Source organism: Bradyrhizobium sp. 61, assembly GCF_023073075.1.
Lineage (GTDB): Bacteria > Pseudomonadota > Alphaproteobacteria > Rhizobiales > Xanthobacteraceae > Bradyrhizobium > Bradyrhizobium barranii.
The window spans coordinates 1-114,880 of the sequence record NZ_JADPIU010000035.1 but is presented as its reverse complement, the minus strand read 5'-3'; the positions used below and the strand labels follow the sequence as shown (position 1 = coordinate 114,880).

105 protein-coding genes and 1 riboswitch (1 of these 106 cut by a window edge) are annotated in these 114,880 nt (G+C 64.8%); of the genes, 42 read left to right on the top strand and 63 right to left on the bottom strand.

All coding sequences use genetic code 11. The features are described from left to right. The 8 genes from IVB46_RS10945 to IVB46_RS10910 all read right to left on the bottom strand — a co-directional run. Nucleotides 1-219, bottom strand: the 5' end (the start) of a protein-coding gene (locus tag IVB46_RS10945; RefSeq protein ID WP_063983095.1) for a hypothetical protein. It extends 360 nt beyond the left edge of the window; only the first 219 of its 579 coding nucleotides appear in the window; its start codon is at nt 217-219; its stop codon lies off the left edge, out of view. A gap of 61 nt (nt 220-280) precedes the next feature. After that, complete coding sequence (locus IVB46_RS10940) at nt 281-1,291, bottom strand: hypothetical protein (RefSeq protein WP_247305283.1); 1,011 nt, start codon at nt 1,289-1,291, stop codon at nt 281-283. A gap of 17 nt (nt 1,292-1,308) precedes the next feature. Further along, nucleotides 1,309-3,426, bottom strand: a complete 2,118-nt coding sequence (locus tag IVB46_RS10935) for a TonB-dependent receptor (RefSeq protein ID WP_247305280.1) — start codon at nt 3,424-3,426, stop codon at nt 1,309-1,311. A 113-nt stretch (nt 3,427-3,539) separates the two neighbouring features. Beyond that, nucleotides 3,540-3,754: riboswitch (cobalamin riboswitch) on the bottom strand. A gap of 75 nt (nt 3,755-3,829) precedes the next feature. Continuing rightward, complete coding sequence (locus IVB46_RS10930) at nt 3,830-4,051, bottom strand: hypothetical protein (protein WP_247305277.1); 222 nt, start codon at nt 4,049-4,051, stop codon at nt 3,830-3,832. Nucleotides 4,052-4,179: 128 nt separating this feature from the next. Beyond that, complete coding sequence (locus tag IVB46_RS10925) at nt 4,180-4,437, bottom strand: hypothetical protein (RefSeq protein ID WP_085404628.1); 258 nt, start codon at nt 4,435-4,437, stop codon at nt 4,180-4,182. A gap of 102 nt (nt 4,438-4,539) precedes the next feature. Further along, nucleotides 4,540-4,752, bottom strand: a complete 213-nt coding sequence (locus IVB46_RS10920) for a hypothetical protein (protein WP_247305275.1) — start codon at nt 4,750-4,752, stop codon at nt 4,540-4,542. Between the two features lie 152 nt (nt 4,753-4,904). Next, entirely contained in the window at nt 4,905-5,081 is a 177-nt protein-coding gene (locus IVB46_RS10915) for a hypothetical protein (RefSeq protein WP_166341944.1), read from the bottom strand. Between the two features lie 126 nt (nt 5,082-5,207). After that, the gene (locus IVB46_RS10910) at nt 5,208-6,944 is read right to left on the bottom strand and encodes an adenylate/guanylate cyclase domain-containing protein (RefSeq protein WP_247305271.1); all 1,737 of its coding nucleotides are present in this window, start codon (nt 6,942-6,944) and stop codon (nt 5,208-5,210) included. A gap of 326 nt (nt 6,945-7,270) precedes the next feature. Here IVB46_RS10910 and IVB46_RS10905 point away from each other — a divergent pair, with 326 nt between their 5' ends. Further along, complete coding sequence (locus tag IVB46_RS10905; protein WP_247305252.1) at nt 7,271-9,457, top strand: lytic transglycosylase domain-containing protein; 2,187 nt, start codon at nt 7,271-7,273, stop codon at nt 9,455-9,457. Between the two features lie 460 nt (nt 9,458-9,917). Here the strand turns inward: IVB46_RS10905 and IVB46_RS10900 are convergent, their stop codons facing one another. Further along, a complete protein-coding gene (locus tag IVB46_RS10900) occupies nt 9,918-10,106 on the bottom strand; it encodes a hypothetical protein (protein WP_084795121.1) in 189 nt (62 codons plus the stop codon). Continuing rightward, nucleotides 10,103-10,501, bottom strand: a complete 399-nt coding sequence (locus tag IVB46_RS10895; protein WP_247305233.1) for a hypothetical protein — start codon at nt 10,499-10,501, stop codon at nt 10,103-10,105. The genes IVB46_RS10900 and IVB46_RS10895 overlap by 4 nt, the downstream gene beginning before the upstream one ends. 701 nt (nt 10,502-11,202) lie before the next feature. On the opposite strand from IVB46_RS10895, the gene IVB46_RS10890 reads away from it, so the two are divergent. The 3 genes from IVB46_RS10890 to IVB46_RS10880 all read left to right on the top strand — a co-directional run bounded on the left by IVB46_RS10890 (nt 11,203) and on the right by IVB46_RS10880 (nt 14,777). Then, the gene (locus IVB46_RS10890) at nt 11,203-13,629 is read left to right on the top strand and encodes a PAS domain S-box protein (RefSeq protein WP_247305231.1); all 2,427 of its coding nucleotides are present in this window, start codon (nt 11,203-11,205) and stop codon (nt 13,627-13,629) included. After that, entirely contained in the window at nt 13,626-14,303 is a 678-nt protein-coding gene (locus IVB46_RS10885; RefSeq protein WP_085404624.1) for a response regulator transcription factor, read from the top strand. Before IVB46_RS10890 ends, IVB46_RS10885 begins: the two co-directional genes overlap by 4 nt. 87 nt (nt 14,304-14,390) lie before the next feature. Then, nucleotides 14,391-14,777, top strand: a complete 387-nt coding sequence (locus IVB46_RS10880; protein ID WP_085404623.1) for a response regulator — start codon at nt 14,391-14,393, stop codon at nt 14,775-14,777. Nucleotides 14,778-14,856: 79 nt separating this feature from the next. On the opposite strand, the gene IVB46_RS10875 is transcribed toward IVB46_RS10880, so the two are convergent. From IVB46_RS10875 to eno, 17 genes are all read right to left on the bottom strand, one after another. Then, the gene (locus tag IVB46_RS10875) at nt 14,857-15,828 is read right to left on the bottom strand and encodes a tripartite tricarboxylate transporter substrate binding protein BugD (protein ID WP_247305229.1); all 972 of its coding nucleotides are present in this window, start codon (nt 15,826-15,828) and stop codon (nt 14,857-14,859) included. A 127-nt stretch (nt 15,829-15,955) separates the two neighbouring features. After that, nucleotides 15,956-17,197, bottom strand: a complete 1,242-nt coding sequence (locus IVB46_RS10870; protein ID WP_135213765.1) for a threonine synthase — start codon at nt 17,195-17,197, stop codon at nt 15,956-15,958. A 142-nt stretch (nt 17,198-17,339) separates the two neighbouring features. Then, nucleotides 17,340-18,761 (bottom strand): dihydrolipoyl dehydrogenase, encoded by a 1,422-nt coding sequence (lpdA, locus tag IVB46_RS10865; RefSeq protein ID WP_071913552.1) that lies wholly within the window; start codon nt 18,759-18,761, stop codon nt 17,340-17,342. 17 nt (nt 18,762-18,778) lie between these two features. Beyond that, on the bottom strand, nt 18,779-19,012 hold the full coding sequence (locus IVB46_RS10860; protein WP_085404620.1) for a hypothetical protein: 234 nt from the start codon (nt 19,010-19,012) through the stop codon (nt 18,779-18,781). A gap of 8 nt (nt 19,013-19,020) precedes the next feature. Further along, on the bottom strand, nt 19,021-20,364 hold the full coding sequence (locus IVB46_RS10855; protein WP_247305225.1) for a pyruvate dehydrogenase complex dihydrolipoamide acetyltransferase: 1,344 nt from the start codon (nt 20,362-20,364) through the stop codon (nt 19,021-19,023). Nucleotides 20,365-20,421: 57 nt separating this feature from the next. Continuing rightward, complete coding sequence (locus IVB46_RS10850; RefSeq protein WP_014495015.1) at nt 20,422-20,874, bottom strand: nucleoside deaminase; 453 nt, start codon at nt 20,872-20,874, stop codon at nt 20,422-20,424. A 2-nt stretch (nt 20,875-20,876) separates the two neighbouring features. After that, nucleotides 20,877-21,179 (bottom strand): DUF5076 domain-containing protein, encoded by a 303-nt coding sequence (locus IVB46_RS10845; protein WP_028149595.1) that lies wholly within the window; start codon nt 21,177-21,179, stop codon nt 20,877-20,879. Nucleotides 21,180-21,182: 3 nt separating this feature from the next. Continuing rightward, nucleotides 21,183-22,583 carry a pyruvate dehydrogenase complex E1 component subunit beta gene (locus tag IVB46_RS10840; RefSeq protein WP_247305221.1) on the bottom strand — a complete coding sequence of 467 codons (1,401 nt, stop codon included), beginning with the start codon at nt 22,581-22,583 and terminating at the stop codon, nt 21,183-21,185. 29 nt (nt 22,584-22,612) lie between these two features. After that, complete coding sequence (pdhA, locus tag IVB46_RS10835) at nt 22,613-23,635, bottom strand: pyruvate dehydrogenase (acetyl-transferring) E1 component subunit alpha (protein ID WP_247305219.1); 1,023 nt, start codon at nt 23,633-23,635, stop codon at nt 22,613-22,615. A gap of 254 nt (nt 23,636-23,889) precedes the next feature. Next, on the bottom strand, nt 23,890-25,242 hold the full coding sequence (locus IVB46_RS10830) for a glycerophosphodiester phosphodiesterase family protein (RefSeq protein ID WP_247305216.1): 1,353 nt from the start codon (nt 25,240-25,242) through the stop codon (nt 23,890-23,892). A gap of 206 nt (nt 25,243-25,448) precedes the next feature. Beyond that, nucleotides 25,449-26,966, bottom strand: coding sequence for an aldehyde dehydrogenase (gene adh / locus IVB46_RS10825; RefSeq protein ID WP_247305214.1), 1,518 nt, complete (start codon nt 26,964-26,966; stop codon nt 25,449-25,451). A gap of 156 nt (nt 26,967-27,122) precedes the next feature. After that, nucleotides 27,123-28,082, bottom strand: a complete 960-nt coding sequence (locus IVB46_RS10820) for a helix-turn-helix domain-containing protein (protein ID WP_247342722.1) — start codon at nt 28,080-28,082, stop codon at nt 27,123-27,125. Nucleotides 28,083-28,298: 216 nt separating this feature from the next. Next, entirely contained in the window at nt 28,299-28,616 is a 318-nt protein-coding gene (locus IVB46_RS10815) for a septum formation initiator family protein (protein ID WP_028149600.1), read from the bottom strand. Nucleotides 28,617-28,786: 170 nt separating this feature from the next. Beyond that, nucleotides 28,787-29,338: an NAD(P)H-dependent oxidoreductase gene (locus IVB46_RS10810; protein WP_063983076.1), complete on the bottom strand. Its 552-nt coding sequence runs from the start codon at nt 29,336-29,338 to the stop codon at nt 28,787-28,789. Nucleotides 29,339-29,528: 190 nt separating this feature from the next. Further along, nucleotides 29,529-30,524: an MBL fold metallo-hydrolase gene (locus tag IVB46_RS10805; protein ID WP_247305208.1), complete on the bottom strand. Its 996-nt coding sequence runs from the start codon at nt 30,522-30,524 to the stop codon at nt 29,529-29,531. A 110-nt stretch (nt 30,525-30,634) separates the two neighbouring features. After that, nucleotides 30,635-31,774 carry a zinc-binding dehydrogenase gene (locus tag IVB46_RS10800; protein WP_071913536.1) on the bottom strand — a complete coding sequence of 380 codons (1,140 nt, stop codon included), beginning with the start codon at nt 31,772-31,774 and terminating at the stop codon, nt 30,635-30,637. 34 nt (nt 31,775-31,808) lie between these two features. Next, nucleotides 31,809-33,092 (bottom strand): phosphopyruvate hydratase, encoded by a 1,284-nt coding sequence (gene eno / locus IVB46_RS10795; protein WP_085404746.1) that lies wholly within the window; start codon nt 33,090-33,092, stop codon nt 31,809-31,811. 174 nt (nt 33,093-33,266) lie between these two features. Between eno and IVB46_RS10790 the strand changes: the two genes are divergently transcribed. The 3 genes from IVB46_RS10790 (at nt 33,267) to IVB46_RS10780 (ending at nt 35,647) form a co-directional block, all read left to right on the top strand. Continuing rightward, nucleotides 33,267-34,244, top strand: a complete 978-nt coding sequence (locus tag IVB46_RS10790) for a lyase (protein WP_247305205.1) — start codon at nt 33,267-33,269, stop codon at nt 34,242-34,244. A 112-nt stretch (nt 34,245-34,356) separates the two neighbouring features. Then, entirely contained in the window at nt 34,357-34,833 is a 477-nt protein-coding gene (queF, locus tag IVB46_RS10785) for a preQ(1) synthase (RefSeq protein ID WP_041960296.1), read from the top strand. A 16-nt stretch (nt 34,834-34,849) separates the two neighbouring features. Next, complete coding sequence (locus IVB46_RS10780) at nt 34,850-35,647, top strand: substrate-binding domain-containing protein (RefSeq protein WP_247305625.1); 798 nt, start codon at nt 34,850-34,852, stop codon at nt 35,645-35,647. 66 nt (nt 35,648-35,713) lie between these two features. On the opposite strand, the gene IVB46_RS10775 is transcribed toward IVB46_RS10780, so the two are convergent. Then, entirely contained in the window at nt 35,714-36,388 is a 675-nt protein-coding gene (locus IVB46_RS10775) for a GntR family transcriptional regulator (RefSeq protein ID WP_247305202.1), read from the bottom strand. Between the two features lie 135 nt (nt 36,389-36,523). On the opposite strand from IVB46_RS10775, the gene IVB46_RS10770 reads away from it, so the two are divergent. The 5 genes from IVB46_RS10770 to IVB46_RS10750 are packed head-to-tail and all read left to right on the top strand — an operon-like array spanning nt 36,524 to nt 42,582. Next, a complete protein-coding gene (locus IVB46_RS10770; RefSeq protein ID WP_247342719.1) occupies nt 36,524-37,609 on the top strand; it encodes an extracellular solute-binding protein in 1,086 nt (361 codons plus the stop codon). Beyond that, nucleotides 37,599-39,338, top strand: a complete 1,740-nt coding sequence (locus tag IVB46_RS10765; RefSeq protein WP_247305197.1) for an iron ABC transporter permease — start codon at nt 37,599-37,601, stop codon at nt 39,336-39,338. The genes IVB46_RS10770 and IVB46_RS10765 overlap by 11 nt, the downstream gene beginning before the upstream one ends. Then, nucleotides 39,331-40,434, top strand: a complete 1,104-nt coding sequence (locus IVB46_RS10760; protein WP_247305193.1) for an ABC transporter ATP-binding protein — start codon at nt 39,331-39,333, stop codon at nt 40,432-40,434. Before IVB46_RS10765 ends, IVB46_RS10760 begins: the two co-directional genes overlap by 8 nt. Beyond that, complete coding sequence (locus tag IVB46_RS10755) at nt 40,418-41,680, top strand: CoA transferase (protein WP_028156065.1); 1,263 nt, start codon at nt 40,418-40,420, stop codon at nt 41,678-41,680. The genes IVB46_RS10760 and IVB46_RS10755 overlap by 17 nt, the downstream gene beginning before the upstream one ends. Continuing rightward, nucleotides 41,677-42,582 (top strand): CoA ester lyase, encoded by a 906-nt coding sequence (locus IVB46_RS10750; protein WP_014494995.1) that lies wholly within the window; start codon nt 41,677-41,679, stop codon nt 42,580-42,582. The genes IVB46_RS10755 and IVB46_RS10750 overlap by 4 nt, the downstream gene beginning before the upstream one ends. Before the next feature lie 67 nt (nt 42,583-42,649). Here the strand turns inward: IVB46_RS10750 and IVB46_RS10745 are convergent, their stop codons facing one another. The 4 genes from IVB46_RS10745 to IVB46_RS10730 all read right to left on the bottom strand — a co-directional run bounded on the left by IVB46_RS10745 (nt 42,650) and on the right by IVB46_RS10730 (nt 47,399). Further along, nucleotides 42,650-44,743 (bottom strand): HAMP domain-containing methyl-accepting chemotaxis protein, encoded by a 2,094-nt coding sequence (locus tag IVB46_RS10745; protein WP_247305191.1) that lies wholly within the window; start codon nt 44,741-44,743, stop codon nt 42,650-42,652. 138 nt (nt 44,744-44,881) lie between these two features. Then, nucleotides 44,882-46,093 (bottom strand): MFS transporter, encoded by a 1,212-nt coding sequence (locus IVB46_RS10740; RefSeq protein ID WP_247305188.1) that lies wholly within the window; start codon nt 46,091-46,093, stop codon nt 44,882-44,884. After that, on the bottom strand, nt 46,093-46,944 hold the full coding sequence (gene kdsA, locus IVB46_RS10735) for a 3-deoxy-8-phosphooctulonate synthase (RefSeq protein ID WP_247342715.1): 852 nt from the start codon (nt 46,942-46,944) through the stop codon (nt 46,093-46,095). The genes IVB46_RS10740 and kdsA overlap by 1 nt, the downstream gene beginning before the upstream one ends. A gap of 128 nt (nt 46,945-47,072) precedes the next feature. Next, nucleotides 47,073-47,399 carry an NIPSNAP family protein gene (locus IVB46_RS10730; protein WP_063983065.1) on the bottom strand — a complete coding sequence of 109 codons (327 nt, stop codon included), beginning with the start codon at nt 47,397-47,399 and terminating at the stop codon, nt 47,073-47,075. A gap of 184 nt (nt 47,400-47,583) precedes the next feature. On the opposite strand from IVB46_RS10730, the gene IVB46_RS10725 reads away from it, so the two are divergent. From IVB46_RS10725 to IVB46_RS10715, 3 genes are all read left to right on the top strand, one after another. After that, nucleotides 47,584-48,258 carry a response regulator transcription factor gene (locus IVB46_RS10725; RefSeq protein ID WP_028156062.1) on the top strand — a complete coding sequence of 225 codons (675 nt, stop codon included), beginning with the start codon at nt 47,584-47,586 and terminating at the stop codon, nt 48,256-48,258. After that, nucleotides 48,255-49,631: a HAMP domain-containing sensor histidine kinase gene (locus tag IVB46_RS10720; RefSeq protein ID WP_247305185.1), complete on the top strand. Its 1,377-nt coding sequence runs from the start codon at nt 48,255-48,257 to the stop codon at nt 49,629-49,631. The genes IVB46_RS10725 and IVB46_RS10720 overlap by 4 nt, the downstream gene beginning before the upstream one ends. Nucleotides 49,632-49,740: 109 nt before the next feature. After that, nucleotides 49,741-50,403 carry an rRNA adenine N-6-methyltransferase family protein gene (locus tag IVB46_RS10715; RefSeq protein ID WP_085404599.1) on the top strand — a complete coding sequence of 221 codons (663 nt, stop codon included), beginning with the start codon at nt 49,741-49,743 and terminating at the stop codon, nt 50,401-50,403. Between the two features lie 4 nt (nt 50,404-50,407). On the opposite strand, the gene IVB46_RS10710 is transcribed toward IVB46_RS10715, so the two are convergent. The 3 genes from IVB46_RS10710 to tpiA form a co-directional block, all read right to left on the bottom strand. Then, nucleotides 50,408-52,039: a CTP synthase gene (locus tag IVB46_RS10710; RefSeq protein ID WP_014494987.1), complete on the bottom strand. Its 1,632-nt coding sequence runs from the start codon at nt 52,037-52,039 to the stop codon at nt 50,408-50,410. Between the two features lie 166 nt (nt 52,040-52,205). After that, nucleotides 52,206-52,592, bottom strand: coding sequence for a preprotein translocase subunit SecG (gene secG, locus IVB46_RS10705; RefSeq protein WP_063983061.1), 387 nt, complete (start codon nt 52,590-52,592; stop codon nt 52,206-52,208). 140 nt (nt 52,593-52,732) lie between these two features. Further along, nucleotides 52,733-53,488 carry a triose-phosphate isomerase gene (gene tpiA / locus IVB46_RS10700; protein WP_247305182.1) on the bottom strand — a complete coding sequence of 252 codons (756 nt, stop codon included), beginning with the start codon at nt 53,486-53,488 and terminating at the stop codon, nt 52,733-52,735. 222 nt (nt 53,489-53,710) lie between these two features. On the opposite strand from tpiA, the gene IVB46_RS10695 reads away from it, so the two are divergent. From IVB46_RS10695 to moaC, 4 genes are read left to right on the top strand one after another with little or no spacing between them, the layout of a single operon-like run. Beyond that, nucleotides 53,711-55,609, top strand: a complete 1,899-nt coding sequence (locus tag IVB46_RS10695) for a peptidylprolyl isomerase (RefSeq protein ID WP_247305160.1) — start codon at nt 53,711-53,713, stop codon at nt 55,607-55,609. 14 nt (nt 55,610-55,623) lie between these two features. Then, nucleotides 55,624-56,637: an anthranilate phosphoribosyltransferase gene (gene trpD / locus IVB46_RS10690; RefSeq protein ID WP_166341966.1), complete on the top strand. Its 1,014-nt coding sequence runs from the start codon at nt 55,624-55,626 to the stop codon at nt 56,635-56,637. 7 nt (nt 56,638-56,644) lie between these two features. Beyond that, on the top strand, nt 56,645-57,466 hold the full coding sequence (gene trpC / locus IVB46_RS10685; RefSeq protein WP_247305157.1) for an indole-3-glycerol phosphate synthase TrpC: 822 nt from the start codon (nt 56,645-56,647) through the stop codon (nt 57,464-57,466). A 1-nt stretch (nt 57,467) separates the two neighbouring features. Next, nucleotides 57,468-57,986: a cyclic pyranopterin monophosphate synthase MoaC gene (gene moaC / locus IVB46_RS10680; protein WP_247305154.1), complete on the top strand. Its 519-nt coding sequence runs from the start codon at nt 57,468-57,470 to the stop codon at nt 57,984-57,986. Nucleotides 57,987-57,998: 12 nt separating this feature from the next. On the opposite strand, the gene IVB46_RS10675 is transcribed toward moaC, so the two are convergent. After that, nucleotides 57,999-58,592 (bottom strand): CGNR zinc finger domain-containing protein, encoded by a 594-nt coding sequence (locus tag IVB46_RS10675; RefSeq protein WP_014494980.1) that lies wholly within the window; start codon nt 58,590-58,592, stop codon nt 57,999-58,001. Nucleotides 58,593-58,731: 139 nt separating this feature from the next. Here IVB46_RS10675 and IVB46_RS10670 point away from each other — a divergent pair, with 139 nt between their 5' ends. Continuing rightward, entirely contained in the window at nt 58,732-60,147 is a 1,416-nt protein-coding gene (locus IVB46_RS10670; protein WP_247342711.1) for an amidase, read from the top strand. Then, nucleotides 60,144-61,400 carry an MFS transporter gene (locus IVB46_RS10665; protein WP_247305148.1) on the top strand — a complete coding sequence of 419 codons (1,257 nt, stop codon included), beginning with the start codon at nt 60,144-60,146 and terminating at the stop codon, nt 61,398-61,400. The genes IVB46_RS10670 and IVB46_RS10665 overlap by 4 nt, the downstream gene beginning before the upstream one ends. On the opposite strand, the gene IVB46_RS10660 is transcribed toward IVB46_RS10665, so the two are convergent. Continuing rightward, a complete protein-coding gene (locus IVB46_RS10660; protein WP_028149628.1) occupies nt 61,381-61,545 on the bottom strand; it encodes a Flp family type IVb pilin in 165 nt (54 codons plus the stop codon). The two genes, IVB46_RS10665 and IVB46_RS10660, sit on opposite strands and share 20 nt — an antisense overlap. A gap of 312 nt (nt 61,546-61,857) precedes the next feature. On the opposite strand from IVB46_RS10660, the gene IVB46_RS10655 reads away from it, so the two are divergent. After that, nucleotides 61,858-64,590: an EAL domain-containing protein gene (locus IVB46_RS10655; RefSeq protein ID WP_247305145.1), complete on the top strand. Its 2,733-nt coding sequence runs from the start codon at nt 61,858-61,860 to the stop codon at nt 64,588-64,590. Between the two features lie 91 nt (nt 64,591-64,681). On the opposite strand, the gene IVB46_RS10650 is transcribed toward IVB46_RS10655, so the two are convergent. Then, entirely contained in the window at nt 64,682-66,019 is a 1,338-nt protein-coding gene (locus tag IVB46_RS10650) for a S41 family peptidase (RefSeq protein ID WP_247305142.1), read from the bottom strand. 307 nt (nt 66,020-66,326) lie between these two features. Between IVB46_RS10650 and IVB46_RS10645 the strand changes: the two genes are divergently transcribed. The 8 genes from IVB46_RS10645 to IVB46_RS10610 all read left to right on the top strand — a co-directional run bounded on the left by IVB46_RS10645 (nt 66,327) and on the right by IVB46_RS10610 (nt 73,000). After that, nucleotides 66,327-67,460, top strand: a complete 1,134-nt coding sequence (locus IVB46_RS10645; protein ID WP_071913496.1) for an alpha-hydroxy acid oxidase — start codon at nt 66,327-66,329, stop codon at nt 67,458-67,460. Nucleotides 67,461-67,473: 13 nt separating this feature from the next. Continuing rightward, nucleotides 67,474-68,100 carry an HAD family phosphatase gene (locus IVB46_RS10640; protein WP_247305139.1) on the top strand — a complete coding sequence of 209 codons (627 nt, stop codon included), beginning with the start codon at nt 67,474-67,476 and terminating at the stop codon, nt 68,098-68,100. A gap of 155 nt (nt 68,101-68,255) precedes the next feature. After that, nucleotides 68,256-68,450 (top strand): hypothetical protein, encoded by a 195-nt coding sequence (locus IVB46_RS10635; protein WP_247305136.1) that lies wholly within the window; start codon nt 68,256-68,258, stop codon nt 68,448-68,450. Nucleotides 68,451-68,681: 231 nt separating this feature from the next. Next, entirely contained in the window at nt 68,682-69,893 is a 1,212-nt protein-coding gene (gene glp / locus IVB46_RS10630; RefSeq protein ID WP_247305133.1) for a gephyrin-like molybdotransferase Glp, read from the top strand. Between the two features lie 176 nt (nt 69,894-70,069). Beyond that, entirely contained in the window at nt 70,070-70,771 is a 702-nt protein-coding gene (lexA, locus tag IVB46_RS10625) for a transcriptional repressor LexA (RefSeq protein ID WP_014494969.1), read from the top strand. Nucleotides 70,772-70,978: 207 nt separating this feature from the next. Next, on the top strand, nt 70,979-71,209 hold the full coding sequence (locus IVB46_RS10620) for a hypothetical protein (protein WP_247305130.1): 231 nt from the start codon (nt 70,979-70,981) through the stop codon (nt 71,207-71,209). Between the two features lie 192 nt (nt 71,210-71,401). Further along, nucleotides 71,402-71,836: a hypothetical protein gene (locus tag IVB46_RS10615; protein ID WP_247305127.1), complete on the top strand. Its 435-nt coding sequence runs from the start codon at nt 71,402-71,404 to the stop codon at nt 71,834-71,836. A 222-nt stretch (nt 71,837-72,058) separates the two neighbouring features. After that, nucleotides 72,059-73,000 carry a GAF domain-containing protein gene (locus IVB46_RS10610; RefSeq protein ID WP_247305124.1) on the top strand — a complete coding sequence of 314 codons (942 nt, stop codon included), beginning with the start codon at nt 72,059-72,061 and terminating at the stop codon, nt 72,998-73,000. 9 nt (nt 73,001-73,009) lie between these two features. Here IVB46_RS10610 and IVB46_RS10605 read toward each other — a convergent pair whose 3' ends face one another. From IVB46_RS10605 to IVB46_RS10590, 4 genes are all read right to left on the bottom strand, one after another. Next, nucleotides 73,010-75,304, bottom strand: a complete 2,295-nt coding sequence (locus IVB46_RS10605; RefSeq protein ID WP_247305122.1) for a ComEC/Rec2 family competence protein — start codon at nt 75,302-75,304, stop codon at nt 73,010-73,012. Nucleotides 75,305-75,399: 95 nt separating this feature from the next. Further along, nucleotides 75,400-75,633 (bottom strand): DUF2171 domain-containing protein, encoded by a 234-nt coding sequence (locus tag IVB46_RS10600; protein WP_028149639.1) that lies wholly within the window; start codon nt 75,631-75,633, stop codon nt 75,400-75,402. Between the two features lie 126 nt (nt 75,634-75,759). Further along, entirely contained in the window at nt 75,760-76,146 is a 387-nt protein-coding gene (locus tag IVB46_RS10595) for a nuclear transport factor 2 family protein (RefSeq protein WP_247305119.1), read from the bottom strand. Between the two features lie 13 nt (nt 76,147-76,159). Continuing rightward, entirely contained in the window at nt 76,160-77,836 is a 1,677-nt protein-coding gene (locus tag IVB46_RS10590; protein ID WP_247305116.1) for a glutamine--tRNA ligase/YqeY domain fusion protein, read from the bottom strand. Nucleotides 77,837-77,979: 143 nt separating this feature from the next. Between IVB46_RS10590 and gltX the strand changes: the two genes are divergently transcribed. The 9 genes from gltX (at nt 77,980) to IVB46_RS10545 (ending at nt 87,753) form a co-directional block, all read left to right on the top strand. After that, nucleotides 77,980-79,407 (top strand): glutamate--tRNA ligase, encoded by a 1,428-nt coding sequence (gene gltX, locus IVB46_RS10585; RefSeq protein ID WP_247305113.1) that lies wholly within the window; start codon nt 77,980-77,982, stop codon nt 79,405-79,407. Nucleotides 79,408-79,576: 169 nt separating this feature from the next. After that, nucleotides 79,577-80,881: a citrate synthase gene (gltA, locus tag IVB46_RS10580; protein ID WP_071913479.1), complete on the top strand. Its 1,305-nt coding sequence runs from the start codon at nt 79,577-79,579 to the stop codon at nt 80,879-80,881. A gap of 169 nt (nt 80,882-81,050) precedes the next feature. Then, a complete protein-coding gene (locus IVB46_RS10575) occupies nt 81,051-81,455 on the top strand; it encodes a GFA family protein (RefSeq protein WP_247305110.1) in 405 nt (134 codons plus the stop codon). A gap of 123 nt (nt 81,456-81,578) precedes the next feature. Beyond that, nucleotides 81,579-82,757, top strand: a complete 1,179-nt coding sequence (locus IVB46_RS10570) for an ROK family transcriptional regulator (RefSeq protein WP_247305106.1) — start codon at nt 81,579-81,581, stop codon at nt 82,755-82,757. A 58-nt stretch (nt 82,758-82,815) separates the two neighbouring features. Continuing rightward, entirely contained in the window at nt 82,816-84,102 is a 1,287-nt protein-coding gene (locus IVB46_RS10565) for an ABC transporter substrate-binding protein (protein WP_247305103.1), read from the top strand. Next, nucleotides 84,099-85,019 carry a sugar ABC transporter permease gene (locus IVB46_RS10560; protein WP_247305099.1) on the top strand — a complete coding sequence of 307 codons (921 nt, stop codon included), beginning with the start codon at nt 84,099-84,101 and terminating at the stop codon, nt 85,017-85,019. The genes IVB46_RS10565 and IVB46_RS10560 overlap by 4 nt, the downstream gene beginning before the upstream one ends. Next, nucleotides 85,012-85,869, top strand: coding sequence for a carbohydrate ABC transporter permease (locus IVB46_RS10555; protein ID WP_014494951.1), 858 nt, complete (start codon nt 85,012-85,014; stop codon nt 85,867-85,869). Before IVB46_RS10560 ends, IVB46_RS10555 begins: the two co-directional genes overlap by 8 nt. A gap of 10 nt (nt 85,870-85,879) precedes the next feature. Continuing rightward, nucleotides 85,880-86,989 (top strand): sn-glycerol-3-phosphate ABC transporter ATP-binding protein UgpC, encoded by a 1,110-nt coding sequence (gene ugpC / locus IVB46_RS10550; protein WP_247305096.1) that lies wholly within the window; start codon nt 85,880-85,882, stop codon nt 86,987-86,989. Next, nucleotides 86,986-87,753, top strand: a complete 768-nt coding sequence (locus IVB46_RS10545) for an SDR family oxidoreductase (protein ID WP_247305092.1) — start codon at nt 86,986-86,988, stop codon at nt 87,751-87,753. The genes ugpC and IVB46_RS10545 overlap by 4 nt, the downstream gene beginning before the upstream one ends. Here the strand turns inward: IVB46_RS10545 and lpxB are convergent. From lpxB to lpxA, 3 genes are read right to left on the bottom strand one after another with little or no spacing between them, the layout of a single operon-like run. Continuing rightward, nucleotides 87,750-88,931, bottom strand: a complete 1,182-nt coding sequence (lpxB, locus tag IVB46_RS10540) for a lipid-A-disaccharide synthase (RefSeq protein WP_247305090.1) — start codon at nt 88,929-88,931, stop codon at nt 87,750-87,752. The two genes, IVB46_RS10545 and lpxB, sit on opposite strands and share 4 nt — an antisense overlap. Then, nucleotides 88,928-89,785, bottom strand: a complete 858-nt coding sequence (gene lpxI, locus IVB46_RS10535; RefSeq protein WP_071917423.1) for a UDP-2,3-diacylglucosamine diphosphatase LpxI — start codon at nt 89,783-89,785, stop codon at nt 88,928-88,930. Before lpxI ends, lpxB begins: the two co-directional genes overlap by 4 nt. Before the next feature lie 19 nt (nt 89,786-89,804). Further along, the gene (gene lpxA, locus IVB46_RS10530; protein ID WP_247305087.1) at nt 89,805-90,599 is read right to left on the bottom strand and encodes an acyl-ACP--UDP-N-acetylglucosamine O-acyltransferase; all 795 of its coding nucleotides are present in this window, start codon (nt 90,597-90,599) and stop codon (nt 89,805-89,807) included. 277 nt (nt 90,600-90,876) lie between these two features. Here lpxA and IVB46_RS10525 point away from each other — a divergent pair, with 277 nt between their 5' ends. After that, nucleotides 90,877-91,200: a KTSC domain-containing protein gene (locus tag IVB46_RS10525; protein ID WP_166096947.1), complete on the top strand. Its 324-nt coding sequence runs from the start codon at nt 90,877-90,879 to the stop codon at nt 91,198-91,200. Between the two features lie 24 nt (nt 91,201-91,224). Here the strand turns inward: IVB46_RS10525 and fabZ are convergent, their stop codons facing one another. The 15 genes from fabZ to IVB46_RS10450 form a co-directional block, all read right to left on the bottom strand. Continuing rightward, complete coding sequence (gene fabZ, locus IVB46_RS10520; RefSeq protein ID WP_028151691.1) at nt 91,225-91,686, bottom strand: 3-hydroxyacyl-ACP dehydratase FabZ; 462 nt, start codon at nt 91,684-91,686, stop codon at nt 91,225-91,227. Continuing rightward, nucleotides 91,683-92,750, bottom strand: a complete 1,068-nt coding sequence (gene lpxD / locus IVB46_RS10515) for a UDP-3-O-(3-hydroxymyristoyl)glucosamine N-acyltransferase (protein WP_247342707.1) — start codon at nt 92,748-92,750, stop codon at nt 91,683-91,685. Before lpxD ends, fabZ begins: the two co-directional genes overlap by 4 nt. 128 nt (nt 92,751-92,878) lie before the next feature. Beyond that, a complete protein-coding gene (gene bamA / locus IVB46_RS10510; protein WP_085404572.1) occupies nt 92,879-95,419 on the bottom strand; it encodes an outer membrane protein assembly factor BamA in 2,541 nt (846 codons plus the stop codon). 174 nt (nt 95,420-95,593) lie between these two features. Next, on the bottom strand, nt 95,594-96,745 hold the full coding sequence (gene rseP / locus IVB46_RS10505) for an RIP metalloprotease RseP (protein ID WP_247305079.1): 1,152 nt from the start codon (nt 96,743-96,745) through the stop codon (nt 95,594-95,596). A gap of 44 nt (nt 96,746-96,789) precedes the next feature. Further along, nucleotides 96,790-98,013: a 1-deoxy-D-xylulose-5-phosphate reductoisomerase gene (gene dxr, locus IVB46_RS10500; protein ID WP_063983032.1), complete on the bottom strand. Its 1,224-nt coding sequence runs from the start codon at nt 98,011-98,013 to the stop codon at nt 96,790-96,792. Between the two features lie 4 nt (nt 98,014-98,017). Beyond that, nucleotides 98,018-98,860 carry a phosphatidate cytidylyltransferase gene (locus IVB46_RS10495; protein ID WP_094184442.1) on the bottom strand — a complete coding sequence of 281 codons (843 nt, stop codon included), beginning with the start codon at nt 98,858-98,860 and terminating at the stop codon, nt 98,018-98,020. Then, a complete protein-coding gene (locus IVB46_RS10490; RefSeq protein WP_014494938.1) occupies nt 98,857-99,615 on the bottom strand; it encodes an isoprenyl transferase in 759 nt (252 codons plus the stop codon). Before IVB46_RS10490 ends, IVB46_RS10495 begins: the two co-directional genes overlap by 4 nt. Before the next feature lie 94 nt (nt 99,616-99,709). Then, nucleotides 99,710-100,273, bottom strand: a complete 564-nt coding sequence (frr, locus tag IVB46_RS10485; protein ID WP_014494937.1) for a ribosome recycling factor — start codon at nt 100,271-100,273, stop codon at nt 99,710-99,712. Nucleotides 100,274-100,336: 63 nt separating this feature from the next. Then, nucleotides 100,337-101,053, bottom strand: a complete 717-nt coding sequence (pyrH, locus tag IVB46_RS10480) for a UMP kinase (protein WP_028151698.1) — start codon at nt 101,051-101,053, stop codon at nt 100,337-100,339. A 60-nt stretch (nt 101,054-101,113) separates the two neighbouring features. Further along, a complete protein-coding gene (tsf, locus tag IVB46_RS10475) occupies nt 101,114-102,037 on the bottom strand; it encodes a translation elongation factor Ts (RefSeq protein ID WP_028169462.1) in 924 nt (307 codons plus the stop codon). 134 nt (nt 102,038-102,171) lie between these two features. Then, a complete protein-coding gene (locus tag IVB46_RS10470; protein WP_028151700.1) occupies nt 102,172-103,167 on the bottom strand; it encodes a 30S ribosomal protein S2 in 996 nt (331 codons plus the stop codon). A gap of 219 nt (nt 103,168-103,386) precedes the next feature. After that, nucleotides 103,387-105,900, bottom strand: a complete 2,514-nt coding sequence (locus tag IVB46_RS10465; protein ID WP_247305073.1) for a caspase domain-containing protein — start codon at nt 105,898-105,900, stop codon at nt 103,387-103,389. A gap of 175 nt (nt 105,901-106,075) precedes the next feature. Continuing rightward, entirely contained in the window at nt 106,076-106,831 is a 756-nt protein-coding gene (locus IVB46_RS10460; protein ID WP_247305071.1) for a carbonic anhydrase, read from the bottom strand. Nucleotides 106,832-107,156: 325 nt separating this feature from the next. Next, nucleotides 107,157-110,660 (bottom strand): DNA polymerase III subunit alpha, encoded by a 3,504-nt coding sequence (gene dnaE / locus IVB46_RS10455; protein ID WP_247305068.1) that lies wholly within the window; start codon nt 110,658-110,660, stop codon nt 107,157-107,159. 474 nt (nt 110,661-111,134) lie between these two features. Then, nucleotides 111,135-111,854, bottom strand: coding sequence for an outer membrane beta-barrel protein (locus tag IVB46_RS10450; protein ID WP_063983028.1), 720 nt, complete (start codon nt 111,852-111,854; stop codon nt 111,135-111,137). Between the two features lie 254 nt (nt 111,855-112,108). Between IVB46_RS10450 and IVB46_RS10445 the strand changes: the two genes are divergently transcribed. Further along, entirely contained in the window at nt 112,109-112,429 is a 321-nt protein-coding gene (locus IVB46_RS10445) for a DUF3551 domain-containing protein (RefSeq protein ID WP_063986338.1), read from the top strand. A gap of 1 nt (nt 112,430) precedes the next feature. Continuing rightward, the gene (locus IVB46_RS10440) at nt 112,431-112,685 is read left to right on the top strand and encodes a DUF3551 domain-containing protein (RefSeq protein WP_071913454.1); all 255 of its coding nucleotides are present in this window, start codon (nt 112,431-112,433) and stop codon (nt 112,683-112,685) included. 89 nt (nt 112,686-112,774) lie between these two features. Here IVB46_RS10440 and IVB46_RS10435 read toward each other — a convergent pair whose 3' ends face one another. The 3 genes from IVB46_RS10435 to IVB46_RS10425 form a co-directional block, all read right to left on the bottom strand. Then, nucleotides 112,775-113,416, bottom strand: a complete 642-nt coding sequence (locus tag IVB46_RS10435; protein ID WP_247305065.1) for a hypothetical protein — start codon at nt 113,414-113,416, stop codon at nt 112,775-112,777. Between the two features lie 29 nt (nt 113,417-113,445). Continuing rightward, nucleotides 113,446-114,006, bottom strand: a complete 561-nt coding sequence (locus IVB46_RS10430; RefSeq protein ID WP_247305062.1) for a papain-like cysteine protease family protein — start codon at nt 114,004-114,006, stop codon at nt 113,446-113,448. Between the two features lie 113 nt (nt 114,007-114,119). Then, nucleotides 114,120-114,880, bottom strand: a 761-nt coding sequence (locus IVB46_RS10425; protein WP_247342704.1) for a phosphatase PAP2 family protein, incomplete at its 5' end; no start/stop codon positions are given.

Here is a 114,880-nt window from a genome sequence, read left to right as displayed (position 1 = left end):
GAGCCAGGCGCCGGTGACGACGAGCAGCGCCGGACGCATCGGCAGCATCGCGGCGGCGACGACGGCGAACGCCGCAAACGGCGTCGCGCAGGCAAGCGCGAAGCTCGCGAGCGCGCATGACACCGTCAGCAGTGCAAAGCAGAACATCGGCGCGAGACGCGACGCGACCGGATGAAGGCGGAAACGGTCGGCGTGGGGCGGCAGGATGGTGACAGTCATGGAACGATCTCCTTGTGGGATTTGTAGCACAATTTTGCTGGAACGCGGCATCACGTCTGACTCAGTGAAGAGCCTCCATGGGATCTTCAGTCTCGGCTGGATCGCGCCGGTCGTAGGCGGCAAGCCAGGCGGCGAGTGCCGCCGTGTGCGGCTCCTTGGCCGCCAATTGGCGCAAGGCCACGCGAACGGTGGCGCGCGCCGTGCGATCGGGCGGAAGCGTCACAATCTCAGGTCCCCGCCCCTTCGCGACCGCCTCGACCACGGCCCTCTTGCACGCCGTCAGCTCAGGCAGCCCATAGAGTTCGAGCAGCGCCTGGAAGGCTGCGTGATGATCCGGCCGAAACGCGCGCTTGCGGCCGAGCTGATCGCGCAGCGGATGGGCCGGATAGAGATGCGCGCAGGGGATCCACCCCTCAGGCAGCGGCTCGGTGGCGGCATGGGTGCGGCGATGCGCGAGCAGCTTTGGCAGAACGTGGGTGTGCGGGCCGTCAGGGCTTCGCCCGCCCGGCGGCGGGATCGGCTGGAATACCTCGGCGCGCCCGATGCGGCTGATGAAGACGCGGTGCGGGTTGGCGGCCAGAATGATCCGCATGGCATCGCTTTCGGGCGCGAACACGGATTGGCCCGTGCGGCTCCTGAGTGCGGCGACGGCATCGGCATCGCTGACGCGGATGCAGGCGTCGATCTGCAACGTTCCGAGACCAAGGTCGAACAGGATGCCGCTGCGATCCCTCCTCAGGAGCGCCTCGACATCCGGACCGAGCTCGGTCAACACGGTACGACCACTCATGGCGCTGGCTTCATGCGGAAGACACAGCGCGATGCGGTGGCTCCAGCTCTCCGTGGTCGGCGATTCCGATGCGATCAGGCGCAGATCCGGGTGGGAGACAACGCGTATCCCACCCTTCTGCGTCACGGCGCTGATCCCGTTGCGAGACTGCTCCATATCGAAGGCCTCACCGGGCTCGCGTGTGAACTCGGCAATGGCACCGAACGTGCCGACGCTCCAGCCGGCCTCAGCGTCGGCAAGCTGGCTTGCGATCAGGTCCATGAGCGGATCGGCCGTCGTCATGAGGCTTCTCTCTCTCGCTATCTGACGTCGTAATTCGCCAGGCGAATGCCGCCATAGACGCCCAGTCCCGGCTGCAGAAAGCCGGTCGGATTTTGATAGTGCACATTGGCGAGATTATCGACCCGGCCGAACACCTTCACCTGGTCGGTGACCAGATATTCGGCTGCGACGTTGACGACAGTGTAGGCCGGAGCCAGCAGACGCAGAATGCTGAAGTCGCGGCTACCATCGACGAAACTCCCGACGTGCAACACGGTTGCGGAAAGTGTCAGCGGATCGATCGGATTCCAGATGACATTTGCGCTCCACTTCTCCTTCGGACGCCTCAGCAGCTCCAGTCCCGCCGTCGCATCCACCGCGCGGGTCAAAGTGTAGTCGGCACGAACGCGAAGCCGGTCCGTGATCGCAGCCGCGACGAAGCTCTCCGTGCCCTCCGTGATCGCCTTGCCGATATTGGTGTTGGTGCTCGTGAACGTCACGGGATCGAACGTGCTCTGGATCAGGTCGGTAATGTTGTTGCGGAAGTAGGTCGACCCGAAGCGAACGCGATCGCCAAACAGGGGTTGCTCGAAGCCGGCGTCGTATCCGACGCTTTCCTCTGGCCTGAGGTTGGGATTTGCAAAGAAGAAGAACGCGGGAAAGCTGACGTAAAGCTGGTTGAGCGTTGGCGCCTTGAACCCCGTACCGTAGCTTCCCTTGAACTTCGTATCCGTGACCGGCACGATCACGGCAGACGCCAGACGAAAGGTCGGATGTTCCCCAAACCGCTCGTTATCGTCCTGCCGGACGTTGGCCGTGAAGAAGACGCGATCCCGGAACTGGGACTGCAGCTCCATATATCCGGCCTTGTTGACGTTTTGCGCCGAGACCGTCGCCGTTTGCAGTGTTTCGGTCTCATGCTCCGCGCCAATGATGACATTGTTGTTGGGCGCGAGCTGGGTCGTGGTGTGCCAATCATACTTGACGCGGTCGCCGGTCGTGATCGTGGCCATCGCGTCGCCGGGCGAGATGTTGTAGTTCCAGTGATTGGTGTAGTTGACACCGAAATAGCTTTTCATCCGGTCGTCGAGAGCGGACCAGACCGCCTCCCCGCGCGTGAAGAGCTGGTGCACCGTCTGCGTGCTTTGCGCGGCCGCGGGAAAGCTCGCGGATGTGACGGGATCGAAGGTGTCTCCGGTAAAGCGCAGGGTGGCGTCGGTGTACCGCGCCACGCCGTTGAGCGTGAGGTTTTCGCTCAATTCGGCGCCAAGCTTCGTCGAATAGGTCATGTTGTCGTAATAGTTGCCGATCGCCTTCTGCCCCGGCGGGAGCAATTCGACCGGCGTCACCGGCACGTCGTTCGCGTGGAAATGCGCGACGTTGAAGGCATAGTTGAAGGGGTCCTGTGAACCGCTCAGACCTGCAGTTTGATTGAACGTTCCGAACGAGCCTCCCTCGACCGAGCCGGTGGCGCGGGCGGGACCGTCGCCCTTCTTCGTCACGATGGAGATCACGCCACCCAGCGCGTCTGCGCCGTAGAGACCGCCCTGCGGACCGCGCAGGACTTCGATCTGCTGAATGTCGGAGGTGAGCAACTGGCCGAAATCAAACGAACGGTTCGGGTTGCCGGGATCGCTGACATCGATGCCGTCGATCAGGACCTTGGTGTGGTTGGAATTCGTTCCGCGCATGAAGATCGACGTCTGTCCTCCCGGACCGCCGGTCTGCACGAGGTTCAGGCCAGGAACCGCGCTCAGCGCATCGGATGCGGTCCGGCGCTGATCGCGCTCCATGTCTCTGGCGGTCAGAACCGTCACCGAGCTCGCAACCAGATTGGTCGGAGTGACAACGCCCGTCGGACTGACGACGACCGTCGGAAACAGGTTGGCCGCGGATACCCCGGCAACCGGGGGCGACGCCGGCACCAGCTCGGGCTTCGGCAGCCGAGCGACGCGCCGCTGCTCGGGCCGGTCGGGCGCAGGCCGCGCGGCTTGCGGCTTGGCCGCACGCTCGGTCGGTGCGACCTCGACCGGCGGCAGCAGATCGGGCGATGCCGACTGCTGCGCCTGGGCAATGGACAGATCGAGCGAATACAGGGAAACGAACGCGACAACGCCGGCGCGGAAGCGCCTGGCGGCAAAGACAATACGGGACACTCTTGTAACCTCGGTATGACGTCAGTGGCACGTCACAGCGAACGAGGTTTCACGGCGGAGCTTTCGATTGCTCCGGTGAAGCTAATGTCTGTACTCCCCGACCGACATCTTCGCGTGTGACCACGGCTGACGGCAGGTCTCCTGGCTCGCGGGTCGTTACCTTACGTCGCCTTCCCAGGACCGAGATTCCCAGTGGCATATGACGAAAGATTCACCGCTTACAGTTGCGGGGGCAGCCGTGGCGTTGAGAATATCCCGGTATCGGGAAAACCTCGCACCACGTTCCCTTTTGATCTCCGTGAGGAGAACCGTCACCGGCCAATCTACGGGGCGGGCAAGCGGAGAGTCAATCGGCCGGTTGCATGACGGGCAAAGCACCGCACCGGAGATTGAGCCGGCGCAATCAGGCCGGCTCCCGCTCCGAACGCGTCCTGATCACCGCCCGCTCGCCGGCATCGACGAGCTGGCCGATGCCGGTGCGGCCCGCGAGCGCGCAGCGGATGATGTTCTCGGCAACGGACCTGCGAAAGCAATGGTCCTCGCCGACCGGGCGATTGCGGCAGACCCGATCCAGCGCCAGCTTCATGTTGATCCGGGTGCGGGTGTCGAAATGCTCGCTGATCATTCGCAGGGCCTCGATGCGTTGATGTCGGAGCGGAAACGCGTGGGCGTAGGCCGGGTTCCAAAAACGGACCGCGCAAGGCGTTGCGCAGAGCCGACTACGCCCGATCTCTTGGTCCTGTGACGGGCGGGCTACGCCCGACCTCTTGGCCGCTGGGCCTGAGCCCAGGCCGCGGTGACATCGCGCAGCGGAGCGTCGATGCGCCGGATCGGGGTCAGCTCACCGGAGGCCGAGATAATGGCTGTCTCCTCGCGGCGACAGCGCGGGCACACGAAGCGGACCTCGTGCGGCGACGAAGACCAGCTCGAACGTTTGACGTTGGCCGCCATCGGCCATGCATCGCAATGCGAGCACGACACCAGGAACCGACCGGGATCGAGCATACCCATTCCATAGGACTCCGCGTCCTACCTGCCCCTTCAATGACTAACCCATGTGAATCGTTCCGGTGCCCGAGCACCCTCAGCGCTAGCTCCAGCCCGCGCCGCCGCTCAGTGGGCACCCTTGAGGGTGCATGACGTGGTGCAGGTGACGGTGTTGCCGTGGTCGCACGCCTTGCAGGCGGCAACGCACTGGTTCATGTCGCGGGGATTGTAGGAGCTGTAGTGCCGCATCGCACAGACCGGGGTCGAGCCGGTGATGTCCTGCTCCTGGTTGCAGGCGGCCGTCATGAGCGCGAAGATAAGGACTGCGAGAAGGCGCATGGGATTGCCCTGGTGAGGAGCGGCAAAGCGACGTCAGCGAGATGCGCTGCACCGCAACGGACCTCGGCATTCCCAATGCGAGCAATCATGATCGCGACGCTCGCATCCTCAAAGGATGCGCGCCAAACATTAAGAACGGATTGCAGGCGGCGTCAGGCCGCGGCCTTGGTCGCGATCGCCTTCCGCATATCCACCGCCAGCTGACGATACTGCTCCGAGAGTCTCAGATAGAACTCGCGCTTGGTGCTGTCGGTGGCGAGCTTGGCAATCAGCTCGCATTCGGCGGTGAGCGTCTCGAACCGTTCCAGCCTGTCATGAAGTTCTGTCATCGGCGTGTCCCCATCAAACGCCACAAGGGACGTCAAACCTAAGCCCGGGAATTAGGTCACTGCGAACATCGTTATCGAGTAGAAGCGTTTTTTCCGGCAAGGGCGGTGCCGGCCCGACAAGAACAGCTATTTCTGCTCCAGCCGCCAGGCGCCGTCCCAATTGGCGTCCGGCGGATTGGCCTCGAACTGCGCGATGCGGCCGAGCAGCGCGCGCGAGGGACCGTCGCCGGGCACGGCTTCGAGCGCTGCATTGAACGCGGCGCGAGCCTCGTCGAAGCGCTGCGCGCGGTAGGCGGCGAGGCCTTCGGCGTAACGCGCGCGCAGGCTCTCCTGCGGGACGCTAAGCCCGTGCGCCTTGCTCATCACCTCGAAAATGGCCTGCGATGCGCTTTGGCCGGCCACCGCCAGACGATCGATCTCGCGCAGCTCGAGGTTCGAGCCGATCGCGTCCGCCGTGGCCTGCGCGATCAGGATCCGCGTGCCGTAGATCTTGTTGACCAGCTCGAGACGCGAGGCGAGGTTCACGGCGTCGCCCATCACGGTGAAGCTCATCATCAGCTCGGAGCCGATGCTGCCGGTCAGGACCTCGCCGGTGGCAATCCCGATGCGCAGATCGCAAGGGCCTGGCATGGCGCGGATGCCGAGCAGGTCAGGCAATTGCTTCTGCAACGCCGGCACCTCATCGGCCATGTCGATGGCGGCGTAGCAGGCGAATAGCGCCGGCTCGTCCTCCTCAATGAAGGGAGGGCCCCAATAGGCCATGATGGCATCGCCGATATATTTATCGATAACGCCGCGATGGCTCCGGATCGGCGCGGACATCACCGTGAAATAGTGGTTCATCACCTTGACGAGGCCGCGCGGGGTCATGCCCTCGCTCATCGAGGTGAAGCCGCTCATGTCGGAGAACATGATGGTCATCACCCGGCGCTGGCCGTCGATGGCGACCTCGGGCCGGTCGATCAGCCCCTGCGCCACCTTGGGATCGATATAGCGGCCAAAGGTCTCACGGATCCGCTCGTTGTGCCGCAGCTGCTCGATCATGCGATTGAAGGCGGCGGCGAGTTCGCCGATCTCGTCCTGGGTCGAGACCGTGATGGTCTTGTCGAAGCGGCCCGCCTCGACCTCGCGGGTGCCGGCGAGCAACAGCCGCACCGGTCGCGTGATGCCACTGGAGACGAGGAGCGCGAAAGCAAATCCGACCACCGCCGCGAGGATGGTGACGATGCCCGAAATGATCATCGCCTGGTGCTGGCGACCGATCACTGTCGCCGTACTGGCGAAGACCTGCTTCAGCATGTCGGCGCGGATCGCGTCGATCTTCTGGTTGAACTGGTCGCGTATGGTGTCGAGATGCTCCAGGGTCCCGCGCGCCTCCGTCATCTGCTTGCCTTCGACCTGCTTGAGGAGTTTTGCGTGGTCCTCATTCATGTCGTGACGCAGCTCGGTGAGAGCGGTTTCGATGCGGGTCTCGATCCGCGCCAGCCCGGCATTGTCGGAAGGCGTCCTCTTGTCGTCGATGATCGCGTTGATGTGCGTGCGCGCGGCCTCGGCTTCCTCGTCGATCTTCCGATCGGCCTCCTCGAATTCGCGCAGGCGCGCCGCGTAGGCCTCCTCCTCCGAGGGGGCCTGCATCTTCATCATGACCATCCGCCGAAGCGCCACCGAGCGCTCCAGCGAGCGGATGTTGGCGCGCGCCAGATGGCCGTAGGCCGGAATGTAGCGATCGGTCAGTTCGTCGAGCAGGACGCCGACCTGGCTCGACATCACCATCGAAAGAATCGCGGTGACCAGCATCAGGACGATCAATCCGAGGGCGATCCCGACGATCTTGCGCCTGATCGACTGGTTGAAAAGTGGCATGAGCGGTGGGGGTAAGAGCTGAAAGGACCGGTTGGGAACTCAATACACCGGTTTTGGCGGCGGGAACACGCGCAATCTGGCCCTTGCGACGCCCCTGACCGCGCGCAACCGTCGCGCGAGCCCTATTCGTTAACAAAGGTTGAAGGCATTGCCCTTTCCGCCATTTCGGAAGTTCCCGAGTTCCCATCGGTATTTTGCCGCATTGTTGAAGGAGCGTGAGGACTGCGAAACGATGTCGTGGCATCGTTTTGGGTGTCGTCTTTGATTCTCAAGCCGCATGTCGTCGCGGACCTTGGTTTGTAGTGGTTTCGCAGGGGGACCATCGAATGAACCAGTGCCTACGCTCGCTCGCGTGTGTCGTTGCCGTGGCCGCATTGGCCCTTCTTCCTGCCGAGCTGGCAGCGAAGAGCAGTCACAAATCGTCGGCGTCAAAGAAAACGCATGAGACGAAAGCCGGCGGCAAGCAGCGTCACGCTGCCGCGAAGTCGCGCCATGGCAAGCACGCCGAGGCCAAGCGCAAGTCGAAGAAGAACGACGAGCCCTCGGACAAACAGGCAGCCCCGCCGCTCACCGGCGACCTCGCCGCGCTGAAGGACGCCATCGATCTCGCGCGCAAGGGCAAGACCGACGATGCGAGCGCGGCGCGCGACCGCATTGCCGACCCGGCCGGACAGAAGCTCGCCGACTGGTTCATGCTGCGCCATTCCGAGAGCACGGCACCTTTCAAGCGCTACGCCGCCTTCCTCGCCGCCAATCCGGACTGGCCGAGCAGCGCCCTGCTCCGCCGCCGCGCCGAAGCGCGGCTGTGGCAGGAGAAGAGCGACGCTGCGACCGTGCACAAGTTCACGATGGACCGGCCGACCAGCGCCAAGGGCAAGTTCGCGCTCGCCCGCGTGCTCCTGAGTGAAGGCGACAATGACAGGGCTACGCGTCTGGTGCGCGAGGCCTGGCGTACGGACGAATTGTCCGAGCGCAGCGAGGAGGATTCCTACGAGGCGTTCCGCGATCTCCTGACCGCTGACGATCATCGCGCCCGCATGGACAAGCGCCTCGGCGCCAAGGACTATGCAGGTGCGCGTCGCGCGGCCAAGCGGCTTGGCGAAGATGCGCTCGCAATCGTCAAGGCCTGCTCGGCGGTCACCGGCAAGGCCAACAAGGCCAAGGATTATCTCGAGGACGTCTCGACCGAAGCACGCCGCGATCTCGGCTACGTCCTCTGCCGCGCGCAGTGGCATCTCCAGAACGACCGCATCGACGACGCCGCCGAGGTGATCCTCGCCGCCGCGCCAGACACGATGGCGGCCCAGGACACCGATGCCTGGTGGCGCGAGCGGCGCCTGCTCGCGCGAAAGCTGCTCGACCAGGGCAAGTTCAAGACCGCCTACGACGTGGTGCGCGCGGCGGCGGTGCCCGCGATGGAAGTCTATCGCGTCGACTACCACTTCATGTGCGGCTGGATCGCGCTGCGCTATCTCGACGATCCCAAGGCGGCCATGATGCACTTCGCCGCGATCGACGAAGGCTCCGCCAATCCGATCGCGCTGTCGCGGGCGCATTACTGGCGCGGCCGCGCGGCCGAGGCGATGGGGGCGACGGCGGATGCGCGCATGAGCTATCAGGCCGCCGCGCGCTATCCGACCGCCTATTACGGCCAGCTCGCACGCGCCAGGCTCGGCCTCGACGGGATCGAGCTGCGCCCGCCCTCGCCCGTGCTGGCCGCGGCCGATACACAGCCCGCGGACGAGCGCGTCCGCGCCGCCGAGATGCTCTACGGCATCGGCGAGCGCGACATGGTGTTCTATTACGCCGAGGATTTTGCCAAGGAGAGCACCGACGTCGCAGCGCTGGAAGCGCTCGGCGAGCTCGCCGGCCGGCGCAACGATGCGCGCGTGATGCTGGAGGTCGGCAAGTCGGCGCTGGCGCGCGGGCTTGCGCTCGACCATTACGCCTTCCCGACCATCGGCATTCCCGAGCACAAGCAGGTCGCGCCCGCAATCGAGACCAGCGTGATCTATTCGGTGGCGCGCACCGAAAGCTCGTTCGACCAGCGCGACAAGTCTGCCGCCAACGCGGTCGGGCTGATGCAGGTGACCCCGGAGGCGGGCCGCGATACCGCAAGACGCTTTGGCCTGACCTATGACTGGGACAGGATGGTGTCCGATCCCGTCTACAACACGCAGATGGGCGCGGCCGAGCTCAGCGCGCTGCTGTCGGAATATCGCGGCGACCAGATCATGACCTTCGCGGGCTACAATGCCGGCCGCGGCCGGGTGCGCGAATGGGTGCAGGCGCGCGGCGACCCGCGCGACCCCAAGGTCGATCCGGTCGACTGGGTCGAGCGCATCCCGCTGTCGGAGACGCGCAACTACGTCCAGCGCGTGATGGAGAATGTGCTGGTCTACCGCGCCCGGTTCGAGGGCAGCGGCACAGCCACGGCGAAGTCCGAGCAACGCGTCACGACGCACGAAGTCAGCGCGGCACCCACGGCAGCGGCCGCAGCCGCCGCGCCCTAGCTTCGCAACGCCGGGGCTGGACGCGGCGCGAAGCTGGATGCAGTGACTGCGGCAGCCGACTCTGCGCGGCTCGCATCGATAGGCTAGCCGTCACCTCCTTCCGTGGTCAGAAGGTTCGTGCGCGCGCAGAAATGCTTCCGTGAGCGCGCCCGAGAGCGCGCCGAATTGCATCATCCAGCTCCAGCTCGAAATGGCCGCTAACACCGTGACCATCTCGAGCGAACTGCGGTAAGGCCAGAGCGCTCCATGCTCGTCTGCTGATACCGGCGGTAGCAATCATACTCGCAGTACTGCCGTTGCGTGGACACATGCCGGACGTAGCTCGAGCCCAGCGGCCGGGCGCACGCGCTGCAGGTGACGCCATGGCGCGGTTGGTCCTGGTTGACGAGCATGAATTTCAACGTCCTGTCCTCCCCTGCCAGCAGTCGCATCGGCCGATGCGCCTCGCCCACCCGTCAGCTCAAGACGCCGCTTGCGCTCGCCTCTCGATCAACGGCGCCGCTTCGTGATGGAGCGCGTAACACTCGTAGCCGCAATAGGGCAGCAGCGTCTTCGCGTCGCGCAGATAGCCGCCGCTGATCTCCTCGCAGCACCATAGACAGAATGTCTTGCGGAAAGGGGTCCTGCCGTTCACCAATATGAATCTCACGTGGCACCTCCCAACGCGAAGCAGTAGACCGTGTCGACCAGAGAGGCGGACGGCGGCGGCGCGCAAAGATGGTTGCGGCCGTCGGGATTGTCCCTGTTTCGCTCGACCTTCTGGGATGGAATGAGGATGTACTTCCCGTCCTCCCGGCGCCGCGCATAGATCCGGCCGTCGACGTATCGCACCTCGGTCGGGTAGCAATCCGCACTGTTGCAGCAGCTGAGCACGGGATTATCGGGCATGTGCCAACTGGAATAGAACTTCTCGTGCAGGAGCTGATCCTGGAGCGGATGACGACGATGTGCACCATCCTGTCCGAGCTCGTCGGCCTTCACTCCCATTACCAACGGAAGCGGCAGCGCGATCATCAAGAGGAGCTTGCAAGCACGGTTCAGCACGCAGCCTCCGGTTCAGAATTGCCGAATGGAGCCGATCGAAGGGCTAATCCTCATGCCGCCTGAAATCGAAACAACCATCGGCGGTCGCGTTCGCGGCGCGCCCTGAAGCGATCGAGACATTTTCTGGAGCACAGCGGCGCTCGCCACGAATAATATCGGATCAGGCCAAACTTGCCGCTACAGACAGCGCAAGCTTTTACGGCAGGGCCACGCTCGGAGTGTTCAGGCGTATCGCACATCATGCTCTGCTCCCGGCTCTCATGGTCGTGGCTTCGCGCGTACGCTGACGCCCGACCATCCACGCTCGTTACTGAAATGCGGCCTCTCAATCGCGACCAGCCAATCGTGCAGCAGGTCGGGCAATGGACGCGGAGCCATCAGCAGCACATCGAGCTAATCGCCGGCTTGTGGCCTTGCACATCGCGTCCCTTCGATGGTTGTGAGACTAGTCCGCATGCAACGGACGACTCAATTGTACGGAGGTAAATGTGCGCTATGACTTGGGATGCGCGAGCTATACGTAGGTTTGTCCCGTAGTTTTCCGGGCCTTCGCCGCACCTTCGCAACGAGACGGCGCAAGGCCGGCAGGCTGCACGGCTGCCGCGAGTTTCGGCGCGGAGTCTACTTTGGTCGGAGGGAATTGCTCCCCTGATTGCAAAGTGCTCTACTTGCTTCGACCCCTGCGAGCCGGGACGCCCGCGATGATGCCTGGCCAAATCGCGAAATTTGGTAATTCGGCCGCACAATTGCTGCTCGGCGGCCTCGCGGCGCTTCGATCTTTCGGCACCGGCGAGAAGGAAAGTTCCGCGGTCGGTGATGACTCGCGACAGGACATCGTCGATCTACGCGACGCCGTGAAGCAGTGGCGCGAGGTGTTCGAGCATAATCCGGTCATGTATTTCATGGTCGATCCGGCCGGGACGGTGCTCAACGTGAACACGTTTGGCGCCGCACAATTGGGTTACACGGCGACCGAGTTGACCGGCCAATCCGTGCTGAACGTCTTTTTCGAGGAAGACCGCGACTTCGTCCGTCAATGCGTAGGGTTGTGCCTGGAAACCGTGGACCAGTCGCACACCTGGGAGATTCGCAAGATCCGCAAAGACGGCTCGGTTCTCTGGGTCCGTGAAAACGCCAAGGCGATGCTGCGCGGCGACGGCACGCCGGTCGTGCTGGTCGCCTGCGAAAACATCACCCAGCGCAAGGAGGCGGAGGATGCGCTGCGGCAGAGCGAGGCCTACCTCGCCCAGGCTCAGGAACTGAGCCGCACCGGCAGCTTCGGCTTGAGCCCCACGACCGACGAGATCTTCTGGTCGAGGGAAACGTTTCGCATTTTCCAATGTGACCCGGCCATGCAGCCGAACCTGGGCTTCGTGTTTCAGCGCATCCATCCGGAGGACCGCGATGCGGTCCGCAAGACCCTTGATCGAGCTTTCCGCGAGGCGGAGGATTTCGACCATGAATATCGCCTGTTGATGCCGGATGGATCCATCAAATATCTCCATTCCGTGGCACGCGCGGTGAGACGTGCATCCCGGCGCATCGAGTTCGCCGGCGCTGTCACCGATGTCACGATTGCAAAGGAAACAGAGAAGAGGCTGCGCCGCAGTGAGGCCTATCTGGCCGAGGCCCAGCGCCTCAGCCATACGAGCAGCTGGGCCTGGGACGTGCGTCGTCAGGAGTTTGCCTACCGATCGGCTGAACTCTACCGCCTGTTCGGATTTGAGCCGGACCAGATCGATGTCCCGGCGCGGGCTTTCCAGCAACGGATTCTCGCCGATGACTTTCGACGAATTGCCGACGTGGAACGTCGCGCAATCCACCAAGGGGAGCCCTTCGAAATCGACTTTCGGATTGCGCGTCCGGACGGTTCGATACGACGTGTCCATACGGAGGGACACCCTGTGAAAGGCGGCGATGGCGATGTGATGGAAATCATCGGCACGCACGTGGACGTCACCGAGCAGTTCGCCGCAAAAGAAGCACTGCAAAAGGCCTTTGACGAGCTCAAGCAATCCGAGCAGCGCTTCCGCGACTATGCCGAAACCGCATCGGACTGGTTTTGGGAGACTGGGCCGGATCACCGCATCACCCGGATATCGGAACACGCCGACACGGCCAGTCCGGTGCCGACCGGCTTGATCGGGCTGACCCGTTGGGACATTCCGCCCGATGCCGAGTTCGAGCCCGAGAAATGGGAGCAGCATCGCACGGCGCTCGATGCCCACCTTCCGTTCCGCGACCTGGTTTACCGCAGCAGGGATCGCAACGGATCTCAGATTTACGTGCGTACCAGCGGCAAGCCCTTCCATGACGAGAATGGTAACTTCCTCGGCTATCGTGGCGTCAGCAGCGATGTGACGGCGGCGATCCGCACCGAGCAGGCCGAAGATGCCCTGCGCAAAGCGCAAGCCGAGCTCGCGCATGTCACGCGCATCACGACGCTCGGCGAGCTCACCGCCTCGATTGCCCACGAAATCAATCAGCCGCTCGCCGCCGTCATTTCCAATGCCGACGCCTGCATCGGTTGGCTCGGCCGCGACCCGGCCGATCTCGACGCTGCGCGCCGTTCCGTCGAATGGATCGTCGAGGACGCCAATCGGGCCAGCGAGGTGATCCGCCGGATCCGGGCGCTCGCGAAAAAGACCGAAATCGAGATGGTCCCAGTCGACATCAATCAGGTCGTGAGGGAGGTGATGGCCCTCGTTCGGCGCGAGCTCGCTACCCATGCCGTGTCGGTGCGGATGGAGTTGTCGTCCGGCCTGCCCAGCATTTGCGGCGATCGGATTCAGCTCCAGCAGGTGCTGATCAACCTCGTCATGAACGGGATCGAAGCCATGCAAGCCAATGTCGAGCTCCCGCGCGAGCTGGCAATTCGCTCCAGTCGGGACGGCGACGAGCACCTGCTCCTTACCGTGACGGATCGCGGTGTCGGCCTTGACAGCGACGTGACAGACCGCATGTTCATGCCGTTCTTCACCACAAAGTCGAGCGGCCTGGGGATGGGACTATCGATCTGCCGATCGATCATCGAGGCTCACGCAGGCCGGCTTTCGGCATTTCCAAATGAGGGGAGCGGTGCAACATTCCAGATTGCCCTGCCCTTCCCACACGAGGCCGCGTCGTGACCGACCACGCCAAGCCAACGCAGGCGCAGGCACAGGCGGGGGCCGATGATCCGATCGTCCTGATCGTCGATGACGATCCGTCGATGCGGCGTGCGCTCACCAATCTCTTCCAATCGGTCGGCCTCAGGGTGGAGGCCTTCGGCTCGGCGGCGGAGGTCATGGAAGCCAAGCCGCCGGTGGTCCCCAGTTGCCTCGTGCTCGACATCCGCCTGCCCGGCTCGAGCGGCTTCGACCTCCAGGCGGACCTCGTGAAGGCCGACATTCGCACGCCTATCATCTTCATCACCGGTCATGGCGATATCCCCATGACCGTCCGGGCCATGAAGAGTGGCGCCATCGATTTTCTGACCAAGCCGGTGCGCGACCAGGACATGCTGGACGCGGTCCAGGCTGCGATCGAACGCGATCGCAAGCGGCGCGATGCCGAGAAGTCGGTGTCGAGCGTGCGGACTCGCTTCGAAGGCCTGACGCCGCGTCAACGCGACATTCTCGCCCTGGTTGCGTCCGGCCTGATGAACAAGCAAGTCGCTGCCGAGCTTGGATTGGCTGAGATTACCGTCAAGATCTATCGCGGGCAGATCATGCGGAAAATGGGTGCGAAGTCATTGGCCGATCTCGTCAGAATGACCGAGGTGCTCGGAATTCCACGCCCGGGGGGAAAGGTGCAAACCTAAGTATGCTTTCCAAGGTCGCTCCGGGGGCCCATTTTCCGATGGGCGGCTGCGCCGCGCGCGGCCGCTCCCCGATCAGGAGCGATCATCTTGTCAGTCCCTTCGGTCATTTCCGTCATTGACGATGATCCATCCGTCCGCCTTGCGACCAACAATCTGCTGACGTCGCGGGGATACACCGTCTACATCTTTGGCTCCGCTCTCGAATTTCTCCAGTCGGCCGAACTGAGGACGACGTCCTGCGTGATCGCGGATGTGCAGATGTCGGTCATGAGCGGCGTTGATCTCCTGATGCATATGCGCGGCCTTGGTCACCGCACGCCGTTTATCTTCATGACCGCCTTTCCCGACGATGCCGTGCGCGACCGCGCACTGAAAGCAGGCGCCATCTGCTTTCTCGCGAAGCCGTTTTCCACGCCGGCTCTGATGAATTGCCTGGAGACGGCCCTGTCGAAGCACAGCGAAGCCAAGACGTAACGCGGCGCCGCGTGAACCTGATTGTTCCACAGGGTGCGGCCACTTGACGTTGTGGCCGCATCCGAAGAGGCAATCCGCCTCAATCCACCTTGATGTCGGCGGCCTTGACAATCGGCCACCATTTTGCGATTTCCGCCTTCTGGCGCGCGCCGAGCGCTTCGGGCGTGAGCTGGTCCTTGGGCGTCATCTCGAGGCCCTGGCTTTCGAGCTGCTTCTTCACGGCGGGATCGTTCAGCGCTTCCACGGCGGCCGCATTGAGCCTGGTGACGATCTCCTTCGGCGTCCCCTTCGGCACCCACAGGCCCGACCACAACGTCATGTTGAAGCCTTTCAGCCCCGCCTCGGCTGCCGTCGGAATGTCCGGCGCCGACGAGAGCCGCTTGTCGTCGGTAATGGCATAGGCGCGGATCGTGCCGGCGCGGACCTGGTTGATGGAGTTGGAGGTCTGATCGATGATGACGTCGATCTGGCCGGCGATGAGATCGTTCAGCGCGGGCGCCGTGCCGCGATACGGCACGTATTGCAGCTTGATGCCGCTGACGCTCTCGAAATAGACACCGGCGATATGGCTGCCGGAGCCCGCGCCGGCGGTGCCGGCGGTCGGCGGCGACGGCCGCGACTTCAGCCACTCGATGAGCTCCTTCAACGAGGTCGCGGGCACCGCGTTCTTGCTCACCACGATCATCGGATTGCTCGGCAGCAGCACCACCGGCTCGAGATCGGCGACGAGGTCGTATTTGAGCTTGTAGACGGCGCCGTTGGCAACGTGGGTGCCGAGATGGCCGAAGGAGATGGTGTAGCCGTCCGGCGCCGATTGCACGGCGCGACCGACGCCGATCGAGCCGCCCGCGCCCGTGACATTCTCGATCACCAGCGGCTGGCCGAGCGTCACCCGCATGCGCTCGGCGAGCACGCGCGCCATCGCATCCGACGGGCCGCCGGCGGCAAAGGGAACGATGACGGTGATGGGATGCGAGGGATAGTCGTCGGCGCGCGCGGCGCCGGTCACAGCGAGAATACCGAGCAGCCCAGCCCAGATGGCCTTCTTCATTGTCTTCTCCCCAGCGATGTCTTTGTTGTTTTTTGTGCCCTCCCGCGTACGGGAAGAGGGATCGGTCGTGAAGAGACGAAATGACGCGCCAGAGCGCGATCATCGCGCTCCGGCGGTCTGGTCGTGCCTAGAACTGCGTGTAGTCGATCGGCTTGTGGCGATCGAGCGTGCGGGTCACCGGCGGCAGCGGGTATTTCAGGCCGGTCGCGCAGTTGAACAGCATCACGCGGTCGGTCTTGCTGACGCGGCCGTCGGCAAGGCTGTCCTTGTAGGCGGCGTACGTGGCGGCACCCTCGGGGCATAGGAGCAGCCCCTCCTCGCGCGCGACCTCGTTCAGCGCCGCCGAGATCTTGTCGTCGTCCACCGCAATGGCAAAACCCTTGCTCTCGCGCACCGCGCGCAGGATCAGGAAATCGCCGATCGCCTGCGGCACGCGGATGCCCGATGCGATGGTATGGGCATCCTCCCAGCGCGTGGCGTGCTCGGTGCCGGCGTCATAGGCCCGCACCATCGGCGCGCAGCCCGACGCCTGCACCGCGACCATGCGCGGGCGCTTGGAGCCGATGAACCCGATCTTCTCCAGCTCGTCGAAAGCCTTCCACATGCCGATCAGGCCAGTGCCGCCGCCGGTCGGATAGAAGATCACGTCGGGCACGTCCCAGCCGAGCTGCTCGGCGAGCTCCAGGCCCATCGTCTTCTTGCCCTCGATACGATACGGCTCCTTGAGCGTGGACGTGTCGAACCAGCCGACTTTTGCCTTGCCTTCGCCGACGATCTTGCCGCAATCGTCGATATAGCCGTTGACGCGATAGACGGTCGCGCCCTGAAGCTCGATCTCGCTGACGTTCACTTCCGGCGTGTCGGCCGGGCAGAAGATCGTGGTCTTGATGCCGCACGACGTGGCGTAAGCTGCGAGCGCCGCGCCGGCATTGCCGTTGGTCGGCATCGCCATGTGCTTGATGCCGAGCGCCTTGCCCATCGACACCGCCATCACGAGACCCCGCGCCTTGAACGAGCCGGTCGGCAGCCGTCCCTCGTCCTTGACGATGATCTCGCCGCCGCCAAGCCTAGCGCCGAGCTTCGGCAGCCGGATCAGCGGCGTCGTGACCTCGCCGAGCGAGACGATGTCCTTGCATTTGCGCACGGGCAAGAGCTCGCGGTAGCGCCACATGTCGCCAGGACGCTGGGCAAGCGCGTCCTTGGTCAGCGCCTTCTTCACGCCCGCGAGGTCGTAGCGCACCAAAAGCGGCTTGCCGGCCTTGGAGAGATTGTGGACCTGGTCGGCAGCGTAATGATCGCCCTCCATCGCGCATTCCAGGTGCGTGACGAAGGTCGGGCGTTCGATGGTGAGATTGTCGTTATCGTGCATGGGTTGGTTTCCTTCTTATTTTGCAAACGGCTCTCTGCTCGTCATTACGAGCACAGCGAAGCAATCCAGAATCTTTCCGCAGAGGCCGTCTGGATTGCTTCGCCGCGCTCGCAATGACGGCGGCGGGCGGCGATGGCGCCCATCAAATATTCAACACTCTTCCATACGCATCCAGCACGGCTTCCTTCATCATCTCCGACAGGGTCGGATGCGGGAACACTGTGTGCATCAGCTCTTCTTCTGTCGTCTCCAGGTTCATCGCGACCACATAACCCTGGATCAGCTCGGTGACTTCTGCACCGACCATGTGGGCGCCGAGAAGCTGACCGGTCTTCTTGTCGAAGATCACCTTGACCAAGCCCTGGTCTTCGCCGAGCGCGATCGCCTTGCCGTTGCCGACGAAGGGGAAACGGCCGACGCGGATCTCTCGGCCGCTTTCCTTCGCCTTGGCTTCGGTGAGGCCGACGGAGGCGACCTGCGGCTGGCAATAGGTGCAGCCCGGGATCAGGTTCTTGTCCATGGGATGCGGATGCAGGCCCTTGATGGCCTCGACGCAGATCACGCCTTCATGCTCGGCCTTGTGCGCCAGCATCGGGGGACCGGCGACGTCGCCGATCGCGTAGATACCGGGGACGTTGGTCTTGCCGTAGCCGTCGATGACGATACAGCCCCGGTCAGTCTTCACGCCGAGCTTTTCCAGGCCGAGATTCTCGATATTGCCGACGACGCCGACCGCCGAGATTACGCGCTCGAACTCGGTGGTGACGGGCTTGCCCTTACCGTCGTCGATGGTAGCGACGACGCTGTCGGCCTTCTTCTCCAGCTTCGTGACCTTGGTCGAGGACATGATCTTGATGCCCTGCTTTTCCAGACGCTTGCGGGCAAGGCCGGCGATCTCGGCGTCCTCGACGGGCAGGATCTGCGGCAGCACCTCGACCACGGTGACCTCGGAGCCCATGGTGTGGAAGAACGAGGCGAACTCGATGCCGATCGCTCCTGAGCCGACGACCAGCAGCGACTTCGGCATCTTCTCCGGCACCATCGCCTCGAAATAGGTCCAGATCAGCTTCTTGTCGGGCTCGAGCCCCGGCAGCACGCGCGGCCGCGCGCCGGTCGCAATGATGATGTGCTTGGCCTGGTACGTCCCCTCGCCCAGCGCGCCCTTGGGACCCTCGACGTCGGACTTCTTCACGGTGACCTTGCCGGGCGCGTCGATCGAGGCCGCGCCCCAGATCACGCTGACCTTGTTCTTCTTCATCAGGAAGCCGACGCCGTCGTTCAGCCGCTTCGAGACGCCGCGCGAACGCTGCACCACCGCCTTCGGGTCGAACGAGACCTTCTCCGCCGACAGGCCGTAATCCTTGGCGTGCTGCATGTAGTGGTAGATCTCGGCGGAGCGCAGCAACGCTTTGGTCGGGATGCAGCCCCAGTTCAGGCAGATGCCGCCGAGATAGGACTTCTCGACGATCGCGACCTTGAGGCCGAGCTGGGCGGCGCGGATCGCGGTGACATAGCCGCCGGGGCCGGAGCCGATGATGATGACGTCGAAGGATGTATCGGCCATGGCGGCTCCCGTTCAACTCAAGCGGTCGTTGCGCCGCGGGCGCGGCGATTGCGGATGTAGCTTCTGATCAGCCATTCCGAGAGAATGGCGGCCGCCATGACGGCGAAGATGGTGAGCGCGATCGGCGCCCATATGTTGCGCGACAGCGCCTCGCCGGCGAAGAAGGCGGAGTCAACGATGTCGCGGCCGAGCGGGCTGAGCGTGAGGATCAGCGAGACCAGCATCGAGATCCAGGGCCAGCGCGTCCTCATGCGCCATCTCAGACCATCATCATGACGGGATTTTCGATCAGCTGCTTGAACGCGCCGATCAGCTCGGCGCCGAGCGCGCCGTCGATGGCGCGGTGATCGCAGGACAAGGTCACGCTCATCATGTGCGCGATCTCGATCTTGCCGCCGCGGACGACCGGCCGCTCCTCGCTGGTGCCGACCGCGAGAATGGTTGCATGCGGCGGGTTGATCACGGCGGTGAAGTGGCTGATGCCGAACATGCCGAGGTTGGAGACCGCGGTGGTGCCGCCCTGGTATTCCTCCGGCTTCAGCTTGCGCGAGCGGGCGCGCGCGGCAAAATCCTTCATCTCGTTGGAGATGGTGGAGAGCGTCTTGGTCTCTGCCTTGCGGATGATCGGCGTGATCAGGCCACCGGGCATCGCCACGGCGACACCGACGTCGGAATGGTGGTGCTTGACCATGCCGCTTTCGGTCCAGCTGACGTTGCAGTTCGGGATTCTCTGGAGCGCAACGGCCATCGCCTTGATCACGAAGTCGTTGACCGAGATCTTGTAGAGCGGCTTCTTCTCCTTGTCCTTGGGAGCAGCCGCATTGATCTCCTCGCGCGCGGCGAGCAGCTTGCCGATATCGCAGTCGATGGTGAGGTAGAAGTGCGGGACGTTCTGGATCGACGCGGTCAGGCGCTGCGCGATCGTGCGGCGCATGCCGTCATGCGGCACGATCTCGTAGGAGCCGGGCTCGAACAGCGACAGGATCTGCTTGTCCGACATGGTCGGTGCGATCGAGGGCGCGCCGGACGGCGCAGCGGCAGGCGCCTTCAGACCCTTGCCGGACTTGGCTTGCTCGACGTCACGCGCCACCACGCGGCCGCGCGGGCCGGTGCCCGTCACCATCGACACGTCGATGCCTGCATCCTTGGCGAGACGGCGCGCCAGCGGCGATGAGAACACGCGGCCGCCATGGCCGTTGCTCTGCGCGGCCGGAACTGCGGCCTGCGGCGCCGGTGCGGCGGCAGGCGGCGCAGCCTTGGGCGCGGCTGCGGGAGCCGGCGCGGCGGCGGGCGCTTCAGCAGCTTTCGGAGGTGCGGCCGAGGCGCTGGGCTTAACGGCACCAGCCGCCTTCACGTCCTCGCCCTCGCCGGCGAGCACGGCGATCACGTCGTTGACCGGGACGTCCTGCGTGCCCTCGGGCACGAGGATCTTGGCGATCGTGCCTTCGTCGATCGCCTCGACCTCCATGGTCGCCTTGTCGGTCTCGATCTCGGCGATGACGTCGCCGGATTTGACCTTGTCGCCTTCCTTCTTCAGCCACTTGGCGAGGTTGCCCTTCTCCATTGTCGGCGAGAGAGCGGGCATCAGGATGTTGATGGGCATGCTGACCTCAAGAAGAACTTTGCAATACGTCGTCTCCGACAGCGAAGACGACCAGGTTTAGTTGCCGATGTCGCCCTGCCACAGGCGCTCGTTGGCAGGGATGGAACGCCAATTCTTCATCATGGTGATGGAGCGGTCGTCGGCAAGGTCGATCCAGGGGATGCCGAACTTGTCGAGGATGTCCTTGGAGCCCGGGAAGGTGACGGATTCTCCGATCACCACCAGCTTCACCTTGAACAGAGCGAGTGCGCCGGCGCACATCGAGCATGGCGACAGCGTGGTGTACATGACGGTGTCGTGGAACGAGATCACGCCGGCTTCGCGCAGGCAGCTCATCTCGCCGTGGAGGATGACGTTCTTTTCCTGCACGCGGTTGTTGTGGCCGCGGGCAATGATCTCGTTGCCGCGCGTCAGCACGGCGCCGATCGGCAGGCCGCCCTGCGCGATCGAGGCCTCCGCCTCGCGGATCGCCTCCAGCATGAAATCGAAATGATGGGCTTCGATCGCCACGATCAGTGCCCCTTCCCGCGCGGTGTCGTCGTGCCCGTATCGGTTGGCCGTTCAATCTCCGCCTGGAACATCTCGAGGATCCGGCTCAGCGCGTCCTCCTCGGTGTATTCGCTCTCGCGCGCATAGGCGCGCGCCGCGTGACGGGCGAGATCGACGAGCAGGAGGCCCCACATGTCGGGCTCCTCGAAGGCGCGCTGGAACGCCATCGACAGCCCGCCGTCCAGCACGAATACGCGCAGGATCTCGACCGCATCGTCGCGGGCGAGGACGTCGGGTGGCAATGGCTGCTCCTTCGGGCCCGCCATGATCTACCTGTAGCAGACGGCTTTGGCGGCCTCGACCACTTCGGCTGCCGACGGCAGCGCGAGCTTCTCCAGGTTCGCGGCATAGGGCATCGGGACGTCCTTGCCGGAGACGCGCGCAACCGGCGCATCGAGATAGTCGAAGGCGTTCTCCATGATGCGCGCGGCGATCTCGGCGCCGACGCCGCTCTGCGCCCAGCCCTCTTCAACCGTGACCGCACGGCCGGTCTTCTTGACCGAGTTGACGATGGTCTCGGTGTCCATCGGCCGCAGCGTGCGCAGGTCGATCACCTCGGCCTCGATACCGTCCTTGGCGAGTTCGTCGGCGGCTTTCAGCGCATAGGTCATGCCGTTCGACCAAGAGATGATGGTGACGTGGCTGCCCGAACGCACGATCCGCGCCTTGCCGATCGGGATCACGAAGTCATCGAGCTTCGGCACTTCGCCGGTATGGCCGTAGAGCACCTCGTTCTCGAGGAAGATCACCGGATTGGGATCGCGGATCGCAGCCTTGAGCAGGCCCTTGTAGTCCGCTGCGGAGAACGGCGCGACCACCTTGAGACCCGGGACGTTGGAATACCAGGACGAGTAGTCCTGGCTGTGCTGGGCGGCGACACGCGCGGCGGCGCCGTTCGGGCCGCGGAACACGATCGAGCAGCCCATCTGGCCGCCGGACATGTAGAGCGTCTTGGCCGCCGAGTTGATGATCTGGTCGATCGCCTGCATGGCGAAGTTGAAGGTCATGAACTCGACGATCGGCTTCAGCCCGGTCATGGCAGCGCCGACGCCGATGCCGGCAAAGCCGTGCTCGGTGATCGGCGTGTCGATGACGCGCTTGGCGCCGAACTCCTGTAGCAGGCCCTGGGTCACTTTGTAGGCGCCCTGATATTCAGCGACTTCCTCGCCCATCACGAAGACGTCGGCGTCGCGGCGCATTTCTTCGGCCATGGCGTCGCGCAACGCTTCGCGGATGGTCTGCGTCACCATCGCGGTGCCGGCGGGCACTTCCGGATCGGGCTCGGCAACGACCTGAGGGGCAGCCGCAGCCTTCGGCGCCGAGATCATCGGCTTGCCTTCGCCGACCGGCGAGCGGGATTCGGCGACTTCCTGCGCGACGCTCGGCGGCGGCGCGGCCGGCACCTTGGCTAGATCGGCGGCCGTCTCGCCATCGGCGAGAATGGTCGCGATCGGCGTGTTGACGGCAACGTCGGCGGTGCCCTCGGGGATCAGGATCTTGCCGAGCGTACCTTCATCGGTCGCCTCGACCTCCATGGTCGCCTTGTCGGTCTCGATCTCGGCGATGACGTCGCCAGACTTGATCGTCTCGCCCTCTTTCTTCAGCCACTTGGCAAGGTTGCCCTTCTCCATCGTGGGTGACAACGCGGGCATCAGCACCTGAATTGGCATATCGACTCCAAAAGAAAGCTTGCGCGCGTTCAGCGATAAATGTCGGTCCAGAGCTCGGCGGCATCCGGCTCGGGATCATGCTGGGCGAAGTCGGCGGACGCATTGACGATGTCGCGGACCTCGGCGTCGATCGTCTTGAGATCGGCCTCGCTCACCTTGGCCGCGAGCAGGCGGTTGCGCACCTGCTCGATCGGGTCCTGGTCGTGGCGGACTTTTTCGACCTCTTCGCGCGTTCTGTACTTGGCGGGGTCGGACATCGAGTGGCCGCGATAGCGGTAGGTCTGCATCTCCAGAATGAAGGGGCCCTTGCCGGCACGGCACCAGGCCGCCGCCTCCTCGCCCGCGGCCTTCACGGCGCGGACGTCCATGCCGTCGACCTGCATGCCGGGGATGTTGAAGGACGCGCCGCGCTTGGAGAAATCCTGCTGCGCCGAAGCACGCGACACCGAGGTGCCCATGGCGTAGCGGTTGTTCTCGATGACGTAGATCACCGGCAGCTTCCAGAGCTCCGCCATGTTGAAGCTCTCATAGACTTGGCCCTGGTTGGCCGCGCCGTCGCCGAAATAGGTGACGCTGACATTGTCGTTACCACGATAATGGTTGGCGAAGGCCAGACCCGTGCCGAGCGAGACCTGGGCGCCGACGATGCCGTGGCCGCCGTAGAAGTGCTTCTCCTTGCTGAACATGTGCATGGAGCCGCCCTTGCCCTTGGAATAGCCGCCGCGCCGGCCGGTGAGCTCGGCCATGACGCCGTTGGCCTCCATGCCGGTGGCAAGCATATGACCGTGGTCGCGATAGCCGGTGATGACCTGATCGCCCTGCTTCAGGGCCATCTGCATGCCGACCACCACGGCCTCTTGGCCGATATAGAGGTGGCAGAAGCCGCCGATCGCGCCCATGCCGTAGAGCTGGCCGGCCTTTTCCTCGAACCGCCGGATCAGGAGCATGTCGCGGAGCGCCTTGAGCTCCTGCTCTCTGGTGAATTCCGGGGGCGAACCGCCGTCGGTCTTGTCCTGTGGAGTGCTTGCGGCGGCTTTCTTGGGTGCGGCCATGGGAATTCCGGGTCAGAGAAAACTTCAGCCCTCTCTAACCCAAGTCAAACGCCCTTGGAAAGGACCGCGGCGGCATGGCGCGACTTTCATTATGCCGCACTGCAACGTGGCCGAAACTTTGCAAAACCTTTGGCGCCGATCGGGCAACTTTAGCTCACCGGTCAGCGAAGGGAACGTGAGCGGCCAACGCAGAGAAATCGGACGCGCTGTTTTGTATCCGAAATCCCACGCGCGTCCGATTCGCTGTGCCGGCCTTACCAGCCCAACTCGCGCAAATACGCCGCACGGGCGGCAACGCCGGTATGCGTGAAGTCGCTGAAGACCCCATCGACGCCGAGCCGGTAGAATTTGAGATATTCAAGGCTCGGGTCGCCGCGATAGTCGGCGGCAAGATACTTCTTCTCGTTCCGAAACGTGAAGACATGGACGAAAAGACCGAGCTTGTGCGCGTCCGCGACAAGGCTGGTCGCGTCCTGCGTCGAAGCCTCCGGCGTCGATCCCTTGTAGGGCGTGCCGTCGGCGTTGCTGTCCTTCCACGGCGCGATCTTGAGCGGAACGATATAGGCCTTCCACGGACCGATGCCCTCGGCATAGGTCTTGATCTCGGCAAGCCCCTCGGGCGTCAGCATCGCATCGTACAAGCGCGCATCGCCCGCAACCGTCCAGTCGAACGGGCGCGAATTCGTGATGTTGTTGAGGAGAACCTTGCCGGTTTTGAAGTCGATTCCGTTGCCGTCGACGAGTTGGACCTGCCGCGTCTGGAGGCCGTGGCTGCGCATATATTTCAGGCTGCCGGGTTCGAAGCTCTGGACCAGGATGGGAGCGTCCTTGGTGTTGAGGCCGTTATCCCCGATGATCTTGATCAGGGCATCCTCGAGCGGACGGCTGCCGGCCGCGCCGCAGCCATTGGCGATCGCCTGGGCATTGTTCCAGGTCGGGTTCTTGGTTTCGGGATAGACGAGGATGGTCCGCCCGGGCTCCTTGCTCTTGACCTTGGCGATGTCGATGACGTCCTGGAAGCTGATGATCGGGAGCTTTCCGTTGAAGACTTTCGGCCGTTCGTTGGCCGCGTCATAGGTGGTGCCGCCGATCCATTGCTTCAGCTCGGCCATGGTGAAATCGCTGATCGACCAATCGTTGGTATGATCCTCGCCGTCCACGATCAGCGACTTCAGCACCGATTTGGGATCGGCCGGATCGCTGAGATCCGTCAGGTAGTCGGCAGGCACGCCGGTGGCCGACGGGGCCTTGACGCGCACACCGGGCACGGTGCGCTTGCGGGCAGCGACGGCCGCATTGGTCTTCGCCACCTCGGCAATGTTGGTGTTGTCGCTCAGCCAGGGGTTATGACGCACGACCAGAACGCAATCCTTGGTCAGGTGCAAATCCTCTTCGAGCGCATCGGTCCCGAGCGCCGCGGCGAGGTCGTACGACGCCTCGGTCTCTTCAGGTACCAGGCCCGGCAGGCCGCGGTGTCCAAGGACCAGTGGCGCCTTTCCATCGATGGTCAGGAAGGGCTTGGCGCCAGCTGGCGCCGGGCCGGACTGTGCAACTGCCATCGACAAGGGCAGAACCGCCGCGCCGAACAGCATCGCTGCGACACCCATTGTCCGTCCTGAACGACTGTTCCGCATCACCAATCCTCCGTCTTTGCCCGGCATCGCTTCGAATGCCGCAGGCGCCGAACCGAATACGGTCGGCGCTGTCGTATTGTCTCAAGACTCTGACAGACGGATGACGACGGAGAGGGCAGCGCAAGGTTGCGCCGCCCTCTCCTGCCCGATCAGATCTTGCCCCATCAGATCTTGCCCGATCAGAAGAAGCCAAGCTTCTTCGGGCTGTAGCTGACCAGGAGATTCTTGGTCTGCTGGTAGTGATCGAGCATCATCTTGTGGGTCTCGCGACCGACGCCCGACTGCTTGTAGCCGCCGAACGCGGCATGCGCGGGATACGCATGGTAGCAGTTGGTCCAGACCCGGCCGGCCTGGATGGCCCGGCCGAAGCGGTAGCAGCGGTTGGCATCGCGACTCCAGACGCCGGCTCCCAGGCCATAGAGCGTGTCGTTGGCGATCGCGAGCGCTTCGTCATCGGTCTTGAAGGTCGTGACCGAGACGACGGGACCAAAGATCTCCTCCTGGAAGATTCGCATCTTGTTGTGGCCCTCGAACACCGTCGGCTGGACGTAGAAGCCGCCGGACAGATCGCCGCCGAGCTCGGCACGACCGCCGCCGGCCAGCACCTTGGCACCCTCCTGCTTGCCGATGTCGATATAGGAGAGGATCTTGGCCAGCTGCTCGCTAGATGCCTGCGCGCCGATCATGGTGTCGGCCGCACGCGGGTCGCCCTGCTTGATCGCGGCGACGCGCTTCAGCGCCCGCTCCATGAAGCGGTCGTAGATATCGGCGTGGACCAGCGCCCGGCTCGGACAGGTGCAGACCTCGCCCTGGTTCAGCGCAAACATCACAAAACCTTCTATCGCCTTGTCGAAGAAGTCGTCGTCCTCGGCGGTGACGTCGTTGAAGAAGATGTTCGGCGACTTGCCGCCGAGCTCCAGCGTGACCGGGATCAGGTTCTGGCTGGCATATTGCATGATCAGCCGGCCCGTCGTGGTCTCGCCGGTGAAGGCGATTTTCGCGATCCGCGGGCTGGACGCGAGCGGCTTGCCGGCTTCGAGGCCAAAGCCATTGACGATGTTGAGAACGCCGGGCGGCAGGAGATCGCCGATGATCTCGGCCCAGACCATGATCGAGGCCGGGGTCTGCTCGGCGGGCTTGAGCACGACGCAATTACCGGCGGCGAGCGCCGGCGCGAGCTTCCAGCAGGCCATCAGCAGCGGGAAGTTCCAGGGGATGATCTGGCCGACCACGCCGAGCGGCTCGTGGAAATGATAGGCGATGGTGTCGTGGTCGATCTCGCCGATCGAGCCTTCCTGTGCGCGCACCACACCGGCGAAATAGCGGAAATGATCGATCGCGAGTGGCAGGTCGGCGGCGCGGGTCTCGCGGATCGGCTTGCCGTTGTCCCAGGTCTCGGCAACCGCAAGGCGCTCCAGGTTCTCCTCCATCCGGTCGGCGATCCGGTTCAGGATCGCGGCGCGCTCGGCGACGCTGGTGCGTCCCCAGGCGCCCTTGGCGGCGTGCGCCGCATCGAGGGCGGCCTCGACGTCCTGCGCATCGGAACGCGCGATCTTGCAGACGATCTGGCCGTTCACCGGCGAGGCGTTGTCAAAATACTTGCCGGAGATTGGCGCGACGAATTTGCCGCCGATGAAATTGTCATAGCGTTCGGCGAAGGGATGCTGGGTGACGCCGAGGAATTCCACCTTGTTCATTGATCACTCCCGATGTTTGCTGTTTGCGCAATTCGTCGCGTGTTCACGACTTGCGCCAACGATGTCGCGGGAGCGTTTTCCTGTCAGCCCGGGCGTGAGCGATGGCCGGGGTAACCTGTCGCAGTTCTGCGACAGTCGTGGGCGAGGCAGGGGCCCTCAGTGCTTCAGCTCGAACCGCTTGAGCTTCCTGTGCAGCGTGGCGCGGCTGACGCCGAGGGCTTTGGCGGCGGCCGAAACATTGCCGCCCGCGCGCAGCAGCGCCCGCTGCAGCACCGCGCGCTGGCCGCTCGCAAGATGGTCATGCGCGGGTTCGCCGCCGAGGAGGTCAGCCGCGGGCACCGGCTGCAAGGGACGGCCGGGCGCAATCCCGAGTCCCACCCGCGCGGACCGGGTCGCGCCGACCACGAGATCATCCACATCGACCGCGACGAGGCCGCCGGCCTGGCCGTCCGCGCCTTGGGTCAGCACGATGCGGGCATGGGCGAAGGCGCGACGAAACAGATCAGCCTCGATGCGCCTCGCCGCCTCACCTGCCGCGAGCGCGATCAGATTGGAAAACGCATCGGTCCGGTCGGCGCGGCAGGAGGAGACGTCGAGCACGCCCGCAAACGCCGCCTCGTGGTCGTAGATCGGAACGGCGGTGCAGCTCAGAAGCGTGTTGCGGGTGAAAAAATGCTGGTCGCGGTCGATCGTCAGCGGGCGCTGCTCGACGACGCAGGTGCCGATGCCGTTGGTGCCTTCATGCTCCTCGCTCCAGAGCGCGCCGGTCCACAGGCCCCAGGATTGGAACGTCGCATCGTCCACCGCTGTGCCGCGGCGGTCGACCGGCACGCCCGCACCGTCGGCGAGCAGCACGCAGCAGCCGCTCGCGCCGACCGCCAGATAGAGCCGGTCCATCGCGCCTTGCGCGGCGGCGAGCAACGGCGCGACGCGCTCGCGCGCATGCCGCAACTCGACATCACTCAGCCGCATCGGCGCGCTGCGGCCGGCAGGATCGAGATGATGCAATCGGGACGAACGGCGCCATGAGGCCACCAGCGCGGAGCGCGCGGCCTGGCCTGACGCAATGGCGGCCTCGACGCGGGCCGCGTGATGCCGGGACATTGGCCCATTCATCACTGTTTCCTCCGGGTGGCAGTCTAGGCTGCGCCGGCATGGCCCGGTTGATCTGCGTCAACTCAGGCAGACGGCGGCAGAAGCCATGGGGCCGTTGCTGCGTTGCCGTCAAGGCGGCAGCCCGGTTCCAAGCCTAAGACTTTCGGTAGAATTGCTACACTGTCGCGGGATTTCGGCAGCGGCTTTCAATGCCGGTTTCGAATGCTGCGGAAAGCGCTACTTCGCCGGGATCATCCGAACGAGATCGTGCGGATTGACATAGTCGAGCTGATAGCGCGCCCGCTCGTCCAGCATGTCAGGATCGATCCGCGACGTCCGCAGCAGCGACACGCGCTGTTCGCTCTTCGCGCGCTCGCGCTTGAGCTGGGCCAGCTCGCTCGTCAGCGCGATGATCTCCTGGTCGAGTTCCTGGCGGGCGTTGAGACCGTATTTGCCTGTGTAGGCGTTGACGCCGAAATAGCCGACGATAGCGGCCGCCATCGCATAGAGGGCAAGGCCGGTCAGGATCGATTTCAGGCGCGCGCGGGAGACCATCTTGGGAAGATGCGGCAGGTTGGTTAAGGGAGTGCTAATCGCCCCCCTTCGCGTTCTAATCCATACCCCCCGCCGTCATGCCCGGCCTTGTGCCGGGCATCCACGTTCTTCGTCACCACGAGCCAAGACGTGGATGGCCGGGACAAGCCCGGCCATGACGAAGAAAAACCTCAGCCGTGGTGCTTGGCCACGTGGGCAGCAAACGCGTCGACATAGGCCTGGAGGACGGGCTTCAGAGATTCCTTGGTCAGGTTCCCCTCCGCATCGAAGGCATCGCCGACCGCGTTCAGATAGGTCTCGGGCTGCTGCAGGATCGGGCCGGCAATGCCCGGCAGGATGTTCTGCAGCGTCTTGGCGGCGCTGACGCCGCCGAGCGGGCCCGGCGAGTTCGAGATGATGCCGACCGGCTTGCCGTTGAACGAGCTCTTGCCATAGGGGCGCGAAGCGACGTCGATGGCGTTCTTGAGCACGCCCGGGATGGCGCGGTTGTATTCGGGGGTGACGAAGATCACGCCGTCCGACTTCTGCAGCTTCTCGCGGAAGGACAGCCAGTCCGCGGGCGGCGCGCCCTCGAGGTCCTGGTTGAAGAACGAGATGCCTGCCAGCGTGATGACCTCGAGCTTGAGCGAGGCCGGCGCGAGCTTTGCGAGCGCGTTGGCGACCTTCAGCGAGAAGCTGTCCTTGCGCAGGCTGCCGGCGATCACGACGATGTTGTAGGCCATGGATTGTCCTTGGGGGCTTGAGCGGAAGTTCCGGGGCGGCACTTAAGCGATCCCGGTCGATGGATGCAAGTGCATGAACCGGTCCCGTTTGGAAACGCTGAGTTTCGCGAAAGCAGATGGTCGCTACGATCCAAAAACAATCAGGCCGCCCGAAGGCGGCCTGATGTTTCTCGCAAACCCCTGGCCCGGTTCAGATCGTCGGATTCCAGGCCGACGGGATCAGGCGGTATTTCGCGCCGTCCTTCTCGACATGCCCCACCGAGGGGAAGGTGAAGTGGAAGCCGATCACGGTCGCCTTCTCGGCTGCCGCCATGTCGTAGAATTTGTGGCGCGTCGCCTGCGCCATCGCGCCGTCGTTGTCGAACGCCACGTGCCAATCCGGATTGCGCAGGAAGAACTCCGGAATGTTGGTGACGTCAGATTGGATCAGCACCTTCTTGTCGCCAGAGGCCACCGCGAACGAGGTATGACCCGGCGTATGGCCGGGCGTCGCGATCGAGGTGATGCCCGGGGCGACCTCCTTGCCCCACTCGTATTTCGTGACCTTGGATTCGAGGCTGGCAAAGGTCTTCTTCACGTTGGCGAAGTAGTTCTTCGTCATGTCGTTCGGAGCCTTGGCCACGTTCTCGTCGCTCGCCCAGAACTCCCAATCCTTCGCCGGCACCATGATCTCCGCATTCGGGAACGCGAGCGCGCCGTCGGCGAGACGAATGCCGTTGGTGTGATCAGGATGGAGATGCGACAGCAGCACGACGTCGATGTGCTTCGGGTCGACGCCGGCAGCGGCGAGGTTCTGCAGCGTACGGCCGACCGCGCCCTTGCTCGGCTCGAGATTGGCAACGCCGTTGCCGGTGTCGATCAGGACCAGCTTGGAGCCGGTGTTGATGAGCTGCGGATTGAACGGCACCGTGACCATGCCTTTCGGCATGTACGCCGCCTCGCCCGCGGCCAGCGCTTCCTCCTTCGGCAGGTTGACCACGAACTTGTCCGGCATCGGGAAGGTGCGCGCGCCGTCGTTGATCGAGGTGCACTCGTAGCTGCCGACCTTGTAGCGATAGAAGCCGGGCGCCTGCGCCCCGCTTGGCGGCACCGAGGCACTGGCAGTGGTCGGTCCAAGTCCGGTTACGGCCGCCGCGCCCATAGCGGCAGCGCCCGCGAGCAGGTCGCGGCGATTCAGATCAGTCATGGAAGTGTCCCCTTCTTTGCTTGCGGTTGCCCCGCTTTCAATTGCGGCGCAAATGTTCCCGCGCTTCGCTCAGAAGGCAAGTCCTTCTTTGGATGGTGTGCCGTGGCACATCACGAAGATTTATTTGGGTTGATGAGGAATTTTTCGCCGGTGGCCCGTTTGGCGTAGACCGCGATATTGGCGGGATCGAGCGCCTCCTGAAGCGACACCACCTTGGTGTAGTGGCTGGCGAAGGTCGTCTTCAATTCGTCGACGACGCGCTGGCGCAGCCTGGCTCCGTCCGCCTGCCCGATCTTCATCAGGAACGGAAACAGCAACCAGCCGCCGACGCCCCAGGCCATGCCGAAGCCGCGCGGCAGCTCGATCGGGCGGATGTCGAGCGCGCCGTAGACGTAGACCTGCTTGTGCACGTTGGAGCCGTAGCGGCTGTATTCCTTGGCGGTCTTGTTGATCGCGGCTTCCATGCAGTTGAGGATGTCGCCGGCCAGCTTGCCGCCGCCGATGGCATCGAAGGCGATGGTGGCGCCGGTCTCGACCAGCGCATTGGTGAGATCGCCGAGGAAGCTCGGTGCGGTGGAATCGACGACGTATTTGGCGCCGATCTTGTGCAGGATGTCGGCCTGCTCCTTGCTGCGCACGATGTTGACCAGCGGAATGCCGTCCTTGATGCAGATCTTGTTCAGCATCTGGCCGAGATTGGAGGCGGCCGCAGTGTGCACCAGCGCCTTGTGCCCCTCGCGCCGCATGGTCTCGGTCATGCCGAGCGCCGTGAGCGGATTGACGAAGCAGGAGGCGCCTTCGGCCGGCGTGGTGCCCGCCGGCAGCGGCAGGCACTCGCGCACTTTCAGCGTGCGGTACTGCGCGTACATCGCGCCGCCGATCATCGCGACGGTCTTGCCCATCAATGCTTTCGCGGCATCGGACGAGCCGGTCTTGATGACGACGCCCGCGCCTTCGTTACCAACCGGCATGGCTTCGTCGAGCCGGCCGGCCATCGCCCGCATCGCGCCCTCCGGCACCTTCGCGGTGATGACGGGAGCGTCCTTGGTGCCGGACGCTTTCGCCGTGCTCATATCGGCCGCGCCGACGAGGAGGCCGAGGTCGGACGGGTTGATCGGCGCCGCCTCGACGCGGACGACGACCTCGTCCGCCGCGGGCTCGGGAGTCGGCACGTCGACGAGCGAGATTTCCAGTTCACCGCTCTTCTTGATCAGCGAACGCAGTTGCAGTCCGGTCTTGCCGTCGCTCATGTCGATCCTCCCCTGTCCTAGCTGGAGCGCCGGCTTATGCCAGCGCCTTCAATGCCGCCTTACCGCCGTAGAGTGCCTGCTTGCCGAGCTGTTGTTCGATGCGCAGGAGCTGATTGTATTTGGCGGTGCGGTCGGAACGCGCAAGGGAGCCGGTCTTGATCTGCCCGCAATTAGTGGCGACCGCGAGGTCGGCGATGGTGGAATCCTCGGTCTCGCCGGAGCGGTGCGACATCACCGAGGTATAGCCGGCCTTGTGCGCCATCTCGACGGCAGCGAGCGTCTCGGTCAGCGTACCGATCTGGTTGACCTTGATCAGGATCGAATTGGCGCGGCCGGCCTTGATGCCTTCGGCCAGGCGCTTGACGTTGGTGACGAAGAGATCGTCGCCGACGAGCTGGCACTTCTTGCCGATGAGGTCGGTGAGCTCCTTCCAGCCGTCCATGTCGTCTTCCGACATGCCGTCCTCGATCGTCACGATCGGATAGCGCGACACCAGGTCTGCGAGGTACTTGGCCTGCTCGGAGATCGAGCGGGTCTTGCCCTCGCCTTCATAGACGTATTTGCCGTCCTTGAAGAACTCCGTCGAGGCGCAGTCGAGGCCGATCACGATGTCGGTTCCGGCCTTGTAGCCGGCCTTGCCGATCGCGTTCATGACGAATTCGAGCGCGGCGTCCGCCGACGGCAGGTTCGGGGCGAAACCGCCCTCGTCGCCGACATTGGTGTTGTGGCCGGCCTTCTTCAATTCCGACTTCAGGGTGTGGAACACCTCCGCGCCGTAGCGCAGGCCCTCGGCAAAGGACGACGCGCCCACGGGCAGGATCATGAACTCCTGGAAGTCGATCGGATTGTCGGCATGCACGCCGCCATTGATGATGTTCATCATCGGCACCGGCAACAGACGCGCCGAGGTGCCGCCGACGTAACGATAGAGCGGCATGTCGAGCGAGTTTGCGGCAGCCTTGGCGCAGGCAAGCGAGACGCCGAGGATGGCATTGGCGCCCAGCCGGCTCTTGTTCGGCGTGCCGTCGAGGTCGATCATGATCTGGTCGATCTGGGCCTGCTGCTCGGCATCGAGGCCGCTCAGGGCCTCGAAGATCTCGCCATTGACGGCGCCGACGGCCTTGGTGACGCCCTTGCCGAGATAGCGGGCCTTGTCGCCATCGCGCAGTTCCACCGCCTCATGGGCGCCGGTGGAGGCGCCCGACGGCACCGCGGCACGGCCGAGCGCACCATCTTCCAGCACGACGTCGACCTCGACGGTGGGATTGCCACGGCTGTCGAGAATTTCGCGGCCGATGATGTCGATGATGGCGGTCATGATGTGCACTTCCGTTCGTTAGGGCTGATCGGTGCCGGGGGTCTTACACGGGCCGCAAGCAAATGTGAACGCTCGGACGGCGTGCTTCGACTGACGCGTGAGCGGGCTCGGACTATCCTTGAAGTCGCCTGCTCTGCGCGTCCAACCTCAATCTGAAACAGTCGGGGTAACGCCATGAACCGCCGCCAGTTTCTTGCCTCGAGCGCCGCCCTCCTCGCCGTCCGCCCAAGTTTTGCGCAGGAAGGCCTGTTCCGGACAAAATATTTCCCCATCAGCGCCGGCATCGGCCTGCACGACCTCGCGCCCGCTCGCGACGGCACGGTCTGGTTCACGGCGCAGGGCAAGGGCATGCTGGGCAGGCTCGACCCCCGGGATGGCAGTTTCAAGACAGTCAGCCTCGGCCAGGGCGCCGCACCGCACGGCGTGACGATCGGCCCCGACGGTGCCCCCTGGATCACCGAGGGCGGCCAGAACGCGATCGCCCGGGTCGATCCCGGCGATCTCAAGGTCACGCTGTTCCGCCTGCCCGAAAAATTCGCCTCCGCCAATCTCAACACCGGCGTGTTCGACAAGGACGGTACCTACTGGTTCACCGGCCAGTCCGGCTATTACGGCCGGCTCAAGCCGGGATCGGGCGAGATGGACGTGTTCAGGGCGCCCAGGGGTGTTGGCCCCTACGGCATCGCGGTGACGCCCAAGGGTGAGGTCTGGTACGCCTCGCTGGCCGGCAGCCATATCGCGAAGATTGATCTTGCGACCGGCAATGCCGCCATTGTCGAGCCGCCGACGCCGAGCCAGGGGTCGCGGCGGGTCTGGTCAGATTCGCAAAGCCGGATCTGGGTCAGCGAGTGGAACAGCGGTCACGTCTCGGTACACGATCCCGCCAACGGCTCCTGGAAAACCTGGAAGCTGCCGGGCGATCGCCCTCGCACCTATGCCGTCTATGTCGACGACAAGGACAAGGTCTGGCTGACCGATTTCTCCGCCAATGCCATCGTCCGCTTCGATCCCGCGACCGAGCGGTTCAACGTTTTCGCCAGCGACAAGGCCAATGCCAATGTGCGCCAGCTCGACGGCCGCCCGGGCGAGCTCTGGGGCTGCGAGTCCGGCAACGACCGGATCGTCATGATCCAGACGATCGCGGCCGGTTGACGACGGCGACATTTGCGTCCATCCCGACACCCTCTGGAGCGCGATCTTATCGCGCTCCGGTTTTTTAGTTGAGCATGATCTTTGGGAAAACCGGTGCCCACTTTTCCGGATCATGCTCGAACAGGATGTGACGACGATGGCGAAGAAATCCCTCCAGCTCGGCCGCGCGGTCGAGTGGCCGCACACACCGGAAGAAGCCCAGCTCGACCGCGTGCCCAATCCGCAAAAGGGCACGGACTATCTGGTGCGCTTCACCGTGCCGGAATTCACCTCGCTCTGCCCGGTCACGGGACAACCGGATTTCGCGCATCTGATGATCGACTACGCGCCCGGCCCGTGGCTGCTGGAGTCGAAGTCGCTCAAGCTCTACATCGCGAGCTTCCGCAATCACGGCGCATTCCACGAGGATTGCACCGTCATGATCGGCAAGCGCATCGCGAGCGAGATCAAGCCGAAGTTCTTGCGCATCGGCGGCTACTGGTATCCGCGCGGCGGCATCCCGATCGACGTGTTCTGGCAGACCGGCCGCGTGCCGAAGGGATTGTGGGTGCCGGAGCAAGGCGTCGCGCCGTATCGCGGACGGGGTTAGTTGGAGACGAATGACGATGACATCGATATCAGCAACATTCCGCAACATTGCCTTCGGCGTTCTAACCGTCCTGTGGCTGACCGGCGCGGCCGAAGCTGCCGAGGTCCATGTGATGATCTCGGGCGGATTGACGGCTGCCTACAAGGCGCTCGTGCCGGAATTCGAGAAGGCCACCGGCAACAAAGTGCTGACGGAATATGGGCCGTCGATGGGGACGACCACCAATGCGATCCCGGTCCGGCTGGAGCGCGGCGAACCCGCGGATGTCCTGATCATGGTGGGCTATGCCCTCACCGACCTCGCCGGCAAGGGCAAGGTCGTGGCCGGCAGCCAGGTCGACCTCACCAGATCGCCGATCGGCGTTGCCGTGAAATCGGGTGCGCCGAAGCCGGACATCGGCTCGGTGGAGGCGGTCAAGCGCGCGCTGCTGGCGGCGAAGACGATCGCCTATTCCGACAGCGCCAGCGGCGTCTATGTCTCGACCGAGATGTTCGACAAGCTCGGCATCGCCGACATCATGAAGGACAAGGCGCGCAAGATTCCCGCAACACCCGTCGGCGAGATCGTCGCGCACGGCGAGGCCGAGCTCGGCTTCCAGCAGATCAGCGAGCTGAAGCCCGTGAAGGGCATCGATATCGTGGGACCGCTGCCGAACGAATTGCAGAAGATCACGATCTTCTCGGCCGGAATCGCGGCCGGCTCGAAGGAGCCCGAAGCCGGCCGTGCCCTCATAAAATTCCTCGCCTCCCCCGCCGCGCGCGAAGCGATCATCGCAAGCGGGATGGAGCCGATCCCGGCGGGGGGCGCGAATTGAGGCAGGCCTACTCCACGCGCTGCTCCTGATACGCCCTCCTCAACAGATTGGCTTCGCCACTCTTAGTCAATCGGAGGCTGCCGAGGCCTTCTTGACCGGGCCGAGATCGCGCGCCGGATAGTTGGCGCCGGATTCGACGATGTGTCGTCGCACTGCTGCAACGAGCGCGGCGAGATCGCGAGACTCGATCGCATCGACGATCTCGACATGGTGTGCAGCACTTCTCTGCAGCTCGGCGTTCGAAGGCCACAAAGCAATCGGCCCTGGTCTGGCGCGATTTCTGATTTCCACGATGAGGCTGGCGAGCGATTGGTTCGTTGCATGGCGATAGATCTCGTCGTGAAAGGCTGCGTTGGTATTTGCCTGATCCGCCTTGCTGCCGCGCGCCACAGCATCTTCGAAGATTTGCTGAGCCTGCTTGATCTTCTTGAGTTCGTCGGGGCCGATATTCGGTAGCGCCTGCCTTGCCGCTTCAACTTCGAGCAGCGTGCGTATCGCCAATATCTCGCGAACGACGTTCAAGTCGGGTTGCGCGACCCGGTATCCGCGATTTTCGACATGCGTCACCATCCCGCTTGCGGCAAGCTGGGTCAGCGCACTCCGGACGTCAAACCGTTTGGCAGCGAAGGCTTCTTCCAGGTCGATCTGGCGCAACCATTCGCCTGGCCGGTAGTCGCCTTGCAGGATGGCGGCACCGATTTCCGCCGCCAACAGCCTCTTCTGCTCCTTCCGTACTTTCATGGCTGCTTCCCTTTTTGGAGCGCTTGACTTGCCAATACTATTGCGCACAAATTGGCGCCAATAAATGTGCATAACAAATCGCGGCGGCCGGAGGAACAGTAGATGTCGGGCATCGATCGTAGAAGCTTAATGGTGATGTCGGTTTTCGGCGCCACGATGGGGCTCCGGGGCACGGCCCAGGCGGCGCCGAACGGGTATCCCGAGAATTATCAGAAGATCATCGACGACGCCCATAACGAGGGCAGCCTCCTCATTTACTCGATTATGTCGCCGGAAAACTGGCGTCCCGTGATCGAGGGCTTCAACAAGCTCTACCCGAAGATCAAGGTCGAGACCCTGGATCTCCCCGCCTCCCGCGAGAGCTTCGAGCGATATCTGGCCGAGCGGAGCACCAACAGCCGCACCTGCGACCTCATCGCGACGGCCGATCCGGGCGGATGGATCGATTTCCAGGAGCGCGGTGAAGTCCTCGACTACGTATCGCCTGAAGCGAAGGCCTGGCCGGATTGGTCAAAGCCGTTTCCCGGCGTCTACACCGTCTCGTCCGACCCCATGGCGCTGATCTGGAACAACACGCTGGTGGCCGACGGCAAGCGTCCCAAGACACTTGCCGAGTTCGTCGAGCTTGCGGTCGCAAACGAGAAGACCTGGCGCAACCGCATCACCAGCTACGGCGTGCATCAAACGACTTTCGGCTACGGCATCAGCTACGCGTTCGTGAAGAAGCACGGCGAAAAGGCCTGGGACTGGTTCGCCCAACTTGCAAAGCTTTCGCCCCGATTCGAGCGTTCCGGGGGCCCAATGACCGAGAAGGTCACCTCCGGCGAATACACCATGGGCTTCTTCGTTTCGGCCATCACCTTCTGGCCGCGCCTGAACGATCCGGCGCGGGCAAAGATCCTCGGCTGGAGCTTCATCGGAGACGGTCAGCCGGTCGTGCTGCGTGGCATCGCGATTCCGAAGGGATCGAAGAACGTCAACGCAGCAAAACTGATGCTCGACTACGTCGTCTCGGAGGACGGTCAGCGCGCATTCGGACGGGGCGGCCTGACGCCGGCACGCCCCGGTGTGAAGCCGGGCGACGGAATCCGCCACACCTACTCGTCGATCGTGGAAGCCGTCGGCGAGCAGAACATCTGCTACATCGGCTACGATCGGGACGCGGTGCGGGACTACGACAGCTTCCTCGCGCGCTGGAAAAAGACCTTCAATGTCGCTTGACGCAAGCAGCGCGCTGGGGTCGTCGGCCGCGGACGCCTTGCCGAAGCCGCTGCCCGGCCGCGATACCGTCATCCAGTACGGAATGGCGCTGCTGACAGTTGTCCTGATCGCAGCGCCTCTCCTGCCCGTTCTCTATCAATCCTTCCTGGATCGTGCGCTCTACGATTCCGGCCAGCAACTGACGCTGGGCAATTTCGGGCGCCTGCTTCGCACCGACGGCTTCGCGCTCGTCATCTGGAACACGTTCGTGTTCGCCACCCTCACCACCGTGATTTCGCAGACGCTGGGCACACTGGCGGCGGTGCTGTTCGGCCGCACCGACATGCCGTTTGCGCGGTTGTTTGGCGAGCTCTTCCTGTGGCCGATCTATCTCTCGGCGCTGGTACTGTCGTTCGGCTGGTACACGATCTACGGACCGGCCGGCTACCTCACGCTACTGGTTCAGTCGATCTTCGACGGCGCGCCCTGGAATCTCTACTCCCTGCCGGGCATGGCGATGATCGCGGGCGTCTCGCAAGCACCGGTCGCCTACATCTACTGCATGTCGTCGGCCTCGATCACCGATCCGACTTTGGAGGAAGCCGCGCGCGTGACCGGCGCCGGCACCTTGAGGACCTTGTGGCGGATCACGCTGCCGCTCCTCATGCCGGCGATCGCCTATAGTGCCGTGCTGAACTTCACTGTGGGACTGGAGCTCCTCGCGATTCCGCTGGTGTTCGGAGATCCCGCCGGCATCACTGTGCTGACCACGTTCCTCTACAACAACGGCGTGGCGTCGGCCCGCCCCGATCACGGGCTGGTGGCAACGGCTGCCGTGCTGATGCTTGCCGTCGTCTGCGTGTTGGTGTGGCTACAAGGACGCCTGCTCGGCAATACAAGGCGCTTCGTCACGCTCGGCGGCAAGGCCACGCGACCGCGCCCTTTCCGCCTGAACAACCTGCGCTGGCCGCTTTGCATCGTCTCGGCGATCTACATCACCGCAACTGTCGTGCTGCCGATCGGCGCGCTGCTGCTGCGCGCCTTCACGAGCCTGCTGTCGCCGATGGTGCCGATCAGCGAGGTGCTGACGCTCGGCAACTTCGCCAACATGCTCGAATACCCGGTCTACCCGCGTTCGATCTGGAACTCGCTGATCGTCAGTTCGGTCGGTGGCGTCGTCGCCACTGCGATGGTCGCCCTGATCGCCATCATCGTGCTGCGGTCCGACTTCCGCTGGCGTGGCGCGCTGCACTATATCGCGCTGTTTCCCCGCGCCGTGCCAGGCGTCGTCGCCGGCATCGGCTTCTTCTATGCATTTGCGCTCGTGCCCGGCCTGGGAGGCTTGCGGAATACGATCTGGATTCTGGTTGCCGCATTCACGATGCACTTCATTCCTGTGGGGCTCGGTGCGGTTGCTCCGATGTTGTTGCAGATGAGCCCGGATTTCGATCGCGCCGCCCGTACGCAGGGCGCGGACTGGTGGACGACGAGCCGGCGCATCGTTTTGCCTTTATTGCGGCCAGCACTCGTTGCCTGCTTCATCATCCTCTTCATCACGTTCTTCAAGGAATACACGACAGCGATCTTCTTGTTCGCACCCGGCAGCGAAGTGATCGGGACCACGCTGCTCCAGGCATGGACGCAGGGCGAAGTCGGTCTGGTGTCCGCGCTGGCGACCATCCAGATCCTGGTGATCGGCGTCTGTGTCACGGCGGCGCGCGCTTTTCTCGGAGTGAAGCTCTATGGCTGAGTTGCTGATCGAGAACCTGCACAAGCGGTACGGACCGGTCAAAGCGATCGACGACGTCAACATCCACGTTGCCGATGGCGAGTTCGTCACGCTGCTGGGGCCGTCAGGGTGCGGCAAGTCAACAACGCTCGGCGCCATTGCCGGACTGGATCAACCGACGAGCGGACGCATCCGCGTCGGCAACAAGACCTATTTCGACGGCGAAAAGGGAATCTTCCTGCCGCCGGAAGCGCGCCATTGCGGGCTCGTGTTCCAGAGCTACGCTTTGTGGCCGCACATGACGGTCTATGACAACGTCGTGTTTCCGCTCAAGCTGCGCAAGGTATCGACCGCCGACTGCAAGCGCCGCGTCGAGGAGAGTCTCGCTCTCGTCGAGATGGAGCGCTTTCAGGACCGCTATCCGCATCAGCTCTCGGGCGGCCAGCAGCAGCGTGTCGCGCTCGCGCGAACGTTGGTCTACCAGCCCGAAATCCTCCTGCTCGACGAGCCCCTGTCGAATCTCGATGCAAAGCTGCGCGATCGCGCCCGGACCTGGCTTGCCGAACTGCGCACGCGCCTCGGCCTGACGACGATCTACGTGACGCACGACCAGGTCGAAGCGCTGGCTCTGTCCGACCGCATCGTGGTCATGAATGGCGGCCGCATCAGCCAGATCGGCTCGCCCCAAGAGATCTACACGCGGCCGGCAGACAGTTTCGTCGCCGACTTCATCGGAACGACCAATTTCCTGAACGGCGACGTGGTCGGAGCGCCCGACGGCGATGGACAGACACTGGTCAGTCTCGCCGATGGTCAGCGCGTTCTGATCAAGTCCGACAAACGTCCATCCCTCGGCGACAAGGTCACGTTTGCCTATCGCCCCGAGCAGATGCGCCTGGTGGCGGCCAACGATCAGGCGATCGGAGGTTCGATCGTTGAAGCCGACGTGGTCAGCCATTCCTATGTTGGCGGCCGATGGCAAATCGGATTGAGCGTCGGCGGAAATCAGATCCGCATCGAAACCCAGGAGGCAACGACTGACCGCCAGTTGCGCCTGTGGCTGCCTGTCACCGGCGGCATCCTGTTTACAGAACGGAACCATGGCAAATCCCACTGACGCCACCTCTCCCGAAAGCGGACTGCATCAGGCCGACTACACCCCCGGTGTCCGCGGCCCGCTGACAGGGCTCCGCGTTATCGACCTCTCGAGGCTGGTCGCAGGCAATCTGCTCACCCAGCATCTCGCCGACTTCGGCGCCGACGTCATCAAGGTCGAGCCGCGCGAAGGCGATACGCTGCGCGGCTGGCGCACCAAGGGTGTCGAAACCAACTGGAAGATCCATTCGCGCAACAAGCGCAGCATCTGCCTGGAATTCCGTCACGACGAAGCGGTGCCGCTGATCCGCAAGATGATTCCCGGCGCCGCGATGCTGGTCGAGAGTTTCCGTCCCGGCACGCTCGAGCAGATGGGGCTCTCGCCGGAGGAATTGCTGCGGCTGGAGCCCAAGCTTGTGATCGTTCGCATATCGGGATGGGGGCAGACCGGCCCCTATCATCGCCGGCCCGGCTTTGGGACGCTGGTGGAGGGCTTCTCCGGCTTCGCCGAGATGAACGGCTTCCCCGATCGTGAGCCGGTATTGCCGCCTATGTATCTGGCCGATGCCCTGTCCGGTCTCACCGGAGCGTTCGCAGCCATGGCGGCGCTGCGGGAAGTCGAGATCAACGGCGGAAAGGGACAGGTGATCGACCTGCCGCTGCTCGACCCGATCGTCAACTCGCTCGGGCCTCAGGCGGCAAATTACCGTTTGACCGGCGTGGTCAAACCGCGCAGCGGGAGCCGCTCGAGCGGCTCGGTACCGCGCAATGTCTACCGCACGCTCGATGGCGGCTGGGTTTGCCTGTCGGCATCCACGCAAGGCATGGCGATGCGGGTGCTGCGTTCGATCGGCCGCCCGGAACTCTGCGAGGATCCAAAGTTCAAGACCAACGAGCAGAGGCTCGTCCATGTCGCCGAACTCGACAAGATCATCGGCGATTTCATCGCGACACGAACGGTCGACGACAACGTCGCCTTCTTCGAGGCGGCCGAGGTCACGATCGGTCCGGTCAACGACACCGTCCGCTTGATGAACGATCGCCACGTGCAGGCCCGGGGACTGCTGGCCGACTATCCCGACGAGGACATGGGAACGTTCCCGATGCACGCCGTCCCGGTACGCCTGTCCGAGACGCCCGGAAGCATCCGGACGCCTGCGCCACGCCTCGGTCAGCACAGCCGCACCATCCTGGCCGAAGCCGGCCTCAGCCCTGACGACATCGATGCCGCCCTCGCCTCGGGCGTTGTGAAGGAAACCAGCACATGACAGTTGAACGAAAATTCCCGGTCTGGCGCTCTGCGCTGTTCGTACCCGCGAACGTCGAACGGTTCGTGGTCAAGGCCGTCGAGCGCGGCGCGGACGCGCTGATCATCGATCTCGAGGACAGCGTGCCGCTGGCTGAAAAGGCCAACGCTCGAAAGCTGATCCCGGGCATCGTGAAGCGCTTTCGCGACACCGGAAGTTCGGATGTCATGGTGCGGATCAACCAGCCGCTCGAATTGGCGGTACCCGATCTGGAAGCGGCTGTCATCGCCGGCGTGGACGCGATCAAGATCACCAAGGTCGAAGGCGCCGAGCATCTGCGCCTGCTCGACGAGATGGTGACCAGACTGGAGATCGAGCGCGGATTGCCCATCGGCAAGATCTGGTTTGTCGGCCTGATCGAAGCGCCCGGTCCTCTCTCTAGGGCTCACGAGATCGCGCGATCGATCCCGCGGCTGGCCGGCATTTCACTGGGTGCAGAAGATTATGCCACCGCGATCGGCGCCAAGCCGACGGAGGAAACCCTGTTGATGCCGAAGCAACAGGTCGTGCAGGCAGCCCGCGCCGCCGGCATCATGCCGCTCGGCACCATCGGCTCAGTCGCCGATTTCTCCGATCTGGAAGGATACACAAGGATAGTCAGGCGCTCTGCGGACTTTGGCTTCGTGGGCTCTGCCTGCATCCATCCGTCGCTGGTGCCGATCCTCAACGAGGGTTTCAGCCCCTCCGCCAAGGAGGTGGCGGACGCCGAGCGCGTCGTTGCGCTCAACAAGCAAGCGGCTGCCGAGGGACGTGCATCCTTCGCCATCGACGGCAAGATGATTGATATTCCGATCGTGCAGCGAGCCGAAGCACTGCTCGAGCGCGCGCAAGCAATCGCCGCCCGCGCGCATCGCCCTCGTTGATTGTGCTACCCCAGCGCGGCGCGAAGCGCCGCTCTGGGGGACGATTCGATAGAGCGCGCGCCAGCCCTTACGCCACCGCCCTCACCTTGCTGATGAAGCCGTCGACCTCCGACGTCAGCGAGGTCGACTGGCTCGACAGGTTGGCGGCGGCCTTCAGTACGCCGGACGCGGCGCGGCCGGTCTCGTTCGCCGCTGACGATACGGTTGCGATGTTGCGGGTGACGGTCGAGGTCGCTTCCGCCGTGTGCTGCACGGTGTTTGCGATCTCGGCGGTGGCCTTGTTCTGCTCCTCGATAGCGGCGGCGATGACGCGGTTGATGCTCGAGACCTCCTCGATGGTCTTGACGATGCCGTCGATCGCCGAGACCGCCTTCTGCGTCGCCCCCTGGATCTCCGTGATCTGGGCGCTGATCTCTTCGGTCGCCTTCGCCGTCTGGGAGGCCAGGTTCTTCACCTCGCTCGCCACCACCGCAAAACCTCTACCGGACTCGCCGGCTCGGGCTGCCTCGATCGTCGCGTTCAGCGCCAGCAGGTTGGTCTGGCCGGCGATCGAGGTGATGAGGCCGATGACCTCGCCGATGCGATCGGCGCCGTCGGCAAGCGCGCGCATGGTGCTGTCGGTTTCCTTGACGGTGACGACCGCCTGCTCGGTGGCGCGCGTCGCCTGCTCGACCTGACGGTTGATCTCGCGGATCGAGGCGTTGAGCTCCTCCGCCGCAGCCGCCACGGTCTGCACGCCGCCGCCGACCTGGTCGGCGAGCGTCGAGGCCGAGCCGGCCTGGGTCTGGGCCTCGGCCGCCGTGCCCGACATCGAGCGCGCAGTCGTCTCCAGCTCGCCCGAGGCGCTCGACAGCGTCTGTACCATCTGGCCGATGCGGCTCTCGAATTGCCGCACGAGGCCGGACAATTCGGATGCACGCTTCTCCTTGTCGGCGCGCTCGGCGGCCTGGTCGCCGGACAGGCGCTCGGCGTTGATCATGGCCTCCTTGAACACCTGGAGCGCCGCGGCCATGCGGCCGATCTCGTCGTTGCGGCCGAGGCCCGGTACCTCGCCGGCGAAATCATGCGCCGCGAAACGGGTCATGACACCGGTGATCGCGGTCAGCGGCCGGGTGACGCGGTTGCGCATCAGCATCAGCCCGCCGATGGTCAGCGCCAGCGAGGCCGGCACCAGCAGGCCGAACAGGATCAGGCTGAAGCGGGCGCGCGAGGCGCCGTCTTCGGCCCGCGAGATCATGTTGGCGAGCGCGGTTTGCGTGACGATGACGACATTGTTGGCGCCGACAAGCTGACGATCGCGGTAGTCGATGCCTGCGACGCCGGCGGGCTCGCCGGCGAGCAACTTGGTCGCAATGGCATTGCGTTCGTCGCTGAGCGCGCCGGAAATTTCCGGCTCGGCGTTACGGATCGCCTGCAACAGCTCGGGCGAGGCCACATTCGGGCTGAGATCGCGCACGACCACCCAGGACTGCTGGATGCGGCCGCGCAGATCGGCGAAGGTTACGCCATCGGCGGCGGTCCAGGTCTTGTTGGCGAGGATCGAGGAGAACTGGATCAGAATGGTCTGACCTGCGTTGGCGCGGGCCTGCCAGGAGGCCTGCTTGGCGATCAGGAGGCGATCGACCACGGGGTCGATCAGCGTCATCGCGTTGTCGACATGGGCGGTGACGTCGCCGATCGCGTCCATATAGGCGTCGCTGATCTTGGCCCAGCTCGGTTGCAGGTTCGCGTCACGTGCCGCCTTCTCCTGCTTCAGGGCAGTGACCGCGCGCGGCCGCAGCTCCTCGAGCTGCGCCCAGATGCCGCGGAGCTTGTCGAGCTTTTCGGCAAGACCGGGCGCTTCAGCGGAAGCGAGGCTCTGCAAGGCCTGCGCGTAATTCTTCTGCACGGTGGCTCGCTGCTCGGCGAGGCTGTTCATGACGGTGTCGGGCGCGGGGGCGGCCGACGCCAGATAGCTCAGCGTGTCACCGCGCTCCAGGCGGAAAATCACGAGCGTATTGGTCAGGTCGCGGCTGGCGACCGCGAGCGAGACTATGCGGTTGCTGTCCGAGTAGCGGGTGACCGCGAGCTTCAGCGCATAGGCACAGATGACGACGAGGACGAGACCGAGAGACCCAACCACCGCCCCGAGGATGCGGGCGACCGAACGCTGCTTTTGCATCGACTGATCCATATTGCCGCCAACACGCGGTTCGCGGGCAATCTACGGAGCGAACGATGAGATTTGATTTAAGATTGAACGGCTTTAGCTACCAATCTCTTCCGGCAAAATACGGAAACCGGTAGTTCGATACTCCCCTCAGACCCGTGCGTCCGAGGGTGCCCGCTGCTTGAGCAGCCGGGCGCAGACGAGACCAAGCACCATCATGATCGCGGCGCTCGTGAGCAGGGTCGAGACCTTGCCACCGTGCTGGAGGCCAAGGCCATAGGCGATCGGGCCAACGGTCTGCCCCATGAAGAAGAAGAACGAATGCAGCGACATCGCCGTTGCCCGCGCCCCGATCGACAGCTCGCTGGCGAACACCTGCAGGCAGCCGTGGATCATGTAGAACCCCCAGCCCATCGCCAGCATGCTGGCGAATTGCAGCTTCCATCCGGGACCGAAGGCGAGCACGCCGAGCTGCAGTCCGACGAGGCCCGCGCCCGCAATCATCATGCCCTTGACGCCGAGCCACGGCAGGAAGCGTGAGACCGTGAAGGTGTAGAACAGTCCGCCGATCGCAAAGCCCGCGATCACGATGCCCGCGATCGACGGTGACTTCTCGCCGAGATCGAACAGCAGCGCGGCGATGAACGGAAACAGGCCGAATACGCAGCAGCCCTCGACGAAGACCGCCGAGTAGCAGTAGCGCGTGTTGGGGTTGGCGAAGATGGTCCGGTAGCCCTGCCGCAAGGCCTTCAGATCCGTCTTCGGCGGCGCCGTCAGCGCGGCACCGCGAAAGCCCGCCGCCACCGCAACGGCCGCGATCAGGCCGAGCGCGCCGAGCATCATGAGCACACCGCGCCAGCCGATGAGTTCGCCGATGATGCCGGAGGCGGTCGCACCGAGCAGATTGCCGGTCATCGAACCCGCAAGCGTGCGGCCGATCGCGACCTGCCGCTTGGCGGGTGCAACGAGGTCGGCCGTCAGGCCGAGAGCGACCGGAAACACGCCACCGGAGGCGATCCCGGCGAGGATGCGGCTCGCGAACAGGCCCGAGAAGGTGGTCGCGACCGCGCCAAGAATGCAGGAGACGCCAAGCAGCGCCAGGCACAGCGTCATCAACCGCGCCTTGCCGAACAGATCGGCAGCCGCTCCGATCACCGGCTGAACCAGCGCGTAAATCAAGGCGTAGCCGGCCGCGATGCTGGCGGCCGTCGTGATACTGATCGAAAAATCCTCCGCGACATGCGGCAGGACGGGATCGAGCGCGCGCGTGGACAACGCCGCCGAGAAGCTCGCGAGCGCGATGATATTGATCGCGGGCGGAAACTTCTGGTCGGACGACGGCCCGATCGCAGGCTGGGACATCAGCGCGTTGTGCTTTTTGTCACCGCGTCGAATGCCATCAGCGTGCGGATCAGCCCTTCGAACTCGCGCAGCGGCACCATGTTGGGCCCGTCCGAGGGCGCGCGATCAGGGTCGGGATGGGTCTCGATGAAGACGCCGGCAACGCCGACCGCGACGGCTGCCCGCGCCAGCACCGGCACGAACTCACGCTCGCCGCCCGAGGACGTCCCTTTCCCGCCCGGCTGCTGCACCGAATGCGTGGCGTCGAAGATCACGGGCGCGCCGGTGGTGCGCGCCAGGATCGGCAGCGCGCGCATGTCGGAGACCAGCGTGTTGTAGCCGAACGAGGCGCCGCGCTCGGTGACGAGCACGTTGGGATTGTTCGCGGTCGTGATCTTGGTCACGACATTGGCCATGTCCCAGGGCGCGAGGAATTGCCCCTTCTTGACGTTGACGACCTTGCCCGTCGCGGCGGCCGCCAGCAGCAGATCGGTCTGCCGGCACAGGAAGGCCGGGATCTGGAGGATGTCCACGGCTTGCGCCACCTTGGCGCACTGCGCGGCGTCATGCACGTCGGTCAGGACCGGCAAGCCGAGGGAGGCGCGGATCTCGGCGAAGATCGGCAGCGACTGTGCGAGCCCGAGACCGCGCGCTGCCGACGCGCTGGTGCGGTTGGCCTTGTCGAACGAGGTCTTGTAGACGAGGCCGATCTTCAGCCGCGCGGCGATCTCCTTCAGCGCGGAGGCCACCTCCAGCGCATGCTGGCGGCTTTCGAGCTGGCACGGCCCGGCAATGATCGAGATCGGCAGATCATTGCCAAACTTGACCGTGCCAATGGTGACGACCGGCGCTGCTGAATTCGAAGAGCTCAAGGCCAATGTCCCTCGTTTCGGCGCGACCATAGCCGCCATCAGGGTCGGATCAACCCCATTCGCCCCGGGCCACCCGAATATCAGGGTTGCGCCGGGGTTCCGTGCGAGGCCCTTGCGCCGGCGGCCCCTTACTTCACCGCCGAGAACGCGGTCGGCGTCAGGAGCTGGCTGACGATGTTGCCGACGATCTGGCCGTCCGCTTCGCTCTCGGCACGCGCCTTCATCCAGTCCGGGTCGGTCATGAACTTGCCCCACTTCGCTTCGCGGTCGGCGAGCGAATCCCACGCCAGGAAATAGGTCAGCTCCTGGTTGGATTCGCCGATCAGCGTGGTGAAGAACCCGGCCTGCTTGATGCCGTGCTTCTCCCAGAGCTTCAGCGTGACCGTCTCGAACCGCTTCAAGAGCGCCGGCAGGCGGCCGGGCACGCAACGGTAGATGCGCATTTCATAGATCATTCTGGTTCCTCCCTGATGACGTCGGGGGTTATAACGGCTGGCCGTGACGGTGTCTTCGGCCCCGCCCGATACCGCCCGCGGCGTCTGGCGCATGGCTTGCCGGCCCCGATCGCACCCGGTTCCCGTAATGCTGCCGCAATGATACTGCCGCTACAACGCTTCGGTTGAGGCTCAGGTGCGGATCATGCGGATTTTGCTCGTCGAGGATGAAGCGGAGATGGCCGGAGCGCTGGCCTCGGCGCTCAAGCGGTACGACATGATCGTCGATCACGTGCCAACGCTTGCCGAGGCCGAAGAGGCCATTTCCGCCGACGTGCACGCCGCCGTGCTGCTCGATCGCCAGCTGCCCGACGGCGACGGTCTTGCCCTGATTCCGAAACTGAGAGCGCGCGCCGACGGTGTGCCGATCATCGTGTTGACGGCACGCGGCGAGCTCGCCGATCGCGTCGCCGGGCTCGACAGCGGGGCGGATGACTATCTGGCAAAACCATTCGCGGTGGAGGAATTGCTGGCGCGCCTGCGCGCGGTGTTGCGCCGGCCCGCCGGGCTTCAGCCCGACATCATTCGCGCCGGCCGCCTTGCCTTCGACTTCGGCCATCGCGAGGCGAGCGTCGACGGGGCTCCGCTCGAACTGCCGCGGCGGGAGCTCCTTGTGCTCGAAGCCCTGGTCCGCCGTATGGGCCGGACCGTGCTGCGATCGGCGCTGGAGGAAGCGGTCTACAGTTTCGACGACGAGATCCAGTCGAACGCACTCGATACGCATGTCTCGCGGCTGCGCCGCAAGCTTGCCGAAGCCGACGCGCACGTGGAGATCCACGGCATCCGCGGCGTCGGCTATCTCCTGAAGAAACTGCCGTGAGCAGGCACGCCGACCCATATTGCCTGCGCTCTCGGCTGAGCTGGCGCCTGCTTTCGCTCCAGGCCGCGCTGTTCGTCGCTTTGGTCGTCGTCATCATCGGCGCGCTGTGCGCTACAGGCTTCGTGCTGGTCCAACGGGACGAAGACCGCGTGATCGACGTCGTGCAGAGCGCGCTCGCGCGCGACGCAGCCGGCGGCCTGACGCTGCGGCCGACGACTGAGCTGAAAGCGTTGCGCGAGGAGGCCCCCGACCTCTGGTTGCTGGTTCGCGACAGGCAGGGGCATTCGCTCAGTGAAGGCCCCGTGCCGGCTGAATTCGCCGGGATCGGAGGCGCCCTCGACCAGATCAGCCAGGCGCGGCTCGGCTGGCAGCTCTTCGAGGACGACCCACGCAAGCCGGCGGCGCGGTTGAAACGCATCGACACGGCCGCCGGCAACGTGCAGGTCATCACGGCGACGCAGGGGAAGCTCAGCGGCGCCAAGGCGGTGTTCACGACGTCGCTCGTGTTGCTGGGCATCGCGCTCCCCGGCCTGCTGTTGATGGGGACCGCGACGTTCATCGCGACTCCGATGGTCGTGCAGCGCGCTTTCAGAGGATTGGACGCGACCGCAGACCAGGCCCGGCGGATCGATATCCATCAGCGCGGCGCGCGGCTGTCAGTGGAGCAGATTCCGCTTGAGGTCGTGCCGCTCGTGGCCGCGGTCAATGACGCTCTGGCGCGGCTCGATCAGGGTTACGCCCGCCACAAGCGCTTCGTTGCCGACGCCGCGCACGAGCTGCGTACGCCGATCGCGATCCTGAACACGCGGCTGGAATCGCTGCCGTCGGGACCGGACAAGACACGCCTGATCGAGGATGCGGCGCGGCTCGCGACGCTTGCCGAACAATTGCTGGATATCCAGCGGCTCGACCGTTGCGGGCATCCATTCGTGCCGGTCGACCTGGTCTCCGTCGCGCAAGGCGTTGCCGCCGACCTCGCACCACTGGCGATTGCGGCTGGCTATGAGCTGTCCTTCGACGCGCCTGCCGCGCGGATCGACGTACTCGGCGACGCGGCCGCGCTCGAACGCGCGCTGACCAACCTCGTGCAGAATGCCATCCAGCACGGCCCTCGCCGTGGCACGATCGTCATTCGCGTCAGCCGCCCCGCCAGCATCGAAGTCACCGACGAGGGCGCGGGCATTCCGGTCGATCAGCGCGAGCTGATCTTCGAGCCGTTCTACCGGCTCACGCCGCTCGATCGCGGCGCCGGTCTCGGCCTCAACATGGTGCACGAGATCATGCTCCTCCATGGCGGTCACGTTTCGGTCCTGGACGGACCGAACGGCGGTGCATGCTTCAGGATCACGCTGCCGCCCCTGCAACAGGGCTGATTCAATTCGTCTCTGCGTCTCAAGCGCAATGCTGTCGCAATGCGCTCAGGCGACTCTTCGACCGCCTCACCTCTGATTTGCGAGGCGCAATCGAAATGCCGGAGTGCGCATGCCCAACGATTTCCTCTCATTCTTCTTGTCCTGGATGTCGGCCCCGCGGCGGGTCGGCGCGATCGCGCCCTCGGGCGCTGCCCTAGCCGATCTCATCACCCGCGAGATCACGGCAACGACCGGCCCGATCCTCGAGCTCGGCCCCGGCACCGGCGCTTTCACCTACAAGCTCCTGAAACGCGGCGTGCGCCAGCAGGACCTCACGCTGATCGAATACGGTTCGGACTTCACCAAGCTCCTGCAAATCCGTTTTCCCGGCGCGCGCGTGTTGTGGATGGATGCGGGACGGCTCACGACGGAGCGGCTCTATGACGGCGCGCCGGTCGGCGCCGTGGTCAGCGGCCTGCCGCTGCTCAATATGTCGACGCGCAAGGTCGTCTCCATCATCGGCGGTGCGTTCCGTTACGTCCGCCCGGGAGGCGCGTTCTATCAGTTCACCTACGGGATGAGCTGCCCCGTGCCGCGGCCGGTACTCGACCGGCTCGGCTTGCGGGCAAAGCTGGTGGATCGCGCCTTGCTGAACGTGCCGCCGGCCGCCGTCTACAAGCTGACGCGACGGCCGCAGATGAAGATCGTCACGGGAACGATTGCGCCTGATGCCTCAATGCCGGTCGCGCCAGCGCCGATGCACCTCGTGCGCGACTACACCGCCGCGCCCTGAGGCATCACACCAGCCGCGACTGCACCATCGCCGCCTGAATGAACGAGGCGAAGAGAGGATGAGGCTCAAAAGGCCGCGACTTCAGCTCGGGGTGGAACTGGACGCCGATGAACCAGGGATGATCCTCGTACTCGACGATCTCCGGCAGCACGCCGTCGGGCGAGAGGCCGGAAAATTTCAGTCCGTGCTGCTCGAGGCGGTCCTTGTAGGCGGTGTTGACCTCGTAGCGGTGGCGGTGGCGCTCGGAAATCTCGGTCGCGCCGCCATAGACCTGCGAGACGCGGCTGCCGCGGTTGAGCGCCGCGGGATAGGCGCCGAGACGCATCGTGCCGCCGAGATCGCCGGCCTTGGAGCGCTTCTCGAGCTCGTTGCCGCGCAGCCATTCGGTCATCAGGCCGACCAGCGGCTCCTTGGTCGGGCCGAACTCGGTGGAGTTGGCGTCCTCGATGCCGACGAGGTTTCGCGCGGCCTCGATCACCGCCATCTGCATGCCGAAGCAGATGCCGAAATACGGCACGTCGCGCTCACGCGCGAACTGCGCCGCGCGGATCTTGCCTTCGGCGCCGCGCTGGCCGAAGCCACCCGGCACCAGAATGCCGTTGACGTGTTCGAGGAACGGCGCGGGATCTTCCTTCTCGAAGATCTCGCTCTCGATCCAGTCGAGATTGACCTTCACCTTGTTGGCGATGCCGCCATGCGAGAGCGCCTCGATCAGCGACTTATATGCATCCTTCATGCCGGTATATTTGCCGACGATGGCGATGGTGACGTTGCCTTCGGGATTGCGGACGCGCTCGTTGATCTGCTGCCAGCTTCGCAGCTCCGGCGGAATCCTCGAGCCGATGCCGAAGGCGGCGAGCACTTCGTCGTCCAGGCCCGCGTTGTGATAGGCCTCGGGCACGGCGTAGATGTTGTCGACGTCGCGCGCCTCGATCACGGCGCTTTCGCGCACGTTGCAGAACAGCCCCAGCTTGCGGCGCTCTTCCTTCGGGATCTCGCGGTCGGTGCGGCAGAGCAGGATGTCCGGCTGGATGCCGATCGAGCGCAGCTCCTTCACCGAATGCTGCGTCGGCTTGGTCTTCAACTCGCCCGCGCTCGGGATGTAAGGCAGCAGCGTCAGATGGATATAGACGGCATGATCGCGCGGCAGCTCGTTCTTGAGTTGGCGGATCGCCTCGAAGAAAGGCAGGCCCTCGATGTCGCCGACGGTGCCGCCGATCTCGACCAGCACGAAGTCGTAATCGTCATTGCCGGAGAGGACGAATTCCTTGATGGCGTTGGTGACGTGCGGAACCACCTGGATGGTCGCGCCGAGATAATCGCCGCGCCGCTCCTTGGAGATGATGTCCTGGTAGATGCGCCCGGTGGTGATGTTGTCCTGCTTGGTCGCAGGCCGGCCGGTGAAGCGCTCGTAGTGACCGAGATCGAGATCGGTCTCCGCGCCGTCATCGGTCACGAACACTTCGCCGTGCTGATACGGCGACATCGTTCCGGGATCGAGGTTGAGATAGGGGTCGAGCTTGCGGAGGCGGACCTTGTAGCCCCGGGCTTGCAACAGGGCACCGAGTGCCGCTGAAGCCAGACCTTTGCCGAGCGAAGAGACCACGCCGCCGGTGATGAATATGTACCGCGCCATGGGACTTAACCTCTAATCCCTCGAATTCGATTCGCCAAAGCGATTCGTATTCCGCCCCAAATAATTTGCGGGCCTGTGGGTGAGCCAAAACTAAGAGTGGTGACAGAGCCTTGATGGGGATTTTTGATGCAGGACGGTAGAAGCCGCCCTGCATGGCCCCCCTGCTTTATTGCGAGCGCGGCACCTGCGGGCCGGCTGGCGCCTGGTTCTGCTGCTGTTCGTCGGCCTTCTTCAGCGAATCCAGGATGCCGCCCGAGGTCGGCGGCGCGATCGGGGCGCCTCCGGCCGGCTGGGTCTGCGACGCCGGCGCGCCGATGATCGACGAAGGCGCCCGGTTGTAGCCGGCATGCCAGGACAGGAACAGGCTGGTGAGGAAGAAGCCCCCAGCCAGGATCGCGGTGGTCCGCGTCAAAAGGTTCGCGGTGCCGCGGCTCGACATGAAGCCTGCGCCTCCGCCCATGCCGAGGCCGCCGCCTTCCGACTTCTGAAGCAGGACGGCGCCGATCATGACGGCGACGATCATGAGGTGAATGACGATGACAACAGTCTGCATAGTGTCCTTCCGTCACAAGCCGACAGCGCCGAGACGGCGGCCGATCGCGCTTCGCGGGTTTTCCTGAAGTTGCGCGGTGTTACACGATCAGAAGAGGCATTGCCACCCCCCGATCGGCCACGGCCGCGCTTTGAGATTAGCTAGGGGCAGCCCTTCGCAATCGCAAGGAAATCGGCCGCCTTCAGGCTGGCGCCGCCGACCAGCGCGCCGTTGACGTTTTTCACGGACATCAGCTCGGCTGCGTTCGACGGCTTGACCGAGCCGCCATAGAGGATCCGCATCCTGGCCCCGTCCGCCCTGAACCGGGAGGTCAGGAGTTCCCGGATAAAGCCATGAATCTGCTCGACATCCTGGGCCGTCGGGGTCAGGCCGGTGCCGATCGCCCAGACCGGCTCATAGGCCACTACCAGGTTGGCGGCGGTCGAGCCGTCCGGCAGCGAGCCGTCGAGCTGGCCGCGCAGGATGTCCAGTGTCTGGCCGGCATCGCGCTGGCCTTGCGTCTCACCGATGCAGACGATCGCGGTGACGCCGGCGCGCCAGGCGGCCTCGGCCTTCTGCCGGATCAGGGCATCGCCCTCGCCGTGGTCGGCGCGACGCTCGGAATGGCCGACGATGATGACGGTCGCACCGGCATCGGCCAGCATTTCGGCAGCGATATCGCCGGTATGGGCGCCGGAGGCCTTGGGGTGGCAATCCTGCGCCCCCACCGCGACCTTGCTGCCGCGCGCCTTGTCGGCGAAGGCCGCGATCAGGGTTGCCGGTGGGCAGACCAGCAGGTCGGCCTTGGCGGCCACCTCTGCCGCGCCCTTGAGCATGGCGTCGAATTCGGCAGCCGAGCCCTTCAGGCCGTTCATTTTCCAGTTGCCGGCGATCAGCGGTCGGATGGCGTCGGTCATGTCAATTTCCAGCAAAATGAGGTTTGTGCATGCGCTAGCAGAGCTGTCGCGGCAGTTCCAGAGAGCTAGGGCTTTTAACCGCAGCTTCGAGGGACCGCGCGGCCCGAGGTTGCGGGGGGAAAGCCGCCACTTTATGATGATCAATCAATTTGGTGACGCGCTTTTGCGGAATCTGCATTAAGACGCGCTCCCGTTCCCCTCCTGCCAAACAAGTTGGACCAAATGCTTCGAGGAATGCGCAAGGCCTCATCAAACTGGCTCGGCAAAACCATTATGGCCGTGGTGATGGGCGTGTTGATCATCAGTTTCGGCGTTTGGGGCATCGCCGACATCTTCAAGGGCTTCGGGCAGTCGACGGTGGCCAAGGTCGGCAGCACCGAGATTTCGTTGAACGAGTTCCGGCAGACCTATACCGACCGGCTGCAACAGATCAGCCGCCAGTTCGGCCGCCCGCTGACGCCTGACCAGGCGCGTGCCTTCGGCCTCGACCGCCAGGTGCTTCAGCAGACGATCGCGGAAGCCGCCCTCGACGAAGAAGCCCGCCGGCTCGGGCTCGGCCAGTCCGACGAGCAGATCCGCCAGGTCATCATGAACGACCCCAACTTCAAGGGCGTCGGCGGCAGCTTCGATCCGAACCGCTTCCAGGCCGTGATCCGCAATTTCGGCTATACCGAGCAGCGCTACGTCTCCGAGCAGCGCAAGGTGTCGCTGCGCCGGCAGATTACCGGCACGATCGGCGCCGGCCTCGAACCGCCGAAGGCCATGATCGACGTGCTGACGCGCTTCCAGAACGAGCAGCGCGCGATCGAATTCGTCAGGCTCGACGCCGCGCAGGCCGGCACCATCGACGCTCCCTCGCCCGAAGCCCTCGCCGCCTATTTCGAGGATCACAAGGTCCAGTTCCGCGCGCCCGAATTTCGCAAGATTTCCTTCGTCGTGGTCTCGCCGGAAGAGATCGGCAAATGGAGCGAGGTCTCCGACGAGGACGCCAGGAAAGTGTTCGACCAGCGCAAGGACCGGCTCGGCACGCCGGAGAAGCGCCAGATCCATCAGATCGTATTCCCCAACGCCGCCGAGGCGCAGGCCGCACGCGAGCGCCTCACCGGTGGGATGTCGTTCGAGGACCTCGGCAAGGAGCGCGGGCTGAGCAGCTCCGATGTCGACCTCGGGCTCGTGACCAAATCGTCGCTCGACCCCGCGGTCGGCGATGCCGCCTTCGCGCTTCCCGTAGGCGAGATCAGCCAGCCGATCCAGGGTCGTCTCGGCACGTCCATCGTCAAGGTCGACAAGATCGAGCCGGGCAATGAGGCGAACTACGCCAGCCTTGCCGGCGACATCAAGCGCGAGATCGCCACCGAGCGCGCCCGCGTCAAGGTCAACGATCTCCGTGACAAGATGGAAGACGAGCGCGGCGGCGGCGCCAGCGTGATCGACGCGGCGCAGAAGCTCGGCCTCACGGCCGTGACCATCGACGCCGTCGATCGCTCCGGCCGTGCCCCGAACGGCCAGCCAGTCACCAGCATCCCGCAGGGCCTCGACGTGGTGTCGCAGGCCTTCAACACCGATGTCGGCGTCGACAACGACGCGATCTCGTTTAAGGGCGGCTATGTCTGGTACGACGTGCTCGCCATCACGCCCTCGCGCGACCGCAATCTCGACGAGGTGCGCGACCAGGTCGAGGCGCGCTGGCGCCAGGACCAGATCGCCGCCAAGCTGAAGACCAAGGCGACCGAGATGGTGCAGAAGCTCGAACAGGGCGGCAAGCTCGCTGACGAGGCCGCCGCGATCAACGCCAAGGTCGAGACCGCCTCCGGCTTCAAGCGCGACGACTCGCCCGCCGGCGTGCCCGCCAGCGTCGTTGCGGCCGCCTTCCGCACCGCCAAGGACGGGGTCGGACAGACCGCCGTGAGCGGCGGCAGCGAGGTGATCGTCTTCCGCGTCACCGACATCGTCGAACCCGCGGTCGATGCCGCCTCCGACGCGGTGAAGAAGCTGAAGGACAGCCTCGACCGCGCGTTGACCGACGAGCAGGTCGCCTCCTACGTCAACAAGCTTGAAACCGACATCGGGACCACCATTAATCAGGCCGCCTTCGCGCAGGTGACCGGCGCGAACCAGTGAGTTGAAAGCACGCGATGGACGACCTGAAATCGATCATTGGAAAAGTGGCGACCGGCGCCAGCCTGTCGCGTGACGAAGCGGCTTCCGCCTTCGACGCCATGATGTCCGGCGAGGCCACGCCCTCGCAGATGGGTGGCCTCCTGATGGCGCTGCGGGTGCGCGGCGAGACCGTGGACGAAATCACCGGCGCGGTCTCGGCGATGCGCTCCAAGATGCTCACGGTCGACGCGCCCGCGGACGCCGTCGACATCGTCGGCACCGGTGGTGACGGCTCCGGCTCGGTCAACGTCTCGACCTGCGCGTCCTTCATCGTCTCGGGCACCGGTCTGCCGGTGGCCAAGCACGGCAACCGTGCGCTGTCGTCGCGCTCGGGCGCCGCCGACGTGCTGGCGTCGCTCGGCGTGAAGATCGACCTCAGGCCCGAGCAGGTCGGCCGCTGTGTGCGCGAATGCGGCATCGGCTTCATGTTCGCCCCTGCCCACCATCCGGCGATGAAGAACGTCGGCCCGACCCGGGTCGAGCTTGCGACACGCACGATCTTCAATCTGCTCGGCCCCCTGTCCAACCCGGCCGGCGTCAAGCGCCAGATGGTCGGCGTATTCTCGCGGCAATGGGTGCAGCCGCTCGCGCAGGTGCTGAAAAACCTCGGCTCGGAATCCGCCTGGGTGGTGCATGGCTCCGACGGCCTCGACGAGATCACCCTCACCGGCCCGACCTTCGTCTCCGCGCTCCATAATGGCGAGATCCGGAATTTCGAGGTGACGCCGGAGGACGCCGGCCTGCCGCGCTGCGATCCCGGTGCGCTCAGGGGCGGTGACGCCGACGCCAATGCGATCGCCTTGCAGAGCGTGCTCGACGGCAAGCCGAGCCCCTATCGTGACGTCGCGCTGATCAACGCTGCCGCTGCGCTGGTCGTGGCCGGCCGCGCCAAGGACCTCAAGGAGGGCGTTGCGATCGGTGCGAAGTCACTCGACAGCGGCGCCGCGAGCGCGCGGCTGAAGCATCTGATCGCGGTCTCGAACGGCTGAACCTGACATGTCGGACATCCTGACTAAGATCGAAGCCTACAAGCGCGACGAGATCGCAGCCGCCAAGCGCGCGCAGCCGCTCTCGGAAGTCGAGGCCAGGGCCAAGGCGCAAGGAGCCCCACGCGGCTTCGTGCGCGCGATCAAGGCCAAGCACGCCAATGGCGATTACGCGCTGATTGCCGAGGTCAAGAAAGCCTCGCCGTCGAAGGGGCTGATCCGCGCCGATTTCGATCCGCCGCTGCTCGCCAAGGCCTATGAGGCCGGCGGTGCGGCCTGTCTGTCGGTCCTGACCGACACGCCCTCGTTCCAAGGCCATCTCGACTTCATGGTGGCGGCGCGCGCGGCGACGTCGCTCCCGGTGCTGCGCAAGGATTTCATGTTCGACACCTATCAGGTGATTGAGGCGCGCGCGCATGGCGCCGACTGCATCCTGATCATCATGGCCGCGCTCGACGACGCCACCGCCAAGGACCTCGAGGACGCCGCCCTCGCCTACGGCATGGACGTGCTGATCGAAATCCATGATCGCGCCGAGCTCGACCGTGCGCTGAAGCTGCGTTCGCCGATGATCGGCGTCAACAACCGCAATTTGCGCACCTTTGAGACCACGCTCGCGACCAGCGAGTCGCTGGCGCCGCTGATCCCAACGGAACGGCTGATGGTCGGCGAGAGCGGCATCTTCACGCCCGCCGATCTCGCCCGGCTCGAGCGCGTCGGCATGTCGACCTTCCTGGTCGGCGAGAGCCTGATGCGCCAGGCCGACGTGACCGCCGCCACCCGCACGCTGCTCGCGCGCGAGAACGCGCCGCGCGCGACGGGTACGCGCTGACATGGCGCGCAAGCCCGCCAAGGCCAGGCAAACCAAAGCGAAAGCCGGCCCCGCCCTCACCCATATCGGCGCCTCCGGCGAGGCGCGGATGGTGGACGTGTCGGACAAGCCCGCGACCGAACGGCTCGCGGTCGCCGAAGGCCACGTCGTCATGACCAAGGCGACGCTTGATCTCATCGTCTCGGGCAACGCCAAGAAAGGCGACGTGCTCGGCACCGCGCGCATCGCCGGCATCATGGCCGCCAAACGCACCTCGGAGCTGATCCCGCTCTGTCATCCCCTCGCGCTGTCGAAGGTCACGGTCGACATCGAGCCCGACCCGAAGCTGCCAGGCTGCCTCGTCCGCGCCAGCGTGAAGGTGACGGGCCCGACCGGCGTCGAGATGGAGGCGCTCACGGCGGTGTCGGTCGCCTGCCTCACCATCTACGACATGATCAAGGCGGTCGAACGCGGCGTGCGCATCGAGAGCATCCACCTGGTCGAGAAGCTCGGCGGCAAGTCGGGCCACTACCGCGCCTGAGCGCCGCGTGATCTATTTCGCCTCGCGCTGCCGCTCGCGATAGGCGCGCGTCTTCATCCGGTTGCCGCACAGCGTCGACATGCACCACCGCCGCGTCGATGGTTTCGAGCGGTCGAAGAACACCCGGCGGCATTCCTCCGACGCACACATCTTCAGCCGGTCCAGGGTTCCCACAAGCGTTGCGTCATGGAGCTCGATCGCGATGGCCGAGAGGCCTGCGAGCGCATCCTCGCGCGCTGCCGACAGCATCGCGCCACGGCCTGCGCGCGCCTCCACCCGCAACGGAAACGGCGCGAGCGCCTCATTGAGCGTGCCGAGAACGCTCCTGTTCCGGGGCCGCTCGGCAGGCTCACATTGCAGATAGGCGCGCAAGGCGCCGCGCAGTCGTAGCGCAGTCTCAAACATCGCGGGCGTGACACGCCCGCCCTCGGCGCCAAGGCCGCGTTCCCGCATCCAGTCCGCAAGTTCCTTCGGCCCGCCAAGCTCATCGCTCTCCGGATGCTCCACGCCGAAATGCGTGAAGTGACGAACATCGAGCGTGTTGGCGAAATCGTAGACGTTCGCCAGCGTGTCGGGAACCTGGAATTTGCGCGACTCTTTCGACATCGGAACACCAAAGATTGGAACACCAGTAAAACAGATTTACTGGTTGACAGCAAGCGACACCTGCATCCTAATTATACTAGTGTCGAATCCTTCGGGATCGAGCGCCCATTGCGATCACCAGAACGGAGACCCCGAACCGATGGCCGACGCCCTGCACTATCTCGAACTCACCGCGCTCGCAGCACGCCTCAAGGCGCGCGACATCTCCGCGCTGGACGTGACGCGCGCGCAACTCGACCGTATCGACGCCATGGACCGGGATCTCGGCAGCTACGTTCACGTGATGGCAGAAACGGCCATCGCCGAGGCAAAAGCCGCGGACGCCGAAATCGCACAGGGCCGGTATCGGGGGCCGCTGCATGGCGTGCCGATTGCGCTCAAGGACCTGTTCTGGACCAAGGGCATTCCGACGGCGGCCGGCACCACGCTTCATCGCGACTTTCGTCCCCGCGAAGACGCAACCGTCGTGCGCCGGCTCAAGGACGCAGGCGCCGTGATACTCGGCAAGCTGCAACTCACCGAGGGCGCCTATTCCGATCACCATCCGTTGGTGACGCCGCCGAAGAATCCGTGGAATGCGAGTTACTGGCCGGGCATTTCGTCCAGTGGCTCGGCGGTCGCAACCGCTGCCGGGCTTTGCTTCGGCTCGCTCGGCTCCGACACCGGCGGTTCGATCCGCTGGCCCTGCGCCGCCAACGGGCTGACCGGATTGAAGCCGAGCTGGGGTCGCGTCAGCCGACACGGCGCGTTCGAGCTGGCCGCGACGCTCGACCATGTCGGACCGATCGGCCGCAGCGCGGCCGATGCGGGCGCGCTGCTCGGCGTCATTGCCGGACACGATCCCAACGACCCGACCTCGGTGTTCAATCCGGTGCCCGACTATCTGGCCGCGGCCGCACAGGACGTGCGGGGCTTGCGCATCGGCGTCGATGCCGCCTGGAACAGCGACGACGTGGACGTTAAGACACAGCACGTGCTGGCAGACGCCATCGATGCGTTCCGCGCGCTAGGCGCCGGCATCGTCGATGTCAGATTTCCCGACGTCATGCAGGCGATTGCCGACTGGACACCGAATTGCGCGGTGGAAGCCGCGGTCGCGCACGAGGCGACCTATCCTGCCCGCAAGACCGAGTATGGTCCGATGCTCGCCTCGCTGATCGAGGCCGGTCGCGCTCTCTCTGCTCTCGATTATCAGAAGATCCTGCTGCGGCGGCTGGCGCTGCGCGGCCGTGTCACCGCGCTGTTCGAGACCATTGACCTGCTGCTGATCCCGGTACACCCGTTCCCGCCGGTGACGCTCGCCATGATCCAGACGCTCGGCGAGCAGCCGGATCTGATCGCGAAGCTGCAGCGCTACACCTGCCCGTTCGACATCACCGGTCATCCCACGATCACGCTACCAGGTGGTGCATCGGCCGACGGACTGCCGATCGCGTTCCAGCTCGTCGCCGCTCATCTCGACGAGGCCATGCTCGTGCGCGCCGGCGCGGCGTTCCAGCGTGCCACGTCCTGGCATCGTCGCCATCCTTCCCTCAGCTCGCGGAGGCAGCATTGACCGTTCAATCCACGCTCGTTCAGCGAAGCATTTTCCATGGCTGGTTCGTGGTCGCGGCGGCGTTTGCCGTCATGTTCGTCGGCTTCGGCTCCGCCTACACGTTCAGCGCATTTCTGGAGCCGCTCCAGCGCGATTTCGGCGCCTCGCGCGGTTCGATCTCGCTCGTGTTTTCGATTGCGGGCTTTCTGTACTTCGCGCTCGGACTCGTCAGCGGTCCCCTCGCCGACCGGCTCGGCTCGCGTCTGCTGGCCATCGCCGGCATGATCCTGATCGCGGTCGGACTTGCGGCGGCGAGCGCGGCACGTTCCCTTGTCGAGGTCTATCTCGCCTACGGGCTGGGCGTCGGCCTCGGCCTCGGCTGCGCCTATGTTCCCGCGATCGGCGCGGTGCAACGCTGGTTCGTCAAGCGCCGCGGCTTCGCCTCCGGGCTCGCGGTGAGTGGCATCGGGCTCGGTACGCTGGCGATGCCGCCGCTGGCCTCATTGTTGATCGCATCGGTGGGCTGGCGCGGCGCCTATCTGGTGCTGGGCGCGATCGCGCTGGTGCTGGGCGGCGGAGCGTCGCTGCTGATCGAGAACGATCCGAAGCATCGCGGCCTCGGACCCGACGGCGATCCGCCTCGCGAGGCCGCGGGCGCAAGCAATGCCGGCGGCGCTTCGGTGCGCGAGGCCGTCCGGTCGACGCGGTTTATCGCCCTCTACGTATCGTGTCTGGTCTGCTCGTTCGGCGCCTTCGTCCCGTTCGTCCATCTCGTGCCTTACGCGCGCGACCACGGGGTCGCAGCGTCCTCTGCGGTGCTGCTGCTCGGCGTGATCGGGGCCGGCAGCACCGCAGGCCGCTTCTTTCTCGGCGCGCTCGCCGACCGGATGGGCCGCGACCGCTCGCTCATCATGGTCCTGGTCGGAATGGCGTTCGCGATGGCGATCTGGGCCATCGCCGCCGATGTCTGGACCCTCGCCGCTTTTGCCTTCGTCTACGGCGTGTTCTACGGCGGCTGGGTCGCGGTGCTGCCCGCTGTCGTCATGGACTATTTTGGCGGACGCAACGTCAGCGGAATCATCGGTATTCTCTACACAAGCGTGGCGTTCGGCACGCTGGTTGGCCCGAGTGCGGCAGGTTTCGCCTACGACGTCAACCACAGCTATACCTTGCCGATCCTGATCAGCGCCGCCGCGAACGTCGTCGCGGCGCTGATCGTGGTGACGATACTGGCGCGCAGCGGAGCCCACGCGATCAGCGCAGCGAGGAGCTGATCGACCCGAATTTGGCGTTGAGCTTGGAGCCCATGCCGTTCACGACGGAAATGATGGCCAGCGCGATGCCGGCGGCAATCAGGCCGTATTCGATCGCGGTCGCACCACGCTCGTCGGCCAGGAAGTTCTTCAAGGTGTTTGTCATCGTCGTGTCCTCTCTGTGTCGTCGGCAGGCATGTTCGCAAATCACGTGCCAATGCCGACTCGAGGATCCCCAACATCTTAGATGGTTAAGCCTTGGTTGACCGTGGCACGACCGGCAGGAATTGACCGGCATCGCGAGAGCGTCCGGCAATTCCTGCACGTCTTGCGTCGCGCGCATCGATTGCTTTTGTACGCGGCCGTTCATGTCGCATTAACCGCGCTTCCTAACTTCGCCTCCATATCGTTTCCGTAAACCAACGGATGTTCTCGGGATCAATAAGCGATCCTGACGTGTGCGCGGCAAACGATCGACATGATGACGAAATACGGCAGTCGCCTCTTTGACCAGGTCTTCGTGCGCAGCGGACCGATCCGCTGGCTGGTGGTGGGCGGCACGTTGCTGATCGCGGCCATCGCCATTGGCTCGGTCCTGATGGCGCAGAATTTCCGAGAGCGCGCGCTGCGCAACAGCGGGCGCGAGCTGGAAAACACGGTCCTTCTGCTCGCTCATCATTTCGATCAGCAGTTGCAGGATTTCGCGGTCATCCAGAAGGATTTCGTCGACCACGTCCGCGCAACCGGCATCGCAAGCGCAGAGGACTATCGCAAACGTCTCTCCGGCCAGGACGTCCACCGGATGCTGCGCTCGAAGATCGATGCGCTGCCCTACATGGGCGGCGTCAACATCATCGATGCCGAAGGCAATCTGATCAACTCCTCGACGGCGTGGCCGGCCCCCAAAGTGAACGTCGCCGATCGCGCCTATTTTCGCACTTTCAAATACGATCCTTACTCGCCGAACGTGCTGATCGAGCCGGTGCACAGCCGCGTCTCCGGCGCCTGGACCATCCTGATCGTGCGCAAGATCGTGGGACCGAACGGCGAGTTCATGGGCGTGGTCGGACGCGGCATCGAACCGGCTAATTTCGAGAAGTTCTTCGCCTCCGTCGTGCTCGGCGAAGGCGCCACGATCTCGATGCTGCATCGCGACGGCACGCTGCTCGCTCGCTATCCCCATTCCAGCGAGCAGATGGGCAGGAATTTCAAGACCGGCCCGTTCGAGCAGCAGAGGATCTTCGGGCTCGATCACTTCGCCGGCCGCATCATGAGCCCCGTCGACGGAGAAGACCGTCTGATCTCCTCGCGTGCCCTGCCCCACTTCCCGATCCTGATGATGGCCACCACGACGCGCGCGGCGGCGCTGACGGACTGGCGCGAGCAGATCGGCATCCTGATCTCGGTTGCGGGCGCCTCCGCGCTCGCCATCGCGGGCGTGCTGATCGCGATCGTGCGCAAGCTGCTGGAGCAGCACCGCGCCTCTCGCGAGCGGCTGACGCTGGAGAAGCAGCGCCTCGACCGCGCCGTCAACAACATGACGCAGGGCCTGCTGCTGTTCGATGCCGAGCGGCGGCTGGTGATCTGCAACCAGCGCTACATCGAGATGTACGGCCTGTCAGCCGAGGTGGTGAAGCCCGGCTCCAGCTTCCACGACATCATCGCCCACCGCAAGGCGACCGGCTCGTTCACTGGCGACATCGGCGACTATGTCGTCCGTGTGCTGCGCGACATCCATGTGCGTAACTCCATGGTGGTCGACACCTCTGACGGGCGCTCGATCCACATCCTCAACGAGCCGCTCGCGGACGGCGGCTGGGTGGCGACCCACGAAGACGTCACCGAGCGCCGGCGGACCGAGGAGCGCATCACCCACCTCGCCCATTACGACGCGCTGACCGACCTGCCCAACCGCACCATGTTCCACGAGCACCTACGCGCGGAGCTCGCCGCCATCGCCGGTGGCGAAGAGATCGCGGTGCATTACATCGACATCGACGAGTTCAAGGGCGTCAACGACGCGCTCGGCCATCTCGTCGGCGACGAGCTGTTGAAATCGATCGCGACGAGCCTCAGCCGCTGCGCGGGTCCGCAGGACTTCGTGGCGCGGCTCGGCGGCGACGAATTCGCCATCGTACAGAGCGCGGTGACGTCGCTGGAGCAGGTCAACGAACTCGTCGCGCGGGTCTTCCAGGCCATCCGCGCGCCGTTCGACTGCATGGGCCATCATCTCACCACGGACGCCAGTATCGGCATCGCGCTGGCGCCACGACACGGCACCGCGCTGGACCAGATCCTGAAGAACGCGGACATGGCGATGTATGCCGCCAAGGCCGCCGGACGCCGCACCTATCGCTTCTTCGAGCCGGAGATGGACGCCAAGGTCCGCGAGCGGCGGCAGCTCGAGATCGATCTGCGCCATGCCATCGCCCAAGGTGGGCTCGAAGGCGGGCTCGAGGTCTACTACCAGCCCTGCCTCGCCCTGAAGGACGACCGCATCACCGGCTGCGAGGCGCTGGTGCGCTGGCGCCATCCCGAGCGCGGCATGGTCTCGCCCGCCGAGTTCATCCCGATCGCCGAAGACACCGGCCTGATCAACGAGATCGGCGAATGGGTGCTGGCCACGGCCTGCCGCGATGCCGCCAGCTGGCCCGACGACATCCGCCTCGCCGTCAACGTCTCGCCGGTGCAGTTCAAGAGCGGCACGCTGGCGCTGAAGATCATGGCGGCCCTTGCCGCCTCCAATTTGCCGGCGAGCCGGCTCGAGCTCGAGATCACCGAGGCCGTGCTGATCCGCGACGACGACACCGCGCTTGCGATCCTGCACCAGCTCCGCGCCATCGGCGTACGGATCGCGCTCGACGATTTCGGCACCGGCTACTCCTCGCTGAGCTATCTGCACCGCTTCCCGTTCGACAAGATCAAGATCGACCGCTGCTTCGTCAGCGACATCGCCGGTCCCGACGGCTCCGCCAGCATCGTGCAGGCCGTCGTCAACCTGGCCGCCGCCCGCCGCATGACCACCACGGCCGAGGGCGTCGAGACCGAGGAGCAGCAGCGCCTGCTCCGCGCGCTCGGCTGCTCCGAGATGCAGGGCTATCTGTTCAGTGCCGCAAAACCGGCCGACAAGGTGCTGGAGCTGTTCGCGCTGCATCGCAGCCGCCTCGCCCAGCGCGGCGGCGAGGAAAGCCGGCACCGCGAGGCCAGCTAGGGCGGTCTTCCCAACAATTGGAAGCGTCACCGCACGAATTCGCCCGGGAGCGGTCATCCGCTCCCGGGCGATATCTGGACGTCGTAAGGTTTTAGTTCGGTACCGCCGCCTTCGGCGCGGGCTTGGCGGCGACCGCATTCGCGGTCACGCCGTGCAGGAAGTCGTAGGCCACATGCAGGGCCTTGTCGTCCTTCTCTTCCGGCGGGACGTAGGACTGCGATCCGGTCTGCTCGGTGCCGTCGGCGGCCTGCAGATGGCCACGCATCTGCGACTCCGCCATCGTGTCCATCCGGCCCTTCAGCTCGGGTGGCACGTCCTGCAGGATCTCGATGTCGGGCGCGATGCCCTGGGCCTGGATCGAGCGGCCCGACGGCGTGTAATAGCGCGCCGTGGTCAGCGCAAGCGCGCCATTGCCGGCGCCGAGCGGAATGATGGTCTGCACCGAGCCCTTGCCGAACGAGCGCGTGCCGATGATCGTGGCACGCTTGTGGTCATGCAGCGCGCCGGCGACGATCTCCGAGGCCGAAGCCGAGCCGCCATTGACCAGAATCACCAGCGGCTTGCCCTTGGTGAGGTCGCCGCCATGGGCGGTGAAGCGCTGGGTCTCTTCGGGATTGCGGCCGCGGGTCGAGACGACCTCGCCGCGCTGAAGGAAGGCGCTCGACACCGAGACGGCCTGGTCGAGCAAGCCGCCCGGATTGTTGCGCAGGTCCATCACGTAGCCGACCAGCTTCTCCGGCGGAACGTCCTTGGAGATCGACGCGATCGCCTTCTTCAGGCCGTCGGTGGTCTGCTCGTTGAACGAGGTGACGCGGATATAGCCGATGTCGCCGTTCTCGACGTGGAAGCGCACCGGACGCACATGGATGATCTCGCGCTTGATCGCGACGTCGAGCGGAGCGTCGGCGCCCTTGCGCACGATGGTGAGCTTGGTCTGGGTATCGACCGGCCCCTTCATCTTGTTGACGGCCTGCTCGAGCGTCATGCCCTGCACGGCATCGCCGTCGATCTTGCTGATGAGGTCGCCGGACATGATCCCGGCCTTGGACGCCGGCGTGTCGTCGATCGGCGAGACGACCTTGACCAGGCCGTCCTCCATCGTGACCTCGATGCCGAGCCCGCCGAACTCGCCGGAGGTGGTCTCCTGCATCTCGGTCCAGGCCTTGTCGTTCATGTAGCGTGAATGTGGGTCGAGCGAGGTCACCATGCCGGTGATCGCACCCTCAATCAGCTTGGAATTGTCGGGCTTCTCGACATAGCTCGCCTTCACCCGCTCGAACACTTCGCCGAACAGATTGAGCCGGGAATAGGCATCATCCGCGCTCGCTGCCGCCCGTGCCGCCCATACTCCACCGTGCGGGCTGGCGACCAGAAGGGTTAGACACGCTCCCGTGAGTGCGCCCAGGGGGAACAGCAGGTTTTTCCGCATGGATAGACTGGCCTTCTTGCTTGGAGCTTTGCTTTGGGCTTGTGAGGCGCCATGCAAATGGCGATCCAGCCCGCTGTTCACAATACCATTCTGGTTTCTTCAAGGCCGGGACGCCACGCCGGCGGGTACATCGTAAAAATCCCTTCGCCCGGGCCTAAACTTTTGGCAACGTTCCGAAACCGTTTCGCGCAACGCGGGAATCGGCCGGCCGGCCCACGCCTCTCAGCTATGCGATTTTAGGATGGTTTTGGAGGGCCGGACACGATAGGCGATGACAATAACGCTTCAAATTCTCGGGAGGACAACAATGAATGACGCGCCCCGCATCCGGCCGGAAAGGAACGTCGAACTCGGCGCCAGCGCCGAGCCATTCCAAAACCTGCACGAATTCATCCGCAAGGCGCGCGCCAACCTCAACCAGAACGCCTGGGACTATATCGTCGGCGCCGCCGAGACCGAGACCACAATGCGCCGCAACCGCATGGCGCTGGACGAGATCGCCTTCCGGCCGCGCGTGCTGCGCGACGTCCGGGAGGTCGACGGCTCGGTAGAGCTGTTCGGGCGCAGGATGCGGCTGCCGGTGGTGCTGGCCCCTGTCGGCGCACTGGAGATCTTCGATCCGGATGGCGCAGCGAGCGTCGCCCGCGCCTGCGGCACCTTCGGCGCGGCGCACATGCTGAGCTCGGTGTCCGAGCCCGGCCTGGAGAAGACCGCCGAGGCCGCCCCTGATGCGCTGCGGCTCTATCAACTCTATGTGCGCGGCGACGACGACTTCGTCGCCGATGTCGTCAGCCGGAGCGAGAAGAACGCCTACGCCGCCTTCTGCCTGACCGTTGACACCGCCCATTACAGCCGTCGCGAACGTGACATTGCCAAGCGCTATGTTCGCGAGAGCCGCCTGCGCGCCACCGGCGGTGATTACCAGAAGGGCCTGGAGTGGCGGACCGTGAAGATGATCAAGGACAAGTTCAAGATCCCGCTCATCCTGAAGGGCATCGCCACCGCCGAGGACGCCCGGATCGCGGTCGATCACGGCGTCGAGTGGATCTACGTCTCCAACCATGGCGGCCGCCAGCTCGATCACGGCCGCGGCGCCATGCATGTGCTGCCCGAGATCGTCGAGGCCGTGAAGGGACGCGCCAAGATCATGGTCGACGGCGGCTTCTGCCGCGGCACCGACATCGTCAAGGCGATCGCGGCGGGCGCGGACATGGTCGGCATCGGCCGGCTGCAATGCTGGGCATTGGCGGCGGCCGGCGAAGCCGGCGTGAGGCGAATGCTGGAGCTGCTCGAGGACGAGGTGCTGCGCTGCCTCGGCCTCTTGGGCGCCACCTCGTTCGCCGAGGTCGACAAGTCCTGCCTGCACCAGGCGACCGCAACGAATGCGCCGAGCGTGTTCAGCGCGTTCCCGCTGTTCGACCACGACCCCTATCGATATTGAGTGAAAGGATGCAATGAGCTCGCTCTCTCCCGGCAGCGCGGACGCGCTCCTCTTCGATCTCGGGCGCGTCGTGCTCGACATCGATTTCTCCAAGGCGATCGCCTGCTGGGCGGGACATGCCGGCTGCAAGCCGGAAGCCATCGTCGCGCGCTATGTGCGGGACAGCGAAGCCTACCGGCTGCACGAGGTCGGCAAGATCAGCGACGAGGCCTATTTTGACTCGCTGCGTGTCGCGCTCGGGATCGGCATTTCGGACGCGCAGTTCCTGGAGGGCTGGAACGCAATCTTCGCCGGCGAGATGCCCGACATCGCCGAGCTGCTGCCGCGCGCGGCGAAGCAGTTGCCGCTCTACGCCTTCTCCAACACCAACCGGCCGCATGTGGACCATTTCTCGAAGGAATATGCCGCCCTGCTCGGCCATTTCCGCGAGCTGTATCTGTCGTCCAGCATCGGCCTGCGCAAACCCGATGTGGAGGCCTTCGACCATGTCGTGGCCGCGATCGGCGTCCCGGCGAACCGTATCGTGTTCTTCGACGATCTTGCCGAGAACATCGAAGGAGCGCGGTCGCGCGGCCTGACCACGGTCCACGTGACCTCGCCCCGCGACGTCGGGAACGCCCTCAAGGCGCTCGGAATCTGATCTCTGGCCGGCAAGCCGACGGGCCGCGAATGGAACTATATTGCCCGGGGGCGAGGAACCAAAACCCTTTGTGCATTTTTATACGGAGTTCCCGGAACGATTGCCCCCTCTCAGGACTCATGAGTCCGTTAGGAATCTACATCGGGCTTATCGTCGTGTTGGGCAAAACCTACCTCACCAAGCAGGCCTCTCTGCTGATGAAATTCGCCAGGACCACATCGGATTCTGAGCTTTCCGCCAAGCTGATCAGCAAGGCCGCCGACCTGAAATCCCAGGCCGACCCGCTGCCTGACAAGGATCAGGGCCCCGCAGCGCCGGACGTCAGTCCGTACAAGCCGCCGGGGAGTTGACCGATGCTGGCCGTGGCTCTCGTCCTTCTCGTCCTCGCCATGGCCATCCTCGTACCGGTCTGTCTCGCCTTCTGGATCATGCCGCGGCGGACTTGATGCTCACCCTTCATCGCAGAGCGGATGACGCAGGATAAATCATCCTGCGCGGCCACTGTTTTGCCTCTGCGCCTGCACTCGGCTAGAACTCTCGCCGCCGATTTGCCCGAACGGGCCCAGCAGGAGTTTTCACCCGTGGCCCTGATGCCGGTTTCCGACGCGCTCTCCGCGGTGCTGGCGGGCGCAGAGCCGTTGCTTGAAGAGATGATCGCGCTCGACGCAGCCTTCCACCGCGTGCTCGCACGCGACGTCGCCGCGCGGCGCACGCAGCCGCCGCAGGCGATGTCGGCAATGGACGGCTATGCGGTGCGCGCGGTCGATGCGGCGAAGATCGACTCCCAGCTCACCCTGATCGGCGAGGTCGCGGCGGGCCGCCCGTTTGCGGGATCGGTCGGCGCCGGCGATGCCGTGCGTATCTTCACCGGCGGTGTCGTTCCCGATGGCGCTGATGCGGTCGTGATCCAGGAGGACACGATCGCGGACGGCAAGCGCATCACCATCAAGGAAGCCGCCGTAACGGGGCGGCACATCCGCCCCGCCGGCGTCGACTTCTCGGAAGGCGACGTGCTGCTGCGCAAAGGGGCCCGGCTCACCGAGCGCGACCTCGCGCTCGCCGCCGGCATGAATTACCCGCAATTGCCAGTCCGGCGACGCCCGAAGGTCGCGATCCTCGCGACCGGCGACGAGCTGGTGATGCCGGGTACGACGCCGGGCCACGGCCAGATCGTCTATTCCAACGGTTATGCCCTGCACGCGCTCGCCCGCAGCGAGGGCGCCGATACCATCGACCTCGGCGTTGCCGCCGACACGCTGGAGGCCACCACAGCCGGCATCGGCCGCGCGCGGGAGAGCGGCGCGGACATCCTGATCACGACCGGCGGCGCGTCGGTCGGGGACCACGATCTGGTCCAGCAGGCGCTGAGGGACGAAGGTATCTCGATGGCGTTCTGGAAGATCGCGATGCGGCCGGGCAAGCCGATGATGAACGGGCGGCTCGGCGCGATGCGCGTGATCGGCCTGCCCGGCAATCCCGTGTCATCCTACGTTTGCGGCTTCCTGTTCATGGTGCCGTTGATTCGCGCGCTTTCGGGCCGTTCGATGATTCATCACCGCCGCGAACGCGCGGTGCTCGGCCGCGATGTCGGCGCCAACGACCAGCGCGAGGATTACCTGCGCGCGCGCCTCGAGCTGCGCGACGACGGCACGCTTCTCGCCCTTCCGGTTAATCACCAGGATTCCTCGCTGCTTGCGAATCTCGCTGCGGCACAGGCACTTCTCGTGCGCGCGCCATTCGCGCCGAAGGCCGAAGCCGGCACGCCTTGCGAGGTCTTGCGGCTGCCCGTGTGATCGCTTCGTTCGCGTGCGTTCCGCGAACTTTGTCGCGTTCACGGTAAATTAAGCAGTTGCGGAACATGTATCGAACATATAGTGTCCGTTCATGATTTGTTTCGAGCATGTAGCGGCTTACTGCTGAATTCAGCGTCTCGGAATCGAACGACATCAACCGGGGGATTTTGGTCGAGATGTTAACGCGCAAACAATACGAGCTCCTGCGGTTCATCAGCGAACGGCTGAAGGAAAGCGGCGTGCCGCCCTCCTTCGATGAGATGAAGGACGCGCTCGACCTGCGCTCGAAATCGGGCATCCATCGCCTGATCACCGCGCTTGAGGAGCGCGGTTTCATCCGGCGCCTGCCCAACCGGGCCCGCGCCATCGAGGTGATCAAGCTGCCCGAGCTTCAGGCCGCTGCCGGCAGCCGCCGCGGCTTCACGCCGAGCGTCATCGAAGGCAATCTCGGCAAGGTCCGCACGACTTCGAGCCCGCCGGCGGACGAGGGCGAGCGCCCCGTCGCGGTCCCCGTGATGGGCCGCATCGCGGCCGGTACGCCGATCGAGGCCTTGCAGACCCGCAGCCACACCATCAGCGTACCGCCTGACATGCTCGGCTCGGGCGAACATTACGCGCTCGAAGTGCGCGGCGATTCCATGGTCGAGGCCGGCATTCTCGACGGCGACATGGCGCTGATCCAGCGCAACGAGAGCGCCGATACCGGCGATATCGTGGTGGCGCTGATCGACGACGAGGAGGCGACGCTCAAGCGCTTCCGCCGTCGCGGCGCCTCGATCGCGCTTGAGCCCGCCAATGCGGCCTATGAGGTCCGCATCCTGCCGCCCAACCGGGTGAAGATCCAGGGCAAGCTGATCGGGCTGTACCGGAAGTATTGATACCGGACGTGCCGGTATCGGTTATTTGGCGCCCCGCGCGCCTTCGATCGGCATCGCCGATCCGAGATTGGAGCGGACGATTGTCCGCTTCCGCTGGATAGTCTTTCTGGTTTCGCGCAGATTATCCGGCCCCTCCTCCAGCGGTAAATCCTCGGCACGCCGCACGAAGCAGCCCTGCTTCGTGGCCTTCAGGTTCGAGGAGAAGTCATGCGCCGGATCGTTCTGAGCACACTTGCTGTGGCGCTGATCGCAGCATCAGCGTCGCAAGCCTTGGACGTACAAGCCTTGGCCACGCAAGCCTTGGTCGCGCAATCGCGGCCCCATGTCCGCAAGGACACCGCCCTGAGCGAGCAAGTCCGCAAGGCCCGCGACACCGTCGACCGACGGTCGCGGCCGGGCTGGCAACATTCCGGCTGGTCGGCGCCTGCGGGGCGCTGACACGCGCCTGCGGAATGCAAAGGGGCGGGCTTTGTTCCTGGTGGATTCGGGAAAGTTAATGTGATTGCGGCCTGCGGCGGCGAGCCGTAGATTTGCCTACAACCCGGCAGAACGTTTGGTATTTCCACTCTGATAGAGGCCTGCGCCTCGATTAAGAGACGTGGGTCGCTATCCCTGCATGAGGAGCACCCGATGTGTGACTACAGCCTGCATGCCGTCGCGTCGCGTCCCGCCGAAGTCGGCGAGACGATCGTCACGACAACCTTCCGCGGCACCTCGACGCGCGGCTTTGCCTCCGCGGCCGATCCGACCGTCGCGGTCTGCCTGCTCCCGGGAACGGAGCTCGCCTTCGCCGACAACGTCCGCTACGACAATCGCTGGATCTGGACGCGCACCGTCAATTCGCGCGTCGGCAAGTTCGGCAAGATCGATCCGCACATTCCCGATCGCCATCATGATGCGATCGAATTCCCCGACGGCAAATCCGTGCTGGTGACGCAGCTGGTCGAAGGCCAGCGTGCGACCGTGCTGCAGCTACCGGTGACCCAGCCGCTCGGCGAGCGCGAGCACAAGCCGCAGACCATCACCGACAGCCGGCCAACCATCACCCGCCTGCCGATCGGCTGATGCAGCCATTCCCGGCCGGCAGGTCGGGCCAGGATTGAAATCGCCATCGCCGGCCGAGGCCGGCGAGATGGTGTCGTTCGTGTCCCGCGAAACTCCATCGGGCGGACCAAGCCGTGGCGTCTCCACCGCACGAAGTTTGCGCTGTCCTGCCTGAATTTTGAACGTCCGTTCCGCAGCCAAATGGCCGATGCTTGGTGCGGCTTGAGACGGCGGGCACGTTCGATGAAGACCTTCATTCGCGTCGTTGAACTCTGGGTGCCTGACCGCACGCGCATGCGGCTGGAATTCGGCGGCGGCCTCTACGGCGAAGGGTTGTCCGCGTTTAGGGACGTGAGCGAGGGTCTGCATTTCGGATATGACGAGGGGCTTCCCGGCAAGGCCTGGACCAGCGGCCACCCCGTGATCCTCACCAGATTCACCGATTCCTATTTCAGGCGGACCGATCAGGCCATCGCCGCCGGGCTGATCTGCGGCGTTGCGGTGCCGGTGTTTTCAGGCGAATTCCTGCAAGCCGTCATGGTGCTGTTCTGCGGCGACGACGAGGCCCATGTCGGCGCGATCGAACTCTGGCACAACGATGCCGAAACCTCCCACGAGATGGGGCTCGTCGACGGCTATTACGGCACCGCCGACATGTTCGAATTCAACTCCCGCCACACCAGATTTCCGCGTGGCTTCGGCCTGCCCGGCCGCATCTGGAAAGCCGGCCTGCCGCTGATCATCAAGGACCTGCACGATGCCAGGAGTTTTCTGCGCTGGGAGGACGCCGCCAAGGTCGGAATCAATCTCGGCGTCGGCGTTCCCTACCGGACCGGCACCGATCAGACCTGGGTGCTGACATTCCTCTCCGCGCAGGCGACCCCGATCGCGCGACGCTTCGAGATCTGGGTCCCGGACGAGGCCCGTTCGGCGCTGGTCTTCCGCGCCGGCGATTGCAGCGGGCAGACCGACCTCGCCGCGCTTTATGCGACGAAATCCATCGCCAAAGGCGAAGGCAGCATCGGCGGGGCCTGGGCCACCGGCATGCCCGCGCTCAACGACGATCTCGCGCGTGACGTCTCGGTCGCGGCCTTGCAGGCCTGCGCCTCTGGACTGAGCCAGATGGTCGTCCTGCCGGTGATCGGCAACGCCAGGCTCGACGCCGTGCTGGCCTGGTATCTGTAACCCGTCCGCTCAATCCTCGGCCTGCAGGTCGGCTTCCGATGGCGTCGCGTCGCGGTTGCGGGGAGCCGCCGCCTGCGGCGCAAGGCTCGCGCCGAAATCCGCCTCGCCGGCGGCCGCCGGCGACCACGGACGGTCTGTCCCCCTCGTCTTCGCCGCCTGAACCGCAAAACCGTCGCCGCTTCGCGTCAGCGCCAGCGCGCCTTGCTTTGCGAGACGCTGACGGTCGACAACCATCGCCGCGCAATCCGGCGGCGCCGGCCGCGCCGTCACCACCAGCGCGGCACGGCTGCAATCGTCAGCCAGTGAATCGATGCGCAAGGCCAGCGCGACCAGGCGCCCGTCGGCGAGCGGCGTCACGCAGCCGACCTCGTCGCACGACACGCCGGCGGCCAGTGAGGCACTGCCGGCGTCGCGCGGATCGGCGTCGGCGGCGAGCCATTCCTTCAGAAGAAAACTGTCCTTGCTCGACCTGATGAGTTGCAGGTGCCCATCCCTGCCCCGCACCGCGACACTCTGGCCGTCACCGGCGATCAGGATATCGGGCTGCCGCGCGCACAGTCCCCAGAGGATCGCGGCCAACAGCACCACCGCGCCGGCCCAGCGCAACGGCGTGCGCAACAAGCCCATCACGATGATCCCCAAGCTTGCAGCGATCAGCGGTGCGATGCCGAAAGCCGAGATGCGGCCGACCGCGCCCGGCAAAACGGCCACCCAGCGGGAGACCGCAACCATCCAGTCGATGCCGATCCCCATCAGCCACCAGAACGGACCATCAAGTCCGAACGGCGCTGCAATCAGACCCAACAGGCCCGCGGGCATCACCAGGGCCGAAACCACCGGCATCGCCCCGAGGTTGGCGAGCACGCCGAACGGGGTGACGCGGTGAAAATGGAAGGCGGCATAGGGCGTGGTCGCGAGCCCCGCGATCAGCGAGGCCAGGAATAGCATCGCGATCTCGCGCCCGCCCCACATTGCAATCCGCGCGGTCGCGGAATGATCGGGCGACGCAAACAGGTTCGGCATGCCGATCTGCACCAGCGCCACCAGTCCGAGCGTTGCCGCGAACGACATCTGGAAGCTTGGATGCACCAGCGCTTCCGGCGCGACCGCAAGCACGATCAGCGCAGCCACCGCCAGCGTGCGGAAGGTGATGGCACGGCGATCGACCATGACCGCGATCAACACCACTGCGGTCATGAAGAACGAGCGTTGCGTCGCGACCTCCGCACCCGACAGCAGCAGATAGAACGCGGCTGCGACCAGCGCGGCGGCCGCCGACCATTTCTTGATGGCAAAGCCGGCCGCCATTCCAGGGATCAACGCCAGCAGCGCGCGCACCGAGAAGAAGACCACGCCGGCGACGACCGCCATGTGATAGCCGGAAATCGAGAGCACATGTCCGAGCCCCGAGATGAACATGGCGTCGTTGACGGGCGTGGTAATCGCATCGCGCCGGCCCGTGAGCAGCGCGGTCGCAATCGCTCGGTTGTCGCCCTCGAGCGTGGCGCGGATGCGCGCGTCGATCGCATCGCGCAGACCCTGCATGAAGGCGGCATAACGCAGCCGCAAGCCACCGGCGTCCGGCGGCACCGATGCCGCAATCGTGCCCATCACAAAGCCGGAGGCGCCGATGCCCTGGAAGAACATGTCGCGCGAAAAGTCATAGCTGCCGGGGCGCACCGGCGACAACGGCGGCAACAGCCGCGCCTTCAACTGCACGAAGCTGCCGACCTCGGGCGCAGTCCCCTTGCGCACGGAGAGGCGCACGCGCTCGAGCTTGACGTCGCTGCGCTGCGCCTCCATCGCGGTGACGCGCAGCACGAAGCGGTCAGTGCGCTCTCGGATGTCGCGGGTCTCGACGAAGCCCGACAGCGAGACGGAATAAAGCGGCTTTGCCAGCACCGTGTGCGCGATCCGCGCCGTCTTCCAGGTCGCCGTGGCAAGGCCGGCCGCGACCGCCGCGATCATGATCGCCGGCGCAAACAACCGGCTCCGCCGCAACAGCACGGCGCCAAGCGTGAGCGCGATGGCCGTTGCGGCAACGACCCACAGCACCGGTTCATGATCGGCGGCAAAGTAGAGCGCGATGCCGCCGCCGAACGCGACCGGCACCCACGGCAACAATCGCCCGGCGCCGGCCTCGGCGCGCGCCCATTCGCGCAGGGTCTCGGCCAGCGACGTCCAGAGGTCGAACCCTGCCGGCGCGAGGCCGCCCGCGGAGGCAGCTCGGCCGACGGGCCAAGTCCCCGCGATCCAAGTCCCCGCAATCCCCTGGGACCGAACTGGCCGGCCCGGCTCCGCCATTCCCTGCACCTTACGATACGCGACAGGCCAGGAGGCTACCGGAACGTGCGGCTGCGCGAATAGCGGTACGGATCAGGAACGGAGCGAAGGTCCCCCTACTTTTCCTCTTCCATCGTCACGGCGACGTCCGCCTTGGCCGAGAGCCGAACCTTGTTGCCCTCGACACCGGCGACGAGGCCCTTGTCGATGAAGTGATGGTGGCCCTTGTGGCTGCCCTCGCCGCTGTCCTTCTTGGTCAGCTTGATGCGATGGCCCTCGACCTTGTCGACCGTGCCGATGTGGACGCCATCAGCGCCGATGACTTCCATATGCTCTGCGATGTTCTGCATGGTGGGTTCCTTGTTGGACCCACCCCAACGCGCGGGGGCAGCGTTCGTTGCTATCGCCATTCCGGGGCGTGCCACTTGGCGCGAGCCCGGAATGACGAAAGAGAAAGAGGCGGAGTAGCGCGACTGCTAGATCAACGGCGCGCGCGACGAGGCGTGGTGATTGACGATCTTCCAGTCGCCGTCCTCGCAGAGGATGACCCAGCTCATCTTGACCGAGAACTCCTCCCTCTCGCCGGCGAGGTCAAACGACACGATCGCGGCCATGTTGATCAGGTCCGGGCTGGCTTGCGTGGCGCGCACCTCGGAAAACACGGCGCTCGGCTGGCGCCAGCGCGGCAGGCCGTTGAAGTAGTCGGCGACGCCGTCCCTGCCCCGATAGAGCTTTGGATTCGAGCCGAAGAAGAATGCGTTCCTCGAATAGAGCGACGACAGCGCGGTCGCATCTAGCGTCGCGAAGCCGGCGCACCATTTCGCGATGATGGCGGAAACGATGGCGTCGGCTTCACTGCTCATAGGCCCAATCCCCTCAGCCCTTGGCGACTTCCTTCGCGAACGTGTCGCGCAGGCCGATGGTGCGCGAAAACACCGGCTTGCCCGGCGTCGAGTCCTTGTCGCGCACGAAATAGCCCTGACGCTCGAACTGCATCGGCTCGGTCGAATTGCTCTCCGCAACCGATGCCTCGATCCGCGCGTTGGAGAGGATCTCCAGCGACTGCGGATTGAGATCGGCCGCGAAGTTCGAGGCGTCCGGGCTCGGGTTGGCGAACAACTGGTTGTAGATGCGGATCTCCGCCGGCACCGAATTCGCCGCCGGCAGCCAGTGCATGGTCGCCTTGACCTTGCGGCCGTCGGGCGCGTTGCCGCCCTTGGTCGCGGGATCGTAGGTGCAGCGCAGCTCCACCACTTCGCCCGCGTCGTTCTTGATCACGCCGGTGCACTTGACGAAATAGGCGTAGCGCAGCCGCACCTCGTTGCCGGGCGACAGGCGGAAGAACTTCTTGGGCGGGTTCTCCATGAAGTCGTCCTGCTCGATATAGAGCTCGCGGCCGAACGTGATCTTGCGCGTGCCGGCCGAGGGATCGTCGGGATGGTTGATCGCCTCGAGCTCTTCGGTCTGCCCTTCCGGATAGTTCTCGATGACCACCTTGAGCGGCCGCAGCACGCCCATGCGCCGCTGCGACGTGCGGTTCAGCTCCTCGCGGATGCAGAACTCCAGCATGCCGACATCGACGACGCTGTTGGCCTTGGCAACGCCGATGCGCTTGACGAATTCGCGCAAGGCCGCCGGCGGCACGCCGCGGCGGCGCATCCCCGCTACAGTCGGCATGCGCGGATCGTCCCAGCCCGCGACATGGCCGTCGCGGACGAGCTGGGTCAGCACGCGCTTGGACAGCAGCGTGTAGGTCACGTTGAGCCGCGCCATTTCGTACTGGTGCGGCTTGGACGGCACCGGCAGCTTTTCGATGAACCAGTCGTAGAGCGGCCGATGGTCCTCGAACTCCAGCGTGCAGATCGAGTGCGTGATGCCCTCGATCGCGTCCGACTGGCCGTGCGCATAATCGTAGCTCGGATAGATGCTCCACTTGGTCCCGGTGCGCGGATGGTGCGCATGCAGGATGCGGTACAGTACTGGGTCGCGCAGGTTGATATTGCCCGCGGACATGTCGATCTTGGCCCGCAGCACGCGCGCGCCGTTCGGGAATTCACCGGCCTTCATGCGGCGGAACAGGTCGAGATTCTCGTCCACGCTGCGGTCGCGGAACGGCGAGTTCTTGCCGGGCTCTGTCAGCGTGCCGCGCGCCAGGCGAATCTGCTCCTGGGTCTGGTCGTCGACATAGGCGAGCCCGTCGCGGATCAGCTTCTCCGCCCATTCGTACAGGCGGTCGAAATAATCCGAGGCGAAGAACAGGTTCTTGCCCCAGTCGAAGCCGAGCCAGTGCACGTCGGCCTGGATGGAATCGATGTATTCCTGCTCTTCCTTGACCGGATTGGTGTCGTCGAAGCGCAGATGGCAGCGGCCCGGAAACTCCTGGGCGATGCCGAAATTGAGCGCGATCGACTTGGCGTGGCCGATATGCAGGTAGCCGTTCGGCTCCGGCGGGAACCGGGTCACGATCTCCTGGTATTTGCCCTGATCGAGGTCGGCCTGGATGATGTCACGAATGAAATCGCGCCCAACCTCGTTCGCCACCGGTTCTGTCATTACGAAAATCCTGTAGGGAAATCAGCGGCCCTTCTGCCAAATTCGCTTGGCTGAGCCAAGAGCTTAGCGGTCCACTGCCGGGCTTTAGTTATGCTCCGGTCCTGTTATATACCACCGCCTCCAATGCATAGGCCCTGCCAAGAATGACCGATTCCGTCGTTACCCGCTTTGCTCCCTCGCCGACCGGCTTCCTCCATATCGGGGGCGCCCGCACGGCGCTGTTCAACTGGCTCTATGCGAAGAAGCACGGCGGCAAGATGCTGCTTCGGATCGAGGACACCGACCGGGAGCGCTCCACCGAGGCTGCGATCGGCGCCATCCTCGACGGCCTCAAATGGCTGGAGCTCGGCTGGGATGGCGACGTCATCTACCAGTTCAGCCGCGCCGCCCGCCACCGCGAGGTCGCCGAGCAGCTCCTCGCCGACGGCAAGGCCTATCGCTGCTACGCGACCGCAGAGGAGCTCACCGCCATGCGCGAGAAGGCGCGCGCGGAGGGCCGCACCCGCCTCTATGACGGCCTATGGCGCGACCGTGACCCGGCGACCGCGCCTTCCGACGTCAAGCCCACCATCCGCCTGCGCGCACCGCAGACCGGCGAGACCGTGATCGAGGACCAGGTTCAGGGCCGCGTGGTCTGGCAGAACGAGAACCTCGACGACCTCGTCCTGCTGCGCGGCGATGGCAATCCGACCTACATGCTCGCAGTGGTCGTGGACGACCACGACATGGGCGTCACCCATGTCATCCGCGGCGACGACCATCTGATCAACGCCGCCCGCCAGAAGCAGATTTACGACGCCATGGGCTGGGCGCTGCCGAGCATGTCCCACATCCCGCTGATCCACGGTCCGGACGGCTCAAAGCTGTCGAAGCGCCACGGCGCGCTCGGCGTCGATGCCTACCGCGCCATGGGGTACCTCCCGGCCGCGCTCCGCAATTATCTCGTCCGTCTCGGCTGGAGCCATGGCGATCAGGAGATTTTTTCGACCGAGGAGATGATCGCCGCGTTCGACCTCGCCAGCGTCGGCCGCGCCGCCGCCCGCTTCGATTTCGCCAAGCTCGAAAACCTCAACGGCCACTACATCCGCCACGCCGACGATCAATCACTCGTGAAGATGTTCGAGGACGTGCTCGACCACGTCGTGCCCAGCCGCAACGAGCTTAAGGCCAAGTTAAACGACACCACGCGGGCGCAGCTTCTCAAGGCCATGCCGGCCCTGAAGGAGCGCGCCAAGACACTGATCGAGCTGATCGACAGCGCCTATTTCATCTTCGCCGACCGGCCGCTGGAGCTCGATCCCAAGGCGGCAGCGCTGCTGACGCCCGAGAACCGCAAGCTGATCGGCCAGCTTCATTCCGCGCTGGAGAAAGTCGAGACGTGGAGTGCGGCGAATGCGGAGGCCGCGCTGCGCGCCTTTGCCGAGGAAAATAGTCTCAAGCTCGGCGCCGTCGCCCAGCCGTTGCGGGCGGCGCTGACGGGACGGTCGACATCGCCTGGTATATTTGAGGTTTTGGACGTGCTGGGACGCCAGGAAAGCCTGGGCCGGCTTAAGGACCAGTCCAAGGACTAGGCCAAGGACCAGGCTACGACGTAAGTCGACCATGCGTGCGGCGATCTTGCAGCGCACACAGCAATAATATACCCATCTCACCCGTACCTTCTGGAATATCCGGCCTGCCCCACCAAGTCATTGGGGCCTTCCGGGTCCGGCCCGTTTCACCACACATCGGGGACCTCTGATGGACGCAAAAGCAAGCAATAAGACCGCCACGCTGACGGTCGGAAACAAGAACTACGATCTCCCGATCCACAGCGGCAGCGTCGGGCCTGATGTCGTCGATATCGGCAAGCTCTACGCCCAGTCCGGGCTGTTCACCTACGATCCCGGCTTCACCTCGACCGCAAGCTGCGAGTCCAAGATCACCTATATCGACGGTGACGCCGGCGTGCTGGAATACCGCGGCTATCCGATCGAGCAGCTCGCCGAGAACGGCGACTTCCTCGAGACCTGCTACCTCCTGCTCTACGGGAACCTGCCGACCGCCGCGCAGAAGAAGGATTTCGACGACCGCGTGATCCATCACACGATGGTGCACGAGCAGATGGCCCGCTTCTTCCAGGGCTTCCGCCGCGACGCCCATCCGATGGCGGTGATGGTGGCCTCCGTCGGCGCGCTCGCCGCGTTCTACCACGACTCCACCGACATCAACGATCCGAAGCAGCGCATGATCGCGTCGATGCGCATGATCGCCAAGATCCCGACGCTGGCGGCCATGGCCTACAAATACACGATCGGCCAGCCCTTCGTGTATCCGAAGAACTCGCTGAAGTTCGCCGAGAACTTCCTGCACATGTGCTTCGCCGTGCCGTGCGAGGAGTACAAGATCAATCCGGTGCTCGCTGACGCGCTGGACAAGATCTTCATCCTGCACGCCGACCACGAGCAGAACGCCTCGACCTCGACGGTGCGCATCGCCGGCTCCTCCGGCGCCAACCCGTTCGCCTGCATCGCCGCCGGCATCGCCTGCCTTTGGGGCCCGGCGCATGGCGGCGCCAACGAAGCCGCGCTCGCGATGCTCGCCGAGATCGGCTCGGTCGACAAGATTCCGGAATTCATCGCCAAGGTGAAGGACAAGAACAGCGAAGTCCGCCTGATGGGCTTCGGCCACCGCGTCTACAAGAACTACGATCCGCGCGCCAAGATCATGCAGAAGATGTGTCATGCCGTTCTCAAGGAGACCGGCCATGGCGACGATCCGATGCTGAAGGTGGCGCTCGAGCTCGAGAAGATCGCGCTCAGCGACCAGTACTTCATCGACCGCAAGCTCTACCCGAACGTCGACTTCTATTCGGGCATCACGCTGAAGGCGATGGGCTTCCCGGTCTCGATGTTCACCGTGCTGTTCGCGGTCGCCCGCACCGTCGGCTGGATCAGCCAGTGGAGCGAGATGATCGAGGACCCGCAGCAGAAGATCGGCCGTCCGCGCCAGCTCTACACCGGCGTCACCCGCCGCGACTACGTCGCGATCAAGGATCGCAAGTAAGATCGGCCATTGCGGCTTTTGGAAACGGCGCCATCCTGCGATGGCGCCGTTTTTGTTTTGGAGGACGCCGTAGGGTGGGCAAAGCGAAGCGTGCCCACCACCTCTCCGAGACCGAGCCAGAAACGGTGGGCACGCTGCGCTTTGCCCACCCTACGATATGGAGAACCCGATGCTGACCGGAAGCTGCCTCTGCGGAGGCGTTGCCTACGAGGTCGATGCGACCCCGGGCACCATCATGCACTGCCATTGCCAGACCTGCCGCAAGACGCACGGATCGGCCTTCTCCACCGTCACCAACGTCCCGCGCGACCGCTTCCGCTGGACCAAGGGCGAAGATTTGCTGCGCGGCTTCGAATCCTCGCCCGGCAAAACCCGCTATTTCTGCTCGCAATGCGGATCACACATCGTCGCCTCGCGCGAGGGCAAGAGCACGGTCCTGCTGCGGATGGGCTGCCTCGATACACCGATCGCAGAACGGCCCGAGATGCACATCTGGCGATCGGATTCCGCCAACTGGTACGACCCGAAGGCCGAATTACCGGAGTGGGCCGAAGGCACCGCACCGAAAGCTTGATCGGTTCTTCGCCTCATCTTGCTGCCACGCACAACAACAAGTCGACTCATCGCGTCCGCAATCGCTTGACAGTCGAAACGCTCCGCGCGCAAATTCTTACACTAAGTAAGAATGACGACAGGGATGGAAATGCCGGAGCAGCCGAGAAGTCGGCGGCAGACGCGTGCTGCCATTTTGACTCATTTGCTCCAGTCCGGTGGCTCGTTCCGGCCGCCGCTGGCCAAGGCCGTGCGCCTGTCCGAGGCGAGCCTGTCGCGTATCCTGTTTGACCTGAAAGCCGAAGGCCTGATCGAGGAAGTCCGGCGCCCTGCCCCTTATGTCGGCGGTCCGACAGGCCTCGTGTCGCTCGATGGCTCCGTGGCGCTCGCGGCCCTCGAGCTGACCGGCCAGTGGCTCAGCGTGGGCGTTGGCGGCATGTCGGGCGAAATGCACTACACCGAGCGTGTTCCGTTGCTGAAGAAGCCGACCGTCGAGACCGTCGGCCGGGTGTTCCGCGAAGCCCTCACCTTGCTGCGCGACTGGACGCGCCGCCGCCGCATCAGTCTCGCGCAGATCGGCATCACCATTCCCGGCCTCGGCCGCCTGAGCGCCGCGGGCAATCCGATCATTCCGTGCGACGTCGAACGCATCGGCGACATGCTCGGCGGAATGTTTGCCGGCGTGCCGGTCGAGTTCACCAACTCGGTCGTCGCACACGCCACGTTTCACCGCTGCCGTACGCAGGACTATCCCTTCAGCGGCGCACATCTCTTCGTCTTCGTCGGCCAGGGCGTTGCCGGCGCCTGGATGGACGATCCGCTTGAGGCCGATGCCCCGCAGCCGGTCGAGCTCGGCCATATGGTGTTCAACGCCGACGGGCCGCGCTGCCGCTGCGGTCACCATGGCTGCGTCGAGGCCTATACGTCGCTTCCGGCCCTCGCCGAGCTCCTCGGCGCAACCGAGGCCGAACTGCTCCAGCTCGGCAGCGAGTGGGTGAGCACGATCCCGCGCTCGTCGCGAATGCGCCAGGAGTTGCGCCAGCGCCTGTTCCGGCTGGGCCTTGCGATCGGCAACACGCTGAACGTGAAGCCATGCAACGGCGTCGCGATCAGCGGCTGGCCGTCGCTTCTCTCTGAAGAGGATCGGAAAGCGGCGGTCGATGGGATCGACGCCTGCCTTCTCGGCGGGCGGAAACTGGCGCAGGTGTCGCTCGCCTTCGTGCCGCCCTCGAACGGCAACGATCCGCAAGCAGCTCTCGCCTTCGCCGCCTTTTGTCTCGCCAGCCGCGGCGGGATGCCCGCGGCTTCGACGGAGGCCGCCTGACATGCCCTGAGCCACGTGGCTCAACGCGCCAAGAAAGTTCACACCGGGAGGAACTGCCATGCCGATCACGACAACAAGGCGCCGTCTGCTCGCTGGATCTGCGGCCGCACTCGCATTACCGGCATTCGCCCGCGCGCAAGGCGCGGCCAAGCCGCGCCTGACCGCGATCTCGCAATGGTCCGCAGGCAGCGACGGGGCGGCGATCACCGCACTCGGCAAGAAATTCGAGGAGAAAGGCGGCGTCTGGCAGCACTCGCCCGTCCCCGGCTTCACCACCGAGATGATGAACAAGCTGCGCGCTCAGATCATCGCCGGCGATCCGCCGGCCTGTTCGCAGCTCAAGGGCCCCGAGATTGCGGCCTGGTCGAAGATCGCCCCGACCGTCGATCTCGACGCCCTCGTCGCGGCCGCCGGCTACGAAAAGGTCGTCGCTCCGGACCTCGCAAAATTGCACAAGCCGGGCGGCAAGTGGATTGCGCTGCCGTTGCAGATCTACAGCACCAACATGCTGTTTCTCTCCAAGCGCGCGATGGACAAGGCCAAGGCCGACAAGGTCCCGGTCACCTGGGCCGACTTCAACGATCTCGCCGACAAGATGAAGGCGGGCGGCATCACCTACCCCATCGCTAACGGCGGCACCCGCCCCGATGACGGGCAGAAATTCGAGGCCTCTTTGGCCGGCATCAGTCCCACGGCATACCGTGCGGCCATCATGAATCTCGACAAGAAGGCCCTGGAGGGACCCGAGATCAAGGCCGCCTTCGTCCAGGTCCGCAAGATCGCAAACTGGATGGACCCCAACGTCGGCGCCCAACCCTACGCCACCAATTTGAAGCGCTTCATCGACGGCGACATGGGCATGATGATCATGGGCGGGTGGGCGCAGGGCGTGTTGCGTAACGCCGGTTTCAAGTTCGACGACTTCATGATCACGCCGGGCCCGAGCGACAATGGCAAACCGGTCTTCCTGTTGAATGCCGACGCCTTCATCTTCTGGCAGCGCAAGGAGCCCGACCTCCAGGCCGGTCAGACGTTGATGGCCCAGCTCGTCATGGATCCGGCGATCCAGACCATGTACTCGCAGATCACGGGATCGATCCCGGTGCGCACCGATGTCGACCTCTCCGGTGAGGGCTGGTCGGACGGTCAACGGCGTACCGCAGCCGCGCTCAAGGACGCTGTCGCCAACAACCAGGCCGTCCTGAGTCTTGCGCACAACATGGCGCAGGAGAACGGCCTGACGGCCGCGATGATCGACGTGCTCACGGAGTATGTGAAGAACAAGACGATCACGCCGGAGCAGGCGGTCACCCGCCTCGCCGAGGCCGTCGAGGGTTCGCGTTGACCGACACCGTCTCCACAGCAACGCGGCCGGCGACGTCTGATGTCGTGCGCCGGCTGCCCGAATATCTGATGATCTGGGTGCCACTGCTGTTGTCGGCTGCGCATCTCATTTCGTTTTCGCTGTGGACGATCTGGATTTCGTTCACGCCCTCTACGCTCGTTCCAGTCTCGGGTTGGGTGGGTTTGCGCAACTACAACGCGGTCCTGGCATCGCGGAACTGGCAGATTGCCTTCGACAATCTGCTGCTGTTTGGCAGTACTTTCGTGCTGCTGAGCTTGATCACCGGCCTTATGCTGGCGATCCTGCTCGATCAGCGCATTCGCGGCGAGAATGTGCTGCGATCCATCTTCCTGTATCCGCTTGCGGTGTCGTTCGTCGTCACCGGCACGGTCTGGAGCTGGCTACTCAATCCCGGCATCGGGATCCAGAAGCTCGTCCATGACCTCGGCTGGACCTCCTTCCGGTTCGACTGGCTGATCGACCGCGACATGGCGATCTGGACGATCGTGATTGCCGCGATCTGGCAATCCTCCGGCTTCGCCATGGCGCTCTTCCTCGCCGGCCTTCGCTCCGTCGATTCCGACATCATCAAGGCCGCCCAGATCGACGGCGCTGGACCGGTCCGAACCTATTGGCGGGTCATTCTGCCGACGCTCTGGCCGATCACCATCACCGTCGTCGTCGTCCAGTTGCAGTTCGCGATTTCAGCCTTCGACCTCGTCCGTGCGCTCACCAATGGCGGGCCGGGAATCGCGACCCAGCTGCCGGCCCTTGTCGTCTACGACCTCATGTTCCAGCGCAGCCAGCTCGGCCGGGGTGCCGCGGCGGCGGTACTCATGCTGCTCATCCTGCTCGCGGTGCTGCTACCCTATGCGGCGTGGCGTTATGTCCAGCGAAGGCAGGCCACCCATGCGTGACCGCAGCTTCGCACCGAGCCGAATTCTGATCTATCTCGTCGTGACATTGTTCGCTGCGGCCTATCTCGCACCACTCGTTGTTGTCGTCCTGAACTCTCTCCGCACCAACGAGGAGATCGCGCAGGGTTCGATGATCGGCTGGCCGCAACATTTGGCCTGGAGCAACTACGCCAAGGCCTGGAGCGGCTTCTGCGTCGCTGAGACCTGCGCTGGCATCCGGCCGTACATGCTGAACTCCGCGCTCGTCACCATCCCGGCGACGATTTTCTCGACCCTGCTCGGCGCTGTCGCCGGTTACGCCGTGTCGCTCTGGCGCTTTCGCGGCGATAGCTGGATCTACGGCATCGTGACCCTCGGCCTCTTCCTTCCCCAGCAGATGCGCCTGCTTCCCTGGACCATCGTGCTGCGGGACACCGGTCTCATCAACACGCTGACGGGCCTCGTGCTGATTCACACCATCCAGGGGCTCTCCTTCACCACGCTGTTCTGCCGAAACTACTATGTCGCCATTCCACACGAGCTGATCAGGGCCGCACGCATCGATGGCGCCGGGTTCTTTCGTATTTTCTGGCGCATCATCCTGCCGCTCTCGGCTCCTATTCTGATCGTCACCGTGATCTGGCAATTCACGCATATCTGGAACGAGTTCCTCTATGGCGTGACATTCACCACCGGCCAGCAGCAGCCCGTCACGGCCGCGCTCATCGCGCTCTCTGCCGCAATTGCGGACATTCCGCAGCATGGCGTGCAGAGCGCCGCGGTGATCATCGCAGCGCTGCCCACTTTGCTGATCTATCTCCTCGGCGGACGGTACTTCGTGCGCGGCCTGACCGCCGGCGCAGTGAAATGATGGGGTCGTCATGGCAGCACTGAGCATTCGCACCCTGTCCAAGCGCTACGCCAATCTGGAGGTGCTGAAGGGCATCAACCTCGACATCGAGAGTGGCGAGTTCACCGTGCTGGTCGGGCCATCCGGCTGCGGCAAGTCCACCCTGCTCAACATCGTCGCCGGGCTCGATCGTCCGAGTGACGGAACGATCGAGATCGGCGGACGCGTCGTCAACGACGTCCCGCCCAAGGATCGCGACATCGCCATGGTGTTCCAGTCCTACGCGCTCTATCCGTCGATGACGGTGCGCCAGAACATCACCTTCGGCATGGAATGCCGCCACGTTCCGAAAGCGGAGCAGGAGAAGGCGCTGGCGAATGTGGCTCGCCTCCTCCAGATCGAGCCCCTGCTCGGCCGCAAGCCGTCGCAGCTGTCCGGCGGCCAGCGCCAGCGCGTGGCGATGGGACGGGCGCTGGTGCGCGATCCCCTGCTCTTCCTGTTCGACGAGCCACTCTCCAACCTCGATGCGAAGCTTCGCGTCGAGATGCGGATGGAGATCAAGCGGCTGCACCAGCGCATCGGCGCCACCATCATCTATGTCACCCACGACCAGATCGAGGCGATGACGATGGCAACGCGCATCGCCGTGATGCATCGGGGCGTGGTGCAGCAGTTCGCTGATCCGGACACCGTCTACCGTTATCCGGCCAATCTGTTGGTCGCCCGCTTCATGGGCTCGCCGCCGATGAACACCATGCCGGGGCGGCTCGAGGCCGATAGTGGCGGACTGATAGCCGTGATCGGCGCGGGGCGACCGGACGAGGTTCGTCTGCGCCTGCATGGACACGATGCGGCAGCATCTTATCTCGGCCGCGACGTGGTCGTCGGGATCAGGCCGGAATGCATCGCCGAGGCCAGCCGCGTCTTTTCCGGCGAGGCGCCCGTCCTCGTCGACGCGCCGGTCGAGATGATCGAGCCGACCGGCGCCGAGACAATCGTGCTGCTGCGTCTCGGCGGCGAGACTGCGCTGGCGCGCATCACCCCGGATATCCGTCCCGCGCCCGGCGCGACCGCCACCTTCGCGCTCGACACGCGGCGCATTTGCCTGTTTGACCCCGAGACGGAGCGGCTGATCGCATGACCCGGACCATCTATCCCAGCCTTGCCGGCGGCGTGGTGTTGATCACAGGCGGCGCCAGCGGCATCGGTGCCGCCTTCGTGCGCGCCTTCGCGACCCAGGGCGCCCGCGTCGCCTTCCTCGACATCGATGCGAGCGCCGGCGAAGCGCTGGTACGGGACGTCGCGGCCACATCCGGCTCCACACCCCTGTTTGTGCCCTGCGACCTCCTCGACATCGACGCCTTGCGCGCTGCGATGGCGAAGGTGCACGGATCGCTCGGCGATGCCGCAGTCCTCCTCAACAATGCCGCCAACGACCAGCGTCAGGTGCTGGCCGAAGTGACGCCGGCCGAATTCGACTGGACGATCGGCGTCAATCTCAAGCACGTCTTCTTCGCGGCCCAGGCGGTGGTGCCGCAGATGCAGGCGCGCGGCGGCGGCTCGATCATCAACATGTCGTCGGTGGCGTGGATCCGCGGTGCGCCGGCGCTGCCGGTCTATGCCGCGACGAAGGCGGCGATCGTCGGCTTCACCAACTCGCTGGCCAGGTCAGTCGGCCCCGACCGCATTCGCGTCAATGCGATCGCGCCCGGCATGGTGATCACCGAGCGCCAGCGCCGGCTCTGGTTTCCGGACGAGCAGAAGATCTCCGAGCTGCGCACCCGCCAGGCGGTGCCCGATGCGGTGACGCCCGAGGACATCGCCAGCATGGCGCTGTTTCTCGCATCGGACGAGAGCCAGCGTATCACCAGCCAGTGTTTTCGGGTCGATGGCGGCCTCGCCTAGCTCCGCCGCCCCTTGCGCATCGTCGCGAGCACGATGTCGGCAGCGAGCACGCTCGGCGACTTGTTGCCGGTAGACATGATGGTGTCGAGCCGGGCGAAGGCGTCGACCTGTCGTTTGCGCAGCGGCGTGTCCGTGAGCAGCTCCGACAGTGCCGGCGCCAGCTTCTCCGGTACGCAGTCCTCCTGCAAGAACTCCGGAATGACATCCTCGCCGATCACGAGATTGGCGAGGATCACCGAGGAGACGCGGATCGCGCGGCGCAGGATGAAGGCTTCGATCGCGCCGACGCGATAGGCCGTCACCATCGGAATGCCGGACAGCGCAAGTTCCAGCGTCACGGTGCCGGATTTGGCCAGCGCCGCGCGCGCGGTTCGGAACGCGGCGCGCCTCTCGGTCTCTCCGACCACGATTTGCGGCTTGACCGGCCAGTTCGCGATGCCATCGCGGATAGTGGCTTCGAGATGCGGCATGGTCGGCAGCTTCAGTTCGAAGGCGCGGCCTTCGGCCTGGAGCCGTCCGAGTGTCGCGCCAAACACGTCGAGATGGTGCCTGACCTCGCTGCGGCGGCTGCCCGGCAGCGCCAGCAGAACCGGCGGCTCGGTATCGCGGCGCCGCTGCTCCTCCGCATTTGGCCGCAGCGACGGCAATTGCTCGATCAGGGGATGGCCGACATAGCTGCATGGCGGCCCGCCGAGCTTGCGGTATTCCTCCGGCTCGAACGGCAACAGGCCAAGCACATGATCGACGTAGCCGAGCATGGTCCGTGCCCGCCCGGGCCGCCAGGCCCAGAGCTGCGGCGAGACATAGTCGACGACCGGGATCGCGGGATTCTTCGCACGCACGCGGCGGGCAACGCGATGGGTGAAATCGGGGCTGTCGATGATGACGAGCGCGTCGGGCGCGGCCTCCAGCACGGCGTCCACGGTCTGGCGGATCAGCCGCAATATCTTCGGCAATTGCTGCGCCACTGCGGCGAAGCCGACGATCGACAGCTCCTCGATCGGAAACAGCGTCTCGAGCCCCTCGCGCGCCATGGTCCGGCCGCCGACGCCCACGAACTGCACGCCGTCGCCGAGCCGCTGGCGCAACACCTTCATCAAGGCGCTGCCGAGCCGGTCGCCGGATTCCTCCGTCGCGATCAGGAAGATCTTTCGCTTGGGATCGCGGCTCTGCATCACGCCGGCAGGCCGATGACGAAGAGATATTTGGCGTCGGCGAGCGAGATCATCGCCTGCGGCTCGGCGGCGATGGTGTTGCCGGCGACGACGGCGATGCCGGCCAGTCCGGCGCGAGCGACGCCCTCGAGGGTACGCGGGCCGATCGTCGGCAGGTCGAAGCGCAAATCCTGCCCGCTCTTCGGTACCTTCACCAGCACCCCGCGTCCTGTCGCAGCGCGGATGCGCCCCTCCTCGCGCAGGCGTGCCACGCGCGCGAGCAGCGCGTCGGTGCCCTCGATATCCTCGATCGCCACCACATGGCCGTCGATCACGACCGCGGCCTGGCCGATGTCGAACGGGCCGAGCGCGGTCAGCACCGCGCGGCCGCGCTCGATGTCGGCCTTGCTGTTGTCGTTCGGCCAGGCGCGGCTGATGCAGCCCTCCGGCATCAGCAGATCCGGCGCGACATCCTTGATGCCGACCATCCGAAAGCCGCCTTGCTCGAGAATGCGCCCGACGCCGGACAACAGGTGATCGTCGCCGCCGCGGAAGGCGCGGATGACGTTGCCGAGCAGGCGCAGTGTCGTGACGTCGAACCTTATTTCGGACAGCGCGGGACGCACCAATGTGCCGATGAAGATCAGATCGCGGCAGCCCTCCTCGCGGAACAGCCGCATCGCGCGGCCGAGCTGGCCGACCGAGATCCAGCGATGGCGGAATTGCTCCACCCGCGTCGGATCGCAGGCACCGCGCAGCGGGAACAGCACCGGCGTGATGCCGCGCGCGGCAAGCGAGTCGGCGACCGCGAACGGCATGGCGCCGCCGCCGGCGACGACGCCGACCGGCGACGAAATCTCCGAAGCCGCCGATGTCATGCCCGCGGCCATCCCGTAATCACTTCTCGATGGCGGGAAGACAGATCGGGCGATGCTTGCGCTTGCCGATGAAGTCGAGGACCTCGGCAATCGCGGGGTCTTCGCCCGCGAGCGGCTGGGCCGCCGCGAGCCGCTCGGCGAACGTGCCGGGGCCGTGGAACAGTTTTTGGTAGAACGATTGCACGGTCGCGCGCCGCTGCTTGGTGAACTGCCGCCGCTTCATGCCGATGAGATTGAGGCCTTCCAGCGCCGCATACTGGCCGTTGGCGAGGCCGAACGGAATGATGTCGTCGCGCACGCCCGAGAGGCCGCCGACCATCACCTGCGGGCCGATGCGCGTGAGCTGATGCACCGCCGACAGGCCGCCGATATAGACGAAATCGCCGATCTCGCAGTGGCCGCCGAGCGTCGCCGAGGTTGCGAAGATCACGTTGTTGCCGACCATGCAGTCATGGCCGACATGGCTGTTGTTCATGAAGTAGCCGCCGTTGCCGACGCGTGTCAGCCCGCCGCCCTTGATGGTGCCGACATTCATCGTCGCACCTTCGCGGATGGTGCAGCCGGAACCGACCTCCAGCCTTGTCGGCTCGCCCTTGTAGCTGAGATCCTGGGGCGCGCCGCCCAGCACCGCGAAGGGCGAGATCACGCAGCCGTCGCCGATCGAGGTGTGGCCGATGACCGTGACTTGTCCGATCAGCTTGCAGTTCGCGCCGATCACGGCATTCGGACCGATGATGCAGAAGGGTCCGATCTCGGTACCCTCGCCGATCACGGCGCCGTCCTCGACCCGTGCGGTGGGATCAATCTTACTCATCAAGCAATCTGACTCATCAAGAAGGTCTGATTATGTGTTGAAGTCGCTCAGTTTTCCGGTGGTTAGCGCGACTATGCCCGATCTGTCCAGTGACGTATCATCTCGGCCTGTTTCAGGCACCGGATGAGCCGGCCGTCCTAAAGCACGATGAGATTGGGATGAATCGTCATCGCGCTTCAGGCTATCGTTCGAGCATGATCCTTTCGGAAAACCGCTGCACGCTTTTCCGGATCATGCTCTAGCTCGTCAACGCCTTCATGTGGAGCTTGAAGTCATCGTGGTCAGGGCCCTGGCAGTTCTGCTCGCACAGCTCGCGGCCGCCCCGATCGTCTCCGAGACGGTCGAGACCGGCGAACGCCGCTTCGTCGATCTCGGGACGTTCGAGTGCCGCGACATCACCCGCAGCACGGTGCTTCAGCGGGTCTGCTACGACCGCGCGCGGCGGGACCTCATCGTCGCGATCGACGGCCAATATGACCGCTATTGCGGGGTTGCGGCCGAGACGGTCGACAGCCTGCTCGGCGCGCCGTCCATGGGCCAGTTCTTCAACCGGAATATCGGACGCGAGACGGCCGGCGGCCGTTACGGCTGCGGCGCATAATCCATTTCCGCTGGCCTGAGCCGCTCAGTCCGTCAGCATGGCGCCGACGTCGGCTTCAGCAACGATCTGTCCGTTGACCTTGGCGTCGCCGTGAAACCACCACATCGCCTTGCGGCGGCCGATCGAACGCATGTGATATTCGATGGTGTCGCCGGGCAGCACCGGCTTGCGGAACTTGCACTTGTCGATGGTGAGGAAATACACCGCGCGCGGCTTCTCGGTGCCCTCGACCGAGGTGATGCCGATCACGCCCGCGGTCTGCGCCATCGCTTCGATCATCATCACGCCGGGATAGACCGGGCGCTCCGGGAAATGCCCCTGGAAGGCCGGCTCGTTGAAGGTGACGTTCTTGATGCCGATGCCGCTGTAATCGGCGCGGATATTGATCACACGGTCGATCAGCAGCATCGGGAAACGGTGCGGCAGAGTCCGGAGGATCGCGTTGATATCCACCAGCTCGAATTTGATCGGTGATTCCTCCGTCATTCCCGTCCCTCGTTCTTCGGATCGGCCCTGCTGTCGCGTACCAGGCGCTCCACCGCGATAATTTCCTTGAACCACTGCTTGGTCGGCTTGGCGAAAAAGCCACCCCAGCGTCCGTTCGGCGGGATGTCGTCCTTAACGCCGCTCATCGCGGTGACCTGGGCCCCTTCGCCGATCTTGAGGTGATTGTTGATGCCAACCTTTGCTCCCAGCGCCACGTTGTCGCCGATCGTCAGGCTGCCTGCGAGCCCGATCTGGGCCGCCAGCAGGCAGTTCCGACCGATGGTCACATTGTGGCCGATCTGGACCTGGTTGTCGATTTTGGTGCCCTCCCCGATCACCGTGTCGCGCAGGGAGCCGCGATCGATGGTGGTGCCGGCGCCGACTTCCACATTGTTCTGGATCAGCACGCGGCCGGTCTGGGGCACCTTGAGATGGCCTTCGGGGCCGAAGAAGATGAAGCCATAGCCGTCCTGGCCGATAGAGCAGCCGGGATGGATCAGCACGTTGTTGCCGATCAGCGCGCACTGGATGGCCGTGCGGGCCCCGACATTGCAGTCCCGGCCGATCTTGACGCCGGGACCGATGACCACGCCGGCCCCGATCACGGTGCCGCTGCCGATCTCGACGTCAGGGCCGATGACGGTCAGGGGATCGACGATGACGTCGTCCTCCAGCCGGGCCGAGGGATCGATGATGGCCGACGGGGCGATGCCTTCATTACCGACCCAGGACTGCGGGCGCAGCGCATCGCCGTGCCATTCCCGGGCGAGCCCGACAAAGGCGCGGAACGGCTGCGCCACCCGCAGCACGGCCACATGCGCGGGCACCTGGGCCTCGAAGCGCGGACTCACCAGGCAGGCCCCGGCCTTGGTCGCCTTGAGCTCGTCGGCATATTTGAGGTTGTCGAAGAACGCCAGATGCATCGGGCCGGCTTCGTCGAGCGAAGCAAGACCGGTAATGACGTGACCGCCCCTGGCAGGGTCGACGAGCTGCGCCTTGGTCAGCGCGGCAATGTCAGCCAGCGGTGAGGCCGGCGGCTTTTTGAAGAAGGTCGGCTGCGCCATTCCACCCCATCGCGGTCCGGCTTCGGCATGAAGCGGTCAGGCCGCATCATGCCTTATCTCACGGATTGAGCACGATCTTTTTGGAAACCGGCCCCAACAAGGGGCCGGCTCATGCCCTGCTGATCGAATTAGAACGAGGTGCCGCCGCCGAACCTGAACTGCTGCACGCGATCGAACTGGCCCTTGGTGAGCGGCACGGCGTAGTCGAACCGCAGCGGACCGAACGGCGACTGCCAGATCAGGCCAATACCAACCGACGAACGGACGACATTGCCGTTGTCATACACCAGGCCGGTACAGGTTCCAGCCGAGGGCGGGTTGATGGTCGACGGCGTACAGTTCGAGTTCCTGGTCGTGGTCATTTCGTTGGTCAGCGACCACGTCGTCGGGCCCTGATAGTCGAAGAGGCCGCCGGCGTCGGCGTAGACCGCGCCCTTCAGACCCACTTCCTTCGGCAGGAACCAGAACGGCATCTGCAATTCGAACGAAGCGCCCCAATATTTGGTACCGCCAAGCGCGTCTTGCGTGCCAAAGGGATTCAAATCGCGCGGACCGATGCCGTTCGGAGCAAAGCCGCGGACCAAGTTCGGGCCCATCTGGAACTGATCCAGCATGCGGATATCGTTGTTGCCGATCTTGTTCAGCATGCCGCCCTGAAGGTGAACGAGGCCGACGATGTCGGACACCAGCGGAGCGTAGTACTTCGCGTCGACGACGGACTTCAGGTAGGTGACGTCGCCGCCCACGCCGGCGAAATCCTGACGGAAGTCGACGAGCAGACCGTCGGTGGGGTTCTTGTTGTTGTCCAGCGTGTTGTAGGTCAGCGTGTAGCCGAGCGCCGAGGTCAGGGTCTTGCCGCCGGCAAGCTCCTTGCGGACCGGCAGCGAGGCTTCGCCGTCGGAGTAGCAGCCGAGACCGCCGGTCGAGGTCAGATCGATCGGCGGCGTTTGCGATGCGGCAAAGGCCGGGCTCGGGTTGAAGGCCGACGAACCGAGGACGTTGTTACAGTTCGCCAGGTAGGACGGCAGCGTAATTTCCTGCTGGTAGATCGAGTAGCGCAGCTGGAGCGACAGATCTTCACGCAGGCTGAAGCCGAGGCGCGGGCTGAAGCCCAGCGTCTTCGTACCGTAGGAGATGTAGCTGTTGGAGAGCTGCTGACGCTGATAGAGGTCGAGACCGAGCGCGACGCGGTAGTCGAGCAGATACGGCTCGACGAACGACAGCGAATAGCCGCGCGCATACTGGCCGTAGGTCACCGACGCCTTGGCGAACAGGCCGCGGCCAAGCAGGTTACGCTCGGAGATCGAGACTTCCGCGAGCGCACCGTCCGTGGTGGAGTAGCCGCCCGAGACCGAGAAGTCGCCGGTCGATTTCTCTTCGAGATCGACGATCAGGACCACGCGGTCGCTGGAGGAGCCCGGCTCCGTCGTGATCTTCACGCTCTTGAAGTAGTCGAGGTTCTTCAGGCGGCGCTCGGCACGGTCGACCAGCGCGCGGTTGTAGGCATCGCCCTCGGAGATGTCGAACTCGCGGCGGATCACGTAGTCGCGCGTGCGGGTGTTGCCGCGGACGTTGATGCGCTCGATATAGGTGCGCGGGCCTTCGTCGATGTTGAACACGACGGCGACGGTGTGCGCCTCGAAATTGCGGTCGCCGCCGGGACGGACCACGGCGAAGGCATAGCCGCGACGCGACGCCTCGATCTGCATTTCCTCGACCGACTTCTCGACCGATTCGACGTTGTAGAGCGCGCCGACATTGACGCGCGAATAGTTGCGCATCGTGGTCGGATCGAAGTTCGGAATGGAGGAGCGGAAGTCGACGGTGCCGACGCGGTACTGCGAGCCTTCCTCGATCTTGAAGGTGACGTTGAAGCCCTTCTTCTCCGGATCGTATTCGGTGAGCGCGGCGACCACCTGGACGTCGGCGAAACCGTTCTTGAGATAGAAACGGCGAATCAGGTCGCGGTCGGCCTCGACGCGATCGGGATCGTAGAGGTCGTTGCTGGCGAGGAAGCTCAGCAGGTTCGATTCGTGCGTCTTGATGACGTCGCGCAGGCGGTAGGACGAGAACGCGTTATTGCCGACGAACTCGATCGACTTGACGCCGGTCTTGGCGCCCTCCTCGACCGTGAAGATCAGGTCGACGCGGTTGTTCGGCTGCTCGATGATCTCGGGCGTGACGCGGACGTCATAGCGACCCGAGCGGCGGTAGATTTCGGCGATTCGCAGGGTGTCGGACTGCACCATGGCGCGGGAAAAGGTGCCGCGCGCCTTGGACTGGACTTCAGCGGTGAGCTGCTCGTCCTTGACCTTCTTGTTACCTTCGAACGCGATGCGGCCGATCACCGGGTTTTCCACCACGGAGACGATGATCTGGCCACCGGAACCGCGATTGATTCGCACGTCCTGGAACAGGCCGGTCTCGATCAGGGCCTTCAGGCCGTCATCGATGGCACCCTGATCCAAGCGGCCACCCGGGCCCGGCTTGAAATAGGAGCGGATCGTCTCCACCTCGACACGGCGATTTCCTTCGACAGAAATCGACTGGACGGTCTGAGCAAGCGCAGACGAAGACACAAAAGCAGCCCCAACCGGGGCAAGCACCGGCGCGCCGAACAAGATCAGGGATGCGAGCAAGCCCCCCCGGAGTCGCAGTCCAAACTTCATTGCGCAACGCGCCCTTATCAGTACCAGACCCAACCCCAACGCCGGTCCGGGAGATTCCCCAAGTTCGAAGCCGCTTGTAGCCAATTTCCCCGATGTCGCAAACGGCCGCTGACACCGTAATTTCAATTTCATTCCAAGACGTTGCTCATGAGCAACGCCACAAAAAAGCCCGTATCAGGAAGCTGCCATCCGCAAGATGTCGTTATAGGTGGCAAACACCATCAGCATCAGCACCAAACCGAGCCCGATTCGGAACCCCATCTCCTGAGTCCGCTCGGACAGGGGGCGGCCCCGGACCACCTCCGCCGCGTAGAACATCAGGTGACCGCCATCGAGCAGCGGGATCGGGAACAGGTTCAACAGCCCAATCGACACCGACAGCACCGCGCACAGATTGATCACGAACTGGAACCCGGCGCTGGCCGCCTGCCCCGACATCTTGGCGATGCCGAGCACGCCGCTGACCTCGTTGGGATTGCCTTGTCCGACAAACAGCGAGCCAAGGAACTTGAAGGTGCTGGTGATGATGAACCAGACCTGCTCGACCCCGATCTTGAGCGCTTCGCCGACGCCGACCGGCGTGGTCGAGGCCTCGCCGGCCTGGGACTTGTGCTCGACGCCGAGCACGCCGAGGCGGTGGCTGTTGCCGAACGGATCCTTGCGCTCGAGCAGCGCCGGCGTCGCGGTCAGGGAGACGATGGCGCCGTCCCGCTTGACCTGGAAGGCAAGCGCCGAACCCGCATTCATCGCAACGATTCGCTGCATGTCGGCAAAGCTCTCGATCGGCTTGCCGTCGATCTGCACGACGACGTCGCCGATCTTGAAGCCGGCCGTGGCCGCAGCGCCGTCGGCGACGACGCCATCGACGCGGGCGATCGTGCTCGGCTTGCCGTAATAGAGCGCCATGGCGGCGAAGATCAGCGCGCCCAGGATGAAATTGGCGATCGGTCCGGCCGCGACGATGGCGGCGCGCGGGCCGACCTTCTTGTGATGGAAGCTGCCGGCGCGCTCCTCGGCCGTCATGGCCGCGAGCGTCTCGGCCGACGGGGTCGAAGCCTCGCTCTCGTCGCCGAAGAACTTAACGTAGCCGCCGAGCGGGATCGCCGAGATCTTCCAGCGGGTGCCATGGCGGTCGTTGAAACCGACCAGCTCCGGTCCGAAACCGAGCGAGAAGGTCAGCACCCGAACGCCCGCCCAGCGCGCGACCAGGAAATGGCCGAGCTCATGGAAGAACACGACGATCGTCAGGACGAACAGGAAGGGAACCGCGTAGCCGAGGAGCCCATGGCTCAACGCATTGAAACTATGGACGAAAAAGTCGATCATCGAATTCCCTCATCCAGCGCCGCAAGGCCCTGGCCCCGTGCCATCTAGGATGCCTTTAAGGCAATTTGAGGCAATAGGGCGGCAGCTCTATTTCGCGCAACATGGTCAACAGAGATTGCATCGTCGGCGGACGTCAGAGGAGCCTGGTTCCCGCCGCGAATCCAGTCGTCCAACGTCGCCTCGACCAGCCGCGCGATCGCGCCGAACCGGATCTTGCCGGCGATGAACGCGGCGACCGCGACCTCGTTGGCGGCGTTGTAGACAGTGGTCGCCCCCTTCCCGGTCCGGAGCGAATCGAAGGCCAGCCGAAGTCCGGGGAAGCGCTCGAAATCCGGCGCCTCGAACGTCAGCTGGCCGATCTTGGCCAGATCGAGCTTGGCCGCCGGCCCCTTGATGCGATCGGGCCAGCCGAGGCAGTGCGCGATCGGCGTGCGCATGTCGGGAGAACCGAGCTGGGCCACCACCGAACGGTCGGAGAACTCGACCATGCCGTGGATGATCGACTGCGGATGCACGAGGACGTCGATCTCGTCGGGCGAGAGCGCGAACAGATAGGACGCCTCGATCACCTCGAGGCCCTTGTTCATCATCGAGGCGGAATCGATCGTGATCTTCTGGCCCATGCTCCAGTTCGGATGCTTCAGGGCCTGCTCGAGGGTCGCCTGCTCGATGTCGGCGGGCTTCCAGGTCCGGAACGGCCCACCCGAGGCGGTGATGATGACGCGGACGAGCTCGTCGCGGTTGCCTGAGCCGAGCGCCTGGAACAGCGCATTGTGCTCGGAATCGGCCGGCAGGATGCAGGCGCCCGCTTTCGCCGCGCGCTGCATGAAGAAATCGCCGGCGCAGACGAGACATTCCTTGTTGGCGAGCGCGACATGCGCGCCGCGATCGACCGCGGCCAGGGCCGGCTTCAGTCCGGCGGCGCCGCTTACGGCGGCCATCACCCAATCGGCCGGACGCGCGCCGGCCTCGATCACCGCGCTTTCGCCCGCGCCGCATTCCGTGCTCGTTCCCGCGAGCGCAGTCTTGAGCTCGGCGAACTTGGACGTGTCGGCGATCGCGACGTAGCGCGCGGAAAACTCCTTGGCGAGCTTGGCCAGCGCTTCGACATTGCCGTTCGCCGTCAAGGCTTCGACGCGATAGCGCTCGGGAGAGGCGCGCAGCAGATCCATCGTGCTGTCGCCGATCGAGCCGGTGGCGCCGAGAACCGTGACACTGCGGACGGTCGACGCCGCAGCCTTGTTGTTACGCAATGGGACCGCGCTCATATCCTCACCAAACCATAAGACCGCTTCCGGCGCTATGCACACCATGGCGGAGAAAGCCGATAATCCATGCCATCAGGATGGCGGCAACAAAACCGTCCAGACGGTCCAGTAGCCCGCCATGGCCGGGAATCAAGTGACTGGAATCCTTGACGCCGAAGCGCCGCTTCACCGCGGATTCGAACAGATCGCCCGCCTGCGATACCACCGACAGGATGGCGCTGACGAGCAGCAGTGGAACCGCCTTTCCGATCCCGCACGCCGCAAAACCGGCCGCAACCAAAAGGCTCGCCGCGAAGCCACCGAGCGCCCCGGACCAGGTCTTCTTCGGGCTCACGCGCGGCCATAGTTTCGGTCCGCCAATGCTGCGTCCGGCGAAATAGCCGCCGATATCGGTCGCCCACACCACGAGCAGCACGAACATCAGCGCGGCGAAGCCGTTGACGAGATCCTGCCGCACCAGGATCGAGGCCAGCAGCGCCGCCGATGCGTAGGCGAAGCCGGTGGCCGCCCAGATGAACTTGCCCCGCGCGATCAGCGTCACGATCGCGCCGCCGATGAGGCCGGTGATGATCGCGGTCTTGAGCGCGCCGAAGGCGACGCAAGCCCCCATCATGGCGATGACGATGGTCCCTGCCCCGGTCAGTGCGGCAGACCCCGCGCCCACCACCATCAGCCATTCCGCAAACAGCCCGATCGACACCAGGGTGACGAGAAGCGCCCACAGCCAGCCGCCGGCATAAGCGAGTGCAATAGCGAGCGGCGCCAGCACCAGCGCTGCGAGGACTCGCATTACGAGATTGCTCGGGGCAGGCTTCTCGCCCGCCGATGCGGCGTCGGGTTCGCTCACGAGGCGTTTTTCGCGACCAGACCGCCGAAACGGCGCTCGCGTCTGGCGAATTCGGCGATCGCGCCTTCCAGCGCCGCCTTGTCGAAATCGGGCCAGTGGATCGGCACGAAGACCAGCTCGCTGTAGGCGGCCTGCCACATCAGGAAGTTGGACAGCCGCTGCTCGCCGCTGGTGCGGATGATGAGATCGGGATCGGGGATGTCGGGCGCATCGAGATGAGCCCCGATCGTCTCGGCGTCGATCGTTTCAGGGGCGCGCTTGCCGTCTGCGACTTCCCGCGCGAGCTTCTGCGCCGCTTTCGCGATTTCCTGCCGCGAACCGTAATTGAAGGCGACGACCAGCGTCAGGCGCGTGTTGTCGCGCGTCAGCTCCTCGGCCTCGTTGAGGAGTGCGCAGATGTCGCTATCGAGTCCGTCGCGCTCGCCGATGATGCGGACCTTGACGCCATCGCGGTGCAGGCTCGCGAGATCGTTGCGGATGAAGCGACGCAGGAGACCAAACAGATCGCCGATCTCGCTCGCCGGGCGCGACCAGTTCTCCGAAGAGAAGGAGAAGATGGTGAGATAGCGGATGCCGAGCTCGTGCGAGGCACGCACCACCCGGCGCAACGCCTCGACGCCGCGGCGATGCCCTTCGGCCCGCGGCAGGCCGCGCGCGGCGGCCCAACGCCCGTTGCCATCCATGATGATGGCGACATGCGCAGGCGCGTCGGACCGGTCGGGTCCTTCGGTTGCTGGCGCGGCGGCGTTGGACATGAAGGCGGCCCCAAAAGCATGATCCGGACAAGTGCGACGCGGTTTTCCGAAAAGACCATGCGCGAACAATAACCTAAAGCGCGATGATCGCGCTTTAGACGGTGAGGATTTCTTTTTCCTTGGCAGCCAGCAACTGGTCGATCTCGGAGATGGTGCCGTCGGTCGCCTTCTGCACCTCGTCGGCGTGACGCTTCTGATCGTCTTCCGACATCTCGTGATTCTTCTCGAGCTTCTTGAGGACGTCGAGGCCATCGCGGCGGACGTGACGCGCGGCGACCTTGGCCGCTTCCGCGTATTTGTGCGCGACCTTGACGAGCTCCTTGCGACGCTCCTCGTTGAGCTCGGGGATGCGCAGGCGCAGCACCTGGCCTTCGGTCGCGGGCGACAGGCCGAGATTGGAATCGACGATCGCCTTCTCGACCGGCTTGACCATCGACTTGTCCCAGACCTGCACCGAGATCAGCCGCGGCTCCGGCACGCTGACGGTGGCGAGCTGGTTGAGCGGCATGTGGCTGCCATAAGCCTCGACCTGCACCGGGTCGAGCATCGAGGCTGACGCGCGCCCCGTGCGCAGGCCGCCAAGCTCGTGCTTGAGGGCCTGGACGGCGCCCTGCATGCGACGCTTCACTTCGTTGAGGTCGAAATTACCCGTGGCCATCACGTTTCTCCTTCAAAATCCCGGCGACCCACTCCGCGCCCTTCAGGCGCGACCGACGAGCCGTCAGCCGGCGACGACGGTTCCGTGGCCGCCGCCACGCAGCACAGCGCCGATCGAACCCGGCTCCGCGATCGAGAATACGATGATAGGCAGCAACGTCTCGCGGGCAAGCGCGAAGGCGGTCGCATCCATCACCTTGTAGCCGCCCTCGATCGCCTGCGAATGCGTCAGCCGGTCGAATCGCGTGGCGGTCGGATCCTTTTTGGGGTCGGCCGAGTAGACGCCGTCGACATTGGTTGCTTTCAGCACAGCCTCGGCTCCGATCTCGGCGGCCCGCAGCACCGCGGTCGTATCGGTGGTGAAGAACGGATTGCCGGTTCCGCCCCCGAGCAGCACGATCCGGCCCTCGGCGAGGTATTTGTGCGCCGCGGTGCGGGTGAACAGCTCGGAAATCTCGGGCATGACGAAGGCCGACAGCGTACGTGCCGGTGTGCCCTTGCGCTCGATCGTCGCCTCCAGCGCGAGGCAGTTCATCATGGTGGCGAGCATGCCCATGGTGTCGCCGGTGGTGCGCGACACCCCTTGCGAGGACACTTCGACGCCGCGCACGATGTTGCCGCCGCCGATCACCACCGCAACCTCGGTGCCGAGCTGGCGGGCGGCGATCAGATCGTCCGCAACCCGGTCGAGGGTCGGCTGATCGATGCCAAAACCCTGCTGCCCCGCGAGATACTCGCCGGACAGCTTGATCACGACGCGACGATAGACCGGATCAGTCATGAGCACTTTCCCCGTCCGGGCGCCGCTTCCGGCGGCAAGCCGGAAGGAACGTACCGGCGCTTACTTCTTGCCGCTGGCCGCTGCGACCTCGGCCGCGAAGTCGCTTTCCTGCTTCTCGATTCCCTCACCGAGAGCATAGCGCACAAAGCCCGCGATCTTCACCGCGCCGCCGACCTTGCCTTCGGCTTCCTTCACCGCCTGCGCCACCGACTTGCCGGTGTCGTGGATGAAGGCCTGCTCGAGCAGGCAGACTTCCTTGTAATAGGTCTTGAGGCCGGACTCGACGATCTTCTCGATCACGTTCTCGGGCTTGCCCTGCTGGCGATATTTGTCGGCGAGCACGTCCTTCTCGCGCTTCACGACCGCCGGATCGAGGCCGGACGGCTCGAGCGCGAGCGGGTTCGTGGCCGCGACATGCATCGCGATCTGGCGACCGAGGGCTGCGAGCTCATCGGCCTTGCCCGGCGATTCGAGCGCGACGATCACGCCCATCTTGCCGGCGCCTTCGACGACGGCGCCGTGGACGTAGCTCGACACGACGCCCTGCGTCACTTCGAGCGAAGCTGCGCGACGCAGCGTCATGTTCTCGCCGATGGTGGCGATCGCGTCGTTGATTGCGGCTTCGATCGTGACGTCACCGACCTTGGCGGCCTTGATCTTCTCGACATCGGCGCCGACGTCGAATGCGACCTGCGCGACCATCTTGACGAGGCCCTGGAACTGACCGTTGCGCGCGACGAAGTCGGTCTCGGAGTTGACCTCGACCACGACGCCCTTGGTGCCCTTGGTGAGCGCGCCGATCAGGCCTTCCGCGGCGACGCGGCCGGACTTCTTGGCGGCCTTCGACAGGCCCTTCTTGCGCAGCCAGTCCTGCGCCGCTTCCATGTTGCCGTCGTTTTCGGTGAGCGCGGCCTTGCAGTCCATCATGCCTGCGCCGGTGGACTCGCGCAGATCCTTGACCATCGCAGCTGTGATCGTTGCCATCGTTGAAAATCCTTCTTGCCTGCCGGTTTGCCGCGGCGTGGCATCAAACAGCCCCGCCGCGGTCCATCTCAGGAATTCGCGTCAACTGAAATGGTGGCCGGACTTATATCCGGCCAACCCATCGCTCTTTTTGACTATTCCGCTTCCGCGGTCAGCGCCTTGGCCTTGGCCACCCAGGCATCGGCACGGCTCGGCAGACCGACTTCTTCGCCGATCTTGTGCGCGGTGTCGTGATCGAGCTCGGCGAGCTGCCAGAAGTGGAAGATGCCGAGGTCGTTGAACTTCTTCTCGATCGCGCCCGACACGCCCGGGAGCTTCTTGAGGTCGTCGGCGGTGCCGCGCGGACCGGCAAGGCCCTGGAAGCCGCTCGAGGAAGCGGCCGGCAGCTCTTCGGCGACCGGACGAGCCGAGGCGCCGATGTCGATGCCCGAATCGCCCTGGGCGCGCGAGATGCCGTCGATCGCCGCACGTGCGATCAGGTCGCAATACAGCGCGATCGCGCGGCCGGCGTCGTCATTGCCCGGGACCACATAGGTGATGCCCTTGGGATCCGAATTGGTGTCGACGATCGCGGCGACCGGGATGTTGAGCCGCTGGGCTTCCTGGATCGCGATGTCTTCCTTGTTGGTGTCGATCACGAAGATCAGGTCGGGCAGACCGCCCATGTCCTTGATGCCGCCGAGCGAGCGATCGAGCTTGTCGCGCTCGCGCTGAAGCGTCAGGCGCTCCTTCTTGGTGTAGGAGCTGGCGTCGCCGCCGGACAGCACGTCATCGAGATGACGCAGGCGCTTGATCGAGGCCGAGATCGTCTTCCAGTTGGTCAGCGTGCCGCCGAGCCAGCGCGAATTGACGAAATACTGCGCGCAGCGCTTGGCAGCGTCCGCGACGCCGTCCTGCGCCTGGCGCTTGGTGCCGACGAACAGGATGCGGCCGCCTTTGGCGACGGTGTCGCTGACCGCCTGCAAGGCGGTGTGCAGCAACGGCACGGTCTGCGCGAGGTCGACGATGTGGATGTTGTTGCGGGCGCCGAAAATGAACGGTGCCATTTTCGGATTCCAGCGGTGAGACTGGTGACCAAAGTGCACGCCAGCTTCGAGGAGCTGACGCATGGTGAAATCGGGTAGCGCCATAGTTTCAATTCTCCGGTTGGTTCCTCCGGAAACGTGTGAGCAAAACGGAGCGTTCTCGCCCCGGTTGCCACCGGACGGCCTTGTGAGCCATGTTTCCGTGTGAGATGGGGCGCTATATAGCGCCATTTCGGCCAGAAGCAAGGAAATAAGGGCCTTTCGGGGGCTGTTTTCGCCTCCCGAAGGCCCTCTTCCGTAAAGACCACGCCAGCCCGCAAAGACCTAGCACTTGGGCTGGTTCGGCGGGCACTTTTTCGCTGCCGGCGCCGCTGGGTGCGGCGGAGGTGCCGCTGGACGCGGCGGGGGCGCGACGGCCATCCGCGGCGGCGGCGGTGGTGCCGGCCGGGCGACCGGCGGTGGCGGCGCGGGCCGCGCCACGGGTGGAGGTGCAGGCCGGGCCATGGGCGGAGGCGCCGGCCGTGCAACGGCCACAGGCGGAGCCGCTCGGGCCGGCGGAGGCGATGCGACATGCGGCGGCGGTGCCGGGCGAGCGGCGGGCGGTGGCGGCGTCGGCCTCGCCACGGCCTGCGGCCGCGATGCTGGAGTTGACGGCGACGGCCGGGCGGCCTGCGCTGGAGGGGTCGCGGGCAAGTTCTGCGGTTTGACCGGCTCGCGCGCGGCCGAGGGCGGCGGCGTGACCGGCTTGCCCGTGGCGCCCGAGGGCGTGCCGGGCGGTGTGCCCGCAGCAGTTGGCGGCGCGACAGCCGGCTCGCGGGTTGCAGACTTGCCGCCAGCGGGCGCGCCGCCGGCCGGGGTCTGAGCAACCGGCGGCTTCGGCGGTTGGCCGGGCGCAGCCGGGTTCGCGGTGGGCGCAACGGTCGTCGGAGTGCCGGCCGTTGGCGCGCCAGGATGGGAAGGCAGCGTTGTGCCGGGCGCAGCCGTGGTTGGCGCCCCCGGATGCGTCGACGGGGGCGCACCGGGTGCATTTGCCGTCGGCGCCAAGGGCCTGCCGCCAGGCGACGTCCCTGCCCCGGCAGGCGGCGACGGCGGCCCGCCTTGGGCGCCGGGAACCGGCAGCGTGTTGGTCTGTGGCAGCCTGGTCGGCGGTGCGGCGGGGGGCGTGCCGGTCGGCGCGACATTGGCCGGCGTCCCCGGAGGTATCCCCGGCCTCGCTGTCGGCTGGACCGTCGCGCTCGGCGGCATCGGCGCCTTGCCCTGCTGGATCAGCGCGGCGCGCTGCGTAGCGGCTTGCGGCAACATTGGCGCTACCGGGTTGGCGCGGTCGGCAATCGCCGGCCTCAGATTGCCAGGCCCGGTCCCTCCTCCCGCTCCCACGGGCGGGGCGGGCGGCCGGTTGATCACGGTGTTGATGACCGTGGTGTTATGGATGTTGTTGAAGACGATGTTGTTCGGCGGCGGCGCGACATAGATCGGCGGCCTGACGAACACCGGGATCGGCACGAACAGCGGCTGCGGCAGCACGAACAGGCCGACCACGGGCAGCGGCGGCTCGAGCACGATGAAATCCGGCGGCGGCGGCGGCAGATAATAAACCGGCGGCGGCGGTGGCGGCGCGAAGCCGAACACGGGGTCGCCGAACAGCAGCACGGGACGGTCGACATAGACGATCTCCTCGGGCGGCGGCGGCGGCACGTCATAGTCCATCATCGCGAAAGTCGGCGGCGGCTCGAGCGGCGCGGTCAGGATTGCAAGCCTGCGCCGTGCATCGCCGGCATGCGGACCGCGCGAATAACGACGCAGATACGACCAGTAGGCGTCCGGCGTATCGGCGCGATAGGTCCGCCGCCAGGTGATCGCCTCGCGGCGCGCCGCGACGATCGCCATCACGCGCTTCGACATCGGATCACCGGGATAGGCCGCGAGAAATTCTTCGTAGGCCGGCAACGTGTCGCGCTCGAGCGCGGCCGCATAGGCGTCCTGCACGCCGAGATCGCGGATCGGCTTGTTGCGGATCGCGGCAACTTGGTCGGGCGCGGCCTCCGGCGGCGGCGCATCGGGCCCGCGCTCGAAGAACGAGAAGGGCGCCGATATCTTCGCCTCGTTCCACGGCACCTGCGCGCCCTTGCTGGCCTCGTTGACGCGCAGACGAACGCGGTCGAACACCTCGGCGAGCGGCAGGCCGCCGGTACGAATCATCTCCGCCAGCGATTGCGCATAAATGCCGTACGGGCCGGGCTCTTCCGGCGCGACCGTGCCGGGCGCGGCGTTGAAGGCGATCAGCATGTTCGGATCCGGCTCGACCAGCGCCAGTCCGCTCGCGATCTGCTGGCCGCCCTCGATGAAGGGCTGCGCGCGCGCCGCATCGAGCACGACGATGTTGGCCTTGAGCGGAATGGACGCGAGCTGGCGAGCGTAGTCGCTGATGCGCAGGCCTTCGGTCGGAATGTCGGTGTCGCGGACGATGTTGGAATCGACCGGGATGAAATAGTTCTCGCCCGCAAGCTGGACGCCATAGCCGGCAAGATAGATCATCGCGACGGTGCCGGGACCCGAGGCCTGCGCCTTCTGGATGAAATCGCGAAGACTCTTGCGCAGCGTGTCGCCGTCGAGATCGCGCGCGCCGACCACGTCGAAGCCCGCCGCTTGCAGCGTCTGCGCGATCAGGCCGGCATCGTTCGCGGTCGTCGCCAGCGGCGACTTGGCGTAGGCGCCGTTGCCGACCACGAGCGCGATTCGCTTTTCCTGCTGCTGCGCGCGCGCCGGATCGGGCGCGGCCGCAGCGAACGCCAGGATCGGCAAGAGAAAACAGATGAAGGCCTTGTAGGTCCCACGCATGGCTTGCTTGCCCGCTATCGTTGTTGAGCTGCCACCGTACATGAGACGCGCGGCCGGCTGAATGGCTCTTGAACGAAAAGCGCGGATTGAGGCGGCGGCATGGCGCCCCCGCCCCATCAAGTCCCTGCGTCAGGCCCGCGTAAGCCTCGCGACCGCGTTGTGGCGCGAACCTCGCTCAGCCCTGCGCGATCAGATCGACTGTTCCCGTGGTGAGCCGGTAGATGCCGCCGACGACCTTCAGCTTGCCCTGCTCCACGGCCGCATTGAGGATCGGCGCGGCCGATTTCAGCTTCGCGACGTTGTCGATCACGTTCTGCCGGATCGCCTTGTTGAGCACGTCCCCGCCCTGCTGCATCGCAGCCTTTGCGGCGGGCGCGATCGCATCGACCAGCGAGGGAATGTGTCCCGGCGGCGACGTGTTGTCCTTGATTGCCTTCAGCGTCGCATCGACCGCGCCGCAGGCATCATGGCCAAGCACCAGGATCAGCGGTGCGTTGAGCACGGCCACCGCATATTCCATGCTGGCAATAGTTTCGGTGCCGGCAAAATTTCCGGCGACGCGGCAGACGAAGAGATCCCCGCGGCCGCTGTCGAAGGCATATTCCGGCGCGATGCGTGAATCGGCGCAGCTCAGAACCGCCGCGAACGGATTCTGTCCACCGGCCAGCGCCTCGCGCTCGTGCTTGAAATCGTGGCGCCGCGCCACACCGTCGACATAGCGCGCATTGCCCTCCATCAGCCGCTTCAGCGATGCGTCGGGCGACAACACGTTCTGCGGCTTGGGTGGCTGCTTGGCCTCCTTTGCCAAGGCGCCGCTCGTGAAAGCTCCGCCGGCGAAGGCCATGCCGAACGCAGCGGCGCCAAACAGCATCGCGGATCGCCGCGACGGCGCGATGTCTCGATGCAGAGATTCAGAGCACTTGTCGCACATGTGACGTTTCCCCAGGTACAGTGGACGAATGGAAGCGTCGCGATGATAGGTGCATCGATGTGAAGAAATCACCAATGATAAATGATGCAACTGATGATTGCTGCAACGCGAACCATGCTGCAAAGCCGAAGCGATCGCTCGCCTCACGCGCAACGACCGCACAGAGCTGCGTCCATCTGCATATATTCGAGATCGGCTGCTAAAGCATGATCCGGAAAAGGGCAGCAATTCTCACTCACCACAAACGCGGCACGCGTTTGTGGTGAGATCATACGCCAACGCCGATCCCAAGCGCGATGACGATTCTTCCATATCTCATCGTGCTTTAGAGCTGCTGCACGTCCACGACGCCCGCGACCGCCTTGATCGCGCCGGCGATCTGCGGCGAGACCTTGAAGCGGCCCGGCAGCTTCATCTCGACCTCAGTCTCGAGGTCGAGCATCATCACCAGCGAGACCTCGCCGTCGCCGTTCGAGCGCGGCGCGATGCCGGGACTGCCGACTTTTGGCGCGGCGCCGTTCGAGGCCGCCATGTCGGGGCCGGCCAGTCGCTTGGCGATCGACTCCAGCGGCTTGGTGTCGCGCACGAAGATGCGCAGGCCCTTCTGCGTCTTGGCGGCCGCGTCATCGAGCGGCTCGGCATGCAGCACGCGGGCACGAACGTCCTCGCCCTGCAATTCCGCGCCCAACTGGAGCAGCACGGCGGCGCCCGGCTCGAGCACATCGCGGTATTGCGCGAGGCCTTCGGAGAACAGCACCGCCTCGAAATGGCCGGTGGGGTCAGAGAGCCCCATGATGCCCATCTTGTTGCCGGTCTTGGTGCGCCGCTCCATGCGCGACACCACGGTGGCCGCGACCTTGCCGGCGGTGGCGCCGGTCTTCACCGCACGCGAGAACTCGGCCCAGCTCTGCACCCGCAGGCGCTTCAGGACCATCGCGTAATCGTCGAGCGGATGGCCCGACAGGAAGAATCCGATCGCGTCATATTCGCGGCGCAACCGCTCGGCCGGCAGCCAGGGCTCGATCTGCGGCAGCATGATGGTCGGCGCATCCGCCGACATGCCGAACATGTCGTTCTGGCCGATGGTCTCGGCCTGATGCGCACGCTGGCAGGCGGCCAGGATCGAGTCCGCGCCGGCAAAAACCCGCGCCCTGTTCGGCTCCAGCGTGTCGAAGGCGCCGGCGGCCGCGAGACTCTCGATGATGCGCTTGTTGATCGCACGCGGATTGACCCGCGCGGCGAAGTCGGCGAGCGAGGTGAACAGCCCGCGCCTGGTCCGCTCCTCGATGATCTGCTCGATGGCCTGGATGCCGACGCCCTTGAGCGCGGCAAGCGCGTAGTAGATCGTCTTGTCACCGACCTCGAAGGTCGGGCCTGAGCGGTTGATGTTCGGCGGCTCGACCTTGATGCCGAGGCGCTGCGCCTCGGAACGGAATTCGGAGAGCTTGTCGGTGTTGTTGAGATCGAGCGTCATCGACGCCGCGATGAACTCCACCGGGTAATGCGCCTTCATATAGGCGGTGTGGTAGGACACGAGCGCGTAGGCCGCCGCGTGGCTCTTGTTGAAGCCGTAGTCGGCGAACTTTGCGAGCAGCTCGAAGATGGTCTCGGCCTGCCCCTTCGGCACGCCGTTCCTGACCGCGCCGGCGACGAAGATGTCGCGCTGCTTGTCCATCTCGGCGCGGATCTTCTTGCCCATGGCGCGGCGCAGCAGGTCGGCGTCACCGAGCGAATAGCCCGACATGACCTGCGCGATCTGCATCACCTGTTCCTGGTAGATGATGACGCCGAAGGTTTCCTTCAGGATCGGCTCCAGCACCGGATGCAGATATTCCGGCTCCTCGTCGCCGTGCTTGCGCGAGCAATAGGTCGGGATGTTCGCCATCGGGCCCGGGCGATAGAGCGCGACCAGCGCGATGATGTCCTCGAAACGGTCGGGGCGCATGTCGACCAGCGCGCGCCGCATGCCCTGGCTTTCAACCTGGAACACGCCGACCACCTCGCCCCGCGCCAGCATCTGGTAGCTTTCGGCATCGTCGATCGGCAGCGTCGCGAGATCGATGTCGATGTTGCGCGGCTTCAGGAGCTTCACCGCGACGTCGAGCACGGTCAGCGTCTTCAGGCCGAGGAAGTCGAACTTCACGAGCCCGGCCGGCTCGACCCATTTCATGTTGAACTGGGTTACCGGCATGTCCGACTTGGGATCGCGGTACATCGGCACGAGTTCGCTCAAGGGGCGATCGCCGATCACGATGCCGGCCGCGTGCGTCGAGGCGTGGCGGGTCAGGCCTTCGAGGCGCTGCGCGATGTCGAAGGCACGCGCCACCACCGGGTCTTCATCGCGGAACGCCTGAAGCTTCGGCTCGCTCTCGATCGCGGCGGCCAACGTCACCGGCGCGGCCGGATTCTGCGGCACCAGCTTGGTCAGCTTGTCGACCTGGCCATAGGGCATCTGCAGCACGCGGCCGACGTCGCGCAGCACGCCGCGCGCCTGCAATGTACCGAAGGTGATGATCTGCGCGACCTGGTCGCGACCGTAGCGCTCCTGGACGTATCTGATCACCTCGCCGCGGCGGTCCTGGCAGAAATCGATGTCGAAGTCCGGCATCGAGACGCGTTCCGGATTGAGGAAGCGCTCGAACAGCAGGCCGAACTTGATCGGGTCGAGGTCGGTGATGGTCAGCGCCCAGGCGACCAGAGAGCCGGCGCCCGAACCGCGGCCCGGCCCGACCGGAATCCCCTGGCCCTTCGCCCATTTGATGAAGTCCGACACGATCAGGAAGTAGCCCGCGTATTTCATCCGCATGATGACGTCGAGCTCGAACGCCAGGCGCTTGTCGTAGTCCTCTTCCGTGGTGCCCTGCGACAGGCCGTGCACGCGCAGGCGGTTGGCGAGCCCCTCCTCCGCCTGGCGCTTCAGCTCGGCCGCCTCGACCGACGCGGCGTCGGAGCTTGCGGCGGCGCCGACCGTGAAGAACGGCAGGATCGGCTTGCGCGTCATCGGGCGGAACGAGCAGCGCTCGGCGATCTCCACCGTCGAGGCCAGCGCCTCCGGAATGTCGGCGAACAGCACCGCCATCTCGGCGCGGGTCTTGAAGCGGTGATCGGGCGTGAGCTGAAGGCGATCGGTCTCGGCGATCAGCCGCCCGCCGGCGATGCAGAGCAGCGCATCGTGCGCCTCGTAATCGTCGTTCGAAGCGAAATACGGCTCGTTGGTCGCAACCAGCGGCAGGCCTTTTGCGTAGGCGATGTCGATCAGCCCGCTTTCGACGCGGCGCTCCTTGTCGATGTTGTGGCGCTGCAATTCGACATAGAGGCGATCGCCGAACAGGCCGGCGAGACGCTCGCAGCGCGTCGCCGCAATTTCGGCCTGCCCGCTGGCAAGCGCGAGCGAGATCGGCCCGTCAGGGCCGCCCGTGAGTGCGATCAAGCCTTCGGTCTCACCGTCAAGCCAATCGAACTTGATGAAAGGCGCGTGGCTGTCAGGCGATTCGAGGAACGCGCGCGAGTTCAGCCGCATCAGGCTGCGATAGCCGCGCTCCTGGGCCGCCAGCAGCACCACACGCGACGGCAGCAGCGCGTTGCGCGCATTGGGATCCTGGTCGCCGAAATCGATCGCGAGCTCGCAGCCGACGATCGGCTGGATGCCGGAGCCCGCCATCTTGTCGGAGAACTCCAGCGCGCCGAACATGTTGTCGGTGTCGGTCAGCGCCAGTGCGGGCTGGTGGTCTTTCTTCGCAAGCTCGGCGAGCTTGGCGATCTTGATCGAGCCCTTGAGCAGCGAATAGGCCGAGTGAACGTGAAGGTGGACAAATCCGGCGCTCGGCATGGTCGCGTGACGGCCTCTTGCAGATGAGATGGAGCGGTCGCCGGCTCCAGGGGGATCATGAGGACATCTTCCGCCCACCCAGCCGACTCGCCTCACAATGGTGGGGCGTCACCGCTTCAGAGTCCACGCCGGAGCCACGAAACGGCCGCGTCGTCCCGCTTTTCCCCAAGGGCATGACCAGGGGGCTCTGGCCAGCCGTGGCCTAGAGCTGCGGAATCACCTGCGCCCAGATTGCGATCATCCCGACGAACAGCGAGATCGAGGCGAGTGCGGCGGCTTCTTCCACGAAAATCCTGAACATGGCTTGCTCCATCACCAGAACGTATGAAGAACATTGTTCTCATTTCGTTCTCGAGAGTCAAGCCGTGTGAGCTTTCTCGAAAAGTGATGGTTAACTCGCTGAATTCACGCAACAAAAAAGCCCCGGCGCAAGGCCGGGGCTTTTCGACGATCGCTCGAAATGAGCGACCAGTCTCAGTAGCGACCGATCATCGGGCCGCCGAACTTGTAGTTCAGGCGGACGAGACCCATGTCGACGTCCTGACGGATGCGCTCCGAGCCGGCGAAGCCAGCGAAGGTCACGTCCTTGTCGGACAGGAAGATGTGGTTGTACTCGACGCCAACCGACCAGTTCGGCGCGAAGCCGTACTCGAGGCCGGCACCGACCGTGCCACCCCAGCGGCTGTCGCTGGACGAGGAGAGCAGCGCGCCCGCCGTGCTGGAGATCTCGTACTTGTTGCTGACCACAGCCGCACCGCCCTTGACGTAGACCAGGACGTTGTTCCAGGCGTAGCCAACCTGACCGGTGATCAGACCAAACGCATCGATCTTGGTGCGGTTGCGGGTGGCGAACAGCGCGCTGGTGTTGTCGCCCGAGAAGTCGGCCCAGTTGCCCTGGCCTTCCACGCCGAACACCCACTGGCCGGACTGCCAGCGATAGCCGATCTGGCCACCGACCGTGCCGCCCGTCGCATCGTGCGAACCTTCGCGGCCAACGCCAACGAAATCCCAGGTCGCGTGCGACGAACCGCCGCCGCCGTTGATGCCGATGTAGAAGCCGCTCCAGTCATAGACGGTCGCGATCATCGCGGGCGCCTTGGTGTAAGGCCGCGCAGCGAGGTCAGCAGCCAGCGCCGGCGCAGTCGCGCTCAGCGCGACAAGGCTCACAGCAGCAAGCAACAGATTCTTGTTCATTTGATTCCCGTTCCAGTTTCGTCGTTAGGCCCCCGGGCCGTAGGGCCGTCATATCAGCGCTCGACGGAATTGCTGTAACCCCGACGCAACAGTCGGGGCCAAAGGGCTGTGCTGCGTTAATGAATGTTTAGCAGCGCGCGCGGGAAACCCTTTGGAACAAGGGTTTTCATGAGTTCCAATGTCGACTACACGACGTATGTTGCATCTGTGCCTGGACACCTGATGCACGCACGATTGTGTGATTGGAGATTGAGATGCGCAGACAGATTGCCCTCCCCATTGTCGCCACATTTTCGCTCGCAATCGCCACATTCGCGCTCACGCTGAGTGCAAGCACGCCCGCACGCGCATTCGGCACGCATCACGCGTTCTGCCTGACCGGCCAGGAATGGCCGGGGCTGAGCAATTGCACGTTCGACAGTTACGCACAGTGTCAGGCAAGCTCGTCGGGCCGCGCGCTGACCTGCATCGCGAATCCGTATTTCACGGGCCAGAGCGACGATCCATACGCCTATCAGAATCGTCCGCGCGCCCAGACACCGGGCTATTCACCCGGCTACTACCCACCGCGCTGAGATGCGCCGCGCCCGCTTCGCGCTCGTCGCCACCGGCCTGCTCTTCTCGGGCGTGCCGGCGCACGCGCAGACCTACGATCCCAGCTATCCCGTCTGCATGCAGATCTACGGCCCGGTCGGCTATTTCGACTGCCGCTACACTTCGCTCGAACAGTGCAGATTTCTCGCCGTCGGCCGCTCCGCGAGCTGCGCCGTGAACCCGTACTTTCCGCAAAAGAGGTCAAAGGCTCCCCGGCGACCGAAGCAGGCTGACTAGGCGTGCTCCCATGCCGGGACTCGCCAACTTTGGCGCCCTTGCGAGCTTAACGCACTTGCGAGCTTTTCCATCGCGCCGACATTGCCCGCTTACCCCCTCGTCGCGGATTCGGAAGTTACTTTCCGAGCGAGGTCTTGCACGACATCCAAGAACGCGGCCGACGCCATCGGCCGATACGGCTCCAAGGCCAGGTCCGAGGGTGGCATCGTCAGCAGCAGGTCCGCATAGCCATGGCGATCTTGCAGCCAGAGCGCTGTCACATGGACCGCCGGCACGGTGAGCAGGAAAGCCTCGAAGGCTCCATTCCGAACCTCAGGAAGCTTCTCGGCACGACGGATCGCCTCCGACGTCGCCGCCACAAACGGCCCTTCGTTCAGGTCGCCCAGTTCATACGTCGCCTCGTACGTCGTCGCTGCCGACTTCACGATTGTCGCAGCAGCGATCGGCTCCTGTTCCTCCCCTCCACTATCATCAGCGGCGGTGCGCCGCTTCGCTTCAATCACAAGAAATCTCCAATTGCCTATCGCCGCAGCCGCTCTGAGGTCGTCCGCGCGACGGATCTTGCCAAAAGCCAGATAGGCAATGCGATGCGGCAGGGAAATGAAGACCGCGTCGCGGTTGGCAGTGGAAAGCCTTGATCGCGGGAATTTCGGGTTGCCCACCCGGATGGCCACCGCTCGCTTCACAGCTACGACCGCAGCCGCCGGAGGATCGCTGGGATGAATTGCCATCTTTTCTCTCCTTTCACGGTGGCGAGGTTCTAGACCGGGGGCTTGGTGAAGTAAGTGTCCGTCCAGACACCTTTGGCGTCCCGATAGTTTGAGCAAAATCGATTAAACTGGATCTCTGGTGTTAGGCCGAAAAGGGGATCCTCGATGACCAGGCTGTCGGTATCCTCCAGATATCCGACGATCGCGACGAAGTGCGCCGGTCCCTCCTCATCTTCGTCTCCCGACCAGACCGTGCGAACACAAATGGGTCGCCCTGCACTGATCTCCTGCTGCACCTCCATTCGTGTCGCTCGTTGGTCGTAGGCCAACAGGGCGAGGCAGCGGACTCGGTTGAGCGGTGATCCAAGAGTATGCGTCACATCGAATTCCAGGCCCGGCGTGCCGCAAGGGAAATCACAGCAATCATGCCGGTTCAATTCAAGGTCGGCGATGCGGCACTGCGTGAAAGTACTGGTCTCGTCGTAATAGCGCGAGATGCTGGAAGCGACGGCTGCCCAGCACCAATTGATGTGACACTGATGTTGCATCGTGAAATCTGGCGCCAACTGAATCCGCGTCCTTTCGATGACGGAAATTTCTTCCACACCCATTGCAATACCTCGTGGTTGAGATCGATTGGTCCAACTTCAATTCCTTGTGGCCGTGCGGAGCGCATCCTTGCAAAATCCAAAGATGCGATCTCGGCTGCGGCATTAGGCACTGTTCAATGCTCTTGTTTTGCTGCCTCGGTCACCGCATGGAAGGTGCCGCATTGCTGGAGGTACGGAAACACGGCTTCAGCAATGGCCTTCCCGGCAGCCGTGTCACTCGGGTAGTGGACGCCAGCGATCTCGCGATTCTTCCCGATCCGCGCGGCCAGCGCCCTCAGCGCACTCTTGGCACCGGGGATAATCTCTCCCAGCGCCAGTGCCATCAGGTGGCTCTCCAGCGAATGTCCGCTCGGATAGGAGGCGTGCCAGGGCGAAGCGACCATTGGGAAAAGCCCCGGCCACACCTGTTGCGGCCGCCCGCGATTGAACCTGAGCTTGTAGTAGACGGCGACCATCAGCCCAACATGATCGGCCATCTCCAGAATCTTGATCGTATTTGGATGCGCCGACGGCGAAAGCATAAGGACCTGCGCAAAATAGCCGACAAGTCTCACGTCCTGATCGACGATCTCATCTGCCAACCTCTTGCGACTATCCATCGACGCCCCGAGCAGTTCGTCGATCTCCCCGAAAATCACATCGTGATCCGTTGGCGGGCCGGCAACAGTGATGGTTTGCCAATCGGTTCTGGCAAATTCGAGCAATGCTATTTGAGCAAAAAAGTCAGGGCGCCAGGCAGACAGCGGAAATGTCGCCCCGTAATTCAAGCCACCGGGCAGGACTCCGACGAAACTCTCGAAGATCGGGAAAGGACGCGGGGGAATTCCACCACCAACGTAACCGCCGCTGACTGCGCCGTTTCCGCCACCACCGC

Coding starts and splice junctions, on each gene's coding strand:
- IVB46_RS10940 (WP_247305283.1), bottom strand. CDS start 1,291: ATGACGACGGCCGATCCGCTCATGGACCTGATCGCAAGCCAGCTTGCC.
- IVB46_RS10930 (WP_247305277.1), bottom strand. CDS start 4,051: ATGATCAGCGAGCATTTCGACACCCGCACCCGGATCAACATGAAGCTG.
- IVB46_RS10925 (WP_085404628.1), bottom strand. CDS start 4,437: ATGGGTATGCTCGATCCCGGTCGGTTCCTGGTGTCGTGCTCGCATTGC.
- IVB46_RS10920 (WP_247305275.1), bottom strand. CDS start 4,752: ATGCGCCTTCTCGCAGTCCTTATCTTCGCGCTCATGACGGCCGCCTGC.
- IVB46_RS10915 (WP_166341944.1), bottom strand. CDS start 5,081: ATGACAGAACTTCATGACAGGCTGGAACGGTTCGAGACGCTCACCGCC.
- IVB46_RS10910 (WP_247305271.1), bottom strand. CDS start 6,944: ATGCCACTTTTCAACCAGTCGATCAGGCGCAAGATCGTCGGGATCGCC.
- IVB46_RS10905 (WP_247305252.1), top strand. CDS start 7,271: ATGAACCAGTGCCTACGCTCGCTCGCGTGTGTCGTTGCCGTGGCCGCA.
- IVB46_RS10890 (WP_247305231.1), top strand. CDS start 11,203: ATGATGCCTGGCCAAATCGCGAAATTTGGTAATTCGGCCGCACAATTG.
- IVB46_RS10875 (WP_247305229.1), bottom strand. CDS start 15,828: ATGAAGAAGGCCATCTGGGCTGGGCTGCTCGGTATTCTCGCTGTGACC.
- IVB46_RS10870 (WP_135213765.1), bottom strand. CDS start 17,197: ATGCACGATAACGACAATCTCACCATCGAACGCCCGACCTTCGTCACG.
- lpdA (WP_071913552.1), bottom strand. CDS start 18,761: ATGGCCGATACATCCTTCGACGTCATCATCATCGGCTCCGGCCCCGGC.
- IVB46_RS10860 (WP_085404620.1), bottom strand. CDS start 19,012: ATGAGGACGCGCTGGCCCTGGATCTCGATGCTGGTCTCGCTGATCCTC.
- IVB46_RS10855 (WP_247305225.1), bottom strand. CDS start 20,364: ATGCCCATCAACATCCTGATGCCCGCTCTCTCGCCGACAATGGAGAAG.
- IVB46_RS10845 (WP_028149595.1), bottom strand. CDS start 21,179: ATGGCGGGCCCGAAGGAGCAGCCATTGCCACCCGACGTCCTCGCCCGC.
- IVB46_RS10840 (WP_247305221.1), bottom strand. CDS start 22,583: ATGCCAATTCAGGTGCTGATGCCCGCGTTGTCACCCACGATGGAGAAG.
- pdhA (WP_247305219.1), bottom strand. CDS start 23,635: ATGGCCGCACCCAAGAAAGCCGCCGCAAGCACTCCACAGGACAAGACC.
- IVB46_RS10830 (WP_247305216.1), bottom strand. CDS start 25,242: ATGGGTGTCGCAGCGATGCTGTTCGGCGCGGCGGTTCTGCCCTTGTCG.
- adh (WP_247305214.1), bottom strand. CDS start 26,966: ATGAACAAGGTGGAATTCCTCGGCGTCACCCAGCATCCCTTCGCCGAA.
- IVB46_RS10820 (WP_247342722.1), bottom strand. CDS start 28,082: ATGAATGGGCCAATGTCCCGGCATCACGCGGCCCGCGTCGAGGCCGCC.
- IVB46_RS10815 (WP_028149600.1), bottom strand. CDS start 28,616: ATGGTCTCCCGCGCGCGCCTGAAATCGATCCTGACCGGCCTTGCCCTC.
- IVB46_RS10810 (WP_063983076.1), bottom strand. CDS start 29,338: ATGGCCTACAACATCGTCGTGATCGCCGGCAGCCTGCGCAAGGACAGC.
- IVB46_RS10805 (WP_247305208.1), bottom strand. CDS start 30,524: ATGACTGATCTGAATCGCCGCGACCTGCTCGCGGGCGCTGCCGCTATG.
- IVB46_RS10800 (WP_071913536.1), bottom strand. CDS start 31,774: ATGAGCGACGGCAAGACCGGACTGCAACTGCGTTCGCTGATCAAGAAG.
- eno (WP_085404746.1), bottom strand. CDS start 33,092: ATGACCGCCATCATCGACATCATCGGCCGCGAAATTCTCGACAGCCGT.
- IVB46_RS10790 (WP_247305205.1), top strand. CDS start 33,267: ATGAACCGCCGCCAGTTTCTTGCCTCGAGCGCCGCCCTCCTCGCCGTC.
- queF (WP_041960296.1), top strand. CDS start 34,357: ATGCTCGAACAGGATGTGACGACGATGGCGAAGAAATCCCTCCAGCTC.
- IVB46_RS10780 (WP_247305625.1), top strand. CDS start 34,850: ATGACATCGATATCAGCAACATTCCGCAACATTGCCTTCGGCGTTCTA.
- IVB46_RS10775 (WP_247305202.1), bottom strand. CDS start 36,388: ATGAAAGTACGGAAGGAGCAGAAGAGGCTGTTGGCGGCGGAAATCGGT.
- IVB46_RS10770 (WP_247342719.1), top strand. CDS start 36,524: ATGTCGGTTTTCGGCGCCACGATGGGGCTCCGGGGCACGGCCCAGGCG.
- IVB46_RS10765 (WP_247305197.1), top strand. CDS start 37,599: ATGTCGCTTGACGCAAGCAGCGCGCTGGGGTCGTCGGCCGCGGACGCC.
- IVB46_RS10760 (WP_247305193.1), top strand. CDS start 39,331: ATGGCTGAGTTGCTGATCGAGAACCTGCACAAGCGGTACGGACCGGTC.
- IVB46_RS10755 (WP_028156065.1), top strand. CDS start 40,418: ATGGCAAATCCCACTGACGCCACCTCTCCCGAAAGCGGACTGCATCAG.
- IVB46_RS10750 (WP_014494995.1), top strand. CDS start 41,677: ATGACAGTTGAACGAAAATTCCCGGTCTGGCGCTCTGCGCTGTTCGTA.
- IVB46_RS10745 (WP_247305191.1), bottom strand. CDS start 44,743: ATGCAAAAGCAGCGTTCGGTCGCCCGCATCCTCGGGGCGGTGGTTGGG.
- IVB46_RS10740 (WP_247305188.1), bottom strand. CDS start 46,093: ATGTCCCAGCCTGCGATCGGGCCGTCGTCCGACCAGAAGTTTCCGCCC.
- IVB46_RS10730 (WP_063983065.1), bottom strand. CDS start 47,399: ATGATCTATGAAATGCGCATCTACCGTTGCGTGCCCGGCCGCCTGCCG.
- IVB46_RS10725 (WP_028156062.1), top strand. CDS start 47,584: ATGCGGATTTTGCTCGTCGAGGATGAAGCGGAGATGGCCGGAGCGCTG.
- IVB46_RS10715 (WP_085404599.1), top strand. CDS start 49,741: ATGCCCAACGATTTCCTCTCATTCTTCTTGTCCTGGATGTCGGCCCCG.
- IVB46_RS10710 (WP_014494987.1), bottom strand. CDS start 52,039: ATGGCGCGGTACATATTCATCACCGGCGGCGTGGTCTCTTCGCTCGGC.
- secG (WP_063983061.1), bottom strand. CDS start 52,592: ATGCAGACTGTTGTCATCGTCATTCACCTCATGATCGTCGCCGTCATG.
- tpiA (WP_247305182.1), bottom strand. CDS start 53,488: ATGACCGACGCCATCCGACCGCTGATCGCCGGCAACTGGAAAATGAAC.
- IVB46_RS10695 (WP_247305160.1), top strand. CDS start 53,711: ATGCTTCGAGGAATGCGCAAGGCCTCATCAAACTGGCTCGGCAAAACC.
- trpD (WP_166341966.1), top strand. CDS start 55,624: ATGGACGACCTGAAATCGATCATTGGAAAAGTGGCGACCGGCGCCAGC.
- trpC (WP_247305157.1), top strand. CDS start 56,645: ATGTCGGACATCCTGACTAAGATCGAAGCCTACAAGCGCGACGAGATC.
- moaC (WP_247305154.1), top strand. CDS start 57,468: ATGGCGCGCAAGCCCGCCAAGGCCAGGCAAACCAAAGCGAAAGCCGGC.
- IVB46_RS10675 (WP_014494980.1), bottom strand. CDS start 58,592: ATGTCGAAAGAGTCGCGCAAATTCCAGGTTCCCGACACGCTGGCGAAC.
- IVB46_RS10670 (WP_247342711.1), top strand. CDS start 58,732: ATGGCCGACGCCCTGCACTATCTCGAACTCACCGCGCTCGCAGCACGC.
- IVB46_RS10660 (WP_028149628.1), bottom strand. CDS start 61,545: ATGACAAACACCTTGAAGAACTTCCTGGCCGACGAGCGTGGTGCGACC.
- IVB46_RS10655 (WP_247305145.1), top strand. CDS start 61,858: ATGATGACGAAATACGGCAGTCGCCTCTTTGACCAGGTCTTCGTGCGC.
- IVB46_RS10650 (WP_247305142.1), bottom strand. CDS start 66,019: ATGCGGAAAAACCTGCTGTTCCCCCTGGGCGCACTCACGGGAGCGTGT.
- IVB46_RS10645 (WP_071913496.1), top strand. CDS start 66,327: ATGAATGACGCGCCCCGCATCCGGCCGGAAAGGAACGTCGAACTCGGC.
- IVB46_RS10640 (WP_247305139.1), top strand. CDS start 67,474: ATGAGCTCGCTCTCTCCCGGCAGCGCGGACGCGCTCCTCTTCGATCTC.
- lexA (WP_014494969.1), top strand. CDS start 70,070: ATGTTAACGCGCAAACAATACGAGCTCCTGCGGTTCATCAGCGAACGG.
- IVB46_RS10620 (WP_247305130.1), top strand. CDS start 70,979: ATGCGCCGGATCGTTCTGAGCACACTTGCTGTGGCGCTGATCGCAGCA.
- IVB46_RS10615 (WP_247305127.1), top strand. CDS start 71,402: ATGTGTGACTACAGCCTGCATGCCGTCGCGTCGCGTCCCGCCGAAGTC.
- IVB46_RS10610 (WP_247305124.1), top strand. CDS start 72,059: ATGAAGACCTTCATTCGCGTCGTTGAACTCTGGGTGCCTGACCGCACG.
- IVB46_RS10605 (WP_247305122.1), bottom strand. CDS start 75,304: ATGGCGGAGCCGGGCCGGCCAGTTCGGTCCCAGGGGATTGCGGGGACT.
- IVB46_RS10600 (WP_028149639.1), bottom strand. CDS start 75,633: ATGCAGAACATCGCAGAGCATATGGAAGTCATCGGCGCTGATGGCGTC.
- IVB46_RS10595 (WP_247305119.1), bottom strand. CDS start 76,146: ATGAGCAGTGAAGCCGACGCCATCGTTTCCGCCATCATCGCGAAATGG.
- IVB46_RS10590 (WP_247305116.1), bottom strand. CDS start 77,836: ATGACAGAACCGGTGGCGAACGAGGTTGGGCGCGATTTCATTCGTGAC.
- gltX (WP_247305113.1), top strand. CDS start 77,980: ATGACCGATTCCGTCGTTACCCGCTTTGCTCCCTCGCCGACCGGCTTC.
- gltA (WP_071913479.1), top strand. CDS start 79,577: ATGGACGCAAAAGCAAGCAATAAGACCGCCACGCTGACGGTCGGAAAC.
- IVB46_RS10575 (WP_247305110.1), top strand. CDS start 81,051: ATGCTGACCGGAAGCTGCCTCTGCGGAGGCGTTGCCTACGAGGTCGAT.
- IVB46_RS10570 (WP_247305106.1), top strand. CDS start 81,579: ATGGAAATGCCGGAGCAGCCGAGAAGTCGGCGGCAGACGCGTGCTGCC.
- IVB46_RS10565 (WP_247305103.1), top strand. CDS start 82,816: ATGCCGATCACGACAACAAGGCGCCGTCTGCTCGCTGGATCTGCGGCC.
- IVB46_RS10555 (WP_014494951.1), top strand. CDS start 85,012: ATGCGTGACCGCAGCTTCGCACCGAGCCGAATTCTGATCTATCTCGTC.
- ugpC (WP_247305096.1), top strand. CDS start 85,880: ATGGCAGCACTGAGCATTCGCACCCTGTCCAAGCGCTACGCCAATCTG.
- IVB46_RS10545 (WP_247305092.1), top strand. CDS start 86,986: ATGACCCGGACCATCTATCCCAGCCTTGCCGGCGGCGTGGTGTTGATC.
- lpxI (WP_071917423.1), bottom strand. CDS start 89,785: ATGACATCGGCGGCTTCGGAGATTTCGTCGCCGGTCGGCGTCGTCGCC.
- lpxA (WP_247305087.1), bottom strand. CDS start 90,599: ATGAGTAAGATTGATCCCACCGCACGGGTCGAGGACGGCGCCGTGATC.
- fabZ (WP_028151691.1), bottom strand. CDS start 91,686: ATGACGGAGGAATCACCGATCAAATTCGAGCTGGTGGATATCAACGCG.
- lpxD (WP_247342707.1), bottom strand. CDS start 92,750: ATGGCGCAGCCGACCTTCTTCAAAAAGCCGCCGGCCTCACCGCTGGCT.
- bamA (WP_085404572.1), bottom strand. CDS start 95,419: ATGAAGTTTGGACTGCGACTCCGGGGGGGCTTGCTCGCATCCCTGATC.
- rseP (WP_247305079.1), bottom strand. CDS start 96,745: ATGATCGACTTTTTCGTCCATAGTTTCAATGCGTTGAGCCATGGGCTC.
- dxr (WP_063983032.1), bottom strand. CDS start 98,013: ATGAGCGCGGTCCCATTGCGTAACAACAAGGCTGCGGCGTCGACCGTC.
- IVB46_RS10490 (WP_014494938.1), bottom strand. CDS start 99,615: ATGTCCAACGCCGCCGCGCCAGCAACCGAAGGACCCGACCGGTCCGAC.
- frr (WP_014494937.1), bottom strand. CDS start 100,273: ATGGCCACGGGTAATTTCGACCTCAACGAAGTGAAGCGTCGCATGCAG.
- pyrH (WP_028151698.1), bottom strand. CDS start 101,053: ATGACTGATCCGGTCTATCGTCGCGTCGTGATCAAGCTGTCCGGCGAG.
- tsf (WP_028169462.1), bottom strand. CDS start 102,037: ATGGCAACGATCACAGCTGCGATGGTCAAGGATCTGCGCGAGTCCACC.
- IVB46_RS10470 (WP_028151700.1), bottom strand. CDS start 103,167: ATGGCGCTACCCGATTTCACCATGCGTCAGCTCCTCGAAGCTGGCGTG.
- IVB46_RS10465 (WP_247305073.1), bottom strand. CDS start 105,900: ATGCGTGGGACCTACAAGGCCTTCATCTGTTTTCTCTTGCCGATCCTG.
- IVB46_RS10460 (WP_247305071.1), bottom strand. CDS start 106,831: ATGTGCGACAAGTGCTCTGAATCTCTGCATCGAGACATCGCGCCGTCG.
- dnaE (WP_247305068.1), bottom strand. CDS start 110,660: ATGCCGAGCGCCGGATTTGTCCACCTTCACGTTCACTCGGCCTATTCG.
- IVB46_RS10450 (WP_063983028.1), bottom strand. CDS start 111,854: ATGAACAAGAATCTGTTGCTTGCTGCTGTGAGCCTTGTCGCGCTGAGC.
- IVB46_RS10445 (WP_063986338.1), top strand. CDS start 112,109: ATGCGCAGACAGATTGCCCTCCCCATTGTCGCCACATTTTCGCTCGCA.
- IVB46_RS10440 (WP_071913454.1), top strand. CDS start 112,431: ATGCGCCGCGCCCGCTTCGCGCTCGTCGCCACCGGCCTGCTCTTCTCG.
- IVB46_RS10435 (WP_247305065.1), bottom strand. CDS start 113,416: ATGGCAATTCATCCCAGCGATCCTCCGGCGGCTGCGGTCGTAGCTGTG.
- IVB46_RS10430 (WP_247305062.1), bottom strand. CDS start 114,006: ATGGGTGTGGAAGAAATTTCCGTCATCGAAAGGACGCGGATTCAGTTG.